Source organism: Actinomyces urinae (genome assembly GCF_900119695.1).
Taxonomy (GTDB): domain Bacteria; phylum Actinomycetota; class Actinomycetes; order Actinomycetales; family Actinomycetaceae; genus Gleimia; species Gleimia urinae.
Genome location: NZ_LT632547.1, coordinates 1 through 115,343 on the forward strand (window position 1 = coordinate 1; position 115,343 = coordinate 115,343).

The following is a 115,343-nucleotide window of genomic DNA, read 5'->3' on the forward strand; positions in this document are numbered from 1 at the left end:
TTTTGTTTGGAGAGTTTGATCCTGGCTCAGGACGAACGCTGGCGGCGTGCTTAACACATGCAAGTCGAACGGGATCCAGGGCGTTTTTTACGTTTTGGTGAGAGTGGCGAACGGGTGAGTAACACGTGAGTAACCTGCCCCCTTCTTTTGGATAACCGCATGAAAGTGTGGCTAATACAGGATATTCCGCTTTGGTCGCATGGCTTTGGTGGGAAATGGTTTGGTCTGGTGGGGGATGGGCTCGCGGCCTATCAGCTTGTTGGTGGGGTGATGGCCTACCAAGGCGGTGACGGGTAGCCGGCCTGAGAGGGTGGGCGGTCACACTGGGACTGAGATACGGCCCAGACTCCTACGGGAGGCAGCAGTGGGGGATTTTGCACAATGGGCGCAAGCCTGATGCAGCGACGCCGCGTGAGGGATGGAGGCCTTCGGGTTGTAAACCTCTTTCGCTGGGTTGAAAGGCCATGCTTTGGGTGTGGTTGATTTGAACTGGTAAAGAAGTACCGGCTAACTACGTGCCAGCAGCCGCGGTAATACGTAGGGTACTAGCGTTGTCCGGATTTATTGGGCGTAAAGGGCTTGTAGGTGGTTTGTCGCGTCTGTCGTGAAATCCTGTGGCTTAACCATGGGCTTGCGGTGGGTACGGGCAGGCTTGAGTGCGGTAGGGGAGACTGGAATTCCTGGTGTAGCGGTGGAATGCGCAGATATCAGGAGGAACACCGGTGGCGAAGGCGGGTCTCTGGGCCGTTACTGACACTGAGGAGCGAAAGCGTGGGGAGCGAACAGGATTAGATACCCTGGTAGTCCATGCTGTAAACGTTGGGCACTAGGTGTGGGGGCCGTGTGGTTTCTGCGCCGTAGCTAACGCATTAAGTGTCCCGCCTGGGGAGTACGGCCGCAAGGCTAAAACTCAAAGGAATTGACGGGGACCCGCACAAGCGGCGGAGCATGCGGATTAATTCGATGCAACGCGAAGAACCTTACCAAGGCTTGACATGCACCGGTACAGTGTAGAGATATGCTGGCCTTTTTGGCTGGTGTGCAGGTGGTGCATGGTTGTCGTCAGCTCGTGTCGTGAGATGTTGGGTTAAGTCCCGCAACGAGCGCAACCCTTGTCTCGTGTTGCCAGCATTTGGTTGGGGACTCTCGAGAGACTGCCGGGGTTAACTCGGAGGAAGGTGGGGATGACGTCAAATCATCATGCCCCTTATGTCTTGGGCTTCACGCATGCTACAATGGATGGTACAGAGGGTTGCGATACTGTGAGGTGGAGCTAATCCCTTAAAGCTGTTCTCAGTTCGGATCGTAGTCTGCAACTCGACTACGTGAAGGTGGAGTCGCTAGTAATCGCAGATCAGCAACGCTGCGGTGAATACGTTCTCGGGTCTTGTACACACCGCCCGTCACGTCACGAAAGTTGGTAACACCCGAAGCCCGTGGCCTAACCACGAAAGTGGGGGGAGTGGTCGAAGGTGGGATTGGCGATTGGGACGAAGTCGTAACAAGGTAGCCGTACCGGAAGGTGCGGCTGGATCACCTCCTTTCTAAGGATTTTCTTTTTTTAAGGGCCTGGTTGGTGGTTGTTTCCACTGTTTTTGGTGGTGCTGCCCTCTGGGTTGTTCCTTAGTTTTTTGGATTGTTTTTGCAAGAACAGAACTGTTTTGGGATGAAGCAGGATTTACTCTGGATCAGGTTGCACTGGTTTTGTGTGGTTTGGTTTGGGGGCATGCTGTCGGGTTTATGGCTAACACTGTTGGTCTGGCCCTTCCACTATTCCATTGTTTGTTTGCATTGGCTGTTGGCTGGTGTGTGGTGGTTTGGTGGTTGTGGTTGGGTTGTTGGTGATTTGTATAGTGGTTGCGAGCATCTTTTTTGTTTGTTTTGTTGGGTTTTTTAGTTTTTGTGGGCGTTTGGTGGATGCCTTGGTGCCTAGAGCTGATGAAGGACGTTGTGGCCTGCGATATTCCCTGGGGAGTTGGCGAGCGAGTGTTGATCCGGGGGTTTCCGAATGGGGTAACCTGACAGGTTTTGTGGCCTGTTACCACTGCTTGAATGTATAGGGTGGTGGGGGGAACGTGGGGAAGTGAAACATCTTAGTACCTGCAGGAAGAGATATTCTGTGAGTAGTGGCGAGCGAAAGCGGATGATGGCTAAACTGTGTGCGTGTCAAGGCGGCAGCTGTTGCGCATGTGGGGTTGTTGGGGCGTGTTTTTCCATTCTCTGCCGGGGGTGGGGGTAGTTATAAATGGTTGTGTGGAGCTGAACAGTTTGGGATGGCTGACCGTAGGGCGTGATAGTCGTGTAGGTGGTTCATGCAACTCTGCTTGAGTGTGTTCCCAAGTAGCAGCGGGCTCGTGGAATCTGCTGTGAATCTGCCCAGACCACTGGGTAAGCCTGAATACTTCTAGGTGACCGATAGCGTATAGTACCGTGAGGGAATGGTGAAAAGTACCCCGGGAGGGGAGTGAAATAGTGCCTGAAACCAAGCGCTTTTAAGCCGTCAGAGCCGGTCGGCCCTTTTGGGGTTGTGGTGATGGCGTGCCTATTGAAAAATGAGCCTGCGAGTTAGTGATGCGTGGCGAGGTTAACCCTTGTGGGGTAGTCGTAGCGAAAGCGAGTCTTAAGTGGGCGGCTAGTCGCGTGTTCTAGACCCGAAGCGGGGTGATCTACCCATGGCCAGGTTGAAGCGATTGTAAAAGGTCGTGGAGGACCGTACCCACCTAGGTTGAAAACTGGGGGGATGAGTTGTGGGTAGGGGTGAAAGGCTAATCAAACTCCGTGATAGCTGGTTCTCCCCGAAATGCATTTAGGTGCAGCGTTCTGCGTGTGTTGTTGTGGTGGTAGAGCTACTGGTTGGTTGATGGGCCTTTGTGGTTACTGACGTCAGCTAAACTCCGAATGCCATTGATAATTGCAGGGCAGTGAGACTGCGGGGGATAAGCTTCGTAGTCGAGAGGGAAACAGCCCAGATCATCGGTTAAGGCCCCTAAGGGTGTGCTGAGTGGGAAAGGATGTGGAGTTGCATAGACAACCAGGAGGTTGGCTTAGAAGCAGCCATCCTTGAAAGAGTGCGTAATAGCTCACTGGTCAAGTGATTCCGCGCCGACAATGTAGCGGGGCTTAAGCACACCGCCGAAACCATGGCAGAAGTTTTTTCTGGGTAGGGGAGCGTCCTGATTGGGGTGAAGCAGGCCTGTGAGGGTTTGTGGACTGGTTGGGAGTGAGAATGCAGGCATGAGTAGCGAGTGGTGGGTGAGAATCCCACGCGCCGATTGACTAAGGGTTCCAGGGCAAGGTTTATCCGCCCTGGGTTAGTCGGGTCCTAAGGCGAGGCCGACAGGCGTAGTCGATGGATGACCAGTTGATATTCTGGTACCGGTTTTTTCTTGTCCAGTGCTGACAAAGTTGTGCTAACCAACGCCGTGATGGTGGTGATTCCTTCGGGTTTTGCCTCCTAGTGGTCTTGGGGTCCCTTCTTGGGTAGGCAAGCGTGTTAACAGGGGTGACGCAGTAGGGTAGCTGGTGCTGGCCGGTGGTTGTGCCAGTCTAAGGTTGTGGCCTGCATGCTAGGTAAATCCGGTGTGCTGTCTTTAATGACAAGGGTGAGGGCTGATGGGACTGCCATTTTGTGTGGTGGTTATTGGTGTGCCTGTGCTGTCTAGAAAAGCCTCGACGTTAGAGAAATAACCGCCCGTACCCTAAACCGACTCAGGTAGTTAGGTAGAGTATACTAAGGCGTGCGAGTGAATCATGGTTAAGGAACTCGGCAAAATGCCCCCGTAACTTCGGGATAAGGGGGACCAGGCCCGGACAATACTGTTTTTCTGGTATTTTTGTTTGGGTGTGGTCGCAGTGATTTGGAAGAAGCGACTGTTTACTAAAAACATAGGTGTGTGCGAAGCTGTAAGGCGATGTATACGCACTGACGCCTGCCCGGTGCTGGAAGGTTAAGCGGAAGGCTCAACCCCTGTTGGGGTGAAGGTTTGAAGTTAAGCCCCAGTAAACGGCGGTGGTAACTATAACCATCCTAAGGTAGCGAAATTCCTTGTCGGGTAAGTTCCGACCTGCACGAATGGCGTAACGACTTCTTCGCTGTCTCGACCATGAACTCGGTGAAATTGCATTACGAGTAAAGATGCTCGTTTCGCGCAGCAGGACGGAAAGACCCCGGGACCTTTACTATAGCTTGGTATTGGTAGCCGGTTGTGTTTGTGTAGGATAGGTGGGAGACTGTGAAGCCGCTACGCTAGTGGTGGTGGAGTCGTTGTTGAAATACCACTCTGATATAAACGGTTATCTAACCTTGGTCCGTGATCCGGATTGGGGACAGTGCCTGGTGGGTAGTTTAACTGGGGCGGTTGCCTCCTAAATGGTAACGGAGGCGCTCAAAGGTCTTCTCAGCCTGGTTGGTAATCAGGTGTTGAGTGTAAGTGTAGAAGAAGGCTTGACTGTGACACTGACGGGTGGAGCAGGTGCGAAAGCAGGAACTAGTGATCCGGCCGTGGTTCGTGGAAACGCGGTCGCTCAACGGATAAAAGGTACCCCGGGGATAACAGGCTGATCTTGCCCAAGAGTCCATATCGACGGCATGGTTTGGCACCTCGATGTCGGCTCGTCGCATCCTGGGGCTGGAGTCGGTCCCAAGGGTTGGGCTGTTCGCCCATTAAAGCGGTACGCGAGCTGGGTTTAGAACGTCGTGAGACAGTTCGGTCCCTATCCGCTGCGCGCGTAGGAAACTTGAGAAGGCCTGTCCCTAGTACGAGAGGACCGGGACGGACAAGCCTCTGGTGTGCCAGTTGTACCGCCAGGTGCATGGCTGGTTAGCTACGCTTGGGAAGGATAACCGCTGAAAGCATCTAAGCGGGAAGCCTGCTTCAAGACCAGGTTTCCAACCCCCGCTTGGGGGGAGAGACTCCCAATAGATGATTGGGTTGATAGGCCAGGCGTGTAAGCATGGTAACGTGTTTAGCTTACTGGTACTAATAGTCAACAACTAAAAACAACCAAACAACATGACAAACAGGAATCCTGTTTGCTCGTAACTACTATGCAAACCACTACCAACCCCACACACTCCAAGGCGTGTAAACGCTAACCGCGTGTGTGCAGCGAACACTGCTGGTAAACCATTTTGGTTAATACTAGCGTGTTTGGCAGGTTGGCTGATATTTTTGCGGTGGTCATAGCCACGGGGAAACGCCCAGTATTCCTTTCCGAACCTGGAAGCTAAGCCCGTGAACGCCGATGGTACTGCACCTGGTAGGGTGTGGGAGAGTAGGAAACCACCGCTACCACACTCAATTTGAGGGGGCTGCTAACCAAGCCGGTTAGCAGCCCCCTCAAAACAATTCACCCAGTAGTCGGCCCCAAAACCATACACACACCCCACAAACACAACAACACAGACACATGAGGCTGCCACTACCCGTAGTAAGCCACCGGCCTCCTCCCAGTGGGGCGTACCGCCAAGTCATGTACGCCTTTCACAGAAATCACCATTACAAACGCGCATAAGGCGTTCGGGCTGGGAGGCTCTTCGGCATTGATCGATCCCTTTAGCGCGCTAGCTCACCAACATGCGCTCCCAAAGTATGCCTATTAGGCGGTATTATGAGGGTTGCACAATCCTGAGGTAGGAGCCGTGCCAGCCAGATACGTGGCTGCGGAAGACAAGAGGAATAATGAGCGAAAACCAGCGCGGTAGAGACCGAAACTTCGATAACAGGCAGTGGCGCGGAGAGCGCGAAAATAATTTTGGCAATAGAGGACGACGCTTCGAGAATAGGGGTGAGGGCGGCCGACGCAGGTTTGACGGCGAACGCTCGGATTTTGGAAACCGCGGTGGACGTTTTGGCCGTGACGGCAATGGCGAGGGCCGACGAGAGCGCAACTTTGACCGCAATGATCGTGGTTTCCGCCGAGATGATCGTGGGTACCGCCAGTTTGATCGCAATGAGCGCGGTGGTAGGCGTTTTGACAACGATCGCGGGTACCGTCGTGATGACAACCGCCGTCGTTTTAGTTCCGATGACCGTGGAGGCCGGCGCTTTGAGCGTGGCGATCGCGACTTCCGCCGCAACGACCGTGGAGGCCGCCGCTTCGAGAATGAGGACCGCCCACGTCGACGTTTTGACCGTGATGATCGTAACTTCTCGGGCGATGGTCGTTCGGACCGCAGGTTTGGGCGCGGCGAAAGCGACTTTGGAGGACGCGGGCGTGATGACCGTAGAGGACGTCAGTTCAACCGTGAAGATCGCCCGGGTCGCAGGTTTGACCGCGATGACAGGCGCGAACGTGACTTTGGCCGAAAAAACCCGGGTGGTCGCAGGTTTGACCGAGACGATCGTCGTTCCGGCTTTAACCGCGAAGGTGGCGGGCGTCGGAATTTCGATTCCGACAGGTACCGTAATCAGCAGTTCAACCGGTTTGAAGACCAGCACGATGTGGCAGCCGCAGCCTACGACAAATTCGATGACGAGTTCGCGGAGCGTAGCAACCAGATTGAGGGATTGCCGATCCCGGATGGGTTGGAGGGCCAAGAGCTTGACGCCGCGGCGTACGAGACCCTCGCAACTCTAGGTGCACACAGCCAGGAAGAAGTTGCGAAGCTCCTTGTTATGGCCGGTCAGCTGATTGACATGGATCCGGAGCGTGCCTACACGTACGCGCAGGCGGCGGTTAGCCGTGCTGGCCGCGTCGACATTGTGCGTGAAGCCGCCGCTCTCACTGCTTATGCTACCGAGCGCTACCAGGAGGCTCTGCGTGAAGTGCGAGCCGTGCGCCGTATGCGTAACGATTTTTCGCTCCGCGCTGTTGAAGCAGATTGTGAGCGCGGCCTTGGAAAACCAGAGAAGGCAATTGAGCTCATTGATGAAACCGATCTTTCCCAGCTAGACGTTGCGGAGCAGGTTGAGCTGGTTCTTGTAGCTGCTGGCGCTCGCTCAGATTTAGGAGAGAACGACACCGCACTGGTGCTCGTCGAAGATGCTCTGGCTAAGCTCGGTCCGGATGCTGACGATGAGCTTCGAAGCCGTTTGATGAGCGCGCAAGCTGACCATCTGCGTTCTCTTGGTCGCGGCGAAGAAGCTGACGAAGTCGAAGCTTCGATGCCGGCTCTGCCTGAGGACAATGACATTCTTGACCTTAAGATGATGGCGGAATCGGATGTGGATGACGTGCGCTCGGATCTGAAGGGTTCCGATGAACCGCTATCGCAGCGTTACGACACACTCCTGCTTGACCTTGACGGTGTGTGCTATCACGGTAGCCAGCCCGTTGCACATGCCGCGCAGAGTGTCTCAGAGGCTGTGAATGCGGGGATGAAGCACGCGTTTGTAACGAACAACTCCTCGCGCACGCCAAAGGCCGTGGCTGCTCAGCTGGCTGATCTGGGATTCCCGGCGATGCCTGAGGACGTCATGACCTCCGCGATGGACGCGGTGAACCTAATGGGTGAAGACCTCGAGCCGGGAGCAAAAGTACTCGTAATTGGTGGCGAGGGCTTGCGCGAAGCTGTTACGAATGGTGGATTTGAGATCGTCGATTCCGCCGATGACAATCCGGATGCAGTAGTGCAGGGGCTTGATAAGAGCCTGGGATGGGCAGAGCTGTCTGAAGCTGCATACGCGGTTACCAACGGCGCTGCCTACTATGCGACCAACATGGACGGCTCGCTGCCAACCGAGCGCGGTTTTGCGCTGGGTAACGGCGCTCTTGTGCGCGCCGTCCGCTACGCGAGTGGCAAGAAGCCGAAGGTCTCAGGCAAGCCATTGCCCGCTATCTTCCGCGGCGCCATTGAGATGGTTGGGGGAGAGCATGCTGTCGCCATTGGCGACAGGCTGGAGACCGATGTTGCTGGAGCGCTTTCAGCTTCGATCCCGTCGATGCACGTGTTGACCGGCGTCCATGACGCGCGCTCGGTAATCCTTGCGGATCGTGGTTTGCGTCCCCAGCTCGTACACACCGATATGCGCGGTCTCAATGAGCCGCATCCCCGTCCTCGTCACCATCGCGACGGCACCTGGAGTTGTGGCGTTGGTCAGATAGCAAAGGTCGTGGCAGGCAGGCTGACTCTCGATGGCGTAACGCTTTTGGAAGACGGCGCTACCGTCACGCTCGACTCCTACAGAGCTCTTATTGCGGCTGCTTGGGAGTACGCGCGGGAGCATGACTCGAAGGTATTTTGCCCGCTGATCACCGTTGTGGACAACGATGATCCCGCAGGAATTTTGGAGCCCGTTGAACCTGAGGCGGAAGAACCCGTAGTGGCAGAGTCAACCGATCTGGACGATATGCCCGCCTCGGATGTAAGCGATGAGGAGCTGGCGCAGGTGGATGTGGAATCCGTTGCGGCATTCTTGCCCGGTGAGGAAGATCTGGAGGAGCTACTTGAAGAGACTCGTCATCTTGCTGAAGAGGACGAGGAATCGCAGGAGTCTGAGTGAATCTGGAGCAGTGGGAGGAAGACTGGGAGCAAGCTGAAAACCTGCCTCTAGTTCAGCGCCTTGCGAAGCTGAAGCAAGCTGAGGCAGAGCTGTCGGCCCAGCTTGAGGGCGGGACCGAGCAGTGGCACGCCTAAGACGTATCGATGCGGAGATGGTGCGACGTTCGCTCGCGCCATCTCGCTCGAAGGCGCAAGAACTGATTCATGCTGGTTTCGTTAAGCTGGATGGGGAAGTTGTTACCAAGCCTGCTAGGCAGATGGATCCGGCGCAGGCATTGATTGTGGATGAAAGCTCCTCGCCAGATTATGCGTCTAGAGGTGCATACAAGCTCGCGGGTGCTCTTGAGGTCCTCGGTGATCTCGCTCCGGTGATCCGCGGTCAGCGTTGCCTTGATGCGGGAGCATCGACCGGTGGTTTTACAGACGTGCTACTACGCGCGGGCGCTACGCAGGTGGTGGCCGTTGATGTGGGTTACGGGCAGCTGGTATGGCGCCTGCAGTCCGACCCACGCGTTGAGGTTAAAGACCGGACAAATGTTCGCTACTTGTTGCCTGAAGACGTGGCGCCGTCACCAACGGTTGTAGTGTCGGATCTTTCCTTCATTTCTCTAACTTTGGTGCTACCGGCTTTGCGGAAGGTTGCGCATCCACAGGCTGATTTCTTGTTGATGGTGAAACCGCAGTTTGAGGTGGGCAAGGATAAGCTAGGGGCAAAAGGCGTGGTTCGGGATACCGCACTGCATCACTTTGCTGTTCGCCAAGTCTTGGACAAAGCCGCTGAGTTGGATCTGAAGGTTTACGGTTTGGCGGCTAGTCCTCTTCCCGGCCCCGCAGGAAATGTTGAGTATTTTGTGGCGTTGAAGTCGGAGCACCCGGCAGCAATCAGTCAGGCAGATCTGGATGATCGGATTGCACAGGCGATCGCAGACGGTCCGGCCGGTAACCACCTAAGTTAGGAGACTTAATGCGCTCGATCATGATGATCGTGAACGAGAAGCGTGAAGACGCGGCCAAGCTGGCCTCCCAGGTGCAAGCCGCACTGGAGGAACGAGAGATCGTTGTTGTGGGCGCGGAGTCTGACCGGGATGTTGAACTGGTTCTCGTGTTCGGTGGTGATGGCACTATCTTGTGGTCGGCGCAGGCAGCGCGCGAGCGGTCTGTCCCGCTTTTGGGTGTGAATCTGGGGCATATGGGCTTCTTGGCCGAGGCCGAGGTTAGTTCCTTGGAGTCACTGGTAGATCGAGTGGCCGCGGCCGACTATGCGGTGGAAGAACGCATGACATTGGAGCTCGATGTGCAGATGCCTGACGGTAGTGTGCAACATGATTGGGCGATCAATGAGGCAGCAATCATGCGCACCGATCTGGCACATCCGGCTCACTTTGGTATAGGTGTGGATGGGCAGGGGGTCTCAACGTACGGGGCGGACGGAATCATTTTGTCCACTCCTACGGGATCCACCGCGTACTCCTATTCGGCGGGCGGACCGGTAGTGTGGCCAGATACCGAGGCCGTACTGATGGCTCCGCTGGCCGCGCACGGCTTGTTCACACGGCCTTTGGTCGTCGGCCCCAACTCAGAACTTGAAGTGTCGATCTTGAAACACCAGTGGGCAGACATTGAGGTGTGGTGCGACGGTATCCGTCGCATCACCACCCCGGCAGGCACTCGAATCCTTTGCCGCCCGTCCAAAGTTCCAGTGAAGCTCGCTCGTCTATCGGATACCCCGTTCTCAGCTCGTTTGGTAGCTAAGTTCGATCTTCCGGTCTCGGGTTGGCGGCGGCTGGGGTTGGAGGAGTCTTGATCGAAGAGCTCCACATTGAGAACCTGGGTGTTCTCGAATCGGCGCACGTAGAGTTTTCACCTGGATTAACAGTGCTTACGGGCGAGACGGGTGCCGGCAAGACAATGGTGCTGTGGTCGCTTCAGCTCCTCCTTGGGCAGCGGGCCGATTCGTCTAAGATCCGGGCCGGCCAGTCGCAAGCTGTGGTTGATGGCGTGTTCACCATAGATCCGAATGTGCTTGATGAGTTTGACCTTGAAAGTGAAACCGTTGTGGTTTCGCGAAAGGTGTCGCAGTCGCGCTCGCGAGCCTATTTGGATCGCCGCCCTGCCCCAGTGTCGCTACTTGAAGATCTTGCTTCCAATCTGGCGGTTATTCACGGCCAGTCCGATCAGATTGAATTGCGTTCTCCGCGCGCTCAGCGCGAGTTTTTAGACAAGTTTGGAGGCGCTAGCCACGCTGATCTGGTTCAGCGCTACACGGACGCGTGGAACCAGGCTGTAAATGCTAAGCGCGCCCTCGATGAGTTTTCGCGAGGTCTTGACGAGGCTGAAGCGGAGATTGCGCAGTTGCGCCCGGTGGTGCAAAAGGTCCGTTCCCTTGACCTAGTTGAGGGCGAGGATGAGGCTCTGCGCCTCGAAGCTGAGCGCATCACGAACGTGGAGGAGCTACGTAACGGCCTTGCGCTAGCATATCGCGCACTTGTGGGGGAAGACGGCGCTGGATCTGTCGATGCTGTTGGATTAGCCACCGGCCAGGTAGCAAAGCTTGAGGGGCTTGACCCAAAACTTGCTGAAATCTCTCGGCGTTTGAATGCGCAGCTCGTTGAGTTAGAAACGGTTCGCGACGACCTCGCCGAATACCTGGAGGGATTAAACGCCGATCCGTCGCGCCTGGAGTACGTACATCAGCGTCGGCGTGCCATTACTGCTCTTTTGCGTGGCCGTGCTCTTGATATTCCAGCGCTGCTCAAGTGGACTGATGAGGCTGAGGCCAGGCTTGATGACCTGGAGCGGCGCGATGATCGTATGGCTGAGCTCCAGGCCGAACTCGCGAATGCGCAAAGGCAGGTAATTGAGGACGGGCGCAAACTCTCTAACGAACGGCACAAGTTAGCACACAGGCTTTCGAAGCTGGTGGACGCAGAGCTTGCGGGCTTATCGATGAAAGATGCGCGTCTGCTCGTAGAGTTCAAAGAGCGCGAAAAACCTGGGCCCAATGGTCTCGAGGATATTGAGATGCTTCTGCAGGCGCATCCCGATGCGAATCCGGCGCCGCTGGGGAGTGGAGCATCTGGAGGTGAGTTATCGCGCGTGATGTTGGCGTTGGAGGTGGTGCTGGCCGAGCACAGTGAGGCGTCGGCAACGAACTTAACCTACGTGTTTGACGAAGTGGATGCAGGCGTTGGTGGCCGCGCAGCGCGTGAGGTAGGGAAACGGTTGGCCCGGCTAGCTCGTGATCGGCAGGTGCTGGTAGTGACCCACTTGGCGCAGGTAGCGGCGTGGGCGGATAGCCACCTGCTCATTACAAAGTCGGGCGCCACTACTGAAGTGAGCCGACTCACAGAAGAGGAGCGGATTGTGGAACTTGCCCGCATGCTCTCAGGGTCGGAATCGTCACAAACGGCGCGCGCGCATGCCGCTGAGCTACGTTCGCAGGTAAAGGTGGCACAATCAAGGGTGTGAAGCGTTTCTTTAAAAAAGCTAAGAACCAGGTTGAGTTGCCCGGCGAAGGCTTAAGAGTGCGCGTGGACGAGCGCACGAAGAAGCTGGCTCGCCGCTTGGAAGAGGGCGAGATAGCGGTTATCGACCACGAGGATATTGACCGCGTTGCGGCCGAGTCTTTGGTGGCTGCCAAACCGGTGGCCGTGCTGAATGCGGCGAAATCAACCACGGGTCGTTATCCCAACTTGGGTCCGTCGATCCTGCTTGAGTCTGGGATCATCTTGATTGATGATCTTGGTCCGGACATCATGACCCTGCATGAGGGGCAGGCGGTGAGTATTGATGGAGATTCGGTATTCGCTGGAGACAAGCTCGTGGCGCAGGGTATTCGGCAAACGGTAGAGACGAATGATCAGGCGATGGCGCTTGCCCGCGATGGAATGTCGAGCCAGATTGAGGCATTCGCAGCTAACACTATGGAGTATCTGGCGCGTGAACGGGACCTATTGCTCAACGCGGTTGGCATTCCTGATGTTAAGACGAAGTTCAAGGGTCGCCACATGTTGGTGGTTGTGCGAGGCTACCATTACAAGGAAGACCTTGCTCTTTTGAAGGCATACATCCGCGACTACCGGCCGGTGCTGGTTGGCGTAGACGGTGGTGCGGATGCGATTCTAGAGTCCGGGTTCAAGCCGGACATGATAATCGGCGACATGGATTCGGTGTCTGATAAGGCCTTAACGTGTGGCGCTGAGATCGTGGTGCACGCATATCGTGATGGAAGAGCTCCAGGCTTGGAGCGCGTGGAACGCATTGGCGTTGAACACGTGGTGTTTCCCGCAACGGGCACGTCAGAGGATGCGGCTATGCTCCTCGGTGATGCTAAGGGAGCAAGTTTGATCGTTACTCTTGGTACGCATACGACGCTGGTGGAGTTCTTGGATAAGGGCCGCTCCGGTATGGCTTCCACGTTCTTTACGCGTTTGGTTGTGGGTCCAAAGCTGGTGGACGCGAAGGGCGTGTCAAGGATTTATCGCACGCGAATTTCTTCCCTGCAGCTGTTCATGCTTTCAGCTGCGGGCATTTTGGCTTTGATTATTGCGCTTGCGGTTACGCCCGCGGGGCAAACATTTTTGCAGATTATGGCAGTGTATTTTTCTGATGTCGTTGACGTCGTGCGCGGCTGGCTTGGTTTGGCGCCGGGTGCGCCCCTTACGTGAGTGGAGGAACATTGGTCGATTTTAGGTACCATTTGGTTTCACTGATTTCAGTATTTTTGGCGCTTGCGGTTGGAGTGGTGCTCGGCGCGGGCCCATTGCAGGGGCCAATTGCGTCTGGACTTACGAGCCAGGTCGAAGGCTTGCGTGAGTCGCAGGCGCGTACTTCTGTGGAGATCGAGCGTTTGCGCACGGATGTTGCGGATCGTAATGCGTGGATCGAGCAGTCGGTGCATCAGGTTTTGCCCGGCACGTTGAAGGACCGCAAGATAGCGATTGTATCTACGGAGGACGCTGCCGCTGAAGATGTTGATGGAATCGCCAAGTACATTGATGTTGCTGGCGGGGTTGTAAACCAGCGCGTTGTGCTCACGAATGCGTGGTATTCGGAGGATATGTCGCAGTTCCGTGATTCGTTGGCGGGTCCGGTTGCTACGCACCTGTCGGGCGAGGTGTCGGCGGAGGCTCCAGCGGCAGAGATCTTGTCTCAGGCACTCCTAGAGATTATTTCGAAAACGAATGATGAGACGAAGTTGCTACGTGAAATATTGGCTGATGCTGACAATGCGTTGCTTTCGTTCGAAGCGGATCAGGTTGTGTCAGACTCGATTGTTTTTGTCGGTCCTCGTCCGGTGGAAGAGGATGCGACAACGGCCGCCACACAGGAAGAGAACAATAGGGACAACCAGGAGGACGCCAAGACAGGTAGTTCGGATTCGCAGATGCTGGTTGCAGTTGCGGGAATAGTTGCCAAGGCGCCTTCGGCAGGTGTTGTGGTTGGCGATGCTTCGGCTTCGGATTCTTTGATTTCGCTAGTGCGCGGCCAGGGAATTACGGTAACTTCGGTTGACTCGGTGGGTACCTCAATGGGGCATGCCTCTACCGTGATAGCACTGCTGAGCGCGGATCGCACGGCTCGAGCATTTGGCGCGGCCTCGACAGCAACAGAGCTTGTACCGCCGCTACCGCAGGCCAAGACCGAGGCTCCGCAACCGAGCCAGACGGAGGCGACTGCCGGTGAATAGCAGGTCTGCGATCGCTTTTGCAGGTGGCGTGGGTGCGGCGGCACTGACGGCAATAGTCACAAATGTGATTCGCACCGCGCCGTCATTGCAACGTACAAATCACGCGGGTGAGCCGGTTAGTCTTTCCGAGGGCGTGGGTGCTGCCACGGCTTTGATTGGCTCTGCTGTGGCTCGGCGTGACTTCGCCGCCGCCGCCGCCCTAGCTACCACCGCTAATGCAGGTCTCGCGGATGATATTGAAGATTTGCGCGAGGACGCCCCAAAAGCTAAGGGACTAGCTGGCCACTTTGAAGCATTTAAGCGTGGCGAGGTAACTACCGGCGCGGTAAAGGTAGCAGCTATTGGTTCTTCTGCTGCCGGCTACGCACTGGTCCACTGCAATCGCTACAATCGCGGCTTTTACGACTGGTTGATTGATTCGATCATTGTGGCGGGGTCTGCCAACATCGCAAACCTGTTTGATTTGCGTCCAGGCAGGGCACTCAAAGCTTCAGCCGCTTGCTCTCTATTAGCCTCTGTTGGTCGCGTCAGCCCGCGCTCGTTTGGTGCAACTCTTGGCACAATAGCCGGAAGCGCCCCCTCTGATTTGGCAGGTAAAACCATGCTTGGTGACGTGGGTGCAAATACGCTCGGCTTGCAGGTAGGTATGCTCGCGATAGTTCCGTCTTCTCGCGCCTTCAGAACGGCAATGGCTGCGCTTACGCTCGGTGTAATTGGGGCAGGCGAGGTGGTGTCTTTCTCGAAGCTGATTGAAAGCTCGAAGGTGCTCTCGGCGCTCGATGAGTTGGGCGTGAAATCTAAGTAGATGAAAGCATCGGGCGGGCTGGTAAGACTGCGAGGCGTCCTCACCGGCGCCGTAGGCATAATCGCAATTGCAACATTGTCCTCGCGGCTTATCGGGTTCTTACGATGGCTCATGCAGTCCGCATTGGTGGGATCGGGAGCTACCGCAGGTGCCTACGCTTCTGCTAATCAGATTCCAAACATTGTTTTCGAGATAGTGGTGGGCGGAGCACTAGCGGGGATAACGGTGCCTCTACTGTCTGCGCCCCTTGCGAAAGGGCGCGTGCAATATGCTAATCGCGTAGCTGCTGCACTTTTGTCATGGGTTACCTTGATACTTTCTGTGGTGGCAGTGGTTGTGTTTCTTGCCGCCCCGTGGATTGCGCAGGCGCTCCCCGTGCCAGCGGATGCCATCGTAGCCGACCAACAGGCATTGGTGACCCGCTTCTTGCAGATTTTTGCGTGGCAAATCCCGCTGTACGGGGTCTCTATCGTGCTGACGGGCGTGTTGCAGTCACATAAGAAGTTCTTCTGGCCGGCAATAGCCCCAGCGCTGTCATCCTTGACCGTGATCGCGTCGTTCTTTGGCTATGCGCTTTTGAACCCGGCGCGTGACCAGGCTCCGCCGCAAACGGCTGTTGAGGTGCTGGGTTGGGGGACAACCCTGGGAGTGGCGGCACTATCGCTACCACTGTTCGTCCCTGCTCATAAGGCAGGATTCCGATTTCGCCCCACCCTGCGCCTCGGGACCGATGAGCGTCGACGTGCGATCGGTTTGGGAGCCTCCGGCCTGGGTGCTTTGGTGGCGCAGCAACTTGCCGTTGTTGTTTCGCTTTGGCTTATGCGTTCCTACGGTGCTTCAGGAACGGTAGCGGTGTTTCAGTACTTGCAGGCGGTCTACTGGTTGCCCTACGCTGTAGCGGTTTATCCGGTTGCAACTGCGGCTTTTCCCCTCCTTTCCGAGCAGGGAGAGAGTGGATGCACGGATCAGTTCAAAGTTACGTCCGCGAGGGCGATGCAAAAAGTTTTGATTGCGGCCTTGCTCGGCTCTGCTTTGTTGGTCATCATGGCGCCGGTGGCACAGGCTTTCTTCGAGCTACTCACGCCCGTTCCGGGGATGGCTTCCGCTCTTACGATCATGGCTCCAGCCCTAATCGGATTTTCTTTGCTGTTCTACGGCCAACGCGCGCTTTACGCGCTTTCACATCCGCGGCTAGCCTGGCTGGTGGCAGCCACTGGGTGGGTAACGGTCGCGGTGGCACAAGCCGCATTAGTTGCAGTATTTGTGCGATCCGAGGGTGATGGCGTGGAAACGCTACGTGCAATCGCGGGTGGACATTCAGTGGGGATGACAGTAGCGGCGATCGGAGTGCTCGTATCGATTCACAAGGTGACGGATGGCTACGGCACGCGCGATATGCTGGTTGTAGTCGCACGTTCGCTAGTTCCGTTGGGGTTAGCAACTGTGCTTGGAACATTGGCGACGACGCATATTTCCGCTCTAGGTGAAGGCTTGGGGCACGTGCTGGCGGTAATCGCGGCCGGCTTCGTGGGGCTAACGATCCTCGCGGGAGTGGTGTCCACGCTTGGAAAGAAGTCGGTGCTGGCCGGCTTACTGCAATCCATGGAAGACAAAGACAGCTAGGAGTTCGTCATGATAGCCGATCGTAGGGATACAAGGCCGGTTCGCTCGCACGAACGCGTGTGGACGGGTGCGGTGTTCGACATGGATGAGGACCGCGTTGAAGTAACTGAGGGCAACGTGGTGACGCGACACTACGTGGCGCATACCGGGGCAGTAGCTGTTGTAGCTCTTCGTGAGGGGGTCGAGGACCTCGAGGTCGCCCTGGTTGATCAGTATCGCCACCCGGTGCAGGCAACTTTGTGGGAGATCCCTGCTGGTTTGCTGGATATTGAAGGCGAGGAGCCCGTGGATGCCGCTAAACGAGAGCTGTTTGAAGAGGCTGATCTCGAAGCCGATACCTGGCACACTCTGGTTGACTATTTCACCTCGCCGGGAGGTACCACGGAGGGGCTACGTATTTTCTTGGCGCGCGATGTAAGGCAAGTGCCTGCCGGGAAGCGGTTTGAACGAACTGATGAAGAGGCCACAATGCAACTGCGTTGGGTTCCGATGCGTGAGGCGGTGGCTGCCATTCACGACGGGAGGATGCATAATCCCTCGGCGGTGGTGGGGATCTTGGCGGCGCAGTCAGCGCGAGCACAGGGCTGGAGCTGTCTGCGTCCCGCGGACGCTCCGTGGCTGAGGTCGCCGTTCAGTCGCAAGCAACGCGACTAGGCATGTAGCCGACATTGAAGCACAATAAAGCGCGTGGTCGCCGTTAAAACGGCCGCCACGCGCTTTCAATCGATTAGTTTTCGTTGCAGGTGCACCAATCAGAGTCAGCAACCATTGCCTTAACCTGATCTACGTGCTGTCCGCAACCGGTCCAAGTGGTCTTGCCACACTTTGCGCAACGAATTGGGCTACACATACCATGCTCCTAAACTCGGGGAACGCATCCTGATGGACTCGTCCTTTTTCAAACTCATTTTGGAATCACAATAATCATATCAGAAATACCCCCGCGGGTATATGGTCGTCTGGTCATGCTGATAATCACGGCTCGCTCGCGCGTCGCTAGAGCTTCGTCTTTCTTTGTTTTCGGTGTGATCTCGGGCGTAGACGCGACATTCGCGCTATTACGTAATGAAGATGTTGCTTAAAGAAGGTAGACTTGCAAAAGTCGGTCATGGGAAGCATTACTGACTTGCGGATACGGCCTTGAAGGGAGGGCGCCTTGGCAGAACCAGTAGATCAGGGGACTCGCGAACTCGTCCTCGACCTCATAGTTGAGAAGGGCCCGGTAACAGCATCGGTTATCGCCAAAATTCTAGGGCTTACAACCGCTGCGGTTCGCCGTCATATCACTACTTTGGAACAGTTAGGCGAGATAGCTGAACGCGAGCAACCGCAGTCAGCGAAGCGCTCGCGGGGTCGTCCGGCCCGTCATTACATTGCCACGGACGTTGCTCATGAACGCTTGCATGACAGCTATTCAGAAATTGCAACGAGGGCTATGGCCTACCTCGCGCAAACGGCTGGAGTGGAAGCAGTCGAGAATTTCGCTGCGGTTCGTTCGCGCGAAATCGAACGCAAATATGCGCCCGTGGTTCGCGCTGCGGGACGTGATCCGAGGGCGCGTGCGGTGGCGCTTGCAGACGCCCTTACTCAGGATGGCTATGCGGCCAGCGTTCGCGACGTTGGGGGAGGCAACTTTGCCATCCAGCTGTGCCAGGGGCACTGTCCGATCCTGGACGTAGCCGAGGATTTTCCACAGCTATGCGAGGCGGAGACACAGGCGATTGGGCGCCTGCTAGACGTACACGTGCAACGTCTTGCCACTTTGGCAGGGGGCGAGCACGTGTGTACAACGCACATTCCAGTTGCGGCGCTGACCAGAAGAAATGGCTGGCGCCACGGTGGAGATCGAGCGCACGAGCGTTCGAACTAGGAAGGAACTAATGACCACTACAACGAAAGTTGAACGAGGTGAAGATAAGCCGCGCACCGATGACGAGATCATCGACTCGATTGGTGCGTATCAGTACGGCTGGCACGATACTGATGTGTATGGCGCTGACGTGGAGCGTGGCTTAACTGAAGCCCTTGTTCGTCATATTTCGAGCATTAAGGAAGAGCCCGAGTGGATGCTTGAGCGCAGGCTCAAGGGATTCAAGGCGTGGGAACGTAAGCCCGTTCCTAAGTGGGGTCCAAACCTCGATGACATCGATTTCGATTCGTTTAAGTACTACGTTCGCCCGTCTGATCGTCCGGTGAGCTCGTGGGATGACCTACCTCCCGAGATCAAGGAAACGTACGAGCGTCTTGGTATTCCGGATGCGGAGCGTAAGCGTCTGATCGCGGGTGTGGCTGCCCAGTATGAGTCTGAAGTTGTGTACCAGCAGATCCAGGAGGACTTGGAGAAGCAGGGCGTTATCTTCCTCGATACCGATACGGGTTTGAAAGAACACCCGGAGCTGTTTGAGCGTTTCTTCGGCAAGGCTGTTCCGGCTGGCGATAACAAGTTCGCTGCGTTGAATACCGCCGCGTGGTCTGGCGGCTCCTTCATCTACGTACCTCCGGGCGTGCACGTGGAGATTCCGCTCCAGGCTTACTTCCGTATCAATACTGAAGCTATGGGCCAGTTTGAGCGAACGCTAATTATTGCGGATGAGGGCTCTTACGTTCACTACGTCGAGGGTTGTACTGCGCCGATTTACGACACCAACTCGCTTCACGCGGCAATCGTGGAGATCTTCGTCTTGAAGGATGCGCGCGTTCGCTATACCACCATTCAGAACTGGTCTAACAACGTTTTGAACCTTGTGACTCAGCGTGCTGTCGCTGAAGAGGGCGGGACTATGGAGTGGATCGATGGCAACATCGGTTCCGCTGTAACCATGAAGTACCCGGCCTGCTACCTCATGGGTGAGCACGCGCGCGGCGAGACGCTCTCTATTGGTTTTGCGGGCGAAGGTCAACACCAGGAGACGGGCGCAAAAATGCATCACATGGCGCCCTACACCTCTTCAACAGTGGTTGCGAAGTCCGTTGCCCGTAACGGTGGCCGCGCGTCTTACCGTGGTCTCGTTGAGATTGATGAGAAGGCACACCACTCGAAGTCGAACGTCCTTTGTGACGCCCTCCTCGTTGATAAGGAGTCGCGTACCGACACGTACCCGTACGTTGACGTTCGTAATGACGATGTGGAGATGGGCCACGAGGCAACTGTGACGAAGGTTTCAGAGGATCAGTTGTTCTACCTGATGTCGCGTGGGCTAGAAGAAAACGAAGCTATGGCGGTGATCGTCCGCGGATTTGTGGAGCCGATTGCGCGCGAACTTCCGATGGAATACGCGCTTGAACTTAACCGCCTTATTGAACTACAGATGGAAGGATCGGTGGGCTAAATGTCGAACGCAATGGCTAGGGCCCATTCACATGGCGCGGGCACCCAGGCGACGTACTCGTCGCGAGCGGACCGCCCCAGCTCCTTCAACCCGGCTGATATTCCGGTTCCAAACGGGCGTGAAGAGGACTGGCGTTTTACGCCTATAAAGCGCATCCAGGCGCTTTTTGATGAGTCTGGCTACGCCGAGGCGGACCTTCCGGTTTCCGTGACCGCTCCGAGCGAGGTCTCGGTGAGCGTTGTGGATGCTAAGGATTTCGATCTCGATAAGATCTTGGCTCCCGGCGATCGCACCGCGGTTGTGTCGTGGGTCCGTGCGAACTCGGTAAACCTCATTGAGATTCCGAAGGGTAAGGCTCTTTCGGAGCCCGTGTTTATCAACATCTCAAACGACGATGAAACGCCCCGCAGTCAGCGTATCTACGTTCGCGCTAACGAAGCTAGCGAGGCAGTGGTAGTAATCAACCACAAGGGTAAGGGAAAGCTGAACCAGACCGTGGAGATCGATGCGGCTGACGCAGCAAAGCTAACGGTGGTTTCCCTTCAAGAGTGGGATGACACCGCGACTCACGCGTCGAACCATCGCATGCGGGCGGGGCGCGACACGCAGTTGCGTCACGTGGTAGTCACGCTCGGAGGCGACCTCGTTCGTCTGAGCGCAGATACTGAGTTCGCGTCTCCGCGCGGCAATATTGAAATGCTCGGCCTGTACTTCGTTGATGCTGGCCAGCATTTGGAACATCGCCCGTTCATCGCACATACGCAGCCGCATTGCTACTCTCGCGTTACTTACAAGGGTGCGCTTCAAGGCAAGGATGCTCAAGCAGTTTGGGTGGGTGACTGTCTGATTGGCGCAAATGCTGACGGAACGGACACTTACGAGCTGAACCGCAACCTCGTGCTTTCCGAGGGGGCGCGCGCAGATTCCGTGCCAAATCTTGAAATTGAAAATGGTGAGATTGAGGGTGCGGGCCACGCGTCTGCAACGGGCCGTTTTGATGACGAGCAGTTGTTCTACCTGATGGCCCGCGGCATCTCTGAACGCGACGCGCGTCGTCTCGTGGTACTAGGATTCTTCGGCGAGCTGGTAAACCAGATTGGCGTACCCTCCGTCCAGGAACACCTTATGGAAACCATCGAGGCTGAGCTGGAAAAGGGCGGCTCAATGGACAAGCTGGTGTCGCGATGAGCTTCCAAGTTGCATGCCCTGCAGACCTAGAAGCGGGCCAGGCCCGCATGGTCGAACTGACGAATGAGGCGGGAGAGGAGCTTCCGATCGCGATCATTCGTGACACGGTAGGTGACTGGTACGCGATTGACGATACGTGCCCCCACGCGGACGTGTCTTTGTCCGAGGGAGACATTTCGCAAGCATGTGTGGAATGTTGGGCACACAGCGCTGAAATCAACTTAAAAACGGGGGAGGCCACGCTACCTGTGACCGAAACTGTGCGTACTCATCCCGTGAAGCTTGAAGGCCAGAACGTTCTGGTTGATCTGGAAGTAGAGTAAGGAAAACTTAAATGACTACCCTTGAAATCAAGGATCTGCACGTCAGCGTAGATACCGGCGAGGAAATGAAGCACATCCTCAAGGGCGTAAACCTGACTATCAATTCTGGGCAGAAGCACGCGATCATGGGGCCGAACGGTTCTGGTAAGTCCACGCTCGCGTATGCGCTCGCGGGCCACCCGAAGTACCAGATTGATTCCGGTGAGGCCCTGCTTGACGGCGTGAATATTTTGGAGATGGATCCGCACGAGCGTGCCCAGGCTGGTCTGTTCCTCGCGATGCAGTATCCGGTTGAAGTGCCGGGTGTGACCGTGTCGAACTTCCTGCGCACCGCGAAGACCGCCATTGATGGCGAGGCTCCAAAGGTTCGCTCTTGGGTGAAGGAACTGAAGGAAGCTACGGATAACTTCCGTATGGATCCGGCGTTCACGGAGCGTGAGGTTAACGTAGGTTTTTCGGGCGGCGAGAAGAAGCGTCTGGAGATTTTGCAGATGGAAATGCTGAATCCGAAGATGGCTATCTTGGACGAGACGGACTCTGGCCTAGATATTGATGCGCTACGCATTGTGTCTGAAGGTGTGAACCGTGTGGCCGACAAGTCGAACCTCGGCGTTCTGCTGATCACGCACTACACGCGAATCCTGCGCTACATTAAGCCGGATTTTGTACACGTGTTTGTGAATGGTCACATTGTTGACGAGGGCGGTCCGGAGCTTGCTGACCGTCTTGAAGAAGAAGGCTACGACCGTTACCTGAACAACTAGTCCGGAGATTTTGATGACAACTGATCGGCTTGCCAAAGCGCTTTCTGCCCAGGAAGTGGAGGATCTGCGCACGCAGTTTCCTATTCTTGGACGCATTGGACGCGATGGTAAGCCGATCGTTTATCTCGATTCTTCGGCTACGTCGCAAAAGCCCGTTAGGGTGATCGAGGCTGAAGCCGAGTTTTACCGTTTGCATAACGCCGCGGTAAACCGGGGCACGCACATGCTGGGCGATGAATCAACGGGAGCTTTTGAGGCTGCGCGCGAAACGGTTGCGAGCTTTGTTGGGGCTGATGCCCGTGAGATCGTCTGGACTAAAAACGCAACTGAGGCTATCAACCTTGTGGCTTACGCGATGTCTAACGCATCCGCTGGTATTGGGGGAGCTCAAGCGCAGCGTTTTCGGGTTGGGCCCGGTGACAAAATCGTCGCCACGCGCGCCGAGCACCACGCTAATCTGCTTCCTTGGCAAGAGCTCGCCGCTCGCACGGGTGCCGAGTTCGCGTTCCTCGACCTGCTACCAGATGGTCGCATCGACCTCGAAACGTTGAATGTAATCGATGAGCGCACCAAACTGGTTGCTTTTACTCATGCATCAAACGTGACGGGCGCGGTGTCCCCGGTAAAGCAGATCGTGGCCGCAGCGCGCAACGCGGGTGCCCTCGTTCTGCTTGATACGTGCCAGTCATCAGCGCACATGCCCATAAACGTGCGCGAACTAGGTGTTGACTTCGCCGTGTTCTCTTCGCACAAGATGCTTGGGCCAACCGGTGTGGGCGCGCTTTGGGGGCGCTACGAGCTGCTTGAGGCGATGCCTCCGGTACTGGTGGGAGGTTCTGTTATTGCTAACGTGACGATGGAAAAATCGATCTATTTGCCTCCGCCAAACCGTTTTGAAGCCGGCTCGCAGCCGGTAGCTCAGGCGGTGGGTTGGGCCGCTGCGCTCGACTTCTTGAGCGAGGTAGGCATGGATCGGATTGCGGCACATGAGGAGCAAATCACAGCCGCTCTGCTCGATGTGGTTAAAAACGCTGATGGCGTGCAGCTACTCGGCCCAGCAGATACTAAGAATCGTCTTGCCGTGGTGGCGTTTGCCGTGGAGGGTGTACATCCGCATGATGTGGGCCAATACCTCGATTCGGAGTCCGTTGCCGTGCGCGTGGGGCACCACTGCGCGATCCCTCTGCATAAGTTTTTTGGGGTGCGCTCATCGAATCGCGCTTCGGCGGCGTTAACAACTACGCTGGATGAGGTGCACCGGTTCGGTGAAGCCTTGTCGCGGGTGCGCGGCTTTTTTGGAGGAGTGTAAGTGTCAAGCTTGGAGACGTTGTATCAGCAGGTCATCCTCGATCATTCACGCAGGCGTGTTGGCGAGGGGGAGATTCCTGGGGACGTGGATGGAGAGTCCTACCAGGTTAATCCCACCTGCGGAGACGAGATCACGCTCGGCGTTCACGTGAAGGATGGCGAACTCGTTGACTATACCTGGGCAGGTGATGGGTGCTCGATTTCGCAGGCCTCAATTTCGGTGATGGCAGAGCTAATCAACGGAAAGTCGATTGAGGAAATCTCGCAGCTGTACAAAGATTTTGAAACCATGATGCATTCACGCGGAAAAGGTGTTCCTGACGAGCTCCTTGATCGTTTAGAGGACGGCGCCGCGTTTGAGGGCACCGCTAAGTTTCCAAACCGTATTAAGTGCTCACTGTTGGGCTGGTACGCGTTGAAAGACGCGCTGGTGAAGGCAGGAGTTGCATTGGAGGATCAACAATGAGTAATCCCATGGCTAATCCCGAGCCCGTGGAACAGCGCTTCCAGGAAGTCGCACCTGAGGAGGCCGCCGCTACGGTGGATCATGAGAGCCTCGGACAGCTTACTGCGCAGGAAGTTGAAGACTGCCTTCGCGATGTAATTGACCCTGAACTTGGTATCAACATCGTTGACCTTGGCCTGCTATACGGCATCATGATTGACGAAAATGATCACGTGAATATCGACATGACGCTAACATCCGCCGGCTGTCCGCTTACGGATGTTATTGAGAACCAAGTGCGCATGATGCTAAATGGCGTTGCAAGTGGCGTGACTTTGAACTGGGTGTGGCTACCGCCATGGGGTCCGGACCGTATTACTGAGGATGGTCGCGAACAGCTACGCGCAATTGGCTTCAACGTATAGTTTTGCTACGTACAGTTTTGGCTCCGCAAATGCGGAGCCAAAACTAATTTCTAAGGATTATTTTCCACCACGCTCTATCATGAGTCGGTCTTTCACAACTCTGCGCATGATCTTTCCGATCTGGGAGTGTGGAAGTTCAGAGACTATTGCCAAAGAACGGGGGAGGGCGTAGTGGGATATCTTCTTTTCTGCCCAGGCGCGTACGTCCTCTAGCGTGATGTTTTCGACGTCCTCATCCAGCACGAGCGCCGCAGTGACCTCTTCGCCGCCCGGAATGGGCATGCCAACGATGGCTACGTCTTTAACTCCCGGCATGGAGCGAATCGCCTCCTCGACTTGCGTGGGGTAGACGTTGAAACCGCCGGACAGGATTAGCTCTTTGCGTCTGTCTGCAAGGTAGATGAATCCGTCGTCCACCATGCCTATATCGCCGGTGCGGAAGTATCCATCTGTTGTGAATGCCTGCGCGTTCTCTTCGTCCGCATCCAGGTAGCCGGAAAATACTTGTGGGCCTTTAACGAGGATCTCGCCCGGCTCGCCCTCGGCTGGCTCAACATCGGGGTCGTTGAGGTCTCCCAGACGCATTTGCGTGGAGGGGAAGGGCAGGCCGAGAGCGCCGCGGCGGCGTTGGCTAGTCATGGGAGAACCGCACATTGTGGGCGAGGTTTCAGTCATTCCGTACCCCTCGATAATGTACCCGCCGGTGGATTTCTCCCAGCGCTCAGCAACATCGGCTGGTAGCGCCATGGCGCCGCTGATTGCGTAGCGGATGGAAGAAATATCGATCTTCTTCTCGCGTGCACGCTTTTCAATCCGGTCGAACATGGGCGGCACACCAACAAAAAACGTCACCGGCGTTCGCGAGTGAGCGGCCAGGGCCATGTCGACGTCGAACTTGGGGAGCATGATCTGGCAGGCTCCGTACTTCACAGCGCAAACCAGGAAGAAGCAAAGTCCGAACGAGTGGAAGTAGGGCAGCAGTGAGAAAAAGTTCTCTGCTCCCTCGTGCAACCTGTATACCCACGAGAGGTTTTGGTTTGCGTTTGACCCGATGTTCTTGTGGGTCAGAGGAACTGATTTTGGTACGCCGTTAGTGCCTCCCGTGTGCAAGATTGCGGCTATATCAGATCCGGTTGCATGCGGCGTTGACGGGTCAATGGGGCTTGCGGCGCGCACCTTGTCATCCCAAGATAGGGTGCCGGCCGGAGCGGCCAAGCGCATCTGATCGCGAACTTTTCTGGCCGGTGCGATAGGAAGCGCCAGCATAGTCTTTTTTGTCACCGGCATATAGCGCGTGATGTCGACGGTAAAAACAGTTTGGAGCTGGTGGCCGGGGCCAAAGGCAAACTTGGAGACTGACTTTTCCCATACGACGGCCACCTTGCCGCGGTGGCGCTTAATCTGCTCTTCAATCTCTGATATTGGAGCTAGCGGATTGTGTTCGGCAGCAATCGCGCCAATGCGCATGAGGGCGTAAAAGACGATCACGTGTTGAGGGCAGTTTGGTAGCGCGATAGAAACGGCGTCTCCCCTGCGAACGCCCGCGAGGCGAAGGACGTTTGCAGCGCGATCAACTTCGTTCTTTAGCTGACCGTAGGTAAGTTCCTGCCCAAAGTACTGGGTGGCGGGCCTAGTTGGATAGAAGCGTGCCGTTTCTTCTAACACCTGGTAGAGGGAGGTTTCTGGCTCCGCAATCTCGTAAGGCACGCCTTTTTCGTAGTGTGAGCGCGCCATCTCGGTGATGGTCGACATGATTCTCCTAAAGGAACTATGCTCTTATCTTACGCTAGCGTAAGTTATTGCCCCTTGCATAATTTATCGCGTCTAAAGTGCCTTCGTGTAGTATTTTGCCCGCCTCAAAGGGCGGGCAAAATACGTCGAGATGAAGCAGGTGGTTTTACTGGAAGTTATCCTGGCCGTGCGGCTCCTGCGCGTGCGGCTGGGCTTGAGCTGGTGCAGGCGGAATGATGCCGCGTTGAGCCAGCACCCATTGCGGATAGAGGCTTTGCCATTCGGGGTAGAAACGTCCCTTGGAAAGCTCTCCGGCCAAGTAAACGGGGTCGGGCTGCGGCGTCTTACTTGGGTCGTGAACGCGGCTCACTTTTGCCTTCTTCGCCGCGAAGGCGAGGGCAGCGGTAACCGCGCTCATTATCGCTGCGGAAAGCAAGAACGAAAGCGGCGTAGACGTGGTCTCTTCACTGATGAGGGAATCAGAAGTGTTAGAGAAAGCCTCGATGGAAAGGATGACCATGTTATTGGAGGCGTGCATGGCAACCGCAGCCTCAACGCCGCCCGTGTACCACATAAGGAACACTGCGCACAAAGAGAACACGGCCAGGTCGGCGAGGATCCACACGTCCAACGATCCGTGTAGAAGCGCGAATACCGGGGCAGAAGCCAGGGTAGCTACGATCAAAGACGCCCAGCGGTTAGGGATCCATGATCCGAACATTTGCAGGAATCCCGCGCGGAATGTCAGTTCTTCTGCCGCGCTTTGGAACGGGACCAACACGAGCGTGAGTAGTAGGAGGATAGCCAGTTGTGGTCCGGGTTTGAACTCCGTGCCCTCAAGCAAACTCATTGGAATGAAAGCGAGTGCGAAAATCGGTATGGCAATGGCGAAGCAAGTGGCCAGCCACTTGTAGCGCAAGCGGCCCTCAACCGAGAAAAAGTAGCCCACGCCCGTACGTGCGCCCAACGCCACACCGGCTAATACGGCGGGAATCAGAACGGCGATGCTCAGCATTAAGACGGCGAAGACAACCGGATCAGTAGCATCGATCTCGCCGGTAAATAGCTGCTCGTATCCGGGGCTGTAGAGCGCGGGAATCCCTAGTGGAAGTAATGTCACCACAGTTGATAGGGCAAGGAAGACTACCAGCGTGATAACGATCGCTAGAAGAGGCCGGTACCAGCGTCTGTCTGGGCCGGCAGAGAGCTTGTGATATTCGGCAGGCTCTCGCGGTTGGATTTGCGGTAGGTGAAGCAAAACGGCCTCCTAGTTGCCGTAAAAACGGGCAAGGGTTTCTTGCTTGTACTCGGTGTACTCACCGTTTCGGATGGACTCGCGAATGCTATCCACAAGGTGAACGGTAAACCATTCGTTATGAATCGTTGCAAGTGTCGAAGCTAATATTTCGTGAGCTTTGAACAGGTGGTGCACGTAGGCGGTTGTGTAATTTTGGCACGTGTAGCAACCACATCCGTCAGCTAACGGGCCGAAATCCCGTTTGAACCGTGCGTTCGTAATGTTAACGCGCCCATCGGGAGTGTATATCGCAGCGTTGCGCGCCACACGCGACGGGTTGACGCAGTCGAACGTGTCAGCACCCGCCTCAATCGCGGCAAAAAAGTCATCGGGTTCAGAAATACCAAGTAGGTGACGCGGCTTATTGTCGGGTAACGCGCTGGTTAGCCAAGAAACGATTAGCCCAAGATTTTCTTTTTCGAGGGCGCCGCCCAGGCCGAACCCGTCAAAGCCTTCACTGTTAATACCCAGCTGCTCCAAGTCTGGTGACGTGTGCATTTGGGTGAGCGTGCGCGCGGCTTCGTTACGCAAATCTTTGTACTGTGCTCCTTGCAGAACTCCGTAAAGCTGCTGGTACGGCTTGTCGGGATTCTCAGCGGTGAGACGCCAATGTTGATCTAGGGACCGTTGCGCCCAGCGGTGCGTACGCGCAAGTGACTCAACCTGATAGTCATAAGGGTGGAGCAGAGAAGTGAGCTCGTCGAAGGCAAACATTATGTCTGCCCCCAGTTGATGCTGAATACTCAGCGAAATCTCGGGGTTGAACCTGTGCTTGGTGCCGTCAATGTGTGAGCGGAACACCACCCCGTCTTCGTCCACGGCTGCGCGGTTGCGGCGAACGGCCTCTGCGGCTTCATCTTCGGCAGTTACCTTCTTGCCGGCAAACTCTTGCGAGAGAACCTTCTTGTAGTTGGATCCAAGCGATAGAACTTGGAAACCACCAGAATCAGTGAACGTAGGGCCAGCCCAATTCATGAACTTGCCCAGGCCGCCCCCGGCCTCCACAATATCTGCGCCCGGCTGCAGGTAAAGGTGGTAAGCGTTTGCAAGTAGGGCTTGCGCACCAAGCTCCTTCATCATTTCGGGAAGCATGCCCTTCACGTTGGCAAGGGTACCAACCGGGATGAAGGCGGGCGTTTCAATGGTGCCATGCGCGGTTTGAAGCGTGCCAACACGCCCGAGCGGGCGCGGACCGTCGTCGGTTTCTACCTCGACCTCATCCAACCACGCCGCAACTTTGAAACCGCGCGAAGCCTCGATGCGTTCGCGGTGCGCCTGCGTGATTGGCGCGTTAGACATGGGACTCCTCGTAGCTTTCGATGCGCTTGATCCAACCGATCACTCGGTAGGTCACAGGCAAAAGAATGACCTCAACACCGACTTTATACACGTAGCCGACAAACAGATAGTTCAAAAATTCCGCGCCCGTAATCACGCCGTAGAACGCAACCGTGCAGAAAATCAGGGTGTCGGCAAATTCTCCAACCAGAGTGGAGCCGATCAGGCGCGCCCACAGGTGACGCTCTCCCCACTTCGCCTTGATGCGTACTAGAACCCAGGAGTTCAGTAACTGACCGGCCAAATATCCGAGGACGGATGCCGCCACAATACGCGGAACAAAACCCAGTACGGCAACAAAAGCTTCCTGGTTTTCATAGCCTGGACCGGCTGGTGCCGCACCTACAACGAGGAAGGTGAGAGCGGCAATGATAGAGAAAGCGAAGCCGGCGAGTATGGCTCTGCGGGCACGGGAGAATCCGTAAACTTCTGAAAGGACGTCACCAAGAATGTAGGTGAGGGGGAACAGTACGGCGCCGCCATCGAACACTAGAAGTGCGGGGCCGATATGGATTCCGATTAATTTGGTTGCGGCAATATTTGAAAGTATTAGCAGGGCAACGAACGATATCGCGACGATGTCATAAACGCGCGGTTCGCGGGTTTTCACACTGTTTAAAGTCACGCGGTAAACATACTACAAGGCCGGTTTAGACTCTATTCGCCTCCCATTTACACTGTTCATTGTGATTAATGTTTCGAACCTTACTGTGCGGATTGGTCCGCGCACGCTTTTGCAAGGCGCTAGCTTCCACGTCGATAAGGGAATGCGAATCGGTTTGGTGGGCCGCAACGGGGCCGGCAAAACTACAACCATGCGCATGCTGGCCGGCGAGCCGGATCGGGGTGAAGCCGAGTTTGATGGCACCGTAGTGCGTCGCGGCAGCCTCGCCTATTTGCCGCAGGACTCGCGTGTAGCCGATCCGCAGCAGAAGGGGCTGGATCGGATCTTGTCGGTGCGAGGCATTGATCAGCTGCTTGCGAAAATTGAGAAGGCGCAAATGCAGATGAGCACCTTGGAGGGGCCGCGCCAGCAGAAAGCTATGGAGCGCTATGTGCGCCTAGATCAAGAGTTCACCAATCAGGGCGGGTATGCCGCCAAAGCGCAGGCTTCCCAGATTGCGTCCTCGCTCGGTTTGAACGAGGATCAGCTGTCGCGCCCCCTCGGTACTCTCTCGGGCGGTCAGCGTCGCCGCGTTGAACTCGCGCGCGTCCTATTTTCCGAGGCTGAAGTTCTGCTCCTTGATGAGCCTACGAACCACCTCGACCATGATTCCCTAATCTGGCTACGCGACTTTTTGAAGACGTATCCGGGTGGGATGATAATCATCTCTCACGATGTTGCATTGATCCGCGAGACCGTGAACCACGTGATGCACCTGGACGCGGACCGCGCGGTTGTGGACCAGTACAACATGGGCTGGGATCTGTATTTGAAGCAGCGAGAAGAAGACGAGCGGCGGCGCAGGCGTCAACGGGCAACAGCTTTAAAGAAGGCGGAGGCGCTACGCGCGCAAGGCGAGAAAATGAGGGCGAAAGCAACTAAGGCGGTCGCTGCTCAGCAGATGCTTCGCCGTGCTGAAGAACTCGAGGCCAGCGTCGAGCCGGTGCGACAGGTAGAGAAGGTTGCGCGTCTGCGTTTTCCAGAGCCTGCTGCGTGCGGAAAGGTGCCGTTGCGTGCCTCTTCGCTTTCGAAAACCTATGGATCGCTCGAAGTCTTTACAGGCGTTGATTTGGCCATTGACCGCGGCTCGAAAGTGGTAGTACTTGGGCTGAATGGTGCGGGTAAAACTACGCTTCTTCGGATCCTGGCTGGAGTTCTCAGCCCCGATACTGGCGAGGTTGAAGCCGGTTACGGGTTGAAGCTCGGTTACTACGCGCAGGAACACGAGACGCTAGATCCAAACAAAACCGTGCTGGAGACGATGGTTGCGGCCGCCCCCGCATTCGATGACACGCGAGTCCGCAATGTCCTCGGCCAGTTTCTGTTTTCCGGTGAGGACGTGGACAAGCCTACGGCTGTGTTGTCAGGTGGGGAGCAGACCCGCCTCGCCCTGGCCACGCTGGTGGTGTCGGCCGCGAACGTTTTGCTATTGGACGAGCCAACGAACAACCTCGACCCAGCTTCACGAGAGGAAATCCTCTATTCGTTGAAGACATATGAGGGGGCGGTGGTGCTAGTAACGCACGACCCGGGTGCGGTGAAAGCTCTGGAGCCGGACCGCGTGCTATTGCTACCCGACGGAGATGAGGACTTGTGGGATGACTCTTACTTGGAGCTCGTAACCCTTACCTAAAGTTGGGGTCCTCGCCTAGGCTCGCGCGCTCTTCTTCGGTGAGTGAGCGGGGGTCTACGGGCTTGGGGGCTGGTGCGGTGGCCGCTTCAACCTCGCTGATAGGAACAACGCGATGGGGGAAAGACCGTAAGCTGACAAATTCGGTGAGGAAATCGCGGTGCCTCTCGCACGCCAGCCAGGTTTTTTCGCGCGCGGCGTGGATCTTTGGGTTGGACCAGATAACCGCCCAGCGAGCCACTTCGGTGCACTGGCGGGCTGAACAGACGTGGAAATGCTTTTCGCTCACGCCCCAATACTATAGTTTGCCTGCAAGGTCCTCGATTCGCCCTACAAAACGAGTGCGCGATCTCCTAGAGTTGAGGCATGGGGCAAACGCTGATTCTTGTCCGTCACGCCCAGGCGCGTCATGGAGGTGGGCGGGATGAGCTGCGCCCGTTGACCAGGGCCGGCCAAGAGCAGGCCCGACAACTTGCCCGTAGAGTAAAAGATTTAATCGCCAATGGCGTGATTGTGCATTCGCCTGCGGTCCGGGCTTTACAGACCGCGCAGGAGGTTGCGCGTGAGAGCGGCGCGGAACTGTTGCAACTGAACGAGCTTTACTATGCCGATGAGTACGATCTGTTGCGATCTATCCCCGCGTTTACCGGTCCTGTGATGGTGGTCGGTCACGCGCCAACGATCCCGTATGCAGCCGCGCTTATCGCACGGGGGGAGGGTAGTGCCCTCATCGCCGCCGGGGGCTGTCCAACCGCCACTGCCTACGTGTTCGAGATCCCCGACTTAACCCAGTTACGGCGGGCCAGCGCCGCCCTAAAAGATTTGATTGTCACGCCCGCCCGGTGACTTTTGTAATGCCAAAATTGTGACTACAGGCAGGGGGCCAAGAAGCCGATCCCTGGTGTAGTTGGAGTATGGAAACAAAAACGAATGCTCCCGCGGTCTCGGTTGCTTCAGTTGCCAAATCGTTCAAATCCGTGCAGGCACTAAAAGGCGTGTCGTTCGAGATTGAGCGTGGCGACATAGTTGCGATTCTTGGACCCAACGGGGCTGGCAAAACAACACTGATAGACACTGTTCTTGGACTTGCCAAGCCGGATAGCGGAAGTACTAGCCTTTTTGGCCTTACCGCAAGCGAAGCTATCGCGAAATCCCTGGTGGGGGTCGTTATGCAAACGGGTGGTCTTTTACCAAACGTTTCTGTGCGCGACACGATTAGTGAGGTTGCGGCAGCGTTCCCGAAGCACATTCCGGTAGCGCAGGTGCTGGAAGAGGCTAACCTTGCCGATATTGCTAACCGGAAGGTGGGGAAATGCTCCGGTGGTGAAATGCAGCGCATCCGCTTTGCGTTGGCCCTATTGGGCGCGCCCGACCTCCTAATCCTTGATGAACCGACGGCTGGCATGGATCCTCGTGCTCGCCGCGACTTCTGGACCACCATGGAGTCACAGGCTAAGCGCGGACGCACAATCATCTTCGCTACGCACTACCTCGAAGAAGCGGAACATTTTGCTAAGCGCGTCGTCTTTATGAATGAGGGCGAGGTTGTAGCTGACGGAACCGTTGATGAGGTGCGCGGTATGGTTGCCGGCACCACGGTGGAAGCCCATATTGATGGGGCGATGACTTTGGAGCAGGTGCAGGCATGGCCAGAGGTGCTCAGTGCTCACCTGGAGGGACAGAAGGTGTGTATTTCAACGGGTCTTTCTGACACCGTTGCACGGCGCTTGCTAGATGCTGGGGCAACGAATCTTCGCATCAGTTCAGCTTCGCTTGAAGACACGTTCTTTGAGCTGACGGGAAGGAGTGGAAAATGAGCGCAAGCTTAGTAACGTCGCGTCCAGGCGCGTACGTGTTTTACAACGTAAAGAGACTACTTTCAGATTGGTCCCTATTGGCATTTGGCATTGGTTTGCCTGTTGTTCTCTACCTGGTTTTTGGCGCTACTTTAGCAGACATGGACGCTCAGCTGGAGCATGGAAACCTCGCGGCTTACGTGATGATCTCAATGGCTGTTTACGGCGGGATAACCGGTGCGGTTGGGCAGATTGGTAGCGCGGTGGTGGAATCGAACACCGGATGGTCACGCCAGCTCGCCCTCACTCCACTTACTCGAGGGAAGAGGATAGCCGGGCTTATCGTGCCCGCCTTGGTGAGTATCGTGCTTCCCGTTGCCGCCGTATTCCTCACGGGGTTCTTGACGGGATCTGAAATGAGCACAAAGGCGTGGGCTACTAGCTTCTTGTTTGCATGCCTGTCGTCTATTCCATTCACGTTCTATGGCTCGGCCGTGGCATACGCATTTCGTTCTCCAACAGCTGTTTCGATTGCGGCTACTGCTTTAGTTCCGTTAGCGTTTTTTGGCAATATGTTCGCCCCGATATCGCCCACGATGTTGAAGATAGGTATGTTCACCCCCATGTACGGTCCAGCTGCGCTGTCACGTTATTGGCTAACCGATGGAGAGCAGATGATTTCTCAAGATCCTTGGGTTATACAGCATGATCTGTGGATAGGGGTAGTTAACATATTGGTGTGGGCGGCCGTGTTCGCCTTGGCAACGGCGCTGCTTCGCAGCAGGACGTTGGAGAGGCAATGAAAATGAAGAACGCAGCGAAGTTTAGTTGGACTGACAGTGCTTATGCTTCTGTCTGGCTAATCTTCTTAGGAATCTCAATCGTCTCACTGGCCACGGATGACATGCCTAATCCGCAACGCACATTTGGATTCGTATTCCTCATTATGTTTGCGCTGATGTATCCCGTCGCTAACGGGTATTTGGGTAGCTGGCCTCAGGGTTCAGTTGGCAAACGTGTGGCTTTTTGGTGGGCGGTGCTCTGCATTCCCATAATCGGGTTCAGTATTTTTGTGAGCCCTCTGTTCAGCTACGTGTTTTTCCCCTACATGTTCGCAATCACGGTGTTCACACTCCGTGGACCAGTGCGGCTTTGGGTGGCAGGAATATTGGTGGCGGCGTGCACCGTTCTTGCGTTACTTTTTGCGCCAAGTAAAACGGTTTTGATGGTATGGCTCGGCCACGCACTACTGTCGCCAATCCTGATGCTTCCAATCGCGCTTGTATCGGAAAAAGTTGAGCGTCAAGATGCCCTCGCAGCCGAGGTTGCGATAGCGCATGAACGTGAAGAAATAGCAGCCGACTTGCATGATTTGCTGGGGCAAACCCTCACGCTCCTTTCCCTGAAGGCAGATGTGGCGGCGAAGGTAGCTGAACGTCAGCCGGAGAACACCGCAGTAGTAAAAGAGAGCCTGGATGAGATCGCGGGCCTGTCAAGAGTTGCCCTCGCAGAAGTGCGCGCCGCAGTAACCCGCACTCGAATGCCCGACTTTGCGGGTGAGATGCAAGCTGCAAGAAGGGCTTTGCAAACTGCAGGCATCACAGTCCAGTCTCCGGCTCCAGAAGAGTCAGCTCGTATCGCCGGCGTGAACTCCTACCTGTTCGGGTGGGTGCTTCGTGAAGCCGTAACTAACGTGGTGCGTCACTCGGGCGCATCTTCTTGCATCATCAACGTCACGCCTACATCCATAACCGTTAGTGATAATGGGCGTGGATTTCAGCAAGTCGGCGCAGGTGGATCCGGTCTTTCCAGTATGAAGCGTAGAGTCGAAGAGGCTGGGGGAAGCGTCGCTATCACGGGTGATGAGGGTACAACGGTTGAAGTTCGCATGGCGGGGAGGAACTAGCGATGGAAGCAATCCGTGTCGTAATCGCAGACGATCAGCATCTCGTGCGCGGAGCACTTGCCGCTCTGCTGGCTCTCGAAGCTGACATTGAGGTTGTGGCGGACGTTGCAACGGGTAATGAGGCACTTGATATCGCGCGCCGCAAGGAAGCGGACGTGCTTTTGTTGGACATTGAAATGGGGGAGGAATCCTTAACTGGCCTTGAAGTTGCCGAGAAAGTATCGCAGCTTCACCTGCCTGCGCGCGTCCTTATAGTTACCACGTTCGGTCGGCCCGGATACTTACAGCGAGCCCTTGAAGCTGGGGCCCTCGGATTTATCGTCAAAGACACCCCATCGTCGCAGCTCGCTGAAGCGGTGCGGCGCGTCCATCGCGGTCTGCGCGTGATCGACCCCGCGCTCGCGGAAGAGTCCTTGTTTACGCCGCGTTCTCCGCTATCGGAGCGGGAGGCAGACGTGTTACGAGCGGCCCTTCCGGGTGGGTCGATCAAACATGTAGCCGAGGCGTTGGGCTTAAGCCAAGGAACGGTGCGAAACCACATTTCCTCGGCTATAGCAAAGGTTGGGGCAGACAACCGTTACGAGGCGTCGAGGATAGCTCGGGATCGCGGCTGGCTGTAGCTCCACTTCCCACCACGCATCCTGTTTGGGCTGAGAGATTTTCCTCTCAGCCCATTTTCGCGCCCATGGTACTCCTCCTGGTTCCGAAGATTGACGCAAAACACAAAAAATCCCTCCACCTCGCTCCACGGCTGATTTTTGGCTATTTAGCAAGCTTTATTTATGTTCAACATTTGGAAATCGCGCTTATATTGTTCCAATGGGGTTGGAAGTGGGGTAAAGTGGTGATAACCGAATAGGTGTGGTTAGCGATGGGGAGGTGAAACGTGTTCCTAGGTACGTATGAGCCAAAGCTGGATCCGAAGGGGCGCGTGATCTTGCCCGCGAAGTTTCGTGAACAGCTTTTGGAAGGCTTGGTGCTAACGCGAGGTCAAGACAGGTGCCTGTACGCGTTTCCAAAGTCCGAGTTTGAAGGCATGTTCGACCAGCTACGGCAGGCTCCGCTGAGCTCAAAGCAGGCACGCGATTACGTTCGCGTGATGCTCTCGGGCGCTTCAGACGAGTTGCCGGACAAGCAGGGCCGAATCACGATTCCGCAAAACCTTCGCACCTATGCGGGTCTTACTCGCGATCTAGCTGTCATAGGAGCTGGCGCGCGGGTGGAGATTTGGGACGCCGAGCAGTGGGCAATGTACCTCGAGAATCAAGAAGAGGTCTTCTCGTCTACTGCCGACGAAATTATTCCGGGAATGTTCTAGTTCATCCTGGTCTCCAACCGAGAATCCGAAGTCACTTCCCCGGCGGCGGACGCGGTGGGAGTCCTGGCTGAACTAGTTGGTAATGAGAGGGGGCATCGTGGAGCTTACGCCTGAAGCAATCAGTGAGCTACACGATCCCGTTCTCGTATCCGACGTTCTTGAATTGCTGGAACCAGTTTTAGCCGATGGTGGCGTGCTGGTAGACGGAACGCTCGGCATGGGCGGTCATACCGAGGCGATTCTCAAGGCCTTCCCAAATGCTTCGGTTATCGGTATTGACCGAGACCCGCGTGCCGTTGAGTTGGCCAGTGCGCGCCTTGCACAGTTCGGAACTCGGTTTACTCCCTTCCTCGCTACTTATGATCAGATTGAAAGTGTCATTGCGCAGGCTGGTATACCAGCAGTTGATGCGGTGTTCATGGATCTGGGTGTCTCGTCCCTTCAGCTCGATGACGACGAACGAGGCTTCTCATATTCGCGCCGGGCACCCCTCGATATGCGCATGGATCAAACCACCGGAGTGAGTGCTGCGGATTTGCTCGCGTCGGCAAGTGAGTCTGAGCTTGCGCGAATCCTGCGAGTTTATGGTGAAGAAAGATTTGCCGGCCGGATCGCGCGACGCATTGTTTTGACACGCGAGGAGCAGCCGCTTACGGATTCGGTGCAACTAGCTGATCTGGTTCGTGAAACGATTCCGGCTGCAACGCGGCGCTCGGGCGGGCACCCCGCGAAACGGACGTTCCAGGCCCTTCGAATAGCTGTAAACGACGAGCTTACGATTTTAGAACGGGCGTTGCCCGCCGCGCTGTCGACTTTACGCGTTGGGGGCCGCCTGGCGGTTGAATCTTATCAATCTCTCGAAGACCGGATCGTTAAACACATATTCAAAGAAGGCTCCACACCTGCGCAGTTGCCTAAGGGATTACCGATCCTACCTGGCGAAGAACCGCAAGCTCCCTTGAAACTTCTTACGAAGAAGGCGATTCAAGCGTCAGAGGCTGAAATCACGGTGAATCCGCGGGCTAAATCAGTGCGCTTACGCGCAGTCCAACTCAACACCCCCTACAACAAGCAAGATAAAAGGAGCTCCCAATGACGTCGAGCGCTCTAAGAACGCGGCCGGCTCAGCCAAGGCGCGAGCATTCACGTCCCCCTCTTCGCGTTATCTCGTCCGAGGCGGGTCCACGAGCTGCCTTCCCCGTGATTGCTATCGTTGCGTTGGTGTTGATCGCGGTACTTGCCGTGAACCTGTTTATCACCACTCAAATGGCGCAAACCGCGTACGAGATTCGTGACTCGCGTGCGGAGCTTGTTCGGCTGACTGAAGAGACACAAGCGCTGCGTCAGAAGTTGCAGGTGGCCTCATCTCCAGCAGCGTTGCAGAAGGCGGCGGACGCGCAGGGCATGGTCCCTGCAGGTCAGGCGGGTTTCATTAAACTTAGTGAAGGTAGTGTAGAGGGCGGGTTCGCAGCCGTTCGTTAGTTAGGAGGCCAGGTGAGTAAATCGCAGGCCGGCTCGCAAACGGCGACACGTGTATTTTTTGGTATTGCTATCTTCTTTTTCGTTGCGATCACATTTCAGCTGATTAATGTGCAGATAATTCAGGGCGCTGATCTGGCTGAGCAGGGCAGGTCGGTGCGTATGCATGCGGCAACGATTGATCCGCGGCGCGGCGACATTGTAGATGCTAACGGAAGCACATTTGCAACAACAGTGGAGACCTACCACATTGCGGTAAACCAGGTGAATATAGCAAATACCAAGGTGTGGGATATTGATGAAGAGGGTAACCGAACCCAAATTGGGGCGGGCCCGGTTTTTGTCGCGCAAAAGCTCGCTCCGGTTCTGCAAATGGATGAGGCCGAGGTGGGAGGCCAGCTGATTGGCAACTCCACGTATCACTATCTGAAGAAAGACGTTGACGTTGAAACCTGGCGGAAGGTGCGGGCACTTCAGATTTACGGCATTGAGTGGGAACCTTCCTACAAGCGCGTGTATCCGAACGACGCGGTCGCGGCCTCGATCATTGGAACTATTGATGCTGAAGGAAAGGGCTCTTCGGGTCTTGAACTTACGCAGGACGCGAAGCTAACGGGTGAGCCCGGCCGTATGGTCCAAGAGTATGGTCCCTATGGCGAGGTTATTCCGGGTGGCAAAACGATTTCGGAACCAGCTGTTCAGGGCGCAACCGTGCACACCACCCTGCGTCTGGATCTGCAGCACTCCACTGAAGAGATTGTAAACAAGGCCGTGGAGACATATTCGGCGCAGTGGGGAAGCGCCATTGTTCAAGAGATATCCACTGGCAAGATCTTGGCCATGGCCGAATCGGGTAACAAACCAATTACCAACCAGCCACAACCGGTTAAGAGCGTGCAATACTCGGTGGAGCCCGGCTCTATCGGCAAAGTTTTGACATTTGCCACTGCCCTCGACGAGGCAAAGATTACGCCCGTTACACCGGTGCTGTCACAGTACAAATACACAACGCCAGACGGGCAAGAGTTTCAGGATTCACACGAGCATCCCGATTACACGCTCACCGCAACGGGTGTCCTCGCAGAATCTTCTAACACGGCTACCGTGCGGGTCGGATCGATGGTGACCGACGATGAGCGCTATAAGCTTATGAAAGCAATGCACCTTGGCGAGACGATTGATATCGGCCTGCCGGGTGAGGCTCCGGGTATCTTGGTAGAGCCATCGCAGTGGGATGGGCGTCAGCGTTACACCACTATGTTTGGGCAGGGTTATGCGGTGACCCAGCTACAGCAGGTTGGAATGATGGCGGCCTTCGCTAATGGAGGCGTGTATCAGCCGGCTCGCCTGATTGAAGGGTGGACCAGTCCAGACGGCACCTATGAGGCCGCTCCGCAACGCGAACCGCAACGCGCACTTGACGCGGATACCGCAAAGACGGTTTTGACTATGCTCGAATCAACTACGGCCGACGAAGATGGCACGGGCTACACGTTTAACATTGAGGGTTATCGGATTGCCGCCAAGACGGGTACCGGCGAGGTTTTCGAAAATGGTTTGACGATTGGCACTGCCACGACGGTTGCAGGGGTTGTTCCCGCCGATAAGCCAGTTCTTGCGGTTTCGGTGATCCTGTACCTACCCAAGTACGGCATTCTGGCTGCACAGTCCGCGGGCCCATTGTTCAAATCTATCGTTACAGAGTCGGTGCAAAATCTGGGTATTCCAGGCTCGTCTGAAGAGGCTGTGCTTTACCCGATGAAGCCTTAGGACTGCTATGAGTGAACTAAAAGATCTCCGTCCTAGCTCGGTAAGAGGAATAAGCGCACAGCATCTTGCGAATGCACTGGGGGCTACAATCCGTCGTGCGGATTCAGATCCGCTAATTACTGGAGTAACGCTTGATTCTACGGATGTGCAGACCGGGGACCTATTCGTTGCGATCCCCGGTTTCAAACGTCACGGCGCCCAGTTCGCCCCTAAAGCTATTGAGGGTGGTGCTGTCGCGGTTGTAACAGACGCCGCAGGGGTTTCTATGCTCGAGGACGCGGAGGGTTTCGCACTACTGGAGGTAGCGGATCCGCGGGCATTCGCCGGGTTGGCGGCAGCTCTTGTTTACGACAATCCCAGTGAGTCCATGAGCGTTATTGGGATTACCGGAACGAATGGCAAGACCACAACTGCACACTTCGTGCATCATGTGCTTTCGGCACTGTCGGGACCCACGTTGTTGATAGGGACTGTGGGGGTGCGCCTCGGCGACGTACACGTTTCCTCTGTGCGCACGTCTTTAGAAGCACCCGTTTTGCATCGTGTTTTAGCCTGGGCGTTGGAGCAGGGTGCGAAGAACGTGGTCATGGAGGTGTCTAGCCACGCCATGAGTCTGCATCGCGTTGCGGGGATGAAGTTTGACGTTTGCGCATTCTTGAATCTGCAGCGCGATCATTTGGATTTCCACAAAACGATGGAGAGCTATTTCGAGGCAAAAGCCAGCCTGTTTGACGGTTCTCTTTCGAAGCGAGCAGTGGTTTGTGTAGATGACGGGTGGGGCCAACGGTTGGCGCAAATGGTGCGTATCCCCACAGTGACGGTTTCAACCAATTTCGAGGCTGATTTGTACGTGATTTCGCACTCGCTTAACCAGGTGGATGCGGGAACGGATGTGATGATTCGCGCCGGTGACGCTAATGTACGTATGCATTGCCCACTGCCGGGAATGATTAACGTGCAAAATGAGCTGACGGCCCTCGCTATCATGGTCAGTTTAGGTTTTGAGACCGCCAGAGTGTGCGAGGAACTTGCCCGCACCCCGGGGGTTCCCGGGCGCATGGAGGTGGTGGCAGAACGCTCCTCGTCCACGCCACTCGTGATTGTGGACTTCGCGCACACAACCGATGCTATTGCGAGCGCGTGTGCGGCTCTAGATCCGGTAACGCCGGGAGACCTGTGGATTCTCTTTGGCGCAACGGGTGAGCGAGACCGCGGTAAGCGTCCGGAAATGGGCGCGGTGGCACTGGCCTCAGCTGATTTTGTGGTGCTTACTGATGACGACATCTACGGAGAAGATCCGGCGCAGATTCGCGCTGAGGTTGCCGCCGGGTTTGTAGGCGCAACAGGTCGGGCCCGTGCTGCGTGGGAAAGTGATGACCGCAAGAGTGCGATTTACGAGGCCGTGCTGGCAGCAAGCCCGGATGACACGGTGCTGATCGCGGGCCGCGGACATGAGACGATCCAGATGATTGGTGAAAAACCCCACGTATTGGACGATCGGGTGGAGGCGCGAGCCGCTCTTTCGAAGCGTTCTTCACGCACTTCGTCGCTGGGAGCGGGCGAGCCGGCAACAACCGCGTTGCCAAAGTTACGGATGATCAGCAAAACGTGGGAAGATTTTCAGTAATACTGATACAAGGACGTGTCGCGGCGTTTAGATGGAGAGGCGAATGAGGTACTCAGCAGACGAGATTGCGAAAGTCGTCGACGGTCGACTGGTTGGTGATAACACGGTCGTTTCCGGTGGCGTGTACACGGATTCGCGTGAGGTGACCCCGGAATCGTTGTACATTGCGCGTGTAGGTGAGCATGCCGATGGTCATGATTACCTTGAGTCGGCGGTTGAACGTGGCGCTGTTGCGGCGATTGTGACGCGAGAGGACGCGGGGCCGCAGAATCTGACCAAGATCGTGGTGAAAGATGCAACGAAGGCGCTGGGGTTGCTGGCGCAGGCCCATCTGAAGAAGCTTCGCGACGCGGGCGATATCGATGTGGTAGGGATAACCGGCTCTGTAGGTAAGACCACCACGAAGGATCTAACGGCGGGAATTTTGCGTGCGTTCGCACCCACTGTTGCACCGGTTTCTTCGTTTAATAACGAGGTTGGCATGCCGCTGACAGTTCTTCGAGCGGATGAGAACACGCGTTATTTGGTATTGGAGATGGGGGCTTCCGGGCCGGGCCATTTGCTCTACCTTTCAAAGATCGCCCCTCCGGATATCGCGGTTGAGCTTGCGGTGGGCAAGGCGCACCTGGGTGGTTTCGGCTCGGTTCCGGCATTGGCACACGCCAAGGCGGAGCTTGTTGAGGGTCTAGCCAAGGGCGGCACAGCAATTTTGAATCGCGATGATCCAAATGTTCGCGATATGCAGTCGTTGGCCAAGGGCGCGGTCTTGTTCTTTTCTGCTGCAGGTAAGTCTGACGCGGAAGTGCGCGCCGTTAACGTAAAGCTCGATGACTCGTCTTGCGCTACCTTCGATCTTGAGGCGGGAGACGTTCTGAAGAAGGTAAAGCTTGGCCTTGTGGGCCGTCATCAGGTGTCCAACGCGCTCGCGGCCATCAGCGTTTGCCTGACTCTTGGTTTGGATCCGCAAAAGATCGTCGAGACGCTAAATTCGCTACGCGCGCAGAGCCCGCACCGTATGAGTGTCACGCACACACGCGGCATTACGATAATCGACGATTCGTATAATGCGAATCCGGATTCTATGAAGGCGGGCCTGGAGGTGCTTGGAAAGCTGGGGGAAAATGGGGCGCGCCGCATCGCTGTGCTTGGCGTGATGCTTGAGCTGGGGAAGAGTTCAACGTCCCTGCACCGGGAGGTAGGGCGCCTGGCTGATGAGGCCCGCGTGGATGTGCTGATCACGGTTGGTGAGGGTGCGCAACCAATTGGCGAGCCTCTTGTTGGAAAGGCCGACATTTATCACTTTGAGAGTGCGGAAGAGGCGGGAGCTAAGTTGCGCGATTTGGTTCAAGCGGGAGACTTCGTATTCTTGAAGGGATCGAATGGTTCGGGGGTCTGGAAAATCGCCGACGAGTTTTTAGCGTAGTTAGGACCGGAGGGCTTAAACGTGGTAGCCATTGTCGTTGCGACGGCCGTATCATTGGTCATCGCGCTGTTCGGCACCAAAGCTTTTATTAAGCTGCTGATTCGTAAAGAGTACGGGCAGTTCATCCGTCAGGACGGGCCAACCCAGCACTTTACGAAGCGCGGCACGCCAACTATGGGCGGTGTCGTGATAATTGCTGCTTCGTTGATTGGCTGGCTGGTAGGGCATATTTCGATTGGGCGGTTGCCGGACCTATCTTCTAGCCTGCTCATGTTTCTGTTTGTTGGACTCGGCGTCGTTGGCTTTTTGGATGATTTCATCAAGATTAAGAGACACCGTTCACTTGGTTTGAATCCGGCGGCAAAGATCCTGGGACAATTGGCCGTCGGCACGGTTTTTGCCGGATTGGCGTTGAGCTTCCCCGATGCGAGAGGCAACACTCCCGCCTCGATGAAGATTTCGGTCGTGCGCGATCTGGATTGGGCAAACTTAGCTTTCGCCGGCACGGCGTTAGGCGTGATCCTGTTTATTTTGTGGGCGAACTTCCTCGTGGCCGCTTGGTCTAATGCGGTGAACTTAACGGATGGTCTCGATGGCCTGGCAACGGGCTCATCGATGTTTGTTTTTGGCGCGTACACCGTGATCGCGATATGGCAGTACTACCAATCCTGTGCGATAACGGTTGCGAACGCCGCCTTGTGTTATGAGGTAAGGGATTCCCTGGGGCTCGCGGTAGCGTCCGCGGCGATAGTGGGCGCGGCGTTTGGATTCCTCTGGTGGAATGCGGCCCCGGCACAGATTTTTATGGGTGACACCGGCTCGCTCGCCCTGGGGGGTGCGTTTGCAGGAATGTCGATTCTTACCCAAACGGAGTTCCTAGCGATCATCATTGGCGGACTATTCATGATTATCGTGATGTCTGATGTGATCCAGATTGGCGTATTCAAGATGACGGGCAAGCGTGTGTTCCGAATGGCACCGTTGCACCACCATTTTGAGCTGTTGGGTTGGAAAGAAATCACGATCGTGATTCGTTTCTGGATTATTGCAGGCTTGTTTGCCGTAATTGGCCTGTCGCTGTTCTACGCGGAATGGGTGGCTGGGCTGTGAGCTGGCTTGAATCTAAAGTCGCGGTTATCGGCCTGGGAGCTACGGGCCGCGCGGTTATGGATGCGTTGGGCCAGCTTGGGGTGCGAGCCGTTGGCTTCGATTTGAAGGCGCCCGAGGGGTTTGCATCTTTTGAATCGGGAAGCCAGCAGTTCGTTATTGGTGGCGAGGCCGAGCAGGCTAATGCGCTTGCAGATGACTTCGGTTTGGTGGTGGTATCGCCCGGAGTTGCCCCGCATTCGCCCGTGTTTCAAGCGGCGCGAAGTCTGAACTTGCCGGTGTGGAGCGAGGTCGAGCTCGCCTGGCAGATTCAGCGCCACCTCGGTAAAGACATCGCTTGGCTGACCGTAACTGGCACTAACGGCAAGACCACCACGGTTGGCCTTTTGGGTGCGATTTTGGAGGCGGCTTCCGAACGCGTGCGCGTGGTTGGCAACGTCGGTATGCCGATTGTCAGCGTTGTGATGAACGAGGACGTGGACGTACTAGCTGTTGAGCTTTCTAGCTTCCAGTTGTATTCCACTCACTCGGTGGAGCCGGTAGCATCTGTCTGTCTGAATGTGGATGCCGATCATTTGGATTGGCATGGAACGGTTGAGGAGTACGCGAAGGCTAAGGCACGAGTGTACGAGAACACGCGCGTGGCATGTGTGTATGACGCGGCAGATTTGGCTGTCGAGAATATGGTGATGCAAGCCGATGTGATCGAGGGGGCGCGAGCTATTGGCTACGTGCTTGACGTTCCAGCGGTGTCCCAGGTGGGCCTTGCCCAAGATGGGAATGAGGTGCTCATCGTAGACCGTGCTTTTGTGGCAAACCGGCATACGCAGGCAGCGGCCCTTGCCACGCTCGCCGACGTGGCTCACTTTGCAGGCCCGTCCCCATCTGCCGCGATCATCAAAGACACTTTGGCCGCAATTGCGCTTGCTCGAGCCTACGGAGCGTATTCCAAGAAAGACATTGATTCTAGTGCTGTAGTTGCGGGCCTGCGTGCATTCCATCCGGCTGGGCACCGTCGTCAGGTGATTGGCGAGGTTGCCGACATGATTTGGATTGACGATTCGAAGGCTACTAATGCGCATGCGGCTGCCGCGTCTCTGTCAGGTTTCGCCCCGGGAACAGTTATTTGGATCGCCGGCGGTGACGCCAAGGGCCAAGACTTCCACTCCCTCGTAAAGACTGTTGCGCCGGCGTTGCGGGGTGTGGTGGTGATCGGCGCTGATCCTACGCCAATCACCAGCGCGCTTGCCGACGCTGCCCCGCAAATCCCGCACGTGGTTGTGGATGGGCATGAAGATTGGATGTATTCCGTGGTCAATGAGGCCGTGGCTCTGTCACGGCCTGGAGACACGGTTGTATTGGCTCCCGCCGCCGCATCCTGGGACCAGTTCAATAGCTACGCTGAACGCGGTGACGTGTTCCGTGAGGCCGTTGCACGTCTGGACGAAGCGTGGCAAAACCCGCAGGAGCTACCCGGTGATTGAAAAGCTGAAGACCCGTGCAAGGCGTATCCCGAAGCTCCAATTTGGAACGGGAAGCCGTGCTGAGCCTTCTCCCGTCACCACGTATTACCTGATTTTGGTGCCGGTCATCTGCCTGATCGCGATCGGTTTCGTGATGGTGTTCTCTGCCTCAACAGTGCGGGTGATATCGCAGGGAGAGAATCCATACACTGCCTACCTTCGCAACCTGCTAATCATGGCGTTTGGGGTAATCGCCCTTGTCGTGGCTATGAGGCTACCAAATCGGTTTTGGTACCGCGTTGCTCCCTGGGTGTTTATAGGGACCCTAATACTGCAGTTCTTAGTTATCACCTCTTGGGGCGTCGAATCCGGTGGTAATACCAACTGGATCATGATCCCCGGCGTATCGTTCTTAATCCAGCCATCGGAGGCATTAAAGGTAGGAATGGCGCTGTTTATAGGCTGGGTAATTATCAGGCTGAATCTGGATCGAACTAACTTTACGCACATCGCGGTAAATGTGGGTTTGCCCCTCGCGGTTGGCCTGGGTGGAATCATGGCGGGTCACGACCTCGGTACGGCGCTAGTTGTGGTGGCACTGGCTGCAGGAGCTCTAGCGGCTGCACGCGTGCCCGGTAAGTGGTTTGGTATTGCCGCACTTGCTTTTATCCCGGTTGCCGCATTTGCGGTGTTTCAAAACCAGTCACGTTTGCAGCGCGTCATTTCCGTAATACCGGGCTTTAGGAAGCCTCCTAATCCCGCTGCACCCGAACAGATTGACCACGCGTTGTGGGCCTTAGGATCGGGCGGTCTAACCGGTGTGGGGCCGGGTGCATCCAAAGAGAAATGGAACTATCTGGCCGAAGCCCACACGGACTTCATTTTTGCGATTTTAGGTGAAGAACTCGGTCTGATCGGTACGGTGTTTGTGGTTGTCACGTTTGCAGTGCTGATCTATGGCCTCACGCGTCTGTCGCTGTACCACTCCGATGATTTTTCGCGCATTGTGTCGGGCGGTGTAACCATGTGGATCGGGGCGCAGGCAATCATTAACATGGGTGCAGTGGTGGCGGTTTTGCCCGTGATTGGTGTTCCGCTACCCCTGATTTCAACGGGTGGTTCCGCGTTTGTGGCCACCTGTGGTGGCCTGGGAATAGTATTGAGCTTTGCTCGAAAAGATTCGGGTATGGAAAAGGCGTTTGGTTTGCGTACTCTATTTCGCAGGCATTCAAAAAAGTAGGTGTTGAGATGACGTCGGTTAACGCGGGTGCAAGAGTCCTTCTAGCGGGAGGTGGATCCGCGGGGCACGTGAATCCCTTGTTGTCTGTGGCTTCGGTTTTGCGTGATCGCGATATCGAAGTGCAGGCCTTAGGAACGGCTTCGGGCCTCGAAAAGGATCTAGTGCCTGAAGCTGGCATTACACTTCACACCATTAAGAAGGTTGCGGCGCCGCGTCGCCCAAACAAGGCGGCTTTGACATTTGCGCCGGACTTAGCAAAAACGGTGCGCGACGTTGAGCGTTTAATAAAGAGCGGGGGAGTCGAGGCCGTAGTTGGTTTTGGCGGTTACGTTTCAGCGCCTGCATATTTGGCGGCTCGAGCGCAAGGAATCCCCGTGGTGATCCACGAGCAAAACGCTCGCGCGGGGTTAGCAAATAAGCTGGGCGCTCGTTTTGCGGCGGCACTTGCTCTGACTTTTTCGCAAACTAGTTTGAAAGCTCGCAGGGGGATAACGGATGTTACGGGACTACCCTTGCGTCCAGCTATTAGACAGCTTGCTGAGGACCGGGCTAGTCAAGAAGGCAGGGCAAAAAGGCGCGAGCAGGCAGCCGCGCAGCTGGGACTCAATCCGAGTAAACCAACCGTGCTGATTACGGGAGGCTCACTTGGAGCCGTGCATTTGAACCAGGTGATGGTGCAGGCAGCCTCGGCATTTGGGGCAGATCACCAGGTTTTGCATTTGACGGGCAAAGGAAAATCGGAAGGGATTGCCGAGGAGGTCGCGGCTAGCGGTTTTGCGGGCGCTTGGATTGTGCGCGAATACGCGATGGATATGCAGACGTATTTCGCGGCCTCGGACCTGGTTATCGGCAGGGCGGGTGCAGGCATGGTTGCAGAGCTCACGGCCTTGGGGTTGCCCGCAGTTTACGTTCCGCTTCCGATTGGAAATGGCGAGCAGAAGCTGAACGCGCTCGAGCAGGTGCGCAAGGGCGGGGCAATGCTCTTCGATGATTCTGAGTTTTCAGAAAAGATTGTGCGCTCCTTTGTGGTACCTATTCTGGATTCCCCCCAGCGCCTGGAGGATATGGCGAGGGAGTCTGCAAAGCTCGGTCACGTGGACGCTGCCTACCGCGTTGCCGATTTGGTTGAATCGGTCGTATGCAAGGGGCAGGTCAAATGAGTTTTTATCTGATCGGTATTGGCGGGGCGGGTATGTCCGTGGTTGCGGAGCTGCTTCACGCTAAGGGCGAGTTCGTGAGCGGATCGGATGCGAAGGATTCGAAGAATCTCGATCATTTGCGTTCGCTAGGGATCGAGGTTTTCGTGGGGCACGAGGCTACTCACGTGCCGGCTGACGCCCGCGTCGTAATCTCCACGGCCGTGCGCGAGTCAAATCCTGAGCTGGCGATTGCGCGCCAGCGCGGCCAGGAGGTGCTCCACCGCTCCCAGGCGCTCGCGTTGGCAGCAGAAGGAATGGATTTTGTTGCTGTCGCGGGCGCTCACGGCAAGACGACTTCATCGGGAATGCTCGCTGCGGCGCTGTCTCAGACAGGAATGGACCCATCGTTCGCGGTGGGAGGCGTTGTGACAGGTTTCGACACGGGCGCGCATTTGGGTTCCTCTTCGGTGTTCGTGGCGGAAGCTGATGAATCCGATAAGTCGTTCTTGAACTACAGCCCCAGGGTGGCGTTGGTAACGAACGTGGAACCGGATCATTTGGATAACTACGGTTCACGCAAAGAGTTTGAACAAACTTTCTTGAAGTTTGCGCAAAAGATAGTGCCGGGTGGCCTCCTGATTGTGTGCAGCGATGACGAGGGGGCGGCAAGGCTCGGTAAGGCGTATGAGGAACTGGGCGGGCGCGTATGGTCCTATGGCGGGCTAACTGAAGAGAAGGCTCTGTGGTGCGGGCGAAAACACGCGCTGGTTACCGCGGCACACCTGGAACCTGCACATGCGAGCGCCACGGTTTGCTTCGACGGACAAGAAATACAACTGTCGTTGAACGTGGGCGGCGCGCACAACCTGGAAAACGCTACGGGTGCGCTACTGGTGGGTATTGAGCTGGGCGTTCCGATGGAGCGTATGGCAACGGCATTGCATTCGTTCAAAGGCACGGGGCGACGTTTTGAATTGCGCGGAAAGGCACAGGGGAAAGTCCTAGTGGATGATTACGCGCATCATCCGTCCGAGGTTGCGGCGGCGCTGCGGCAAGCCCGCGTGGAGTCGGGTAGCGGACGTGTGCTGGTACTGTTTCAGCCGCACTTGTATTCTCGCACCAAGACTTTTGCGAACGAGTTTGCTAAGGCTTTCCAACTGGCCGATCAGCTGTACATCGCCGACATTTTTGGGGCGCGCGAAGATCCGGTGGAGGGTGTAACGTCGCAGCTCATCTCTAACCAGGTTCCTGGGGCCCACTACATTCCGGATATGCGTGAGGCAGCGCAAGCGATCGCGAACGAAGCGCGTGAGGGCGATTTAGTTATCACCATGGGAGCCGGTAGCATCACATCGATGGGTGAGTTCATTTTGAACTGTTGGGGCGCCAGTCAGTGAAACGTCCAGGGTTGCCAAACACGCCTCGGTCCGAGGAACGCGCGGGCCGGGGGGTTGATGCTGAGCGCCTTGGAAAATCCAGCTCCTCTACGTCAGAGCCGGTTGAAGGTTCTAATCATAAGTCTTCGGAAGATGCGCCAGAAGAACCAGAGTCCTCATCGCGCCTAAGCCTTACGCATTGGGCCCGGGTGAAAAGGTCGAACCAAGTGCCTTCCAGTGCGCCAGATGACGATAGGTCCAAACCTTCGGCGGGCAAATCTAAACCTTCGCATAGTTCCAGCTTGCAAGAGTACTTCACGTCGCGGCGTGCCACCGAGGTTTTTGGTTCCAAGAAAAACACAATCAGTCTGAACGAACGTCGCGCGGAAATGAAACGCGCTCGCCGTAGCGCCATACTCAGCCGCGTGGGTATCGCACTCGCGACGGTGCTGTTAGCAGCCGCTGTAGTGTGGGCAGTTTTCTTCTCGCCGTTCTTTGCACTAACGGCCTCGAAGATCAAGATCTCGGGTCTGAATGAGGATGTGACCGTCGAGGTTGTTGAAGAGAAGCTCGCAGGTTTTGTGGACGTGCCGCTCCCACGTATTTCGATGAGCGCTGTGCGAAGTGAGGTGGAGAGCATCGCCCAGGTGGATGCTGCAGAGATCACGCGCGCATGGCCGGATGGTCTCAACGTGAAAATAACGGTTCGTACTCCTATGGCTGCCGAGAAAAGCGATGAGGGCTACAACGTGATCGATCGCGAGGGAGTGGTGTTGCGCTCTTCGCAAGATGTGCCAGAGGGTTTGCCAATCGTGGAGGTCAAGACAGAGTCGCAAGAGCAAAGGGCAGCCGCTGTTGCGCGGGTTGCTACGGTGAAGGAAGACCTGCCCGTGGAGCTGTCGCAGCAGGTCACGGTATACACCGCATACCCAACGAGTGTAGAGATGCGCACGCTGGATGGGCGCATCATCAAATGGGGCGATGAAAGCGATTCGAAGCTGAAAGCGCAGGTCCTCAAGCTATTACTGGACCAGCGTCCTGCCCAGGTGTATGACGTGTCTACTCCCGCCCGCCCGGTAACGTCGTAGTTCAGTTTCCGTATTACAAGGACCTTAAGCGAGGGTTTTAGCGGCCGGTTATTGTCGGGCCGTTTAAGGTGAGAATTCAAGGGTTTTGCGCGGCCTTAAAAATAGGTTGCGACACGCCCATTGCAGTGTTTGAAACCGGCATGAAACGCGTTTATCTTCTGCGTGCAACGATGAGCCAAAACTTAAACCTTCAACTTAAGGTTTAGGTCAGGCGAGACAGACGTAAGGGGATCACGAGTGAACGAGGCACACTACCAATCCGTTATTAAGGTCGTGGGCGTAGGCGGTGGCGGTTGTAACGCCGTTAACCGCATGATTAGCGCCGGTGTTAAGGGCGCGGAATTCATCACGATGAACACGGATGCGCAGGCACTTTTGCAGTCTGATGCAGAAGTCAAGATTGACCTGGGAGATGAGCTAACGCGAGGCCTTGGAGCCGGCTCTGATCCGATGGTTGGCCGAAAGGCGGCTGAGGAGAACGAAGACACCATTCGGGAGGCGCTCGAGGGCTCCGACATGGTGTTCGTTACCGCCGGTGAGGGCGGTGGCACGGGTACGGGCGCTGCTCCGATTGTGGCACGTGTAGCGCGCTCGCTCGACGCTCTGACCGTCGGTATCGTTACTCGCCCGTTTGCTTTTGAGGGGCCGCGTCGCGGCCAGGTTGCGCAGCAGGGTATTGAGGATCTGCGTAAGGAAGTTGATGCTCTGATCATCATTCCAAATGATCGTCTGCTTCAGATTGCTGACAAGAATGTTTCGTACCTTGACGCATTCCGCATTGCCGATGATGTGCTGCGTTCGGGCGTGCAGGGCATCACTGACATCATCAAGGTTGCCGGTGACATGAACGTAGACTTCCGCGATGTGAATACGATTATGCGAGGCGCGGGCACGGCTCTTATGGGTATCGGTACGGCGCAGGGCGAGGACCGCGCATTGCGTGCAGCCGAGGCTGCGATTTCGTCCCCGCTTCTCGAAACCCGCATCGATGGAGCGCACGGCGCTCTCATCAACGTGCAGGGCGCTTCCGACATGGGGCTTGCCGAAATCAATGCCGCTGTCTCGCTCATCGGCGAGTCTCTTCACGAGGAAGCCAACATCATCTTCGGTACCGTTATCGACGACTCGCTTGGCGACGAGATGCGCGTTACCGTTATCGCCGCTGGATTTGACGAGGAGGAGGCATCGGCGCAGCCTGCGCCGGCAATGCCGACCCGTCATGTTCAAACAACGGAGCCGGTAGAAAAACCCTCCTATGATCGTCCGCTCGGTTCTTTGCCCACGGCGCAGTCGGCCCAGCCGGTTCAGCCTGCGCACCGCGCTGAGGTGAAGCCTCCGACGCGTGAATCGAACTTCCCCTCGGCAACGCCAAGGCGTAGTGAACCGGTAGAGGAGCCATCTTCTAACCGCTTTGAAGTTCCCCGCATTTTTGACGAGGAAGATTCGAAGGACCAGCTAGATCTTCCAGACTTCTTGCGTTAATGAATAGTTCCTTCGGTCGGGTTCGTTATGGCTTTACAAGGGCAGTGACGAACCCGGCTCAAGTGGGGCAGGATCTCTCGAGTCCCAACTATGGATTGAATACGGGTGCGCCGCGTAGCGTTGTGCTGGCCGACAGGCAGGCACTTGCCGATTCGATTGGTACGCCGGTGGTGTGGATGAACCAGATTCACTCCGACATAGTGTGCGTGGTGGGGCAGGAGGATTCCGGCCTGGACAATTCGGTCACTGCTGATGCGGTGATAACTAGGGACCGTGTCGCACTGGCAGTGCAGGTAGCTGATTGTGTGCCTGTGTTGCTGTTCGACAATGCCGCAGGTGTGGTAGCTGCGGTACACGCGGGGCGAGCAGGTGCGAAGGCTTTCATCGTTGCAAAGACTGTCTCGCAGATGACTAGCATGGGCTGCTCGCCCCGCAATATCCGTGCCGTGGTAGGCCCAAGCATTTGCGGCGCGTGCTATGAGGTGGGCGAGGACGTGTTTGCCGAGACGGTGTCTGTGCGCCCGGAAATGGCTGCGCAGTCCAGATGGGGCACCCGAGCGCTAGACGTTCGCGCAGCGGTTTTGCGTGACTTGGTGCATGTGGGTGGTGTCGAGGTCGATGATGCATGCACGCTCGAATCTGATGATTTGAACTCGTATAGGCACAACCCGAAATGCGGCAGACAGGTGGGTTGGGTGGTCCTCGACTAGCCGCGCGACCGGCTAGTCACGGTGTGTGTTGAATATCGGCATGAAAAGCAGGGTGGGACATGACACGCCGCTTCAAAAACGTATATTTTGCGGTAACTCGATTAGCTTAAGAGCAGCTCAAACTTTTGTTGCCTTGGGAGGAATGACATGGGTGATGCACTGAACCGTGCGATGGAACGCTTTGGCTGGCGCGGCTACGACGAGGATGAGGATCAGGTTTTTGACGATTCCGATTTCTCGGAACCGAATTTTTCTCAGCCGGAGTCAGTGACCCCGCTTCCTCGCCCTGAGATCGTTTCTTCGAGGAGCGCAAGCCTGGACATCAGCCGCATTGTTTCCTTGACTCCTGCCTCCTACGCGGATGCTGAGGGCATTGGCCACGCGATACGTGATGGCGTTCCCGTGATTATCAACCTTTCGAAGGTGGGTGAGGCGGAAGGCCGTCGAATCGTCGATTTCACCGCGGGTCTTGCTTTCGCGCTCGGCGGTTCAATGGAGCAGGTAGTGGAGGGGGTAATACTCCTGACTCCCGAATCTGTAAAGGTTGAGGAAGGCCAGCACAAGCACCCGTTCGCAAATGAGCCGCTGTTTGCTAACAAGTCGGGCCTAGGATTCTAAAAGGTAGGTTTTAACACTTGTCTTGGTACATAGGGCAGGCGCTATCGTTATTGGTCTCGATTTATACGCTGGTGCTACTGATTAGGCTGGTTTTTGACTGGGTTCAGTTCTTCAGTCCGCAGTGGCAACCGCGAGGTGTGCTCCTTGTACTCCTGAACGTTATTTACGCTCTTACGGATCCGCCATTGCGTTTTTTACGCCGTTTCATTCCTCCATTGCGGCTCGGTGAGATCTCTTTGGACGTGGGATTTATTGTCTTGTTTGCAGGTGTAGTAATTTTGGGAGAAATTGCGAGATTGCTCATGTAGGTGCACACTTACAATGAAATTCTGTAGTCTATGAGATAGAAAAAGTTTGACTGCGCGTGCTGTGGACAAGATTACTTGTCAGAAGGCGAGCGCCGTGCAAATCCCGTTTAGATATAGAGGTGAAGAAATGGCACTGCTTTCGACAGAGGATGTCTTGAATAAGACTTTCCAGTCGGTGAAGTTCCGTGAGGGATACGACCAGGTCGAGGTGGATGAGTTTCTCGACGAAGTAGTTGAAACCATCTACGCTCTCCAGGTTGAGAATACGGAGCTAAAGCAAAAGCTTGAAGCAGCGCAGCTTCGCGTTGAAGAGCTTGAGGGGTCTGAGCCGGGCTCCGCGCCCGCGCCGGTTGTGACTGAGCCGGAGGAGGAAGTCAAGCCTGAGCCGGAGCCCGAACCGGAGCCGGCACCCGCTCCCGCTGTTGCGGCTGCTCCCGCCCCGTCCTCCACACCGCAAGATGCAACCTCGATGTTGGCTCTGGCTCAACGCGTTCACGATGAGTACGTGCGCGATGGTCGTGAGGAAGGCGAGCGCATTATTGCCGAGGCTCGCGAAGAGGGTAGCAAGATCGTTGCCGAGGCTGAAGACAAGCGCGATTCGATCCTCAACCAGCTTGACGTTGATCGCGGCATGCTAGAGGGCAAGATCAACGAGTTGAAGAGCTTTGAGGCTGAATACCGCACTCGTCTGCGTGAACAGCTGCAGGGCTTCCTCTCGGAAGTTGCCAACTAGTTCTAACTGTTCCGGCAAAGCGGAGGCGATGTGTATCGCCCCCGCTTTGTCTTATTCTCCGGGGGCTATCGAATGCAACAGGTGACACAGAGTTTTAAGACCCGCATCATCTTTTACCTGGTTTCCATCGTCGCGGTGGTTACGGATCAGGTGAGCAAGGTCTGGGCTTTGAATAACCTGTCAACTGATCAAGTTGACCCCTTTATTGGTTCGTTCATTAGTTTGCAACTCGTCCACAATCCCGGCGCCGCTTTTTCTTTGTTGGATAATGCTACGTGGGTTTTCACGGTTGTGGCTATTGCAATAATCGTGGTGATTTTGTATTACGTTCGCAGGGTTTCTTCACCGCTGTGGTTGTTATCGATGGCTCTCCTTTCTGGCGGGGCAGTTGGAAACTTGATTGATCGTCTGATTCAGCCACCTTCGTTTGGAATGGGCCACGTGGTTGATTTTCTAAATTGGAACGGTTGGTTTGTAGGAAACGTTGCCGATATTTATATCGTGGTAGCGGCAGCTGCAATGTTTTTTCTGGCTGTTCTTGAAGTGCCGTTCAATCGAGATCTCGGCGGTGAAAGGCAGTGAGCAAAACACGCTTCTTGCCTGTTCCTGACGGCCTTGTGGGGGAGCGAATCGACGTTGCGCTCTCGCGAATGCTGGGGCTATCGCGTTCCGCCGTTGGCAAGATGATTGAAGCGGGAGAGATCGAAGTCGATTCGGTTGCTGCCAAGAAAGGCCAGCGGCTGGAGGCTGGCCAAGTGATTTTGGTCAACATGCAGGTGCATGAGAAGGCTCCTGCGCCAGTAGTGGGCATGGACATTCTTTACGATGACGAGGACGTAGTTGTTGTAAACAAACCGGTGGGGGTTGCAGCACATACGGGTCCGGGCTGGGATGGGCCCACGGTTATTGGCAACCTGGAGGCGGCGGGCTATCGTATTTCCACTTCGGGTCCGCCGGAGCGTCAGGGTATTGTGCATCGCCTGGATGTAGGCACCTCTGGTGCCATGGTGGTGGCCAAGTCGGAGCTTGCCTACACCAAGCTGAAGCACGCATTCAAAGAGCGCACGGTAGACAAGATCTACCACGGTCTGGTTAGCGGACACTTGGAGCCGGCTAAAGGAACGATTGACGCTCCGATTGCGCGCCATCCGTCAAAGGAGTGGCGAATGGGCATTGTGGCTTCGGGGCGCCGAGCGATTACCCATTTTGAGGTGCTGGAGTACTTACCGGGCGCAACGCTGGTAGAGGTAGAGCTGGAGACGGGACGTACCCACCAGATCCGCGTCCATTTTTCGTCAATCAATGCTCCTCTGATCGGCGACACGTTCTATGGCGCGGATGAGTGTAAGGCTCAGGAACTGGGATTGCAGCGGCAGTGGTTGCACGCGGTGGAACTGAAGTTTACGCACCCGCGCACGGCGGTCAGAATGAGCGTTACTGCGCCGTACCCACCGGATTTGAAGCAAGTCCTCGAACAACTTCGCAACCCCTCCTGAAGTTTCTTCGAGGGTTTAGCTAGCATAGACTAACCCTATGTCCGTTCCACAGTTTGCTCACCTTCATAATCACACCGAGTATTCGATGCTCGATGGGGCGTCCAAAATTGTTCCCATGGTTAAGGAGGCTGCGCGGCTTGGTCAGCCCGCAATCGCAATCACGGACCACGGCTATCTGTTTGGAGCTTATGAGTTTTACGCGGCGGCGAAGAAGCACGGAGTAAAACCAATTATCGGCCTCGAGGCGTACATGACGCCGGGTACGTCACGTTTTGACCAAACGCGTGTGCGCTGGGGGGACGAGTCCCAAAAGGATGATGATGTTTCCGCTCGCGGCGCCTACACGCACCTGACCCTCATTTCTGAAACCACGGAGGGAATGCATAATCTTTTCCGCCTTGGATCTGGTGCCTCGCTTGATGGCCAGATGGGTAAGTGGCCGCGCGCCGATATGGAACTGTTAGAGCGTCACCACTCTGGTTTAATCGCATTTTCGGGTTGCCCTTCGTCCGAGGTGCAGGTGCGTCTTCGTTTGGGACAGTGGGACGAGGCGGTTGCGGCAGCTGGTCGTCTGCAAGATATCTTCGGTAAAGACAACTTCTACATTGAGTTGATGGATCACGGCATCGAGATTGAACGCCGTGTTCGCACCGACCTATTCCGCCTTGCCGAGCATCTTAAGGCCCCGAAGATCGTCACCAATGACGCGCACTACGTGACGGCTGACGATCGCGATATTCAAGATGCGCTGCTTTGTATTAACTCTGGTTCAAAGTTGGCAGATCCAGACCGCTTCCGATTTGACGGCTCGGGCTACTACATTCGCTCATCCGAATCAATGCGCCGGGATTGGCAAGATGCCCTTGACGCATGCGATGCCACGTTGGAAATTGCGGAGCGTTGCGACGTTCACTTCACCACGGTTGGCGAAGGCGCTAACTACATGCCTCGGTTCCCGGTTCCTGCGGGAGAAGACGAGACTTCCTGGTTTGTAAAGGAAGTTGAACGGGGCCTGAACTACCGCTTCCCGGGTGGTGTTCCTGACGACGTGCGCAAACAGGCCGAGTACGAGGTCGGCATCATCACGCAGATGGGTTTCCCTGGTTACTTCCTCGTCGTTTCTGACTTCATTCGCTGGGCAAAAGAACAAGGTATTAGGGTAGGGCCTGGTCGTGGCTCCGGCGCAGGCTCGATGGTCGCATACGCGATGCAGATAACCGATCTGAACCCGCTGAACCACGGCCTCCTGTTCGAGCGGTTCTTGAACCCAGAACGTGTATCAATGCCTGACTTCGACGTCGATTTTGATGAGCGTAGGCGCGGCGAGGTAATCGACTACGTGACTGAGAAGTATGGTTCGGATCGCGTGGCGCAGGTGATTACCTACGGCAAGATTAAAACCAAGCAGGCGCTGAAGGACTCGGCGCGTATTTTGGATAAGCCGTTTAACTTGGGTGACCAGCTGACCAAGGCTCTGCCGCCATCGGTCATGGGCAAGGACATTTCGGTAAATGGCATTTTTAACCCGGAAGATCCTCGGTATGAGGAGGCCGCCGAGTTCCGTCGATACCACCAGGAGAATGCCGAAACCCACGAGGTGGTTCAGCTTGCCAAAGGCATTGAAGGCCTGACTCGCCAGTGGGGCGTGCATGCCTGTGCGGTGATCATGTCCTCGGAGCCTTTGCAACAGATCATTCCACTAATGAAGCGTCCGCAAGATGGGGCCATAATCACTCAGTTTGATTACCCCACGTGTGAGACGCTGGGCCTGCTGAAAATGGACTTCCTGGGGCTCACCAACCTCACGGTGATCTCGGATGCGCTCGACAATATTGAAAAAAATGGCAAGGAGCGCCCTGACCTAAACCATATTGGCCTCGATGATGAAAAGACTTACAAGCTGCTTTCACGCGGTGAAACGCTAGGTGTGTTCCAGCTTGATGGTGACGGTATGCAAAAGCTACTCAAGCGTATGCATCCGGACAACTTCGAAGATATTTCAGCTGTGGGCGCCCTGTACCGTCCCGGTCCGATGGGTGCGGACTCGCATAACAAGTACGCGGACCGTAAGAATGGGCGCGCACAAATCGTGCCTATTCACCCCGAGCTGGCGGAGCCTCTTGAGGACATTCTGGGTACCACTTACGGCCTCATCGTCTATCAAGAGCAGGTTATGGCTATCGCGCAGCGCGTTGCCGGCTACTCGCTTGGACAAGCAGACTTGTTGCGCCGTGCGATGGGTAAGAAGAAGAAGGAAATCCTCGATAAGGAATACGGCCCATTCCATCAAGGGATGATTGAACGCGGATATTCCGAGGACGCAGTGAAGACCCTGTGGGACATCCTGGTTCCGTTTTCTAACTACGCGTTCAACAAGTCTCACTCGGCTGCGTACGGCCTTGTGTCTTACTGGACGGCTTGGCTGAAAGCCAACTATCCCACTGAGTACATGGCTGCCCTCCTCACTTCAAATAAGGATAAGAAGGATAAGCTCGCGCTCTACCTCTCCGAGTGTCGCCGTATGGGAATCACGGTTTTGCCGCCTGACGTAAATGAGTCGGCTGCAAACTTTACCCCGGCTGGTAGCGATATTCGTTTTGGCCTGGCCGCAATCCGTAACGTGGGTGCGAACGTGGTGGACGGTATTGAGGAAGCGCGAGATGAGAAGGGCGCTTACACGTCTTTCGCCGATTTCTTGGATAAGGTTCCGGTGCGGGTGTGTAACAAGCGCACCATCGAATCCCTCATCAAGGCGGGGGCTTTCGACACGCTGGAGGAAAACCGCCGGGCAGTGGTAGCGGTGCACGAGGAGGCCGTGGATTCGGCCGTTAAGCTGAAGCGCAACGAGTCTATCGGCCAGTTCGATCTCTTTGGTGCGATGGGCGGTGAAAGCGCGTCGGTGCTCCAGGTGGAGATCCCTGACATCCCGCAGTGGTCCAAGCGTGAGAAGCTCCAGTACGAGCGCGACATGCTCGGCCTGTACGTTTCAGACCATCCGCTCTCGGGTATTCACCGTGCGCTTGCTCGCTACCAGGACATGACTATTGGCGGCATCGTCCACGGCGAAGGCAGCATGGATAACCAGAGTGTGAAGGTTGCCGGCCTCGTTACAAAAGTTGATGTAAAAACCACCCGCAAGGGGGAGCTGTGGGCGATAGTTACGGTTGAGGACCTATCCGGTTCAATCGACGTCTTGTTTTTCCCTCGCTCATACGAGTCGATCTCGCACATCCTCGCTACCGATCTTGTAGTGCAGGTAGAGGGTCGGGTGAAAGAACGCGACCGTGAGCGCACGATTAATGGCATGTCGATGACCGTGCTCGATTTGGGTGAGGACGGTAATGCGCCCGTGGTTTTGGAACTTCCGGTTCACAGGTGTACGGAGCCGGTACTGACCGATTTGAAGAATATTATTGCGGGCTATCCGGGGCCGTGTCCGGTGCAGCTACGGGTTTTGCGACCGGGGGAGAAACCCACATTGGTGCAGTTTGACCCGTCCTTCAACGTCGATTCGAATACGTCTTTCTTTGCGGATTTGAAGGCGGCGCTTGGGGCGGGAGTGTTGCGCTAATAGAAAATGATGGCGGCTTTCAGAGCCACCACTGGGTTGTTCGGCTACTCGCCTTCGGAGCGGACGATGACGGATTCGATTTCACCGCCGTAGTCGATGGATACCACTTGACCGTCCTTGAGGCGGGCGCCGCGGCGGGTATTTATTTCGCCATCTACGCTAACGTAGCCCTCCTGTATGGCCACGCGTGCTTCTCCACCGTTTTCTACTAATCCAGCTAGTTTTAGCAGTTGGCCCAGGCGGATTTCGCCGCGGACTCGGATTTCGCGCTCATTCATGTGTTTTCTCTTTCTTAACTAGTAGCACCACTATTAGCCACGCGATGAGGATGCCTGCCACGTCTGCCACGATGTCTAGGGCCTGCCCGGTTCGCCCGCGGATGAAGTAGGCCTGGATGATTTCGGACAGGCCTGCGTGGATAATGCTGAGCCCAACGACAGTGTCCCTACGCCATCCGGTCAGTAGCGCTGCGGCAGTGACCGTGGCGAATGCGCTCGAATGAACAACCTTGTCTAATCCGACTGAGTCGGTGAGGTTCAGAGCGGGCACGAGTTCGCTTATGCGGTTTAGCAACGTCGTTAGGATTCCGGGGTTGGAGCTGTCTGCAGGGGTATAAAGGATCCAGCACAGCGCGGTGAACGTTACGGCAAAAACGGCCACCCACCAGTAGTTGATTTCGGGTGTGTCTTTTGCGTGACGCGGCCTCATACTCATGGGGTCATTATGCCAGGTGGGGCGCGGGGGTGTATTCCACGTTTTCGTCCGCCAGCGCATTCGCGCCGTAAAAACCCTAAAGTAGAAAGCATGATGAGCATACTTGACCTGCGTGAGATTTCGCTTAGTGCCAGTGAGCTTTCTGCAAGACTGCCGCGCGCTTCTCTCGATGTGGAAGGCGCTCTAGAAAAGGTTATGCCGATTATTGAGGATGTGCGCACTCGCGGGGGGCAAGCTGTTCGCCGGTGGACCGCTCAGTTTGATGGCGTGGAACCCGCTCATATTCGCGTGCCGAGGTCGGCCTTGCAAGATGCATTGGCGGGGCTTGATCCAAAGGTTCGCGCGGGCTTGGAGATCTCGATCCGCAACAATCAGATTGGGCATGAAGCGCAGCTACCCATGGAGCGCGTGGTTGAGGTAGTGCCGGGCGGTTTTGTACGGCAGCGCTGGATTCCGGTGCGACGAGTCGGCCTGTACGTGCCGGGCGGCTTGGCTGTTTACCCGTCCTCCGTGGTCATGAATGTTGTTGCGGCGAAGGTTGCAGGGGTCGATTCGATCGCGATTGCAAGCCCGGCGCAAAAAGAGTTTGACGGCCTGCCGCACCCAACGATCTTGGCGGCTTGCGAGCTTTTGGGCATCGATGAGGTCTATGCCATGGGCGGGGCGCAGGCGATAGCAGCGTTCGCGTATGGATTCACCGACGAGGTTGATGGCAGTGTCTTGGAGCCGGTTGATGTAGTTACGGGGCCGGGCAATATTTTCGTTGCCGCCGCAAAACGCGCGGTGAAGTCGGTGGTTGGTATTGACGCGGAGGCCGGTACGACAGAGATCGCCATTATTGCCGACGAGGCGGCGAATCCGCGCTTCGTGGCGCGCGATCTGATTTCGCAGGCCGAGCATGATCCGGCAGCTGCTTCGGTTTTGATTACGGATTCCGTGGCGCACGCGCAGGCGGTCCAGGCACAGCTTTCACGGATGGTCCCACAGACGAAGCATGCGCAGCGTATTGAGACAGCACTGGGCGGTCCGCAGTCCGCGATAGTACTCACAAAGGATGTTGCACACTCGATTTTTGTGGCAAATGCGTTTGGGGCAGAGCACTTGGAGATCCAGACGGAGAACGCTCTTGATGATTCCAAGCAGATCCGTAATGCGGGCGCCATTTTTGTCGGCCCGTACTCGCCGGTTCCGCTGGGTGATTACATTGCCGGTTCCAACCACGTTCTACCTACCGGAGGTACAGCGCGGTTCGCGTCGGGATTGAACGTGCATGCTTTCTTGAAATCGGTGCAGCAGATTGAGTACAACGAGCAGGCCCTTCGAGGTCTAACCGATCCGCTGGTGGCACTCGCCAATAGTGAGGACTTGCCCGCGCACGGCGAGGCTGCCATCGAACGCTCTGCGGTGAAGGAGCAAACGCTATGACATTACCCCTTCGCGAAGAGCTCGCCGGTGTGCAGCCCTATGGCGCGCCGCAACTCGACGTTCCAGTGCGCCTCAACGTAAACGAGAACCCGTACTCGCCATCTTCGGCTGTAATCAAATCTATTTTGGAGGGCGTGGCTAAGATCCTGCCCACTATGAATCGCTATCCTGATCGCGACTTCATGGAACTTCGCGCCGGATTGGCTAACTATCTGCACGCAGAAGCGGGCGTAACGCTCGACAAGGAACGTATCTGGGCTGCCAACGGTTCGAACGAGGTCATGCTCCACCTGTTGCAGGCCTATGCGGGCCACGGCAGAACGCTGCTATCTTTTGCCCCTACCTACTCGATGTACCACGAGTACGCTCGCGACACCGGTACAAACTGGGTGGCTGGTACGCGTAGCGCTGGCTTCAAACTCGATCTCGAACAGGTTGAGGCACAGATTGCGCGCACGAAACCTTCTGTGTTGGTCCTGGCCTCTCCAAATAATCCGACGGGTACGGCTTTAACCTTAGAGGAAGTATGCAGGATTGCCGAGGCCACGCGTGGAAGTGGCCCCGTAATAGGGGGAGTTCCAACCGACACGGTTTTGGTGATCGACGAGGCTTACGCGGAGTTTCGCCGCGAGGGTACCCCCTCCGCGCTGACCCTTCTGGATGAGTATCCGCACGTCGTTGTCAGCCGTACCATGTCGAAAGCATTTGGGATGGCCGGCTTACGCCTGGGTTATTTCGCAGCTTCGCGCGAAATAGTTGACCACGTTATGAGAGTTCGCCTTCCGTACCACCTCTCTGCTACCACGCAGGCGGTGGCGCTCGCGGCACTGTCACACTCGAAAGAGTTGATGAGCCAGGTGGCGCACATGCGCGCTATCCGTGACGACCTCGTCATTTGGCTGCGGGGCAAGGGGCTCGAGGTTGCCGATTCCGATGCAAACTTCGTTCTATTTGGCAAGTTTGCGGATCGCGAGCACGTGTTCGAACAGCTTTTAGAGCGAGGCGTTCTGATTCGCGTTGTGGGCCCCGAAGGGTATCTTCGGGTTAGTGTAGGTACTGATGAGGAAGACGCTCGTTTTCGAGCGGCGTTAGAGGAGGTTTTGTGAGAATGTCGAATTCGCGTACGGCCGTCGTGGAGCGTTCAACGTTCGAGTCCACGATTCGAGTCGAGTTGAACCTGGATGGCACTGGCAAAACCCAGATCAATACGGGCGTTCCCTTTTACGACCACATGCTGACTGCGCTCGGTAAGCATTCGCTGATCGACCTGACGATCGAGGCAAATGGCGACGTTGAGGTGGACGTTCACCACACGGTTGAAGACACCGCTATTTGCATCGGTCAGGCGCTGAAACAAGCGCTGGGTGATAAGAGCGGAATTCGTCGTTACGGCGATGCTACGGTGCCACTCGATGAGGCGCTTGCCCGAGCAGTGGTAGACCTTGCGGGCCGTCCGTACGTGGTGCATGAGGGCGAGCCAAACGAACAGATTTACCACCTGATTGGTGGTCACTTTACAGGTGCAATGACCCGGCATGTTTTTGAGTCCCTGGCGTATAACGCGGGAATCTGCCTGCATGTGGATTTGATTCGCGGTCGCGACCCGCACCACATTGTTGAAGCGCAGTTTAAGGCGTTTGCGAGGGCATTGCGCGCAGCTGTTGAAATGGATCCGCGGGCTTCTGGCATTCCGTCCACAAAGGGCGCGCTGTGACCGATCGCAATATTGATGAGGAGTTCGAACGCATCATTGCCGGCATGGAAGAGCCGGATGCGAACGAAGGCGCCTCAGGGCCAGACGCGACCGTGCCGGAAGACGATCAGGTAGCGCAGGCGGACCCGGACCAGCCGGTTGATGAGAGTCTTCACCTGGAGGAAGGCGCGCAGCGCATCGGACTTATCTTCGCGCCCCTGCGTCCAGCCTCCGCAGTCGCCCGCATGCTCGGCATGTACAAGATCGCCAGGTGGATCGTGCCAATCGATCACCAAATCGTCCTCTACCTAGAATTGGACCTCGATGATGGGGAAGAGGAGTTCGCGAGCCTGCTGGGTGAAGAACGCCCGATGCCCGAAGAGGTCGACCGCTTTGCAAAAGTTATTTCAAAGCTTTCGAAGTTCGGGGCGGTAGCTGTGGTATCTACGCTCGCGGAGGAAGATTCGCTGGTTTCCGGATCGGTGTATGCCAGGCGTTATGTGAACGGCAATCCGGAGGATGCGATTCCTGCTGGCCTATTGATCAACTCGATCGATATCCGCGCTGAAGACCTGCTACTTGGTAGGTCTCGCCCGCAAGATTACCCGGACGCGGTGCACGCTACGGAACGTCCGGTTCCGAAAGGGCGCGGCTTTGGTTTTCCCAAACGAGTTTAGGAAGCAAAATGATTGTTCTACCTGCCATAGATATTGTGGACGGTCGCGCTGTGCGCCTGCATCAAGGTGAAGCTGGAACCGAGACATTCTACGGTGAGCCAGCACAGATTGCCGCCGACTTTGCGGCTAAAGGCGCGCAGTGGATCCACATGGTTGATTTAGATGCGGCGTTTGGGCGCGGATCTAATGCGGAACTCGCGCACAAAATCGCCGGGAGTGTGGATATTAACATTGAGCTTTCGGGCGGTATTCGTGACGATGAGTCGCTTAACCGGGCGCTTCGGGCCGGAGCAAGACGCGTGAACCTCGGCACTGCAGCTATCGAAAACACCGAGTGGACCAAGCGCGTTATTGATGAGTGTGGCGATCGCATCGCTGTGGGGTTGGACGTTCGCGGTACTACGCTTGCAACTCGCGGATGGACCAAGCAGGGTGGTGACCTGTTCGAGATGATTGAGCTTTTAGACCGCGCTGGTTGCGAGCGCTATGTGGTTACTGACGTTGCCAAGGACGGTACGCTCACCGGACCTAACATTGAGCTTCTAAAGCAGGTGTGTGCACACACGGATGCGGCGGTAATAGCTTCGGGCGGCGTGTCTAAGCTGGATGACATTCGCGCGCTTTTGCCGCTTCAAGATGAGGGCGTGGAGGGCGTGATCGTTGGTAAAGCCATCTATTCCGGCGCCTTCACCTTGGAACAGGCCCTGGAGGTCGCAGGTGCCTAAGCATTCATTCGAGAGCCTGCAGGCAAGACTAAACCAGTCGGTTGATGCCAGCGAATCCGGCCAGACTCTTCCGCAAACGGCAACTGCTTTGGCCCTGCAAGATCCGGCGGGTCGCCTGGTGGCCCTAGTAGAGGCTTTTGAAAATGAGCGTTTGCTTGTGCCCGCCGTAGTGGAAGGCGGAGCATGTGAGGAAGGTGAGGTCTCGGTTACGCAAACGAAGCAGGGGCCTGCTGTTGTTGCTTTTACCAGCGCTGATGCGATGAACGAGTGGGATGCGGACGCTAGACCGGTACCCATGCCTGCTCGTAGGGTAGCCATGCTGGCGGTTGCCCAAACCTCAGGACGCCTTGTGATTGATAAGGGGCGGTCTGACATACGTATTCCGCGGCCGGCAACGGTAGCTTTGGCGCACGGGGATAGGTGGCTTCCTGCCTGGCAGGACGGCGAGCTACTCGACGAGCTTGCCAGCCGCCTTACCCCGCGCATTGCATTTGTGAAGCCGCTACCCAGTGCGGGTGCCACCTTGCGCCTAGCAGTTGGTATCTTGCAGGGGGCATCTAAAGAGAGTCTGACTCGTGATTTACAACAGATTGCGGCCACGCCTCGGTTGCGACCGGCAGCAGAACTGGTGGAAATTGTACCAACCGTCGTGGCGCAGGCGTGACGAACTCCATACCGACAGTTCGCTATTGGCGCGCCAAGTTTGTTAAACTAACTGTTGATTGTTGAGCGAGAGTCTCAACCAGTAGGCGTTCAAATGAATGCCAACAGCAAGCGGAGTAATCCCACCTGGGTTTCAACCTCTTCTTCGAGGGTAAGCCTTACGGCCACCGGAACCGGGTAAATACTACGGCAGTTTTGCCGTTATTTTCGGGGTCTTCGTGTGCTGACGGCGCGAAGGCCCTCTTCGTGTCACCAGGGAACTATTGAAGGAGCAACTTATCAACGAGCCTCGTGTTAATGACCGAATCCGAGTCCCAGAGGTACGCCTCGTGGGACCTGAAGGAGAACAGGTCGGCGTCGTGCGTGTGGCTGACGCCCTCCGGTTAGCTGAAGAGGCGGGCCTTGACCTAGTTGAGGTTGCCCCGAATGCACGTCCACCGGTTGCGAAACTAATGGACTTTGGTAAGTACAAGTACGAACTTGCGCAAAAGGCACGTGAGTCTCGTCGAAACCAGGCAAACACGGTTTTGAAGGAAATCCGTTTCCGCCTAAAGATTGACGATCACGATTACGAGACCAAGAAGGGTCACGTTGAGCGGTTCCTGAGTGGTGGTGACAAGGTCAAGGTCATGATCATGTTCCGTGGCCGCGAGCAGTCTCGCCCGGAAATGGGTATTCGTTTGCTTGAGCGTTTGGCTGAGGATGTTGCTGAACTTGGTGTGGTGGAGTCTAAACCGCGTCAGGATGGTCGCAACATGACGATGGTTCTCGCACCAACTCGCAAGAAGTCGGAGGCAAAGAGCGAACAGCGTCGCCGTCGTGAAGCTGAGCGCCAAGCGAAGCGGGATCGTCAAGCTGAGAGATCAGCAAAGTCTGGCAGCTAGAGCCCCCGCATTTGACTAGTAGAAAAAGGAAAAACATGGCGAAGATGAAGACGCACTCCGGTGCGAAGAAGCGTTTCCGCGTTACGGGAAGCGGAAAGCTTATGCGTGAGAGGGCCGGTAAGCGTCACCTCCTGGAGCACAAGCCTTCTACCCGCACCCGTCGCCTATCGCGCGACCAGGTAGTTGCAAAAGCAGATGAGAAGAACGTTCGCCGCCTACTGGGTATGTAACCCGCGGTTTTAGATTTAACAGGAGACTTTCATGGCACGAGTTAAAAGGTCTGTAAACGCGCGTAAGAAGCGTCGCACTACCCTTGAGCGCGCATCCGGCTACCGCGGTCAGCGTTCCCGCCTTTACCGTAAGGCGAAGGAGCAGGTTACCCACTCAATGGTGTACTCCTACCGTGACCGTCGCGCTCGCAAGCGTGATTTCCGTCGCCTCTGGATCCAGCGCATCAACGCTGCGGTCCGTGAGAACGGTATGACGTACAACCGCTTCATCCAGGGTCTTAACCTGGCTGGCGTAGAGGTTGACCGCAAGATGCTTGCCGACCTAGCTGTTTCGGATCCGAAGGCATTCACCGCTCTCGTCGAGACCGCCAAGGCCGCTCTTCCGGCAGACGTTAACGCTCCGAAGAACTAAACATGTCGGCTGATTTTCAGCCACGTTCCAAACGCCCGGCTTTGCTGGACAATCCGAATGCTGATCGCATTCGTCAGGTTGCAGCATTGGCCGGGCGTTCGGCACGTAGGCGTAGTGGTGAAGTTCTTGTAGAAGGGCCCCAAGCCGTGCGCGAGGCCGTGCGGTTTTGCGGCAAAGACCTGGTGGATGTCTATATCTCGCAAGAGGTGGAGGAGCGCGATCCGCAGCTTCTGCGCGATGCTTTAAAGGCAACCCATTGGGTTCACCCGATGACGGGGCAGGTAGCCAAGGCCATGTCCCCTTCGGCGCAGGGTGTTGCCGCTGTAGTAAAGGATTTTCGTACCGATGGTCTGCCCAAGGTTGATTGGGATTTCGTTGTGATCATGGGGCAAACTCAAGATCCGGGTAATGCGGGTAACATCATTCGAGCGGCCGATGCTGCTGGGGCAGATGCCGTGATCGCATGTTCAGGAACGGTTGACGTTTCGTCTCCAAAAGTTGTGCGTGCTTCGGCCGGCTCTGTTTTTCATTTGCCCTCGATTGTGAACGTTGGTTTCGATGAGGTTGCGGAGTGGGTAAAGTCCCGCAAGATGTCTTTGGTTGCTGCGGACGGGCACGGTAGCGTGAACTTGTTTGATGCCCAAGATGGCATGGAATCGTTAGATCTTGCCGCGCCCGTGGCCTGGGTGTTTGGCAACGAGGCGCATGGTTTCGCTCAGCTCGATGAATCGGTTTTCGATCATTCCGTGTCAATTCCGCTGGGCGGGCACGCCGAGTCTTTGAACGTCTCGGCAGCCGCCGCGATTTGTCTGTTTGCCACTGCAAAGGCGCGCCATAGAATGCGGGTATGAGTAGCGAAGGACGATTGATCGCGCGGATGCGCGAAGTGCTCCCCGAAGGCACGCGAACAATGCTTGGGTCAGGTGATGACTGCGCATTGCTTGAGGCGCCGGAGGGGAGTTTTCTCGTTACTGCAGATGCTCTCGTGGAGGGCAGGCATTTCCGGCGTGATTGGTCCACTCCTGGCGAAATCGGCGCGCGGGCGGCGGCCCAGAACCTGGCTGATATCGCGGCGTGCGGAGGCCGCGCCTCGGGCCTCGTGGTCGCAATGGTTATTCCTCCTGGTAGCGATGAGGACTGGCTTATCGAGGTTGTGTCTGGTTTTGGCAGTGAAGTGGCCAAAACGGATGCGGGAGTTGTCGGTGGCGATATAACGGGCGGAGAAGATTTCACGCTGGCCGTAACTGCGTTCGGTTATGCAACCCGCGTGGTGACACGCTCTGGTGGTCAGGTGGGAGACACCGTTGCGTTAGCGGGTGATGTTGGGGTTAGCGGGGTCGGATTAGGTTTGTTGCAACGCGGTCTGTTTGATCCGCAGGCAAGAGGAGCGGCCCTTGGCGTTTTCGAATACCCGGTTTCAACCTACCGAGTGCCCAAACCTCCGCTTAATGCAGGTCCGCGAGCGGCAGTTGCGGGCGCCAGTGCGATGATGGACATCTCCGATGGTTTAGGTTTGGATTTGTCCCGGTTAGGGAAGGCTTCCGGCGTGTGCGTGAGCCTGCAATCGGATTTGTTGACGCAGTTTGTCAGCGCACATGAGCCCTGGCTTGATTTGGCGCTCGAAGCGTTCGGTATGGATGATCCGATGCCGCTGTTCAACTTGGGGGAGGACCACTGCCTCGTCGCTACTTTCCCGCCTCGGGCGCCGATACCGGAGGAGTTCGTACCCATTGGAACCATTGCACCGGGCACGTCCGGCCTTGTTGTGTTAGATGGCGAGCCGTTTGAGATCGGCGGATGGGACCACCTGGCAAATGGTTTTGAGTAATAAAAAATCGCCTCCGAAGAGGCGACTTAGTTTGAGAGCTTAGATAGCGCGGGTAACGCGCTCGCTCTTGATGCAGGTGGTGCATACGTTGAGGCGCTTAGGGGTGCCATTAACGACTGCACGCACACGCTGAATGTTGGGGTTCCAACGACGGTTGGTTCGCACGTGGGAGTGCGAAACGCTCTTGCCGAAGCCGGGTCCCTTGCCACACACGTCGCACTTAGAAGCCACGGTTTATCTCCGATTCCTAGTAAAGTCTCATACAACTGTTCAATTTTGAACACTGCTGGGGCACGCGGGCACGCGCACCTCAGGCAACCTGTTTAGACTATCGAAATGAGGGCCCCTTTGCCAACTATCGGAGCGTGTTTTTGTGTCTAGTGGACCACAGTATGGTCTCTGCGGGCAGTTGGGCTCCCTCATTTTGTCTGCGTCTTATGAGACGATTTAACTATGACCAGCCAGTATCGCTCCGCACTGAGTGGGCAAGACATTGTGCAGTTTATCGACCGTTGTGGCGAGGTGCTTGATACCCTCGCCCCATTCCTGGATGACTTGAATGCTCTGGGCGGGTCGGATTTTGATACGGGAGCTAACGCGGCCCGCTCGTTTGCGGCAATAAATCGGTTAATGCGGCGCTCAGGTGAAGAGGCGGATTCGGCGTCCACGCTCTTACAGGCACTAACGGTGTATGCGCGGGCGGGGTCCGCGGGCCACGTGGGCATACTGATCACTAGCGTTATTGCAGCGTTGTCTTCAGCTACCTCGGCAAACGAGGTAAGGCCGATTGATATGCGCGCATTCCTCGCGTCGCTTCCGGACGCCCTGGAGGATGCTTTTTCAGCGCCTGCCCCAGAGCTGATGGAGATGGCTACGGCGGCGCGAGCGGTGGCGTTGGATACGCCTGATCCGATTGATGCGGCGCACATGATGGTCGGCCGCGCTTCGATGGTGGTCCAGGATGCGCTAATAGAGGCCACGAGCGGGTGGATAAACCCCGGTGCTTGCGTGTTTGCTGTGATGATTTCGGCGCTGCACTCGGTCTATGAGAACTCGCTTGCTCCACTTGAGGTAGCGCGTGACATGATGCGTTCGCTCGCGCAGTCGACGAAGATCTCAAAACGTAGCGAGGCTCCGCATGAGGGCGCGCAGTTCTCGGTTGATTTTCATCTAGATTGCATGGCGGAGGACCTTGCGGAGTTTCGGGCGAGTTTGGACGAGCGGGGTTATCGGTATTCGATGCAGGGTAGTGCGGACCAGCTTGGAATGGGGACGTGGCGCTTTCACATTGACACATCGGACCCTTCAGCGGTGTTGCCCAAGGTGGGGTGGGCGCGTCATATCGTGGTTAAGGATGCCCGCTATGGGGAGTTGATTGGGTATGACGAGCTGGCCGTGCAAGAAGAAGAGTCGGGCGTTTTGTATCTTTCTCGCCCCACCTGGCAGCGCCCCGAAACTGTGCTCGTAATTGCTCTGTTGCGTAATGAGCATTTCTTGGAGGAGGTTGCCTCTACTGGAGCGTACGTGATTTTGAACCCGATTCGTCAGGACGCGGTTTTGATTTCTGAACTAATGCTGTCAGCCCCCTCCCAGGTGAGCCTTGTGGTGGCAGGTGATGAGGACGCCGCTGAGGTGGCGATGCGCGCGAAAAAGCTTGCGCTAAAATCCGCTGAAGTTTTTGTGGTGAGTGATACGCCGCCATATTCGGATGTAGCGGTAAGCGTCCTTGCGGGTAATGCAGCACCCATATTCATGCCGCAGGTGGGGGATCGAACCGCCAAGATCACTCGCGATCTGCTCGAGTCGGCGGCGAGGGCTGCGAAGGCGCGCGTCGCGGTCCTAGAGGAAGCGGACCCGCAGGCGGTGTCATTTTCGCTTAAACAGTTGGTTGGTTACGGGCTGGAACGGGTCGTGATGATTGCGCCTGAACCGGATATGCTTCTGCGACATTCGATTGAAATGGCGCTAGATGATCGCGGAGCCACGCAGTACGTGGAGTATGCGCGTGATAATCGCACCCAAGTGGTGTTGGTAAATCGATGAGTGCTTCCGTTCCTAGTAAGCCGCAGCTACTTGATTCACCATTAGATCGTCTGCTTGGGACGCGCACAGCTAAGAAGCTTGCCTCCTTGGAGCTTGAAACCGCGTCAGATTTGCTCATGTTCTTCCCGCGACGTTACGGGCATTGGGGCAAGCTAACTCCTCTCGCAGCGATTCATGAGGGGGAGGACGTGACATTGCTGGCTCAGGTGGAGTCCGCGCAGATGGTGCGCAACCGCAGTGGGGGAGTGCGTCTATCAGTTGAACTTACGGACGGCTACAAGAGTATCAACGCAACGTTTTTTGCTCGCCACCCGGGTGCGCTGTCGGTGCATGAGAGGATGCTGACTGCGGGTTCGTCGCACTTATTCGCGGGAAAGGTATCGTCATATCGAGGTCGCCTCCAGCTGACCCATCCTGATTTTGAGCGGTTTGAGCAGGGTGATGCCAAGGATCGGGCGGATCGTCCAATCCCGATTTACTCCGCGAACTCGAAGTGTCCAAGCTGGCTTACATCTAAGTCCGCGAAAATTATTGCGGCGATGTTGAAGCCCGGTGATGTCCTCGACCCGATTCCGCCAAAACTGCGCGAAGATCGCGACTTAATGACGTATACTGAGGCGCTCATCCAGTTGCATGATCCACAATCTGATGAGGAAATTGCGCGTGCCAAACTAACCGTTAGGTGGGCCGAAGCCCTCACCTTGCAAACCGCGTTGCTTCGCCGTCGTGCTCGCAGTAAAGACGATACGGCGCCATGCATAGAAGCAGGGGAAGCATTTGCGGCGGCAAAAGCTGCGCTACCGTTCACCTTGACTGCCGGCCAGGAAGAGGTCTTGGGGTTAATCCTGTCAGATATGGCGGGGGAACACCCCATGCAAAAGTTACTGCAGGCCGATGTTGGTGCCGGTAAGACGGTGGTGGCTGGCCTTGCGATGACGGCTGCTGTGGACGCGGGGTATCAGGCTGCCCTGTTGGCTCCCACCGAGGTGCTTGCGGCTCAGCACGCGGTGTCACTTTCAAGAATGTTGCCCGTCCCGGTGGAGCTCCTTACGGGTTCGTCTAAGTCCAAACATCGTGGTGATGTATCTGTACTCGCATCTTCAGGCCAGCCGGCGATTTTCGTTGGCACGCATGCGCTGATTCAGGATTCGCTCCAGTTTTCTAATCTGGGGCTTGTGGTGGTGGATGAACAGCATCGCTTTGGTGTTGCTCAGCGCGATCGACTTCGCGAAGGCGGCCAAATAGTTCCGCACATGCTAACCATGACAGCTACCCCCATACCGCGAACAATCGCAATGACGGTTTTTGGGGATCTAGACGCGATCACTATTAGCGAGCTACCAAAGGGCCGCAAAAAAGTTAAAACTTTCCTCGTCGACGCATCAAATGCGGCTTGGAACACCCGCATGTGGGAGAGAGCTCGAGAAGAAGTTGAGTCGGGCGGCCGCGTGTTTGTGGTGGCTCCTCGAATAGATTCGGCCGATGGTGATGATTCGCAGTTGACCAACGTGATGGATAGCCGCGATATGCTGGCCAACCTTCCGCAGCTAGGAGGGATTGAGGTTGGTGTGCTACACGGGCGGATGAGCGCAGAAGAGAAGGCCGAGGCAATCGATCGGTTTGATGGCGGAACCACCCCCATTTTGGTAACAACAACGGTGATCGAGGTGGGTGTGGATATCTCTGCCGCCTCGATGATGGTTATTTTGGATGCGCAACAGTTTGGTCTATCTCAGCTGCACCAGTTGCGAGGACGAGTTGGTCGCGGTGGTCAGCAGGCGATCTGCATGGCGCACCACCGCACGGGACTCGCCCCGGAATCTATGAAGCGTTTGGAGGCGTTTGCCTCCACCACGAATGGATTCGTGTTAGCGGAGGCGGATTTGAAGCTCCGTAGGGAAGGCAACGTGCTTGGCGAGAGCCAGTCGGGTGCGCGCACTTCGTTGAAAGCACTGCGTGTCACGCGCGACGGGGCGATCATTGAAGCTGCTCGCGAGTACACGGCAACGCTGTTAGAAGAAGATATTTCCCTAGGCGCATATCCGCAGCTACTACAGGCGACAAATCGAATGGATCAGGCAGCTAAGTGGATGGAACGATCATGACGTCGCGTAGGCTTTACGTATGACACGGATTGTTTCAGGAGCATTTGGCGGGCGCAGGCTCGACGTGCCTGCAGCGGGTACGCGCCCAACGTCTGAGCGGGTAAGAGAGGCTCTATTTTCGCGTTTAGAGAGTTGGGGAGAAGTTCGCCGCTCCAGAGTGCTGGACCTGTTTGCTGGTTCGGGTGCGCTGGGTTTGGAGGCGCTCTCGCGAGGAGCAGCCAGCGCCACGTTGGTAGATAACTCGGCGGGTGCCCTGAAGGTTTTGCGTTCCAATGTGAGCAAGAACGGCTTCCCCAACGTGCGGGTGGTTCGAGCCGACGCGGCGAAGTTTGAGAGCATTCACTCGTTCAGCCTGGCATTCCTAGACCCTCCTTACGATATTGATATGGGCGTGCTAGGAAACGTCCTTGAACATATCGAGAAGTTCTTAGAGGAAGGCGCTCTTGTCGTAGTCGAGCTGTCTGCTCGCACCCCTGAACCGCAGTGGCCATCCGCGTACGAGCGTGAGTCGAGTAGAAAATGGGGCGAAACCATGGTGTGGTTCCTAACTTTTTCCCCGCAAACCGGTAGCGTGGAAGCATGATACGCGCGGTATTTCCAGGCTCCTTTGATCCGTTCACAAACGGTCACCTCGACATTGTTCAAAGGTGTGCGAACCTCTTTGACGAAGTGATCGTTGGAGTGGGAGATAACCTGTCTAAGAAGTACTGGTTTTCAATCGAGGAGCGTGTGGAGCTTGCTAAACAAAGCACGGCGGGGCTTCCCGGTGTACAAGTTAGACCTCTCGACGGACTGTTGGCCAAATGGTGCGTTGAACACGACGTGGACGTCATTGTGAAGGGGCTTCGTTCCGCGGTTGATGCGGGGTTTGAGCTTCCCCAGGCTACGGTTAACCGCGAGCTGGGCGATATTGAGACGATTCTGCTAGCTACCAACCCGGCGCTTGCTCATATTTCTTCTACGATTGTTAAGGAAGTTGCGGCTAACGGAGGTGATGTTTCGTCTATGGTTAGTGCAGGCGTGAAAGAAACATTGGAAACCAAGATTCGTGGCTAAGGGGGCCAAATCATGAGCGATTTTTACTCGGACGATCTGCAGGGCGCGCAGGCGGGGGAGCCTATTGACGACGTGTACGGCCCTTCCACGGTGATCGCAGCTCTTGACCAGATTGAGGATCTAGTTGAGATTGCGCGCGCACTGCCTATGAGTGCTTCGGTGCTCGTTAACAAGGCTGAAGTGCTTGACTTGTTGGAGCAGGCACGCCAGGCACTACCCGATGATTTGGTGGCGGCGGATGCTGTAGTTGCAGATGCGGATGCGGTAATGGGGCGCGCGGATTCAGCCGCTGAATCCACTATTAATGAGGCAAATGCTAGGGCTGATGGCATTGTTGAGGACGCCCGTAAGAAGGCTGACGATTTGGCGCAGCGTTCGCGCGAGGACGCCGAGGCTGTTCTCGAGCGTGCCGCGGCAGAGTCCGAGCGCCTGGTTGCCAATGCTAAGGAGCAGGCAGAGCAGATAGTTGAGCAGGCGCGCGCACAGGCCGAGGGGCTGATCGCGCAGGAGAACATCTCGGTGCAGGCTCGTGAGCGCGCTGAAGAGATCGTGAGCTCGGCGCATCAAAAGGCCATGGAACTTGCCGAAGACGCCGATCAGTATTGCGCGGATTCGTTGGAGACGCTCGCAATCGCGATTGATCGTATTGCTCATCAGACTCATGCTGGCCAGGATGCAATCGAGTCTCGTCAAGAGGCACGTCGCGCAGGGCGCTAGAATGTTTCCCTGCGCAGCCTTGCACTAGGGATGCAGTAGCTAGTTGTAGATACTTTTCTTGGAGGGATTAGCGATGGCTGATCGCCAGTTTAATGGTGCGATCTTAGATATTCGCACGCTCCCCGCAGAGCCGAATCAGGAGCGTAGCTTCCACCTTGATCTTGCGGCGCCACAGGACCTTGGCACGGTCGTGATGGAGGTGGTTCCCGGCTCTGTTGTGAGCGTGGATATTACGGTTCGTTCCCTCGTTGAAGGCGTGCTGTTCGAAGGGCGAGCTCAATCTCAGGTGCGTTCGGAGTGCGTGCGGTGTCTCGATCCGATTGAGGGTGTGGAAACTACGGAAGTATCGCAAATGTTCTTCACTCCTGAGGCGATCGCGCGTATGCGAGAGGAACATGGTGAAGAGGGCGTCGAAGACCTCGAGGCTTTGGAAGGTGACGAGATCGCGCTGGAGCCAATCTTTAGGGATGCGATCGTGACCAGCTTCCCGTTCCAGCCTCTGTGCAAGGCCGATTGCAAGGGGCTTTGCGATGTGTGTGGCAAGAAGTGGGAGGATTTGCCGAGCGACCACATGCACGAGGTAATTGATCCGCGTCTCGCTAAGCTGGCGGCGTTGCTCGAGCAAGACGAGAAGTGAGTAAACAAAAATCACCAGAGGCCAGCGGTCCGGCTGCCGATCCTATGGATCTTTTGGGACGATGGCGAATTCAGCTGGATCCCGATCTTTTAATCCTTGCTTTAACGCATCGCTCTTTTGCGTACGAGCAGGGCGGTTTGCCGCACAATGAGAGGCTGGAGTTTCTTGGTGACTCGGTTTTGTCGATCATTGTGACGGAGCATCTTTTCGTTAAGTTCCCCACGTGCACTGAGGCTCAGTTGTCGCGGATGAGGGGCGCTATAGTTTCGCAGGTGACGCTCGCTAAAGTGGGGAGAAGCATCGGCCTGGGCAGTTTTATTCTGCTTGGAAAAGGCGAGAACTTAACGGGTGGGCGCGATCGTGATTCCATTCTTTGTGACACGGTCGAGGCCCTAATTGGGGCGACCTACATGTCGCATGGTCTGGAGCCCACGCGAAGGGTTGTTGAGGATCATTTGCGTCCCTTCTTGGAGGATGCGGTTGAGCTTGGCCGTTCGTCTGATTATAAGACCACGCTGCAGGAGTACACGGCGCAGGCGGGCCTTGGCGAGCCAATGTATGAAACGACGAGCCACGGCCCGGATCATGCGCGTGTTTTCAGCGCGACAGTTTCGATTGGCGGCGTTTTGATGGGCGAGGGGGAAGGCACGTCGAAGAAAACCGCGAACTCGAGTGCCGCAAAGGTAGCTTATTTCCACCTGCGTGAGGACGCTACGAGTAGCGCAGAATAGTTGGAGTGAGCGATGCCTGAACTTCCCGAGGTAGAGACCATCCGCATGGGGTTAGCTCCCCATATCGTGGGGCAGACGGCTACGGGCGTAACTGTTTGGGGCGAGCGTACGGCGCGCAACCAGCCGGGTGGGCCCGCTGCGCTAGAAGACGCTATCCGAGGTAGGCGAGTGCAGGCTCTGGCACGCCGAGGCAAGTTCTTGTGGGCGGAGTTGGATAGTGGCCGCGGGCTTGTGTTTCACTTGGGAATGTCCGGGCAGCTTCGTCTTAGTGATGGTGACCGTCCACGTTTTCGCCATGAGCACGCCAGAATCGTTTTGAGTAATGGGCAGGTGCTTTCATTCGTAGATCAGCGCACGTTCGGTCGAATTGAGGTGTGTGATTACGTTCCCACTTCTGACGGGTCTGTAGCCGGTCAAGGCGCCACTTTGGATGCGATTCCGCAGTCTGCGGCGCACATTGCGCGTGACCCACTAGATCCAGCGTTCGATCCTAACGAGGTAGTGCAAAAGATCCGCGCATCAAGAAGCGCGGTTAAGAACTTGCTTTTGCATCAAGAGATAGTGTCTGGCATAGGCAATATTTATGCGGACGAGGCTCTATTTCTAGCTCGCGTGCACGGCCAGCGAATGGGTAAGAACACTCGGGTATACGAGGTGCACAAGATCCTGGAGGCGGCCCGAGATGTTATGCGCAGGTCGATTGAGGCGGGAGGCACCTCTTTCGATGAACTGTATGTAAATACAGTTGGAGAGCCGGGTTATTTTGCCCGGTATTTAGCGGTTTATGGACGCGCTGGGCAGGATTGCATTAACTGCGGTACGCCTATCGCTAGGGTCAGTATTAGTGGCCGCTCACATCATTATTGCCCCGTGTGCCAGCCTCGCTCCGGACGACGTGAACGAAGGGCATGAAAGTATAACCTGCGCTGAGAAATTATCAGGTTTCGCATATAATCATTCAGTGGCTATGAAGAATTCCAGTATTGACTCAAATATTCGCGTAATGGTTGTGGATGACCATGAGATCGTGCGCTACGGAATTATAGAGCTCATCGGTCGTACCGAAGGATTTGAGGTGGTGGCGGAAGCCGGTAGCGTGCAGGATGCTACAACCAGGGCTGATTTGACCACTCCGGATGTAATGTTGGTTGATTTGCAGCTACCTGATGGCACGGGTATAGACATCATGAATCATGTGCGGGAATCGCTTCCCGAAACGAAGTGTATTGTCCTTACCTCTTTTGATGACGATGATGCGCTTGCGGAGTCTTGTAAGGCTGGAGCCAAGGCATTCATTCTTAAGAATGTCCATGGCGCCGAGGTAAGTCGCGTTATCCGTCTTGTTCATGATGGCAAGGTGCTTTTGGATGAGAAAACGATAACTCGCAAGGCCGGTAGTCGAGATGATGTAATGGCCGCTTTGACGCCCGCGGAGCGCCGCGTGGTGGGACTGATAGCAAAGGGCATGTCGAATGCCGAAATTGGCGACGAACTAGGAATCTCTGAGAAGACGGTAAAGAATCACATTACGTCGTTGCTGTCTAAAATGGGGTTGAAGAGGCGCACCCAAGTGATGGCATGGGCAGCAAGCCAGCAATCAGCTCCGTGGCGTGGCCAGCCGTAGCTCCAGGCACTGTCAGCACCGAAGTCGAGTACCGTTGTTACGTGATCGGTAGCTCGCATTTGAGGGTGGTGCCCTTGTCGCCGCGTTTGCCGATGCTCATGGTGCCCCCGTGTTTTTTCACGCGCTTGTCTAGATTTGCGAGCCCCGAATTGCGGGTCCTGTTTGGATCGATCCCAATCCCGTCGTCCAGGATTTCAATATTGATCTGCGGTTCATCTTGAGTTTTTAGATTGATGTTAACGGTCACTGCATCTGCTTGCGCATGCCTTGCGATATTGGAAAGGCCTTCTCGAACAAACGCGGTAATATCGCTAGCTATCTCATCATCGAATAGGGATAGGGCTTGTTCCACAACTGGATCTTGTACGTCAGTTACCGCGTTGCCGTCAATATGTAGAACGCATGAAGGAGCGAAGCCAAGTGATCTTCTTGCCGCAGAAGTCACCTGGTAGATTCGCGCAAAAACGTTTGTTCCTTCAACATCATCCTTGAGGTTTTGCACGATTGATCGAACCTGTACAACGGAGGTGTCGATGGCATTGAGGGCCCCATCTAGGTATTGTTTGGCGTCATCTGGCGCATTGATTTTCTCAAGTTCGTTCTTTGCGGCAGTTATTTGAATGCCGGCTGCAAAAAGCTCTTGAATGGCAAAATCATGCAGGTCGGCGCTGATGCGTTCACGTTCGTTAGCAAGCGCGGTCATTTCGATGATGTGGCGTGCTTCGAATACTTCCAGGCCGAATGCCCCTTGTAGTGCAACACTTTCGGCGAAGCGAAGGTCGGGCATATCAAAGGGGATAGCGCCTTTTTTGCGAAGTAGCATCAGCACGCCAACTGCTTCATTGCGGTTCATGAGGGGGGCGTATAGAGCGGGGCCGAAGTTTCGCAGGGGAGCGAGCTTAACGTTGAGAGCGGTAGCGAAGGACTCGACTATCATGCCGGCCTTCTCTGCGATTACAAACAAGGCGCGTCCTCCTTCAGGGAAGACAGTGCCCAGCAGTTCCTCGGCCATGTATCCACTGGCAAATTCGCACGCCCAAGTGCCCGCAACTGATGGGAGAATGACCAGCACGGTGTCTACTTGCAACCCGCTCTTAATGGCGCCAACTACGGGTTCTAGCCCCTCATCGTCTGTTGCGTCGAAGAGCGCCTGGGTTACCCCTTCGCTGGTTTCTATCCACTGTTCGTCTTGACTAACGCGCCTGGATAGTTCAGAAACCTCTGCTTCAAGGCTGATCATTTTCGCAAAGTGTGTGGCTATGCGAAGGTCATATTCGCTGTACGGTTCAGACTTGTCAAAAACCACGAGGCGGCCAAGCAGTTGCCCGCGCTGTAAAACGGGCACACCAATGGCTCTCTGAATGTCAAGAGTGATGCCAGCCTGGAGAACCTGCGGGTTTATCTCATTGAGAACAACGGGGGAATTCGGGTGAATGTTCGCGGCTATGAGCCTTAAAAACGTTTTTGCGGGGACGTCCATGTTCTCGAAGCGATCGTTATTTGAAATGAGGAGCAAGTGAGCCCCCCACGCGTCTTGAATAACGAATAGTCCCTGGGGAGATTGCGTGAGATCACATACTTCGTGGACGAGTGCTTCGAGTGTAGTTTTGAGCTCGGGGTCGGTCGCAAGGGATGAGTTTGCACTCACCATCGCCCCGGGTGAGTCCGCTTGGAAAAGATCAAACATGGTGACTTGTCCTAGTTGGAGATATCCAGATTGCCTTCGCGCGCAAGTGCCCAGCGGTAAGCGCTGTTGTCCGCGACGAGCTCGGCGTGGGTGCCGCGTGCGGTTATGTTTGCCGGCTCTCCTTCATTTGCGGAGATAACCATCGCCTGCTGAGCGCGATCTAGAGGAGTTAGGCGGTGCGTGACAACCAAGACGCCCAGGTCGTGGCTTTCCCCATCTACGGTTAGAAGGTCGCGGATGAGTCTGTCGGCAGTCTGGTTGTCCACGTGTTCGCCAGGCTCGTCGATAAGCAGAAGGGGAGCCGGCGCGGCAAGGGCACGCGCAAGCAGAAGGCGTCGCCTTTCACCTCCAGAAACGGTGGTGCCTCCAGAGCCGAGGATAGTTTCCAGTCCTTCTGGCAGATTGGTTCTCCACTCGCGAAGGCCCGAGCGGTCTAGTAGTGCAATCGCGTCTTCTTCGGTTAACGAAGGGTTAGCCACGCGCAGGTTTTCCAGTACTGAGGTTGCAAAAATGTGTGCGTCCTCAGCGGTTAGGGAGACTCGCTTGCCCACTTCCGCGCGGTCGGCGCCGTAGATGTCCACGCCATTTAAGGTCACGCGTCCAGCTTTTGGCTCAAGCATGCCGGCTAGGGTGAATAAAACAGTGGATTTGCCAATGCCCGATGGGCCTACGAGGGCCAGGCGAGAGCCGGGTTTTAGCTCTAGGTTTATATCTGTTGCAACAATCGGGCCGCCCGGCCAGCCCACGGAGAGATTCTCTGCTCTTAGCACAGGGGCTGCTTCGTTTGGAATGTCCGTGCGGCTCGATGTTTCGTCGGTATTGAGGATTTCGTCGATGCGGGTAGCAGCGCGTGCAGAGCGGATGAGTTGAACGGCTGCAGGGCTAAGTTCTGCGGTTCCTTCAAAGGAAGATAGCGGCGTGAGTACAAGCACGGCGAGCGCAACGGCCGAGACGAGGCCGGCGTGCACTTCTGGTATGCCAAGAGCTATAGCTCCGATCACGGCAAGGCCCATGGCGATTGCGTCGATGGCTGCAGCGAATGCTGCGGGACGGGCTGCCTGATCTTTGGCCAAGGTGAGGTCGTTTTGAGTTTTGCGAATGGAGTCGCGAACGCCTTGCATTTTTCCAGATACCGCAAGTTCAGCGTAGTGGTCGGTGAGGGTCAGCGCTTCACTGGCTAGTTCGGTGCGGGCCTTTTCTTCAGCAAGCTGTGCGATCCGCGCGGAACGAGCGGTGAGGAGGGGGCCAACGACCCCGGATAGGAGCAGACACAGTGCCAATACGAGCGCTACGGGCAGGGACAGGAACGCAATGCCGATAACTGTGCCAATACCCGCTACTGCAGCGATCCAAGCTGGAAGCACCGACTTTACGAGCAGGTCGCCCAGAGCGTCCACGTCGGCTCCGGTGCGCTCTAAGAGGTCACCTCGTTTTAGTTTGGTGATGGCATCGGTTTTGCGTGTGGAGAGTGTGCGGTAGACATTTTCGCGAAGGTCTGCGATGCCATAGATTGCAACGGTATGTGAAGCAAGACGTTGCACGTAGCGCAAAACTGCTTTGGATACGCCAAAGAAGCGTACGCCGACGGTAGCCACGGTGAGGAAGAGGACGGGTGGCATTTGTGACGCGCGAGCGATGAGCCACGCGGATGTGGCTCCCATTCCGATGGTGGCGCCAAGACCGAGGGCGCCGAGTAGTACGGCTAGGGCAAATTGCGCCTTGTTTACCTGAAGCATGGGCATGAGTCGCTTCAGCGCGGCGCGTTCTGGCTTGGTAATGAAGAGTCTCATCGGGTTTCCTCCAACAGTCGGGGCTGTTCGGTAAGGAAGAACTGCTGGGCCGTCTTTTCCGCAAGTTGCGGGTAATCCCGAATTTCTTGTTCGGTGGCAGGGCGTGACTCGATTTGCAGGATGGAGTCGGCGGCATCCACCACGGCTTTGCGATGCGCGATGACGATAACTGTTCGTCCCATGTCTCGAAGGCGAATCATGGTGTCGATAACCTGTGATTCGGTGAGGGCGTCCAGGTGCGCGGTTGGTTCGTCGAGTATTACCCAGGGAGTCTGTTCAAGAAGGGCACGAGTTAGAGCCAGGCGCTGGCGTTGCCCGACCGATAGGCCGATGCCTCCTTGCCCGATCGAGGTTTCCCACTTGGCCGGGAGCTTTTCCACGACTTCAAGAAAACCGGTTGCGCGCGCTGCTTCCTCAAGTTTGTCTTGTGAGACGTCAAGACCGAAGGAAATGTTTTCTCGGATAGTTCCCGGCAGTATGGCGGGTGCTTGGGGAACCCACGTATGTTGCCTCCACCACGAAGCCGGATCGATTCCGGCTAGGTCCATCCCTCCCACTAATACACGTCCGCGAGTAGGTTTGAGCAGTCCTAGAAGGACCATAACTGTGGTGGTCTTCCCTGCGCCTGACGGGCCTACGAGGGCGGTAATCTTCCCCGTTTGGATGGATGAGTTAAGTCCCGCGGGAGCCCATGCGCCACGTGCTGCAACGTGGAGATCTTCAATCTGAACGTCGTCGTGGGCAAGGTTTGGGGCCTTCGTGCTGCCTTCGGCTTGGACGGGCTCTTCGAGAATCTCGAAGGCGGCGTTGGCGGCGGCTACACCGTCTGCCGAGTTATGGAATTGCTTTCCCACCTCGCGCAGGGGCAGGTACACCTCGGGGGCAAGCATGATTACGATCAACCCGGCGTATAGAGATATGTTGCCATAAACCAGGCGCATGCCAACTTCAACGGCAACAAGTGCAACGGACAGGGTGGCGATGAACTCCAAGATTGCGCCAGAGAGGAATGCAACGCGCAGGGTTTGCATGGAGGTTTTCGCGTGGGTTTGTCCGAGCTGATGCACGTGTTTGTTAGGCGCTTTTTCGCGACCGAGGGCTTTTAGGGTGGCGAGGCCGGCGATGAGGTCAAGGAGTTGGGATCCAAGCCGCTCCATGGTTTGCAGTTTTTGGTCGGAATACTCCTGGGTGAGTTTGCCAACGAGAATCATGAAGATTGGGATGAGGGGAATGGTAAGTACCGCGATAAGGGCAGAGAGAAAGTCGTAGTAGAGCATGACGGCGAGAGCCACGGGAGTGACTGTCATGGTCATGAGTAGTTGCGGTAGGTAGGACACGAAGTATGGCCCTAGGTCGTCTAGGCCGCGGGTTATGAGGGTGATTGTGTCGGTGCCTTTGCGGGCTAGCCACCGGGAGCCGAGCTTGGTGACGTGGTCAAGCACCTGCTCGCGAAGTTCAATGATGGCGTCATTTGCGGCGCGGTGTGCACGCGAGTTTAGAAGATAGAGCAGGCCGGCCCGCACGACCACAATTACCAGTAGCGTAATCAGCCACGGGAAGACGTCCGCGAGGGTTTTTCCCTCGGATATGACGGGGGAGATAGCAGAGGATATCGAGATTGCCTGTGCGAGTACGAGGACTGCCGTGAGCGTGCCAAAAATAGTAATGAAGATGATGTATTTCTTGGCCGCTGCAGCGTATGTCAGCAATCGTTTATCCAGGGGTTTCACGCTTACCCGTCCTGCACTTTCCTACGGATTCAAGTGGAATACACATCTTATATTAGAGATGCGGGGCTGACCATGCATTGGTCAGCCCCGCATCTTGGTGCTTTATCTAGCCTTTGAGGAAGTTCGCTCCAACGCGGATTTGCTTGGGTAGCAGACCCTGGTTTTCTGCGACGTCATCAGGCGAGACGCGCTTGCGGAATACCCAGTAGGAGTATGCCGTGTACGCAAGGACGATCGGTACCATCACGATCGCTACGGTCAGCATCACAACGAGCGTCGAGTGTGAGGACGACGCCTGCGCGATGGTGAGGGAGTATGCCGGGTCGATGCTGGACTTCATCACGTTCGGTGCCATTGCAACGAAGATGAAGGAGACAGCGCCGGCAATTCCAACCGAGGACGCGACGAACGAGCCCATCGAATTGTTGAGTGCCTTCTGCGATAGTGCGGCCGACACGATGAGGGCGATTGCGGCAACCACGAGCGGTAGCCATGCCCATACGGATCCGGCGTAGGCAATTACTGCCCACAGTGCCCAGATCGCGGTGACGCCAGCGGCAATGATCGAGAGCTTGGAGGACAGAGCCTCTGCGCGGTCGTGCACCGGGCCAGCAGTCTTGAGCGACAGGAACTGTGCGCCCTGGGAGAGCGCAAGGAGCAGAACAGCTACGCCACCTAGAAGTGTGAACACCGTGAGGAGCGAGAAGAAACCGCCCGTCAGGTGGTGTACGGAGTGTACGAGCACTTCATCGGTGATTGGGGGCGTTACTGCCTCGAGGGTCATCGGGTCCACGACCTCGATCTTCATGCCCTGTACGAGGTTTGCAAATGCAACGCCGAACAGTAGGGGAACGCCGAAACCTGCAACCGTATGGATGGTGTCCCACGTGGAGCGCCATTTAACGGAGTCAATCATCTTGCGCCACTCGATCGCTGCGATACGCAGGATAAGGAGGACGAGGATGAGGAACAGCGCCAGGTACATGCCGGAGAACATGGTGGCGTACCACTCTGGGAATGCTGCGAAGGTTGCGCCACCTGCGGTGAGGAGCCAAACTTCGTTGCCGTCCCAGTGAGGACCAATGGTCTTCACGGCTTGGGAGCGTTCTTCGTCGTTCTTAGCGAGGAACGGGAGGAGGGCACCAACGCCGAGGTCGAAGCCTTCCAGAATCAGGTAGCCGGTCCAGAGGACGGCGATGAGAATGAACCAAACGATACTGAGCCAACTCATTGTTTATACCAACCTTCCTCAGTATCCGAACGACAGGTGTGTGTCGGGGGTTACTTCATTCGTCTTCGAGTAGGGCACATGCATGCCTTCACGTACCCAGCGACGCAACAGTAGGAACCAAATGACGCCGAGCCCGCCGTATAGGAGGGTGAACAGCACCGTGGTTACCAGCACCTGTCCCGCTGGCACCGTACCCGATGCGGCGAACTCAGTGAGCTGGAGAACGCCACCGACTGGATCTTGGTTCAGCGCGCCGGCAATGTTCGGGTATACCACCCATGGCTGGCGGCCAATTTCGGTGAAGATCCAACCTGCGGATGCACCGATGAACGGCCATGGCAGGCAGAAGAGGGCGAAGTTAGCCATCCACTTGGAACGGGCGAGCTTGTCGCCGCGGTACCAGTAGAGGATTCCTAGGCCCAGCAGCATCGAAATGAGGCCGAGCGTAACCATGATGCGGAATGAGTAGAACACTGGCATCGATGGTGGGCGGAAGTCGTACTGCGATGCATCACCGTAGCGCGAGGTGAACGACTCGTTGGCGTTAAGCATCTCGACCATGCGGTCTTGGATGTCGCGCACGCCTTCGACTTCAGCGTTGAAGGAGTTGTGCGAAAGGAACGATGCGAGTCCGGGAACCGTAATGAAGCGGGTCATATCGCCAGAATCGTCGAGGGGGCATTCGCCAAAGCCTGCAACGGTGAAGGCGGCGCCTTCGGTATCCATACAGATGCCTTCAGCAACAGCCATCTTCATTGGCTGGAGTTTGACCATTTCTACGCCCTGGAAGTGGCCGGTGGCAATGGTGCCGAGGCCAGCAATAATGAGGGCCCAAGCGCCGAACTTAGCGATTGGCTTCCAGATTTCGCGTGCTTCGCGTTCGCCGTGCTCACCAGCGTTTGCGCAGCGTACTGTCCACCACACTGCAATGCCTGCAATGAAGGTGCCAGCTACGAACAGGGAGGTGAAGAGGACGTGCGTGAATCCGAGGAAGAGCACGGGGTTGGAGATGACCTTGAAGAAGCCGCCGGCTCCGTCAAGTTCTGCGCGGCCGGTGGCCGGGTTGTATAGGGCGCCTACAGGGTGCTGCATCCAGGAGTTTGCACCGAGGATCCATACGGCTGAAATCGTTGAGCCAATGGCTACAAGCCAGATGGCAGCTAGGTGCATCCGCTTTGAGATGCGGCCCCAACCGAAGATCCACAGGCCTAGGAAGGTCGATTCCATAAAGAATGCGAGCAGTGCTTCAACTGCTAGCGGTGCGCCGAAGATGTCGCCAACGAAGCGGGAGTATTCGGACCAGTTCATACCGAACTGGAACTCCTGCACGATGCCGGTGGCGACGCCAAGCGCGAAGTTAATAAGGAACAGTTTTCCGAAGAATCGCGTTGCCTGCAGCCAGACCTCATTACCGCTTCTGTGCCACTTGGTTTGCATGATTGCAACCAGGAGGCCCAGGCCAATGGTTAGGGGTACCTGTAGGAAGTGGTAGACAGTTGTGATTGCAAACTGCCACCGCGCCAGAAACACTGCGTCGAGTGCTGCTGGGAGGACGGTCATGTTTCCGCCTTTCCGAGTTGATAGGTAAATAAGGTCGGCGACTTTCGACGACCCCTCTTAGAAACCACTTTATGCATTAATGCAAGGAGTGTGCGGAGAATTTATCTCCCAATCGAGGTTTTATCTGACAAAGCGTGTAATAACGCGCAAGTTAAGCCGCTCACAAAGCGTTTTTTTGATAACAAAATGGTAAATGAAAAAATAATTAGGAAAAATTATTGTTTCTAAAAAGGGTTTTGATCAATTTGCGAGGCTCTTTTCGGCCTGTGTTTGCGACGGCGAAAAAGGTGTTTATGGACGCATTTTCGCCCCCTGCGTCGCCGTATTCGGCCGATCTTCGGTGATTGTGCGATAATTCCTCTTGGAAATACTTTCGCCATACCGTGAAAGTGGTGCATGCAGGTGATGTTTTCTCCCTGTTTTGTGCTTGTGTTAGCCGCCTGGGCTACACCGTTTAGGTTTCCGTCTGAGTAAGACGGCTGCTGCAGGAGCTTGGTATGAAGTCCTGCGCCAACTGGAGAAGGCTTGTGACAACAGAAAAAAATAATGAGGCTGATCGCGCCGAAAATGGAGTCGAAACCGATCCGTTTTCGCCCGGTGTAGGCGCCCCCGTTTTCTCGGGTGCGCACAAAGTGAATGAGGAAGTCCCGCAAGGGACAAAGGTCCCTGTGGCTGCTGCGGCAACGTTGCTGTTCCAAGCTCCTGCGATTTCTCACCCGATTTCAAGCGGGAATGATGACGAGCGTCCCGCTCGTAAACAGAGGTCTCGCAGGCGCATGGTGGAAACGGAAGAAGATGTTACGGAATCGTCCTCAATCGATGATGACGAGAACGACGATGAACACTCGGAACAAACTGGTGACGACGCGAATGAAGAGCAGGTCACTACGGTGCGTCGGCGCAGGCGCAGGCGTTCCGCGGCAGAAGATGATGATTCTTCTGAACTGTCTAATGAGGTTGAAGGCGTCAAGGGGTCGACGCGTCTAGAAGCAAAACGTCAGCGTAGGCGTGAGGGGCGTCGAGAGAATCGTCGTCGTCAGGTTGTAACAGAATCGGAGTTCTTGGCCCGGCGTGAGTCTGTGAAGCGCGAGATGATCGTGCGCGAGAAGAACGGGCTGAACCAGATTGCCGTTCTTGAAGATGGGTTGTTGGTCGAGCACTACGTTGCGCGCCGCACCCAGCAGACAATGGTCGGCAACATTTACCTCGGTCGCGTGCAGAATGTTTTGCCGTCTATGGAGGCCGCGTTCGTTGACCTTGGGAAGGGCCGCAATGCGGTTTTGTATGCCGGTGAGGTGAACTGGGAGGCACTCGGATTCCAAGGCAGGCCGCGTCGCATCGAGCAGGCTTTGAAGTCTGGTGACACTGTCTTGGTGCAGGTCACGAAGGATCCGATCGGGCATAAGGGTGCTCGTCTGACTTCGCAGATCACGTTGGCAGGCCGGTTCTTGGTGCTGGTGCCGGACGGGCAGATGACCGGTATTTCGCGCAAGCTTCCCGAGAAGGAGCGGGCGCGCCTCAAGAAGCTACTGTCTAAGATCGTTCCGAAGGATTCGGGAGTGATTGTCCGTACCGCTGCAGAGGGCGCTACGGAAGTGCAGCTGCGCGATGATGTGAATCGTCTGCAGGCGCAATGGGACGAGGTCGTACAGAAGCAGAAGAAGGGGCAGAAAGCTCCGGTGATGTTGCGATCAGAGCCAGAGCTCGCTGTTCGCGTGGTTCGCGATGTCTTCAACGAGGATTTTTCTTCGCTAACCGTGCAGGGCTCGGGTACGTGGAAGACCATCAGCGAGTACGTGTCAAAGCTGTCACCGGACCTGGAAGATCGTTTGGTTCACTGGACCAAACGCGAGGACGTATTCCACTCGCATCGCATTGATGAGCAACTTGCGAAGGGAATGGATAATAAGGTCTGGCTTCCCTCGGGTGGTTCCTTGATCATCGACCGCACGGAAGCAATGACCGTCATCGATGTGAACACGGGTAAGTTTATTGGCTCGGGTGGCACGCTTGAAGAGACGGTCACCATGAACAACCTGGAAGCCGCTGAAGAGATTGTTCGTCAGCTGCGGCTTCGCGATATTGGCGGAATCATCGTCATTGACTTTGTTGACATGGTGCTCGAGTCTAATCGCGACCTCGTGCTTCGCAGGCTGGTGGAGTGCTTGGGGCGCGATCGCACGCGTCATCAGGTTACGGAGATCACGGCTCTTGGCCTTGTACAAATGACGCGAAAACGGGTTGGTGAAGGGCTAGTCGAGGCCTTCTCTACCCCGTGCGAGTGCTGTGAGGGCAGGGGCTTCATCGTTCACTCCAGTCCGGTGGAGAAAGATAAGTCTGGTCACGCTATCCCGCCTAAGAAGCAGAAGTCGGAGCCGGCGAGAGAGCCGGAATCCGACGAAAAGCATGAGGAAGTGAAGGCAGCGCTTTCGGCAATCGCCGCCTCCGCTGCTTCGAAGCATCACGAGGAAAAGGAAGAAGGCCAGAGCCACTCGAAGAAGTCTGATCGCAAGCGAGGGCAAAGAAAACGCAAGCACGGCGATGACAAGAATTCGAGTAGTGAGTCCAGCGATTCTCATGCGACCGGGGATAAGGAGCCGGTAGTTGCGTCTGAGCAAGAAAACGGTGATGGTGCGGTAGCCCCCCGCAAGCGAGCGCGGCGAGCGGTCACCATGGAGGTTGGAAACCCCAAGGTTAAGCTCGATCTGCCCGAACCGATAAAAACTGAAAAGATTGGAAGGCCCGCGGCTGTGAGCCTCGATGACATTCAGTTACCTGACGCTTCTTCCCGCCCTGCCAAGAAGGCTAGACGAGCGGTAATGTCGCAACCTAATGCCGGTGGGGAAGAGGATAAGTAAACTCAAGACGACACGCGCGCGGCTCCGGTGGTGAATGCCACACGCCTACAAGCGATAAAACGAGCAAATTCGTTTGATTGCTGCGCGCGTTTCAAGTAGTCTTGATCGTCGGTGCGTTTCTTTAAACGCATAATTATTTCGTAATCTATTAAGAGATGAGCAGCAACGTGGTCTACGCGATCGTCAAGGCCGGCGGCCGACAGGAGAAGGTGTCCGTCGGTGATGTCGTCGTCGTCGACAAGTTGGCAGGAGAACCCGGCGATACTGTCGAACTCCAGCCCCTAATGGTGGTCGACGGTGACAAGGTAACCTCGGACGTGTCGGAGCTCGGCAAAGTTAAGGTAACCGCTGAAATCGTTGAGCCCGCCAAGGGTCCGAAGATTTCTATTATCAAGTTCAAGAACAAGACTGGCTACCGCAAGCGCCAAGGTCATCGTCAGCCCCTGACGAAGATCAAGGTAACTGGCATCAAGTAGTTAGTGTTCCTAAACTCGTTTTAGGACTGACAGAAAGAAGCTGAAAGATGGCAAGTAAGAAGGGACTCGGTTCTTCCAAGAACGGTCGCGACTCTAATGCCCAGCGTCTCGGCATCAAGCGCTTCGGAGGCCAGTTTGTACAGGCCGGCGAGATTCTAGTTCGTCAGCGCGGCACTCGTTACCACGCTGGTGAGAACGTAGGTCGCGGCAAGGATGACACGCTTTTCGCACTCGTTGCAGGCGATGTTGAGTTCGCGAACAAGCGCAATCGTCGCGTCGTTAACGTGGTTGAGGCAGTATCTGCCTAACTAGTCTTAACGTTTTGAGGGTGATTGGGGTTTCCCATCACCCTCAAAATTTTATTATCGGAATTTGGAAAACTTGCCGCTTAGGGAGTAGCTATGGCGTCTTTTGTTGACAGGGTGACTTTGTACGTTACCGGTGGCAATGGTGGTCACGGCGCCGCATCGATTCGCCGTGAGAAGTACAAGCCACTCGGCGGCCCTGACGGGGGAAATGGCGGCGATGGTGGAAATGTGATCCTTGAGGTTTCGGATCAAACCACGTCTCTGCTTGACTACCACCATCTTCCGCACCGCAAGGCTGAGAATGGCACTCCTGGTCTTGGTGGAGACGGCGAGGGCCGAAATGGTGAAGACGTAGTACTTCCGGTTCCAGTGGGCACAGTGGTTAAGGATGCGGACGGGTCCTTCATCGCTGACCTGACCGAGGTGGGTGCGCGCGTGGTCATCGCTGAGGGTGGTAGAGGAGGCCTTGGCAACGCGGCATTGGCTTCTCGTAAGCGTAAGGCTCCGGGTTTTGCGTTGAAGGGTGAGCCGGGCGAGGAGCGCACGGTCATTCTGGAACTGAAATCGGTTGCTGACGTTGCGCTGGTGGGTTTCCCGTCCGCCGGCAAATCTTCGCTTATCGCCGCGATGTCAGCTGCGCGTCCGAAGATTGCGGACTATCCGTTTACAACATTGGTTCCGAATCTAGGGGTTGTGCAAGCGGGCGAGATTCGCTACACCATTGCGGATGTGCCCGGCCTCATTCCGGGAGCTTCGGAGGGCAAGGGGCTTGGTTTAGAGTTCTTGCGTCATATTGAACGCTCATCTGTGATCGTGCACGTTTTGGACGCGGCAACGTTTGAGCCTGAGCGTGATCCGGTTTCGGACCTCAAGACGATTGAAGAGGAGCTGGCTCAGTATCGTTCCGATTTGGGGGAGCTGGAGGGCTATGTTCCTCTGGGGGAGCGTCCGCGTGCGATTGTGGTGAATAAGATCGACATTCCAGATGGCCGCGATATGGCGCACATGCAAAGCGAGGAGCTACACGCGTTTGGCTGGCCGGTTTTTGAAATTTCTGCGGTGACGCACGAGGGATTGAAGGAACTGTCTTTTGCGCTTGCGAAGATGGTACAGGACCACCGTGACGCGATGCCTGAGATCGAGCCCGCACCTACGGTATTGCGTCCGCAGGCGATTGGCGGACGTGAACGCGATGAGGTCATTACGGTTCGCAAGGTCTCTCACGCGGGGCAGGACTTGTTCCAAGTTCGAGGACGCAGGCCGGAGCGTTGGATTTTGCAGACTGACTTCGCAAATGATGAAGCGGTTGGCTACCTGGCAGATCGTTTGAGTTTGGCGGGAGTGGAAGACCTCTTGGCACAGGCTGGTGCATTGCCTGGTGATCCCGTGGTGATTGGATCCATTGAGGATGGCGTCATTTTCGATTGGGAGCCGACCATGGAGACAGGTGCTGAGTTGCTTGGCCCGCGCGGTTCAGACATGCGATTTGAGGGTGGCGAGCGCCTGACCAGGCGCGAACGCAAGGCGCGTTTCCACGAGCGTATGGATGCAAAGCAGGCGGCGCGCGACGAGCTTTGGATGGACCGTGAAGCCGGAGTTTGGACCGATCCGGACGAGTAGTGCGTATACGCTTCCAGCGTCCTTTCAAACCCGTAGGATAGGGAAGTAGTTAGCGGCCGGTATTTTGGATTGAATGTGAGGCACGTGAAGGGCGAGGTATTGAATCATAGACCGTCCATCGGGGTGATGGGCGGTACGTTTGACCCGATCCACCATGGGCACCTCGTTGCGGCCTCGGAAGTGATGGACGTGTTCAATCTGGATCAGGTGGTGTTCGTTCCCACGCAGATGCAGCCGTTCAAGGAAGGTCGCAGGGTTACGTCCGCGGAGCACCGGTATTTGATGACGGTGATTGCAACCGCCTCGAATAATCGTTTTACGGTTTCGCGCGTTGATATCGATCGTGGGGGCACCACCTACACGATTGATACGCTGAGCGATATTCATGCAATGAGGCCGGATGCTGACCTGTTCTTTATTACGGGCGCGGATGCGCTGGAGCAGATCCTCACGTGGAAGGATTCGGACAAGCTTTTTGAAATGGCACATTTTATTGGCGTGACCAGGCCGGGTCATGAGCTGAACGCGAAGGGGCTTCCGCCGGCGGCGGTGTCTTTGCTGGAGGTGCCCGCGATGGCAATTTCGTCTACGGATTGTCGTGCGCGCGTGAAGGCTGGCAAGCCGGTGTGGTACTTGGTGCCAGATGGGGTTGTGCAGTACATAGATAAGTACGGATTGTACAGGCAGTAGTGGTTGTTGGGGCCGGAAGGTGGATTTTGGAGCTTAGTGATTCTACGAGGCAGTACCTGCAGGTTGCGGTTAAGGCCGCGCAGGACAAATTGGGGATTAACCCGATTGCGATTTTGGTTGGAGAGCGCACTCCATTCACGGACGTATTCTTGATCGTTTCTGCGTCGAGTGGTCGCCAGGTGCAGGCTATTGCAAATGAGGTCATCGATAAGGTGTTGGAGGCCGGAGGCAAGCGTCCGCGCGTGGAGAGCGGCGAGGAGCTTTCTTGGCTTCTGATGGATTTCGGCGATTTCGTGGTTCACGTTCAGTTAGATGAGCAACGCGAGTTTTACGCGTTGGAGCGTTTGTGGGCCGACTGCCCGGTTCTTGAGCTTTGAGGAGTTGCGTGGCTTATGAGTGACGCGCCCCTTGTTAAGTCTCGTGTGATTTTTGTGCGCCATGGCCAGACGGACTTCAATATCGGAGGTCGCGTTCAGGGCGTGATTGATATTGAACTAAATGACGTGGGGCGAGCACAGGCTGCCGAGATGGGGCCTATAGTGGCAGCACTTCAACCAGATGCGATTGTTTCATCTGACTTGTCACGCGCTATGGATACGGCCCGTGAGATCTCGAGGCATTCTGGTCTTCAAGTGGTTGCGGACCCGCGGATTCGTGAACGTGGTTTTGGCGCTTTTGAGGGGATGAGCCGCGATGAGATGCTGGCTGAGTACCCACAGTGGTATCGCGAGTGGCGTGCAACGGGTGATTGCGCAGGAGCGCAGATCGAATCTCGCGAGGATGTGGGGCAACGCTTCGCCGAGGTAGTTACGGCAGTTGTTAACGCTGCCCCCGGTACGTACGTATTTGTGTCCCACGGGTCGGCGATTACGCAGGGGATTACCCAATTGCTCGGGATTGCGCCGGGTTCTTGGTCTGGTCTGCGCGGCCTGGACAACTGTCACTGGTCGATTCTGGAGCAAGCTGATAGGTTCCCGTACTGGCGCTTGGTAGGCCACAACATCGGGGCATGACTACCGATTGTCAGTAGCGCCGTGCGCGTGAGCGGTCGCACAGGTGCCGGTTTGGCTAGGCCAGAGTTGTTCTGTATAGTTGTTACTTGTTTAAGGGGCTATGGCGCAGTTGGTAGCGCGCTTCCATGGCATGGAAGAGGTCAGGGGTTCGAATCCCCTTAGCTCCACCATTGGGACGCTCATTTTGATACAAGGTGAGCGTCCTTTTGTTTTGCCCGGATGGGAGGCGTTTTGGCTTGTCAGAGGCATTCACTCGAGGGCTGACGGTAGGGAGCAGAGGATGGCACTTGGGGGCTTAGTCGCGTGAGGATCTGGATGAGCCGGCGCGTACCTCCTGGTTGCAATAACAAGGGTTCAAGCCATCCAAGTCTCAGAATAAAAACGGCCACCTCGTCTGTCTAACAGTTTAAAACTGACAGAAGAGACGAGGCGGCCTATACGACTTAGCTTCGGTAAATCGCTATCCGCGTAGTTCATGGTCGAGCATGACGGGAAGTTGCACCACTTGTACCCCTGCCTGATCAGCGACCGAGTTAATTATCTCCTGTTGCGCATTGGCTCGTCGTAGCAGGAACGGTGATGACGTCTCGGTTGCCGGGAGTGACTGGTTGATTACCCATGCCCAAGGCTCAATACCTACTCGCGATAGGTCGGCTGCGAGGGACTTTGCCTCGAGCATTGGCGTGGTTTCTGGCAGTGTCACGAGGATCGGCCGGGTTACTTCCGCATTTTGCAGGTGTTGGAGCGTGGTCGCGGAATCGTCACTTCCGGATTGGCGCATGAGTTCGCGGTGGTAGGATCCAGTAGCGTCCAGTAGTAGCAGGGTGTGCCCGGTGGGGGCGGTGTCGAGCACGACCCACTGATCTTGGGCCGTTGCTACGACCTCAGAAAATGCTTTGAAAACGGCCACTTCTTCCGTACATGGGGAGCGCAGGTCTTCCTCCAACTGTGCGTAACCGTCGGCATCGAGAGAAGCGCCTTTGGTGGCGAGCACCTCTTCACGGTAGTTAGCCGTCACCGCGTCCGGGTCGATCGATGACATCGTCAAACCTTTGATGCGATCTTCGAGGGAAACATCGAGGTGATTCGCGGGATCCGTGGTGGATAGATGCACTGGCTTGCCGCGCTGAGCGAGCTCGAATGCCAGCATTTGCGCCACGGTGGTTTTCCCAACCCCACCTTTGCCCATACACAAAACGAGTTTCGGTTTCCCCTCTGCTAGCTCATCCACCAGATGGGATAAACCAACGTGCAGTTCGGAATTGGACTGCGCAGAGCCAGGCTCTAGTGCAGGATCCGCGCTCGAAGTTTCATTACCGTCAGCCTCTCCCAGATGTAGCAGGCCGTCTACCCCCATCACCGGGTTAGCACTCAACTCGATCCGTACCGTTGGAACACTCTGGATCGCGCTCAGCTGCGCATTTGCGGCAAGACCATCTAGTAGTGCCTGTTCCCGGGTGTAAATAGACTCCGACAGCTGATCTGTAGCGGCACTCACTGGCAGAATACCGTTGATCACCAACAGTGCGGGTTTGATTCCCATCTCGAGTAGTTCACCGGTGGAACGGTTAGCTTCTTGCAGGGTCGAGATTTGAGCTCTGGCCACCAGAACCAGTGAAGTTTGTGCCGGGTCGGACAGAGCTGCGACCGCCTCATGATAGGTTTGCCGGTTCTTCTCTAGCCCCGACATCGGCCCCAGACACGAGGCGTCACCCGCGCCTTTATCAATGAAACTAGACCAATCACCAGGTAGGGACAGTAACCGCAGGGTGTGTCCAGTAGGGGCGGTATCGAAAATGATGTGGTCATAGTGGCTAGTAATGTCTTCGTTGGTTAGATAGTCGACGAATCGATTAAAACTAGCGACTTCAACCGTGCAGGAACCGGACAAGGTCTCTTCGGTTGTTGCTAGTACCTCGGGTGGTAGCAGACCGCGAACCGGACCCAGTATAGACTCGCGATACCGCTCCGCTTCTGCCTCTGGATCAATCTCTACAGCATCAAAACCAATAGAGCCGGGAACAAGATCGGTTAGCTCTGCTCCGCTCGATCCGATCTCACGGCCAAATACCTGCCCGATATTCGAGGCTGGATCAGTTGATACTAGCAGCACTCGTTTACCCTCACTTGCCGCGCGGGTAGCTAAAGAGCAAGCAACCGTAGTCTTTCCGACTCCACCTTTACCGGTGAAAAACGCAAACTTGGTACTCAGTTCAGGAAGAGACATTAGCAGCACCCACCTCCGCCACAGCAGCCAGACTCAACGACGGGCAAAGTCGTACTTCTCTCCGGGGATGCCCCCGCGAATTGTCGGAGCTGATCAATTTGCGGATAAGAACCAGTAGCAACGATAGTGCCATCAACCACAGTAACTGGCAGGCCGTCTGTGCCAGCTACCTCGATATATGCGCGAACCGGTTCACAAGTCGCAAAATCAGCCGGGGCAGATGCCAAATTGTGCCTGGTGACGGTAATGCCCTCTTTATCCAGGGCGGTCAGTGCCGCATTGAAATCAACGAGAACCTGATCTACGTCGGTTCCGCAGATTCCGGAAGAACAACACAAAGCCGGTTCATAGATGTCAATTTGACGCACAATTAACTCCTTACGTTTCGATGAGCATCGAAACGTATGATAGAGTTCTTGTATGATCAGCCAACACGCTCCTAATTGCTGTCCCGCACCTGCAATCGCCGGCGAAGGTCAATGTCAGGAAGCAGCAGATATTTTTGCGGCACTCAGTGATATCACGCGGTTGCAGCTGGCTCTGTTCATATACCGCTGTTCGCCTAACCCGGTGTGCGCATGCTCATTTCCTGAGGTCTTCAACATCAGTCGGTCAACCATTTCGCACCATCTCACCAGGCTGGTAAATACTGGCATATTAGGCCGCGAACAGCAGGGTAAGTGGGCCTACTATTCGATCGCCCCGGATTTTGATACTCGACTCCTTGACGTTGTCGCTAAACACGTGCCGCAACAAACCGCAACCCGAAAGGGAGCCACCGTGACCAGAATCCTTTTTGCCTGTAGACAAAATGCTGGTCGCTCACAAATGGCAGCTGCCATTGCGCAAGAACTAGCTGATTCTGACGTGACCATCATGAGCGCAGGCACCGAACCGGCCGAAGAAGTACACCCCGAGGTGCGCGAAGCCCTCGCCGAAATAGGGCTAGAGCCGTTTGCGCAGCCAGAAAAACTTGATCCGGCGAAAGTAAAGATGGCCGATTGGGTGATTACGATGGGGTGTGGCGAATCATGCCCAATTTTCCCCGGAACCCACTATGAAGACTGGCAGGTCGCTGATCCGTCGGGTGAACCCATAGAGGTCGTACGCGAAATCCGCGACGAGATTACCAAGCGCGTAAAAGAGCTACTAACCCGAATCTCTTAACGAAATACTGCTTCCCGCCCCAATCAAATCCGAAACATCATCCGTCGGGAAAGACTGTGACTAGCCAAACCGTTGGGATGAACCCAGCACTCGGAATTTGCACCCACCTAGCCGGGTTTTGTACCCGCCCAGAGCCTTGTATCAAAATGAACGTCTAAGTAACTAACTGCCTGCTGGTGTTGAAACAATTTTGCGCCAGAAGGTTTTGTTTTGCATGCGTGGTTCATTTTGTTTGTGGTGCGTGAGCCTTTGGTTTGGGTAATTGCAGTTCAGGCGGCCAGGGAACGAAATCAGGTTCTAGGAGCAGAAATTCTTCCACCTTGTCTGGATATATCCAGACGATTGCTGGTCCTTGCACTTCTAGTTCCGCTAAACGTATCCGTCCGGGCACAGTAGCGATGTCCTTGATAATGAACTCGGCTATGTCGCGTGGAATCCAGTCGCTTCCTTGTTCAAATATGAGTTCGCGTGGTGTGCCATCGAATGTGTAGTTCACGGTCATCATTCCGTTAGAGTCCCAGGTCGATGACACGTCTGTGAGGCGATCTTCCACTTCTACGGCGTTAGCGATTTCGTGGATGAAGGTGGGGTAGTCTTGCTCGTCATAGATGCATTCGTAATCGATGGATACGAAATGGCTGAACGCCGATACTCCTGCGTGATCGGAGGCCCAGAGCACTGATTCTTTGTCATAGATATCTTCGGCTTTGAGAGCTTCTGGGTTGCGAAGCGTGAACCCCATTTCTTGCAGTTGAGCTGCAACCATCAAAGTGGTGCCGTAGTCGAGTGTTTCAGTGAAATCGTCTTCGTTGTCCACTCGATCATTTTTTCATGGAAGATCAAGTGGTAGCAGTGTTGCGTCTCGTGATTAGTTGACGGCGATTGCGGGAGGGTGGCAGGTTTGAAAAAGCGTTACGCCGAGTTTGGCCTGATAGTGAGCATCAAAGGTGTACTTTCCACATATTGCTGCGGGCGATACGCCCGGTACATGTTGAAGCCTGCTAGGAAAAGATCCACGTGACCCGTTCGGGCACGATCTGGCGTAGCTTCTTTAGCGCCGAGGCTAATTTTTCGCGACTTCCTGCGCCTAAACCAACGACTATTCCCGGCGTTCCGGATTGCCCAGACCAGTATTTGCCCAGTGACTCTACAGCTAGTCCGGCCTCGTGAGCACCCGCCAAAACTCGCTCTTCTACACTCGCAGAAAGTTCTATGATGGCTCCCAGGCTTCCGTCCATGGTGCGACCTTCCGGGAAAATCTGCTCAAAAACGCCTCGGCGATATTTGTATTCGCGGCGCATGCGAGCAGTGTGCAGGCGAAGCCCGTCAGCGGCGAGGAAGTTGGCGAGCGCATCTTGCGCGATTCCGCAGACGGGGGTGAGCCGGTCCGCGATGCTCTCTCGTAGCGCATGAGGCGCGATGACGTATCCCAATCCCAACGCGGGCGTCAGCGTTTTCGCAAATGAGCCAAGTAGCACCGTGCCAGCAGGGTCCAGCGCCACTAGGGCGGGGTGAGTAGCACGTAGCTCAGAGTCGTAGTCGTCCTCAATGAGAAACGCGCCCGGGGTGGAACGGCGCCACTCCACTAGCTCGCGCCGCCTCCTAGCCGGCATTTGTAAGCCGTATGGAAATTGGTGATTGGGGGTGAAAAGAACAGCATCGGGGGACAGATCGTGCAACCCTGTGGATAAGTCGCTTTCATCACTGGTCGGTAACAACACGGTTTCCCAACCGATCGAAGCCGGCACTGCGCGAAGAGAGCCGAAACCCGGATCTTCTACAGCGAGGCGGTTGCCTTGAGGTGGTGTATGCAAAGTGGCCGTGCGCATCGCTAACGGGGAGGCGTGGTTGGAATGGCGCATGGCTGCGAGCGCCGCAAGGGTGGCGCGTAGCCCATCACGGGCGCCGGCGGTGATGAGTATTGACTTCGGGTCGATGGACACGGCCCGCGTGAGCCGGAAATGCTCTGCAAGTAGGTAACGCAGGCGGTTCGAACCCGGGCTTGGATACGCATGAGGCTCAGCAACGGCCATGCGCCAGGCCCCGCGCCAAGCCGAGGTGGTGAGAGCCTCCAAAGGAGCGCCGGGCCGAAGCAAAATTGGGGCCGGCACAACCGGCGGCACTCCGTCCTCAGGTGGCCGCGAATGCCTCGTGGGCAAAGTGACTACAAGGTCCGGGTGAATGCGACTGCCCGAAGGAGTGGACAGCAAGATGCCCTCACCGGAAAGTTGCTCGTACGCACTAACAACCGACCCTCGCGATACCCCAAGTTCGTCAGCCAATGCGCGCGTAGAGGGAAGTCGATCGCCGGGTGCAAGCGAGCCGTCCTCCAAACGCCTGCGAATACTTGCAACGATGGAAGCAGGAATTGAGGGCACGGAATCCTCCAACCCATTCGCATTGTGGTCTAAAAAAGTATTTCAAAACTGGTATTAATAATAGTCCACGGGTGGGCGAGAATAGGAACTATGAGTTACATGATTGAACCAGAAAAGCTCGTGCTCGCTGAAGGCCTTAAGGGCGGCGTCATTATGGACGTCGTAACCGCCGAACAAGCCAAGATTGCTGAAGATTCTGGCGCCGTAGCCGTGATGGCACTTGAACGCGTTCCCGCAGATATTCGCGCCGAAGGCGGCGTTGCCCGCATGTCCGACCCCGATCTTATCGAGGGGATTATGAATGCCGTATCGATTCCCGTCATGGCCAAAGCGCGTATAGGTCATTTTGTGGAAGCGCAAGTGCTTCAAGCACTCGGCATTGATTGGGTGGACGAGTCCGAGGTGCTCTCGCCAGCCGACTACGTGAACCACATCAGCAAGCGCGAATACTCCGTTCCCTTTGTGTGCGGCGCAACTAACCTTGGTGAAGCCTTGCGTCGTATCAACGAGGGCGCTGCGATGATCCGTTCAAAAGGTGAGGCCGGCACGGGTGATGTCTCGGAGGCCACCAAGCACATTCGGAAGATCAAGAAAGAGATCGCGGCGCTGGTGAACCTCACCGAGGATGAGCTGTACGTGGCCGCCAAGGAGCTTGCTGCTCCATATGACCTAGTGGCTCAGGTGGCTCGCGAGGGTAAGCTTCCTGTTCCACTTTTCGTGGCCGGTGGCGTGGCTACTCCGGCAGATGCTGCGATGATGATGCAGCTCGGCGCCGATGGTGTGTTTGTGGGCTCGGGCATTTTTAAGTCTGGTGATCCGAAGGCGCGGGCCGCAGCTATCGTCAAGGCCACCGCCTCTTATGATGACCCGAAGGTTATTGCAGATGTCTCGCGCGGTTTGGGTGAGGCCATGGTTGGGATCAATGTGGCTGACTTGCCTGCGCCGCATCGTCTTGCTGAGCGTGGCTGGTAACGCGATAGGTATGACTGTTAGAGCTTGATAGCCATTGCCAAGTGCTCAGTAGCGTGGGGACTGGTTCGTAATTGAACGGGTCCCCACGCTTTTGCTCTGCCTGTTAATGAGGGTCGCGCCGTACACTCTAAGGGTGTGTGAGTAGTCTCATGGTTCCGTAGCCCACCTGGTGGACTCGTTTTGTTTGGCCGCAGGAGCAACCATAGGTTTTTTATATGTCCACAACCGTACACTCGCCACTGGCTTTAGGAGCCCGAGATGTCCTGCCCGTAGCCCTGGGTTATGTTCCTCTGGGCATGGGGATGGGGATGACGCTCACCGGCGCGGGTTTGGACTGGTGGTGGGCGCCCATCTTCTCGCTGTTCATGTATGCCGGTTCTATGCAATATCTCATCGTGCCGATGATTGTGGCGCACGAGCCGTTTGCAGCAATAGCGCTTGCAACCCTTCTCATTCAATTTCGACATGTTTTTTACGGGATTAGCTTCCCGTTGGACCTCGTGAAGAACAAGGTGGCGAAAATCTACTCGATCCACGCGCTTACGGACGAGGTCTATGCGGTTATTGCGTCCAAACCAAAGGCCGAGCTGACGGGGGAGAGAGTGCTGTGTACTCAGGTTTTCGCGCACGCTACTTGGACTTTAGGGTGTACACTTGGTGCGCTAATTGGGCTCGCTGTTCCGATTGACGGACGGATTCTTAACTTTGTACTGACTTCGCTTTTCATCGTGCTGATGTTAGAGGCCTACCTCGCGAACCGGGCGCGTTTTGATTTTGCACTTGCAGTAGTAATCGGTGTGGGCATGCTCGTGTTACCAGGCTCGATCTATCTGCCCGTTTCTCTGGCTACGCTCACAGTCGCTTTGCTAATCGCCTCACGTTTGAATCCGGTTAGCCCGTCGTCAGGTAGGGTTAGGAGGGATGGAATGCCGTGACCGGATACATTATCGGCATTATTGCCACCGTTTTTGTTATAACGTTTTCGCTACGTGCGGCGCCATTCGTCTTTTTGTCTCGCGTTCGTGATTCTGAAACACTTGCCTACCTCGGCGCGGCCATGCCGGCAGGTGTCATGCTCATACTGGTGATTTTCACACTTCAGGGCACCTCGTTTTCCAGTGTGGAGTCTTGGCTACCACCAACAACGGGAGTAATCACTACCCTTGGCGTGCATCTGACATTCCGTAAGGTGCTGTGGTCTCTGCTGGCAGGCACCGGGGCCTTCGCTATTGTCCTTGCACTGGTTGGCTAGGCATCACTGGAGCCGATAGCCAAGTGCTCGACATGTGAGAAAAACCGCAAATATTGGTGGTTTTGATATGATTATTCCGCGCAAATCCAACCCAATAAACACATGCGAAAGGGAGCTCATGGATAGCCAAAATAATCCCACAGCAGAATCATCCGATGTGCCTGACAATGGATCAGCTGCGCAGAATTCAGAGCCGGAAGTGACAGGTGCCGAGCCAGTCGAACCCGCAACCCAGGTTGCGCCTCCGCCCGCGCCTCCCGCGGCCGCAGCTCCAAGCGCACCCATTGCAGATGCTCCCGAAGCAAGTGCGCCCGCCGCGCCGAACGGCAGTGTTTTACCCGCCCCAGCTCCGGATAATGGTCCTGCGCAACCAGCACCCGGCCAAGTAGCATATGCGGCGCCGGCAGCTCCAACGAACCCCGCTGATTCGTTTGGTGGTGCGTTCCCGGCAATGTGGGCAGCATTCGTGCTGATCTTTAAGGGCAAATTGGTTGACGCATTCCAGATCGGTGATACCTACCGCCACTACTGGCACGTAGCGGTTGGTGGATTCATCATCTTGGTAAGTATCCTCCCAGCCGCAACTGCGATCGCCGCTGCAAACGGATTGAATACTACGTTTACGAGCGTATTCGGATCTTCTGCATCGCTTGTGGAGAGTCCGTTTACGCTGGGCTTGAAGGTATTCTTTGGTTCGCTCGTGGTCTTCGCGATAATCACTTTTTCTTTCATTACTTCACTCTTCTTCACTCTAAGAGTTCGCGGCGTGCAAGCACCTTACGGCCGCGCGGCAACCGTGTGGAGCGTAGCGGCAACCCCTGCGATCTTCGTTGTGGCAGTGACCGCGCTTCTCGTAATCATTCCCTCGGGTATCACCTATGCCATCGGAACCTTTTTCCTACTTGCAACCACTGGGATTGTAGGAATGATGGCTAACATTGCAAACTATGTTGGTTTGAACCGAATTGCTCCGGTGCACAAGTCCTACCTGGTTCCGTTCGTCTTGTTCAACATGCTTGCGTCTGTTGTGTCGGCAGTGGCAGTGTCCGTGTTTCTTTCTAGTGTGATGTCGTAATGAAACAGAACCAGAAGTCACGTTTCAGCCTAGTGGCCCTAGGCCTTGCCCTCGTGATGCTCCTTAGCGCCTGTGGCGCACGCGTCACCACTAACCTCACCCTCGACGAGAACGGTGCTGGAACCCGTACTATCGCTTTCAAAGTGAAGAACGATTCGGATGCGAAGGAGAAAATTAACGGCGGCTACGAGGCGATACAGGCTGCAATCGAAAAGCACCTGCCCTCCGAGCTTGAATTCTCCGGCATAAACGCCACTGACGAGGAAGCGACTGGCAACTTCAAGCTGACCTTCAGCTCCCTAGATGACTACCGGGAGAAAGTAGCCAGTATTCTTGCCGCCGGCGGAATGGACAGGGATCCGGAAATCACCTTCTATTCGGCAGACGGAATCCTTAAAAAGGGAGTTCAATACACCGAGAACTTTACTTCTACCGAATTGTTGGCATGGGTGCCAGATGCGCTTGTTGTTGAAGGCGTGATTGACTCCTCAAACAAGTCGTACGTTATTGACGGCGAGGATGCAGGAACGCTCACGATCGGGGACAAGAGCTTCAAGCAAGAGTACGGCGGTGCGTTCAGGATCAATGAGACCAAAGACCAGGCTTTTTCCTACGTTGGCCTCGAAATCACGCCACTAGATAACGACGAATTTGACGTCGTTATTCGCATGCAGCGTCCGAAAGACACTGCTGCCCCGATTAAGAAGCTAGATGATGAGTTCCTCGCTTCCCTCGGTAGCGATGTGGAAATTGACGCTGACGTAGAGTCCACAACGGACGTATACGAGCGCACCGTCAGTTTTCAGGCGGCCTCAGTGGATGATCTAGTGAAAAAGATCGACACAGTTTACGGCGAAGGCACCACGCAGCTCGAGGTGTCCAACGAAAAAGCTGAAGGTAGGGCGGCCATTAGCCGCACGTACAAGGGCAGTGTAGACCCGGTCCAGATCTGTGCTCAGAACTGCCGAAAGAGTGTGACTATCTACGCGCCAGAAGGTTTCTTATCGCAATATGGTGACCAGCAGTATTTCGCCGACTACTCGGGGACTTTTGAGGCTGCGTTCGAAAAAGACATCACATTCGAATCAATGGATGTGGCTCTCAACGTATCACCCTCTGCGGAATGGACAATGGGGATTGACCTCGTTGTAGATACGAGCGAATACGCAGATTTCCTCGATGACGTCGACGCCTTGGTGACGGTGCCAGAAGAGTTTGGGACGGTCTCTTCGTCCGATTCAGATGGTGAGCGAACCTACTCCATTAAGGTATCCGCATCGGCAGATAACAACGACGCTATTGTTAACGCGATGGATGGTTATATCGATGTACATGAGTTTTCAAAAAGTGAAAAGCAGTACATGGAAGGGGACTACGTAGTCAGTGTTTCTATCGATCCTGCGCAGCTTCTCGGCGGAGTCGATACAAAGGCAATGACCGCACGTATCGAGCTTGAATCAGGAGATAAATTCGTCGATGGTGAATGGTTGAATGACTGGCAAATTGACGGTTCTACAGCCACCTATTCGACAAGTGACTCAACGTATATTGCCTTCGAAGGCGCTGCATTTAGGCATTCGATAGGCAAGACGATCGCCCTCATTGTAATTGGCGTTCTCCTTCTTGCAGGCGCGGTGTTGGCTTACATTTACCGTAAGCCTCTAGGGGAATTCCTCTCACGCGCGGGCAAGTCGGCCAAGGTCGCGAGCGCAAACGCCACTGAGCATGTCAAGCAAGCATCTCAAAGTGCGTCGGCAAGCTATGCCACCGCCATGGAACAGTCGCAAAGTGGCACAGATTCAGCCCGCCCGGTTGCTGGCAACGGAATGACTGCGCCTGGCTCCGCAGCAGTTCCGGTATCTACGGGGATGGGAGCCAGTCCTGCCGATGCTGTTTCAACAACAGCGGGTGTAGCTGACGCGTCCAATGGTGGTGTATCCTCTGAAGCCGGTCGAGAGCCGCACGGGTTCACCGAGCACCAATTGACATAGTACGAACGCAACCACTAGTAGGGGCCAACAGTCTTTTTGCAGACTGTTGGCCCCATTAGCGTTGGTTGCAATTTGCGCCTCTACCCGGTGATAAATGCAGACCACCTTATACAAATCGTGTCTTTACAAAAGAAGAGGGAAAACCAAACCAAAATCCGGGCACGAGGTCCACGCATGCATTGAAGTCGCAACAATGTTATATCTTTGTGTGCAATAGAACCAACGAGGGGGCTTCATATGAGCTATCCAGAAAACAACAACCAGAGTCAGGTTCCCGGCGCTAATGGCAACTCCTACGGTAACCAGTACCAGGCTCCACCTCCTTCATATTCGCAGCAGCCTGGAGGCCAGTACTCGGCCCAGCAGAACTATGGATCGTATTCGGGCGTGTACGGCTATCCGTATGCGGCTAGTGGTTACAAGCACGTGAACAAGCACCTGTTCGTTTGGCTGGGAGCATTCCTGCTGGGCGGGTTTGGTGTTGACCGCTTCATGCGCGGGCAGGTGGGGCTTGGCCTCGCCAAGTTCTTCTGCAACTGGCTGACGTTTGGCATCTGGGGCCTGGTGGACTGGATTATTGCCGCCGTCAAAGCCTACGGGGAAGCATACGGTGCCTCAGAAGAAATTGTTTTCGATTACACCGGAGCGTACACCCGCTAATAGAAACCACAGTAGACGGGGGCGTGCAGCTGGCGCGCTCCCGTATTTTGCACGTTATATTGGCTGTATGAACAAAACTTTGCCTTCAATGCCATACAACCGTTTAGGCTCCTCGGGTCTACAGGTCTCCCAGTTCAGCTTCGGCTCATGGGTTACGTTTGGAAGTCAAGTAGACACGGGTGTCGCAAAAGAACAGCTCCAGATAGCTGCAGAGGCCGGTGTCAACTTCTTCGATAACGCGGAATCTTACGAGTTTGGTAAATCTGAAGAAATAATGGGTCAGGCTATCCGCGAGCTCGGCTGGAAACGCCACGAGTACATCATCTCCACAAAGCTGTTCTGGGGAATTCACGACATGGTGAATATGAAGAACACGCTTAACCGCAAGTATTTGATGCAGGCAGTTGATGGCTCTCTAGAGCGTCTTGGTTTGGACTATGTGGACCTGGTTTACGCACACAGGCCCGATCCGAACACGCCCATTGAAGAAACTGTTTACGCATTTTCAGACATGATCAGTCAGGGCAAGGCCCTCTACTGGGGGACTTCTGAATGGTCTGCCGATGATATTCGTGCTGCCTACGAAATCGCTGACCGCAGGAACTTGCGTAAACCTGTCATGGAGCAACCGCAATACAATCTGCTCCATAGGCACAAGGTGGAAAGCGAGTTTGCGCGCCTATACGAGGATATTGGCCTTGGTCTTACCACTTGGAGCCCGCTCGCCTCTGGAATCTTGACCGGTAAGTACCTTGATGGTATTCCCGAAGGATCGCGAGCCACATTGGAGGGGCGCGAATCGATCGCTGAGGAGGCCCGCAAGCATGAAAAGGGCGTTCGCGCTCTGGTAGCTATGGCGGAGGAACTCGAGGTATCTCCGGCGCAGCTTGCACTAGCCTGGGTTGCAGCAAACCCGCATGTTTCTACGGTTATCCTAGGAGCCTCGTCCGCGAAGCAGCTTGAGGAAAACCTGGGGGCACTAACGGCTCTGGGGCGCCTCACCCCCGAGCTCAAGAGCAAGCTAGACCAACTTTTCGCATAAACGTAGTGACAACTGTAGCGGCCGTGATCGACATGATTCACGGCCGTCACTAGTTGGTGCTATCACCTAACCAATAAAGGCAGGCGGTTTAGCTGATGATGAATACCTATTCGGCTTGCCTCCTAGCGATTAGGATTCCACCACCAACTATTAAGAGAGCAACAGCAATCGGGATAAGAATGAGCAGGTCCGTGCCTGTCTTCGGTAATTGCGGGTGACTTGGAAGTGAAGGTTCCGTGCTTGTGGGTGGCACAGGGCTTGTCACTGTTGTACTCGGCTCGGTACCACTGGGCTGGGTAGTCGGCTGGGTAGTTGGCTGAGTGGTCGGCTCCGTCGGGATGAACCTGTTGGTTATTTTGAAACCATCGGTTTGGTTCCCGGAGATAGAAGACTCGAAAGAACCAGCGTTGTCTTCGACAATACTGTAGGCATTCGCTTCAAACTGCCCTGTTTCACCATCCCATTTTTTGTAGGGTTGCAGATTAGTGAACTGCCCCTTCCAGCCGTTGGCTTCGTTGAGCGTGATCGTTTGATCCGTTCGTTCTCCATTTTGAAGAAGCCGAACTGTCACTGATTTAGGACGATCAGTGACCTCTCCGCCTTCCCAGAATTTCTCCACTGGAATAGAAATAAGATCCAGCTCATTCTTTACTATGAAGGTCTTTTCCTTATCTGGATCAACAGCCACCGACGAGCTGAAACCGTTCTTCAGTACGTCGGAATCCAGTTCCTTCACCGAGTAGATTATGCTGCGTCCCTTATTCTCAGTAGGGAGATCTCGGAAGGTGTAACTCCAGTTATTATCGCCATCTAAAACGACTGGTTTTGCCACCGGAAACTTCTCGGTCTCATGAGCGAAGTTAGCTTCAAGTTGCACGGTCACTGGGACCTTTAGATCTTCGGAGAGTTCATGGCCCGTGGTGTAGGTCCATTCTTTTCGCACACTAATCTCGGTGGACTCGGGAGTGCCGAACGTAACATTCCCATTGGAGCCAATGCCACTTCCACGAGGCGCCTTGTTTCCGGTGATGATCAAGCTGGCCCAAGACTTTGCACGTAGCTTCGCTTCATCCGAAGCCACGTTCTTGAGCCCCGCGTTGGACAGAGTACTTCGATATTCGGCGTTTTCGTCAACCTCTCGTCCTGAGGAACCATCGGCTAGGTTCTGGAAAACCTGTTCTTTTCCGCGATTCTCATCATCGAAGCGAGTCTTATTCACACCGCCATCCTTGTAATACGCTGCGTTTCCGCCGCCAAGCATATTCTTATCAAGAATGAGTTTTGCCGGGTTGGCTTTGCCAAGATTGTCATGCGCGATGTCATCGCCGTAATAGTCGCTAATCTCATCTGAGTTTCGCGGAGCCTTATTGTCAAAAATTGCGCCTCCATCGGTCACGTGCATAATCAGTGAGCCGGTAGGACACAACCATATTCCGCCGCCCTTGCCAACGTCGTATTCAGGCGTATCTGAAAGCCCGTTTTGAGTTACTAGCGCGTTTTGAAGATGGGCGGAATATGACTCGGTTGCAACGTATAGGCCGCCGCCTTGACTATCTGCTGTATTGTTCGAAATCTCGCCGCCAAGTAGCCACACTCCATTGGACACGGTGTTCACGCCGCCACCGGTATTTGCCGCCCAGTTGTTGCTAATAGTTCCACCCCGCATGGTGAAACTAGCCGGGGAGATCTTGGTCCACTCTTCGGTGGTGAAACCGTTCCCCTTACCTTCAGCTGGGACCTCCTCAAAGGGCTTGCTTCCAGCTTTAACGTAGAGGTCCATAGCATTGACGCCGCCTCCATAGGCAGCTTCATTGTCGCTGATCTGGCCGGCGTTCATGGTTACGGCCCCGTTGCCGAAAACATTTATGCCACCGCCGCCAAACTGGGCGTAACCTTTGGAAATCTCGCCGCCATTAATCTCAACAACGGAACGTTTAGTTTCATAACCTTCTGTGTTTGCGCCGGAGAGCCAACTGTAAATCCCGATGTTGCCGGCCCAACCGTGGTTACCAGTAATAGTTCCGCCATTGATAGTCAGATGGGATCCTCCAAATAGGCCAATGCCGCCAGTTTCTCCGTAGGCGCCTTCATCCGTCATTGCGCGTCCCTTTGAGATTTCGCCGCCGTTCATGACCATGGTTGCGCCGTTGCTCAGCGCCACATTTGCGGCGCCTTCTTGAGTCGCATTCGCGGGATCTAATAGACGCTGGTTATCGGTAACTTGTCCTTCATTGAGAACGAACTTCGCATTCGGCCCCGTGACGGTAATAGCGCCTTCTTTTTTATTAGAGAGGTCCCTAGCTCCCTCAACGCGGCCATGGTCCATAATGAGCTCGCCCTTGACTTCAATCGCGGGAGAATTTGCTTTTACCCATTCTCCGCGAGCGCCAACAGATAGAGTACCGATTCCAGATTCGTTCTTATCTAGAGTTAGCCTTGCCCCCTCTTCGACTTCAATCAGGGTGCCGTCAAACCCGTCTTCGCGCAGGAGGCGAGTGTCGTTCACGTAATTGGGGTCTGTGGTAGGGGCGTTCACTATCGTTATGTCTGCACCGGTCGGTATGACTAACGTTTGGTCAACATCTGTGTCGAGAAGACCCAGCACTATCTTGGTCGGGTTACTGCCGGCGTCGACAATAAAGTCTTGGAGTTCTTCACGCGAACACTGGAACACGCATTCAACGATTTCTGGTTCGCCACTAGCCTGAGCGGCATCTTCTTCAGCAAGGGCGGTAGTCGCCGGAATGCCTAGCATTACCGCGCACACCGTTGAAAGAGCAATGAAAACAGATCGGACTCTTGGGAGACGCATTTTGAAAACACCCGCTAAAACAGATCGTGCTAAGAGACGCTGTGAGAAGCATCCATAGGCACGATGCTATCAGGCTGAAACAACCGTTTGGGTGGGGTCGAAGAACGCCTGTCGGTGCCATTCTTAATTGTGGTTTTTGCGCAGGGCCTTCAAGCCGTGGTGGACGCCAACCAGGAGGGATCCTAGAAATGCGCCCACCAGCAAAGAGGCCAGCGTTTCTATAGTCCAGCTCAAAAAGCCTGCTCCAAAGGTGAAATCTGTGCCTAGGTGAGCCAGGCGTTCAATAATCTGATGCGGCGCAGTCCACCCCAAATCCGCGGCGGAAACAACTACGATGTGCCCACCAACCCAAAGCATTGCGAGTGTGCCGATCACTCCGATAGTGGCCAACACGCGCGGCATCGCTTCAAAAAGCAGTTTGCCAATTCGCTGCGAGGATGCCTTCTCTCGCTTCATCAAGGCAACGCCAATGTCGTCGATTTTTACCAAAACTGCAACCATTCCGTAGACCACGAAGGTGATAAGAAAGCCAACAGCTATCAAGATTATGGAGCGTGCAACGAAGCCCTCGGAAGCCACTTCATTCAGTGCGATGATCATAATCTCTGCCGACAAGATCAGGTCGGTTCTAACCGCGCTCTTTACAATCTGCTCTTCGCCGGATGGTCCCGCAACAATAAGAGGCTCGTCATGCTCACCACCGCGCAGTTTCTCCCAAACTTTCTCCATTCCCTCAAAGGCTAGGAAAGACCCGCCTGCAATCAAGAGGATAGGAAGTGCCCATGGCGCAAACTGGCTGAGCAGTAACGCGGCAGGCAAGATAATTAGTAGCTTGTTCTTTAAAGATCCACGAGCAATTCGCTTGATGATGGGAAGCTCACGTTCAGGTTTGAGGCCTTGTAGATACTGAGGCGTTACCGCAGTGTCGTCCACAATAACCCCAACAGTTTTGGCGCTAGCCCTGCCGGTGGCAGCTGCCACGTCGTCGACGCTTGCCGCAGCCATTTTGGCTAGAGTAGCGATGTCGTCAAGTAAAGCAACGATGCCGCCAGACATAAATCCTCCATCCGGTGACGAGTTGGCGCCAATGAAAACTTATGTAAATAATGGCAGAATTTGATGCAGATCGCGCACTATTGTTAGATGATCGCGTTTCAAGTTCTACGAGGGGTGAGCATGACTCCACTGGGTAAGCACGCGTTGCGGGTAGGTTGCGCAGCTTCGCTGGTAGTGGTGCTCGCCGGTTGTGGCGGCCAAATCGCAGGCCCGGAAGGTTCAACTCCGGAGGCGAGCGCTTCGGCGCAATCGCTCTCGCAGCTCCAACCTGGGGGAGCGGTCTCAAGAACGGCTAAATTTGATGAGTTCGTAGAAGCGGAGATCGGGGTGAAGGTAGCTGTTGGCCAGCCGCAGCCGCTTGGAACCTACACGGGGGATCAGGGCCAGCCGGTAACGCTTCCAATAACCATAGAGAATGTGGGAGAGGAAGAGTTCTGGACGGACCAAGTCACGGTTTCTGTAGTCTCTAACGGAGTTAGCGCGCCAATCGTTGGATCGCAAGATTCTGGAGCCATACCACTTCCGCCCACGCCCGTGCTCGCCGGCCAACAGGTCACGTTAGACCTTGGGTGCGAGGTCGCAGATATCCACAATGTAACTGTCAGTCTGGATTTAATGGGACGCAGTTCAATAACTTTTCACTGATAGACGCCGTTTACAAAATTGGTTCTGTTCGATGTAGATCCTCGAGAAGAACTCGCCGATCTCTTCGGGCTTGTGACTCGTCCATCCACTTAGCCCACTCGGCAACCTTTGTGCCCGAAAGCGCGGCGCGTTCCTTGTCAGCGAATTCGTAGATGCGCCAGCGGCTATCAGCCTCGTGCGTATGGCAGGCATCACCCGAGATAAAGACGTGCGGGTCGCGAGTTCCTACTTCTTCGGTTGGGATCTCATCGAATCGATCCGTTACGCGGTGGCCAACTTCGTAGACGGACCACCAAGCAACGTTCTTCACGTCAACCGAGTATGGGGCCACGATCTCGTTCATCCGCCGAATGATTTCTTCGAGAGGTGTCGTACGCACCGCGTGGTTGTCGTTCTCGTTAACGATGCCAAGATCCACGTACGTGCGGAACAGGTATCCGCCTTCACGCGGAATATGCAGGATTGATCCGTGGTTGGACTGGATGATGGACTTAAGTCGAATGTCGGGGAACTCAGCAATTCGATACGGATCGTCCTCCGTGCGGTGCATGCGCTTTATGTGATCGAGATTCGCTGGATCCGGCTGCCAAAATGCAGTCTCAACAATCATGTAAGCTTCTGCGGTGATTTCCGGTGCGAAACCAAAAGCCTGGAATGTTTCAACCGAACGCGCCTGAATGCCATCAGCATGGCCAAGCGGTAGCCTGCCGCCGCGCTTATCAATGATCGCAGTAGAGATGTCTGGGAAAACCGACATCTGGGCTGCCATCAGCATGCCTTCAGGGCCAGCGCCAACGATCAGAACATCGACTTCATCGGGGAGTTCTGCAGGGCGATCAGCTCCCAGGCCCTGAGCAACTCTGACACGAGGATTTTCAGAGACGTAACCATGGTGGGGAAATTACACGATTATTCCTCACTTCTTTGTGGGTGGCGGACCATCTCGCCGAACCGTTCGTACACATATTCGTATACGAATATGGCAAGAGTGGCCGACTAACGCGCGCGAATATGCCGCAACTCACACTCTAACGGGAAATTGTGTGCAGCGTGGGGAGCTTTGGTCTCGCGTATTGGTTTTGCGAGGAACCTTGCGTATGTAAGTCAGTGAGAGATGCGCCCTTGTGAATGCGGGTGTTCTGGCTCAAATCCACTAGACTTAGAAAAAATCTCGAAGATCGGGGTAGTAACGTGCGTTCGCTCGTCATTGGCATTGCTGGCGGAACTGCAAGCGGTAAGACGTCCTTGACTAAGGCGCTTGTGAAAGAGTTCAAAGGTAACACGGCAGTTGTGTATCTCGACAATTATTACAAGTCGCACACCGGCCTCACCTATGAACAACGCGCGGCCCTCAACTATGATGCTCCCAGCGCATTTGATATTGATCTGATGATAGAGCAGCTCCGCGAGCTGGTTGAGGGGAACCCTATCGAGTGTCCCGTGTATGACTACACCATCCACAACCGCAGTGAAGAGGTTGTAACAATCGCGCCAAAACCCGTTGTGATTGTGGAGGGGATATTGTTATTCGTGTTTCCCGAGCTTTGTGAGCTATTCAATATAAAACTGTTTGTGGACACAGACGCGGATGAGCGTATCTTGCGGCGTGTACGGCGCGACATGGTTGAGCGCGGTCGCACAATTGATTCAATTGAAAAGCAGTATCTGGAAACCGTTAAGCCTATGCACGACCTCTACGTCGAGCCGTCTAAGCGTAAGGCCGACATCATCATTCCTGATGGGGTGCAGAATCTGGTTGCACTAGACATGATTGTCAACAGGATCCACCACTATTTGCAAAGTGTTTGAATCGCTCTCGATTGTCGCCTCTCCTTCTAGCCAGGGAAGAGCGAGGCCGAAAGACTCGACTAAAGCGCGAATCAGTTTTGGGCCGGTAAAAGTGAATCCCCAGTCGTTAAAAAAGTGGCGAAGCAGCGTCATTTGCTCCTCGCCGTAGACCGGCCAAACCCCAGGTTTCCCCGCGGAGTTTGTTAGCACGGCTAAGAATGCATTCTTTCGCTTCTCGTGTTGTACGGTGCTGCGATACTCCTGAATGGCTCTAGCGTTTTGGATAACCGCCCGGATTTTCCGCTCGTTCTTAATTGGGCTATCGCCTTTTAGCAGTCTGGCGACATCCTCATCCTTCATTCTTGCAACCGCTTCGATCTTGAAGTTGCTGAACGCCGAGCGAAGTGCCTCTCGTTTGGAAAGCACAGTAGCCCAAGTTAATCCGGCTTGGAAAGTTAGCAGGCTTAACATTTCAAATGCGGCGTCGTCGTTTTCTGGAAGCCGGCCCCACTCGTTGCTGTAGTACCTTCTTGTCTCTTCGTTGGCATCTGCCCATTTTGGAATAGTCATTGTCTCTCCTTTCAAGCAAAAAGTAAGCCTGCGAGAGGGCTTGGCGAAGACGCCGTTAGTAGTGGTGTGGATGGGGCGGGGTCCAAACCCCGTGGGGATAAAAACGGGGAGCGCCGCCCGGCGCTCCCCGTTGTGGTTCAGGTTTAAGCAAACGCTGCGGCTACCGCCAGCTTTAATGCTCCCTGGAACTTAGTCTCGCGATCCTCGGCGCTCATGTCGCCAGAGTGGTCGAGGAGGTGGTCGGAAACGGTTAGAACCGTAAGAGCTTGTTTGCCGAACTCGGCGGCCACCCCATAGAGTGCGGCAGCTTCCATGTCTACGCCTAAAACTCCATAGTTTGCCAAGCGTTCAACCTGGCCCTCAGGCGTTAGGTAAAAGTGGTCGCGAGAAATAATGGTGCCAACGTGAACGTTGTCGGTTTCGCTGGCCGCGTCAACAGCTGCGCGGATCAGGTCGTACGAGGCAACCGGGCAGAAGTGAAGGCCGGGTAGTCGGTAAGTGTTCATTGCAGAGTCGGTGTGTGCGCCAAGGGCAACCACGACGTCGCCAACCGTAACATTGTGGGCTATGCCGCCGCAGGTTCCAACACGGATGATTCTCTCAACGCCGTATTCGCGAAAGAGCTCCGTTGCGTAGATGGTGGCCGATGGCTGGCCCATACCCGAGCCCATAACCGAAAGAGGTTTGCCGTCAACTGTGCCGGTAAACCCAAGCATTCCGCGCACGTCTGTAACTAGGCGGGCATCATCCATAAGCATGTGGGCGATGCGTTCGGCGCGCTTCGGGTCGCCAGGGAAGAGGACTGCCGGTGCGAAATCTCCCTTTTCTGCTGCGATGTGAGGTGTTGCCATTAGTTTTGCCTTTCTTTAATAACTGAATGAAAAAGTGCCTTCATATAGTGTTGCTCATTACAGTTTCGATCGCCAGTGTTCATACTTAGAGACAGAGTGTTGAAAAATGCGAGTGTGGCGCTATGTTTTGCTTATCTCATTAAATGCAAGGAGATAAAATGTCTGCAAATGCTGGACCGGTCGAGACAAATAGTGCATCGCGCGATCATTGGACTGGCCAATATGGTTTCTTGATGGCCGCAATTGGTTCTGCAATCGGCCTGGGCAATATTTGGCGCTTTCCAGGAGTAGCCTATTCGAATGGCGGAGGGGCGTTCATCCTCCCGTATCTAATTGCGCTGCTATTCGTTGGTATTCCCGTACTGTTTCTCGACTACAGCCTGGGGCACAAGTACCGCGGCTCCGCGCCGCTCACGTTCAAACGCCTAAACTCCAAGGCAGAAAGCCTTGGTTGGTTCCAGGTAATGGTTTCGTTCATTATTACCGTCTACTACGCAGTGATCGTGGCGTGGGCGATGATGTACGCAATCTATTCGGTTCGCCTCGCGTGGGGTGAAGACACCACCAACTTCTTCGTTTCAGATTTTTTGCAGGCAAGTGGTGACCTCATTAGCTTTAAACCAGTGCTGAGTATACTTATCCCTCTGGTGGTTCTTTGGGTCTTCGTCCTCTTTATTCTCGGACGCGGTGTCTCCAAGGGCGTTGAGCGTTTGAATAGGGTTTTCCTCCCACTATTGGTGGTTCTGTTCCTCATTATGGTGGTGCGTGCTCTGTTCTTGCCGGGCGCACTGGAGGGCTTGAACGCGTTCTTCACTCCGGACTGGTCCGCACTCTTTGACGCCAACGTTTGGCTTGCAGCAGTAAGTCAGATCTTCTTCTCATTGTCCATCGCTTTTGGCATCATGCTCACCTATGCTTCCTACCTGCCGCGTAAGGCGAACCTGGCTGGTACGGGCCTTGTTGCTGGATTTGCTAACTCCTCGTTTGAGATCCTTGCGGGTATCGGCGTGTTTGCAACCCTCGGTTTCATGGCGAATCAGGAGGGCGTCGGGCTAAATGAGCTTGAAGGAATTTCGGGCGTTGGTCTTTCCTTCATGACCTTCCCCGCAATCATTAACCAGATGCCTGGTGGGCCGCTGTTTGGCGTCTTGTTCTTCATCTCGCTCGTCCTAGCTGGTATCACTTCACTTTTGTCGCTACTCCAAGTGGTGTCGGGTGCATTCCAGGACAAGTTCGGATACTCCGCGCGAAAAGCTGCAGTTACTGTGGGCGCGGTCGCGGGGGTAGTTTCGGTGGTCCTATTCTCTACAACCACCGGTCTGAACACACTTGACGTGGTGGACGCATTCATCAATAACGTAGGTGTCGTGTTCTCGGCGATCATGATGACGCTACTGGCCTACTTTGCAGTTCCAAAGGTTCGGGCGTTGCGTAAGCATCTGAACCTCGCCTCCGCTGTTCGTGTTCCCGCGGCGTGGGATTGGATAGTTGGCCTGGTTACACCCGCACTTCTGGCAGTGATGCTATTCCAAGCTCTAATCGGATATGTCACCGAAGGATATGGGGATTGGAGTGCAGGAAGTCTCAACGTCCTCATATTCGGCTGGGGAACCATCGCTGTGGCCGTGATCGGCGCGTTCATTTTGACAAAACTACCTTGGCGTCATGCCGAGCACGAAGACGTTATCAAGTTCAAGGGAGAGGAAGACTAATCATGGAACCAGCATCGATTATCCTCATGGTCCTAACCATCCTCGTAGTGTGGGGAGGCCTCGTTGCCTCCGTAGTGGCGCTACAAAAATCTGACATTCCAGAGCCGGAGATTGAGGGCGAGCCCACAGGTGCGCTAACCGACTAGTTTCCCGCTTAGCGAAGAGTTGCTTAAGATGGTGGCAGTTTTGCCACCATCTTTTGCATTTTGGGAGAGTCATGCAACTAAAGCTCGTAGCGTTTGACCTGGACGACACGCTCGCGCCTTCGAAATCGAGTTTGCCGAACGAGGTTGGGAAGTGTTTGCGTCGGCTGCTGGATAGGGCGCAAGTGTTAGTAATCTCCGGAGGTAACCTGGAGCAGTTCCAAACTCAGTTGCTTTCGAACCTGTTTGCGAGTGAGGAACAGATGAGCCGCCTGCACCTGATGCCAACGTGTGGAACGCGCTACTACCGGCGCGAAAATGGTAGCTGGCAGGCGCAATACGCGCATGACCTGGACGAAACTACCAAGCGTGATGCCGTCACCATCTTGGAAAAATGCGCTAAAGAACTTGGCTTGTGGGAAGAAGATCCCTCCGGTGACATTATCGAAGACCGCGGTAGTCAGATCACGTATTCAGCTCTTGGCCAGCGGGCGCCATTGGAGGCAAAGAGGGCTTGGGATCCTACCGGAGAGAAGAAGGCGAAACTACGCGATGTAGTTGCAGTACAACTGCCTGATCTTGAAGTTCGCTCGGGTGGGTCAACCTCGGTGGACATCACCATGAAGGGCGTGGATAAGGCCTACGGGATGGCAAAAATCATGGAGCAAACAGGACTGGCGCAAGATCAGATCGTGTTTATTGGGGATCGGCTTGATCCGCAGGGCAACGACTATCCCGTCAAGAAAGCAGGTTTCGAAACCATTTCTGTGGGCGGATGGCAGGACACAGTGGGTGTTATTGAGCACCTAATTGAAACCCGGTTAACTTGAGCGGCGCGTTACCCAAAACGCAACCGCGCTGGCTGCCGCTACATTGAGTGAATCCACGCCGTGGCTCATCGGGATCATTACGGAACTGTCAGCTGCGCGAATAGTGCGCTCTTTCAAGCCGTACCCCTCTGAACCAAGAACCCAAGCAACCTTCATTTCGGGATTGAGCTTTACACGTTGCTCAAAGTCATCGAGACGAACCGTGTTTTCCCCTAATGCGAGAGCAGCAACGTGGAATCCGAGGTCATGGAGCGGTCTCATATCGGGCCATGTTTCAAGCCGAGTCCACGGCACTTGAAAAACCGACCCCATAGATACTCTCGCAGATCGGCGATACAAAGGATCCGCGCAGCTTGGCGTTACAAGTACTGCATCTACATCGAGAGCTGCTGC

Annotated in this window: 109 protein-coding genes, 1 tRNA gene and 3 rRNA genes (1 of these 113 running past the window's edge); 88 read left to right on the plus strand and 25 right to left on the minus strand. The window is 55.6% G+C overall.

What is annotated here, in order from left to right; translation table 11 throughout:
* Window positions 1–3: 3 nt before the first annotated feature.
* The 13 genes from BQ7114_RS01315 (at window position 4) to BQ7114_RS01370 (ending at window position 17,214) form a co-directional block, all read left to right on the plus strand.
* A 16S ribosomal RNA gene (locus tag BQ7114_RS01315) occupies window positions 4–1,544 on the plus strand.
* Window positions 1,545–1,890: 346 nt separating this feature from the next.
* Window positions 1,891–5,002 (plus strand): 23S ribosomal RNA (locus BQ7114_RS01320).
* A 170-nt stretch (window positions 5,003–5,172) separates the two neighbouring features.
* Window positions 5,173–5,291 (plus strand): 5S ribosomal RNA (gene rrf, locus BQ7114_RS01325).
* Together the 16S, 23S and 5S rRNA genes form the textbook arrangement of a ribosomal RNA operon.
* 390 nt (window positions 5,292–5,681) lie before the next feature.
* Complete coding sequence (locus tag BQ7114_RS01330) at window positions 5,682–8,444, plus strand: HAD-IIA family hydrolase (RefSeq protein WP_230205939.1); 2,763 nt, start codon at window positions 5,682–5,684, stop codon at window positions 8,442–8,444.
* Entirely contained in the window at window positions 8,441–8,578 is a 138-nt protein-coding gene (locus BQ7114_RS08895; RefSeq protein ID WP_154665473.1) for a hypothetical protein, read from the plus strand. Before BQ7114_RS01330 ends, BQ7114_RS08895 begins: the two co-directional genes overlap by 4 nt.
* A gap of 17 nt (window positions 8,579–8,595) precedes the next feature.
* A complete protein-coding gene (locus BQ7114_RS01335; RefSeq protein ID WP_230206020.1) occupies window positions 8,596–9,399 on the plus strand; it encodes a TlyA family RNA methyltransferase in 804 nt (267 codons plus the stop codon).
* 8 nt (window positions 9,400–9,407) lie between these two features.
* On the plus strand, window positions 9,408–10,247 hold the full coding sequence (locus tag BQ7114_RS01340) for an NAD kinase (RefSeq protein ID WP_072340930.1): 840 nt from the start codon (window positions 9,408–9,410) through the stop codon (window positions 10,245–10,247).
* Entirely contained in the window at window positions 10,244–11,911 is a 1,668-nt protein-coding gene (recN, locus tag BQ7114_RS01345) for a DNA repair protein RecN (protein WP_072340933.1), read from the plus strand. The genes BQ7114_RS01340 and recN overlap by 4 nt, the downstream gene beginning before the upstream one ends.
* Window positions 11,908–13,110, plus strand: coding sequence for a putative cytokinetic ring protein SteA (gene steA, locus BQ7114_RS01350; RefSeq protein ID WP_072340937.1), 1,203 nt, complete (start codon window positions 11,908–11,910; stop codon window positions 13,108–13,110). The genes recN and steA overlap by 4 nt, the downstream gene beginning before the upstream one ends.
* 11 nt (window positions 13,111–13,121) lie before the next feature.
* Window positions 13,122–14,132 (plus strand): copper transporter, encoded by a 1,011-nt coding sequence (locus tag BQ7114_RS01355; protein WP_072340942.1) that lies wholly within the window; start codon window positions 13,122–13,124, stop codon window positions 14,130–14,132.
* Complete coding sequence (locus BQ7114_RS01360; RefSeq protein ID WP_083431686.1) at window positions 14,125–14,937, plus strand: hypothetical protein; 813 nt, start codon at window positions 14,125–14,127, stop codon at window positions 14,935–14,937. The genes BQ7114_RS01355 and BQ7114_RS01360 overlap by 8 nt, the downstream gene beginning before the upstream one ends.
* The gene (murJ, locus tag BQ7114_RS01365) at window positions 14,938–16,560 is read left to right on the plus strand and encodes a murein biosynthesis integral membrane protein MurJ (protein ID WP_072340948.1); all 1,623 of its coding nucleotides are present in this window, start codon (window positions 14,938–14,940) and stop codon (window positions 16,558–16,560) included.
* 9 nt (window positions 16,561–16,569) lie between these two features.
* Complete coding sequence (locus BQ7114_RS01370; protein WP_072340951.1) at window positions 16,570–17,214, plus strand: NUDIX domain-containing protein; 645 nt, start codon at window positions 16,570–16,572, stop codon at window positions 17,212–17,214.
* Window positions 17,215–17,287: 73 nt separating this feature from the next.
* Here BQ7114_RS01370 and BQ7114_RS09060 read toward each other — a convergent pair whose 3' ends face one another.
* On the minus strand, window positions 17,288–17,410 hold the full coding sequence (locus tag BQ7114_RS09060) for a hypothetical protein (RefSeq protein ID WP_268258622.1): 123 nt from the start codon (window positions 17,408–17,410) through the stop codon (window positions 17,288–17,290).
* Window positions 17,411–17,716: 306 nt separating this feature from the next.
* Between BQ7114_RS09060 and BQ7114_RS01375 the strand changes: the two genes are divergently transcribed.
* From BQ7114_RS01375 to BQ7114_RS01410, 8 genes are read left to right on the plus strand one after another with little or no spacing between them, the layout of a single operon-like run.
* A complete protein-coding gene (locus BQ7114_RS01375) occupies window positions 17,717–18,430 on the plus strand; it encodes a helix-turn-helix transcriptional regulator (RefSeq protein WP_072340954.1) in 714 nt (237 codons plus the stop codon).
* 10 nt (window positions 18,431–18,440) lie between these two features.
* Complete coding sequence (sufB, locus tag BQ7114_RS01380) at window positions 18,441–19,889, plus strand: Fe-S cluster assembly protein SufB (RefSeq protein ID WP_072340957.1); 1,449 nt, start codon at window positions 18,441–18,443, stop codon at window positions 19,887–19,889.
* On the plus strand, window positions 19,890–21,077 hold the full coding sequence (gene sufD, locus BQ7114_RS01385; protein WP_072340960.1) for a Fe-S cluster assembly protein SufD: 1,188 nt from the start codon (window positions 19,890–19,892) through the stop codon (window positions 21,075–21,077).
* Window positions 21,074–21,400 (plus strand): Rieske (2Fe-2S) protein, encoded by a 327-nt coding sequence (locus BQ7114_RS01390; protein WP_072340963.1) that lies wholly within the window; start codon window positions 21,074–21,076, stop codon window positions 21,398–21,400. The genes sufD and BQ7114_RS01390 overlap by 4 nt, the downstream gene beginning before the upstream one ends.
* Before the next feature lie 11 nt (window positions 21,401–21,411).
* Window positions 21,412–22,164 (plus strand): Fe-S cluster assembly ATPase SufC, encoded by a 753-nt coding sequence (sufC, locus tag BQ7114_RS01395; protein ID WP_072340966.1) that lies wholly within the window; start codon window positions 21,412–21,414, stop codon window positions 22,162–22,164.
* Between the two features lie 13 nt (window positions 22,165–22,177).
* On the plus strand, window positions 22,178–23,473 hold the full coding sequence (locus BQ7114_RS01400; protein ID WP_072340969.1) for a SufS family cysteine desulfurase: 1,296 nt from the start codon (window positions 22,178–22,180) through the stop codon (window positions 23,471–23,473).
* A complete protein-coding gene (gene sufU, locus BQ7114_RS01405; RefSeq protein WP_072340972.1) occupies window positions 23,474–23,938 on the plus strand; it encodes a Fe-S cluster assembly sulfur transfer protein SufU in 465 nt (154 codons plus the stop codon). It begins immediately after the preceding gene.
* Complete coding sequence (locus tag BQ7114_RS01410; protein ID WP_034510385.1) at window positions 23,935–24,342, plus strand: metal-sulfur cluster assembly factor; 408 nt, start codon at window positions 23,935–23,937, stop codon at window positions 24,340–24,342. The genes sufU and BQ7114_RS01410 overlap by 4 nt, the downstream gene beginning before the upstream one ends.
* A gap of 57 nt (window positions 24,343–24,399) precedes the next feature.
* On the opposite strand, the gene BQ7114_RS01415 is transcribed toward BQ7114_RS01410, so the two are convergent.
* From BQ7114_RS01415 to BQ7114_RS01430, 4 genes are all read right to left on the minus strand, one after another.
* A complete protein-coding gene (locus BQ7114_RS01415) occupies window positions 24,400–26,094 on the minus strand; it encodes an AMP-binding protein (protein WP_072340975.1) in 1,695 nt (564 codons plus the stop codon).
* A gap of 145 nt (window positions 26,095–26,239) precedes the next feature.
* Complete coding sequence (locus BQ7114_RS01420; protein WP_072340978.1) at window positions 26,240–27,331, minus strand: CPBP family intramembrane glutamic endopeptidase; 1,092 nt, start codon at window positions 27,329–27,331, stop codon at window positions 26,240–26,242.
* A 9-nt stretch (window positions 27,332–27,340) separates the two neighbouring features.
* Window positions 27,341–28,669 (minus strand): tRNA guanosine(34) transglycosylase Tgt, encoded by a 1,329-nt coding sequence (gene tgt, locus BQ7114_RS01425; RefSeq protein ID WP_072340981.1) that lies wholly within the window; start codon window positions 28,667–28,669, stop codon window positions 27,341–27,343.
* A complete protein-coding gene (locus tag BQ7114_RS01430) occupies window positions 28,662–29,333 on the minus strand; it encodes a queuosine precursor transporter (protein WP_072340985.1) in 672 nt (223 codons plus the stop codon). Before BQ7114_RS01430 ends, tgt begins: the two co-directional genes overlap by 8 nt.
* A 61-nt stretch (window positions 29,334–29,394) precedes the next feature.
* Here BQ7114_RS01430 and BQ7114_RS01435 point away from each other — a divergent pair, with 61 nt between their 5' ends.
* A complete protein-coding gene (locus BQ7114_RS01435; RefSeq protein ID WP_072340989.1) occupies window positions 29,395–31,005 on the plus strand; it encodes an ABC-F family ATP-binding cassette domain-containing protein in 1,611 nt (536 codons plus the stop codon).
* Here the strand turns inward: BQ7114_RS01435 and BQ7114_RS08780 are convergent.
* On the minus strand, window positions 30,998–31,291 hold the full coding sequence (locus tag BQ7114_RS08780) for a hypothetical protein (protein WP_199171267.1): 294 nt from the start codon (window positions 31,289–31,291) through the stop codon (window positions 30,998–31,000). The two genes, BQ7114_RS01435 and BQ7114_RS08780, sit on opposite strands and share 8 nt — an antisense overlap.
* Before the next feature lie 77 nt (window positions 31,292–31,368).
* Between BQ7114_RS08780 and BQ7114_RS01445 the strand changes: the two genes are divergently transcribed.
* From BQ7114_RS01445 to dnaE, 25 genes are all read left to right on the plus strand, one after another.
* Entirely contained in the window at window positions 31,369–31,848 is a 480-nt protein-coding gene (locus BQ7114_RS01445) for a SixA phosphatase family protein (protein WP_072340996.1), read from the plus strand.
* Window positions 31,849–31,916: 68 nt separating this feature from the next.
* Window positions 31,917–32,819, plus strand: a complete 903-nt coding sequence (locus BQ7114_RS01450) for an ABC transporter ATP-binding protein (protein ID WP_072340999.1) — start codon at window positions 31,917–31,919, stop codon at window positions 32,817–32,819.
* Window positions 32,816–33,601: an ABC-2 transporter permease gene (locus BQ7114_RS01455; protein ID WP_072341003.1), complete on the plus strand. Its 786-nt coding sequence runs from the start codon at window positions 32,816–32,818 to the stop codon at window positions 33,599–33,601. Before BQ7114_RS01450 ends, BQ7114_RS01455 begins: the two co-directional genes overlap by 4 nt.
* The gene (locus BQ7114_RS01460) at window positions 33,598–34,704 is read left to right on the plus strand and encodes a sensor histidine kinase (protein WP_072341006.1); all 1,107 of its coding nucleotides are present in this window, start codon (window positions 33,598–33,600) and stop codon (window positions 34,702–34,704) included. Before BQ7114_RS01455 ends, BQ7114_RS01460 begins: the two co-directional genes overlap by 4 nt.
* Before the next feature lie 2 nt (window positions 34,705–34,706).
* Entirely contained in the window at window positions 34,707–35,324 is a 618-nt protein-coding gene (locus BQ7114_RS01465; RefSeq protein WP_072341009.1) for a response regulator transcription factor, read from the plus strand.
* Window positions 35,325–35,590: 266 nt separating this feature from the next.
* Complete coding sequence (mraZ, locus tag BQ7114_RS01470) at window positions 35,591–36,022, plus strand: division/cell wall cluster transcriptional repressor MraZ (RefSeq protein ID WP_034510360.1); 432 nt, start codon at window positions 35,591–35,593, stop codon at window positions 36,020–36,022.
* Window positions 36,023–36,119: 97 nt separating this feature from the next.
* Entirely contained in the window at window positions 36,120–37,118 is a 999-nt protein-coding gene (gene rsmH, locus BQ7114_RS01475; protein WP_083431687.1) for a 16S rRNA (cytosine(1402)-N(4))-methyltransferase RsmH, read from the plus strand.
* On the plus strand, window positions 37,115–37,504 hold the full coding sequence (locus tag BQ7114_RS01480) for a cell division protein FtsL (RefSeq protein WP_072341015.1): 390 nt from the start codon (window positions 37,115–37,117) through the stop codon (window positions 37,502–37,504). Before rsmH ends, BQ7114_RS01480 begins: the two co-directional genes overlap by 4 nt.
* Before the next feature lie 12 nt (window positions 37,505–37,516).
* Entirely contained in the window at window positions 37,517–39,271 is a 1,755-nt protein-coding gene (locus BQ7114_RS01485) for a peptidoglycan D,D-transpeptidase FtsI family protein (protein WP_072341018.1), read from the plus strand.
* Window positions 39,272–39,278: 7 nt separating this feature from the next.
* On the plus strand, window positions 39,279–40,898 hold the full coding sequence (locus tag BQ7114_RS01490; RefSeq protein WP_072341021.1) for a UDP-N-acetylmuramoyl-L-alanyl-D-glutamate--2,6-diaminopimelate ligase: 1,620 nt from the start codon (window positions 39,279–39,281) through the stop codon (window positions 40,896–40,898).
* A gap of 43 nt (window positions 40,899–40,941) precedes the next feature.
* A complete protein-coding gene (locus BQ7114_RS01495) occupies window positions 40,942–42,321 on the plus strand; it encodes a UDP-N-acetylmuramoyl-tripeptide--D-alanyl-D-alanine ligase (protein WP_072341024.1) in 1,380 nt (459 codons plus the stop codon).
* A gap of 21 nt (window positions 42,322–42,342) precedes the next feature.
* Entirely contained in the window at window positions 42,343–43,431 is a 1,089-nt protein-coding gene (gene mraY, locus BQ7114_RS01500) for a phospho-N-acetylmuramoyl-pentapeptide-transferase (protein ID WP_072341027.1), read from the plus strand.
* On the plus strand, window positions 43,413–44,912 hold the full coding sequence (gene murD / locus BQ7114_RS01505; protein ID WP_072341030.1) for a UDP-N-acetylmuramoyl-L-alanine--D-glutamate ligase: 1,500 nt from the start codon (window positions 43,413–43,415) through the stop codon (window positions 44,910–44,912). The genes mraY and murD overlap by 19 nt, the downstream gene beginning before the upstream one ends.
* Window positions 44,905–46,131, plus strand: coding sequence for an FtsW/RodA/SpoVE family cell cycle protein (locus tag BQ7114_RS01510; RefSeq protein WP_072341033.1), 1,227 nt, complete (start codon window positions 44,905–44,907; stop codon window positions 46,129–46,131). Before murD ends, BQ7114_RS01510 begins: the two co-directional genes overlap by 8 nt.
* 8 nt (window positions 46,132–46,139) lie before the next feature.
* Window positions 46,140–47,291: an undecaprenyldiphospho-muramoylpentapeptide beta-N-acetylglucosaminyltransferase gene (gene murG / locus BQ7114_RS01515; protein ID WP_072341036.1), complete on the plus strand. Its 1,152-nt coding sequence runs from the start codon at window positions 46,140–46,142 to the stop codon at window positions 47,289–47,291.
* Window positions 47,288–48,667: a UDP-N-acetylmuramate--L-alanine ligase gene (murC, locus tag BQ7114_RS01520; RefSeq protein WP_072341040.1), complete on the plus strand. Its 1,380-nt coding sequence runs from the start codon at window positions 47,288–47,290 to the stop codon at window positions 48,665–48,667. The genes murG and murC overlap by 4 nt, the downstream gene beginning before the upstream one ends.
* 281 nt (window positions 48,668–48,948) lie before the next feature.
* The gene (locus BQ7114_RS01525) at window positions 48,949–49,734 is read left to right on the plus strand and encodes a cell division protein FtsQ/DivIB (protein WP_143236769.1); all 786 of its coding nucleotides are present in this window, start codon (window positions 48,949–48,951) and stop codon (window positions 49,732–49,734) included.
* A 237-nt stretch (window positions 49,735–49,971) separates the two neighbouring features.
* Window positions 49,972–51,216, plus strand: a complete 1,245-nt coding sequence (ftsZ, locus tag BQ7114_RS01530; RefSeq protein WP_072341046.1) for a cell division protein FtsZ — start codon at window positions 49,972–49,974, stop codon at window positions 51,214–51,216.
* The gene (locus BQ7114_RS01535) at window positions 51,216–51,926 is read left to right on the plus strand and encodes a purine nucleoside phosphorylase YfiH/LACC1 family protein (protein ID WP_072341048.1); all 711 of its coding nucleotides are present in this window, start codon (window positions 51,216–51,218) and stop codon (window positions 51,924–51,926) included. The genes ftsZ and BQ7114_RS01535 overlap by 1 nt, the downstream gene beginning before the upstream one ends.
* A gap of 147 nt (window positions 51,927–52,073) precedes the next feature.
* Window positions 52,074–52,544 (plus strand): cell division protein SepF, encoded by a 471-nt coding sequence (locus BQ7114_RS01540; RefSeq protein WP_072341051.1) that lies wholly within the window; start codon window positions 52,074–52,076, stop codon window positions 52,542–52,544.
* A gap of 50 nt (window positions 52,545–52,594) precedes the next feature.
* Entirely contained in the window at window positions 52,595–52,852 is a 258-nt protein-coding gene (locus tag BQ7114_RS01545; protein WP_326844866.1) for a YggT family protein, read from the plus strand.
* Window positions 52,853–52,979: 127 nt separating this feature from the next.
* A complete protein-coding gene (locus BQ7114_RS01550) occupies window positions 52,980–53,585 on the plus strand; it encodes a DivIVA domain-containing protein (RefSeq protein WP_072341054.1) in 606 nt (201 codons plus the stop codon).
* A 30-nt stretch (window positions 53,586–53,615) separates the two neighbouring features.
* Window positions 53,616–54,167, plus strand: coding sequence for a signal peptidase II (gene lspA / locus BQ7114_RS01555; protein ID WP_195906694.1), 552 nt, complete (start codon window positions 53,616–53,618; stop codon window positions 54,165–54,167).
* On the plus strand, window positions 54,164–55,081 hold the full coding sequence (locus BQ7114_RS01560) for an RluA family pseudouridine synthase (protein WP_072341060.1): 918 nt from the start codon (window positions 54,164–54,166) through the stop codon (window positions 55,079–55,081). The genes lspA and BQ7114_RS01560 overlap by 4 nt, the downstream gene beginning before the upstream one ends.
* A 37-nt stretch (window positions 55,082–55,118) precedes the next feature.
* Window positions 55,119–58,652, plus strand: a complete 3,534-nt coding sequence (dnaE, locus tag BQ7114_RS01565) for a DNA polymerase III subunit alpha (RefSeq protein ID WP_072341063.1) — start codon at window positions 55,119–55,121, stop codon at window positions 58,650–58,652.
* A 44-nt stretch (window positions 58,653–58,696) separates the two neighbouring features.
* Here the strand turns inward: dnaE and BQ7114_RS01570 are convergent, their stop codons facing one another.
* Together BQ7114_RS01570 and BQ7114_RS01575 are read right to left on the minus strand one after the other, a co-directional pair.
* Window positions 58,697–58,930: an RNA-binding S4 domain-containing protein gene (locus BQ7114_RS01570; protein ID WP_072341067.1), complete on the minus strand. Its 234-nt coding sequence runs from the start codon at window positions 58,928–58,930 to the stop codon at window positions 58,697–58,699.
* Window positions 58,923–59,366, minus strand: a complete 444-nt coding sequence (locus tag BQ7114_RS01575) for a VanZ family protein (protein ID WP_143236770.1) — start codon at window positions 59,364–59,366, stop codon at window positions 58,923–58,925. Before BQ7114_RS01575 ends, BQ7114_RS01570 begins: the two co-directional genes overlap by 8 nt.
* 90 nt (window positions 59,367–59,456) lie before the next feature.
* Between BQ7114_RS01575 and hisD the strand changes: the two genes are divergently transcribed.
* From hisD to thiL, 11 genes are all read left to right on the plus strand, one after another.
* The gene (hisD, locus tag BQ7114_RS01580; protein WP_072341071.1) at window positions 59,457–60,791 is read left to right on the plus strand and encodes a histidinol dehydrogenase; all 1,335 of its coding nucleotides are present in this window, start codon (window positions 59,457–59,459) and stop codon (window positions 60,789–60,791) included.
* Window positions 60,788–61,897 carry a histidinol-phosphate transaminase gene (locus BQ7114_RS01585; protein ID WP_072341074.1) on the plus strand — a complete coding sequence of 370 codons (1,110 nt, stop codon included), beginning with the start codon at window positions 60,788–60,790 and terminating at the stop codon, window positions 61,895–61,897. The genes hisD and BQ7114_RS01585 overlap by 4 nt, the downstream gene beginning before the upstream one ends.
* Before the next feature lie 2 nt (window positions 61,898–61,899).
* Entirely contained in the window at window positions 61,900–62,505 is a 606-nt protein-coding gene (hisB, locus tag BQ7114_RS01590; RefSeq protein ID WP_072341077.1) for an imidazoleglycerol-phosphate dehydratase HisB, read from the plus strand.
* A complete protein-coding gene (locus BQ7114_RS01595) occupies window positions 62,502–63,161 on the plus strand; it encodes a hypothetical protein (protein WP_083431689.1) in 660 nt (219 codons plus the stop codon). Before hisB ends, BQ7114_RS01595 begins: the two co-directional genes overlap by 4 nt.
* Before the next feature lie 8 nt (window positions 63,162–63,169).
* Window positions 63,170–63,886, plus strand: coding sequence for a bifunctional 1-(5-phosphoribosyl)-5-((5-phosphoribosylamino)methylideneamino)imidazole-4-carboxamide isomerase/phosphoribosylanthranilate isomerase PriA (gene priA / locus BQ7114_RS01600; RefSeq protein ID WP_072341080.1), 717 nt, complete (start codon window positions 63,170–63,172; stop codon window positions 63,884–63,886).
* Window positions 63,879–64,550 carry an SseB family protein gene (locus tag BQ7114_RS01605; RefSeq protein ID WP_072341083.1) on the plus strand — a complete coding sequence of 224 codons (672 nt, stop codon included), beginning with the start codon at window positions 63,879–63,881 and terminating at the stop codon, window positions 64,548–64,550. The genes priA and BQ7114_RS01605 overlap by 8 nt, the downstream gene beginning before the upstream one ends.
* A gap of 262 nt (window positions 64,551–64,812) precedes the next feature.
* Window positions 64,813–65,433 carry a translation initiation factor IF-3 gene (infC, locus tag BQ7114_RS01610; protein WP_072341086.1) on the plus strand — a complete coding sequence of 207 codons (621 nt, stop codon included), beginning with the start codon at window positions 64,813–64,815 and terminating at the stop codon, window positions 65,431–65,433.
* 35 nt (window positions 65,434–65,468) lie between these two features.
* Complete coding sequence (gene rpmI, locus BQ7114_RS01615) at window positions 65,469–65,663, plus strand: 50S ribosomal protein L35 (protein WP_034510310.1); 195 nt, start codon at window positions 65,469–65,471, stop codon at window positions 65,661–65,663.
* A gap of 31 nt (window positions 65,664–65,694) precedes the next feature.
* Window positions 65,695–66,075: a 50S ribosomal protein L20 gene (gene rplT / locus BQ7114_RS01620; RefSeq protein ID WP_034510308.1), complete on the plus strand. Its 381-nt coding sequence runs from the start codon at window positions 65,695–65,697 to the stop codon at window positions 66,073–66,075.
* A 2-nt stretch (window positions 66,076–66,077) separates the two neighbouring features.
* A complete protein-coding gene (locus BQ7114_RS01625) occupies window positions 66,078–66,926 on the plus strand; it encodes a TrmH family RNA methyltransferase (RefSeq protein WP_072341089.1) in 849 nt (282 codons plus the stop codon).
* Entirely contained in the window at window positions 66,923–67,903 is a 981-nt protein-coding gene (gene thiL / locus BQ7114_RS01630; protein WP_072341091.1) for a thiamine-phosphate kinase, read from the plus strand. The genes BQ7114_RS01625 and thiL overlap by 4 nt, the downstream gene beginning before the upstream one ends.
* Before the next feature lie 39 nt (window positions 67,904–67,942).
* On the opposite strand, the gene rpmB is transcribed toward thiL, so the two are convergent.
* Window positions 67,943–68,134, minus strand: a complete 192-nt coding sequence (rpmB, locus tag BQ7114_RS01635) for a 50S ribosomal protein L28 (protein WP_072341093.1) — start codon at window positions 68,132–68,134, stop codon at window positions 67,943–67,945.
* 222 nt (window positions 68,135–68,356) lie between these two features.
* Here rpmB and BQ7114_RS01640 point away from each other — a divergent pair, with 222 nt between their 5' ends.
* The 9 genes from BQ7114_RS01640 to BQ7114_RS01680 all read left to right on the plus strand — a co-directional run bounded on the left by BQ7114_RS01640 (window position 68,357) and on the right by BQ7114_RS01680 (window position 76,816).
* Complete coding sequence (locus BQ7114_RS01640) at window positions 68,357–69,946, plus strand: hypothetical protein (protein WP_072341095.1); 1,590 nt, start codon at window positions 68,357–68,359, stop codon at window positions 69,944–69,946.
* A complete protein-coding gene (locus BQ7114_RS01645) occupies window positions 69,943–72,051 on the plus strand; it encodes an ATP-dependent DNA helicase RecG (RefSeq protein WP_072341098.1) in 2,109 nt (702 codons plus the stop codon). The genes BQ7114_RS01640 and BQ7114_RS01645 overlap by 4 nt, the downstream gene beginning before the upstream one ends.
* A gap of 19 nt (window positions 72,052–72,070) precedes the next feature.
* A complete protein-coding gene (rsmD, locus tag BQ7114_RS01650; protein ID WP_072341101.1) occupies window positions 72,071–72,634 on the plus strand; it encodes a 16S rRNA (guanine(966)-N(2))-methyltransferase RsmD in 564 nt (187 codons plus the stop codon).
* The gene (coaD, locus tag BQ7114_RS01655) at window positions 72,631–73,107 is read left to right on the plus strand and encodes a pantetheine-phosphate adenylyltransferase (protein ID WP_072341104.1); all 477 of its coding nucleotides are present in this window, start codon (window positions 72,631–72,633) and stop codon (window positions 73,105–73,107) included. The genes rsmD and coaD overlap by 4 nt, the downstream gene beginning before the upstream one ends.
* Window positions 73,108–73,119: 12 nt before the next feature.
* Window positions 73,120–73,824, plus strand: a complete 705-nt coding sequence (locus BQ7114_RS01660; RefSeq protein ID WP_072341107.1) for a hypothetical protein — start codon at window positions 73,120–73,122, stop codon at window positions 73,822–73,824.
* A gap of 73 nt (window positions 73,825–73,897) precedes the next feature.
* A complete protein-coding gene (locus tag BQ7114_RS01665; protein WP_083431691.1) occupies window positions 73,898–74,461 on the plus strand; it encodes a YceD family protein in 564 nt (187 codons plus the stop codon).
* Window positions 74,458–75,192 (plus strand): ribonuclease III, encoded by a 735-nt coding sequence (gene rnc / locus BQ7114_RS01670; RefSeq protein WP_072341111.1) that lies wholly within the window; start codon window positions 74,458–74,460, stop codon window positions 75,190–75,192. The genes BQ7114_RS01665 and rnc overlap by 4 nt, the downstream gene beginning before the upstream one ends.
* A 12-nt stretch (window positions 75,193–75,204) precedes the next feature.
* The gene (gene mutM / locus BQ7114_RS01675) at window positions 75,205–76,104 is read left to right on the plus strand and encodes a bifunctional DNA-formamidopyrimidine glycosylase/DNA-(apurinic or apyrimidinic site) lyase (RefSeq protein ID WP_072341114.1); all 900 of its coding nucleotides are present in this window, start codon (window positions 75,205–75,207) and stop codon (window positions 76,102–76,104) included.
* 91 nt (window positions 76,105–76,195) lie between these two features.
* Window positions 76,196–76,816 (plus strand): response regulator, encoded by a 621-nt coding sequence (locus BQ7114_RS01680; protein WP_072341117.1) that lies wholly within the window; start codon window positions 76,196–76,198, stop codon window positions 76,814–76,816.
* Between the two features lie 37 nt (window positions 76,817–76,853).
* On the opposite strand, the gene BQ7114_RS01685 is transcribed toward BQ7114_RS01680, so the two are convergent.
* The 5 genes from BQ7114_RS01685 to BQ7114_RS01705 all read right to left on the minus strand — a co-directional run bounded on the left by BQ7114_RS01685 (window position 76,854) and on the right by BQ7114_RS01705 (window position 84,814).
* On the minus strand, window positions 76,854–78,503 hold the full coding sequence (locus BQ7114_RS01685) for a sensor histidine kinase (protein ID WP_072341120.1): 1,650 nt from the start codon (window positions 78,501–78,503) through the stop codon (window positions 76,854–76,856).
* An 11-nt stretch (window positions 78,504–78,514) separates the two neighbouring features.
* Window positions 78,515–80,293, minus strand: a complete 1,779-nt coding sequence (gene cydC / locus BQ7114_RS01690) for a thiol reductant ABC exporter subunit CydC (protein ID WP_072341123.1) — start codon at window positions 80,291–80,293, stop codon at window positions 78,515–78,517.
* Window positions 80,290–82,002, minus strand: a complete 1,713-nt coding sequence (cydD, locus tag BQ7114_RS01695) for a thiol reductant ABC exporter subunit CydD (RefSeq protein WP_230205940.1) — start codon at window positions 82,000–82,002, stop codon at window positions 80,290–80,292. The genes cydC and cydD overlap by 4 nt, the downstream gene beginning before the upstream one ends.
* 127 nt (window positions 82,003–82,129) lie before the next feature.
* Window positions 82,130–83,254 (minus strand): cytochrome d ubiquinol oxidase subunit II, encoded by a 1,125-nt coding sequence (gene cydB, locus BQ7114_RS01700; protein WP_072341128.1) that lies wholly within the window; start codon window positions 83,252–83,254, stop codon window positions 82,130–82,132.
* 18 nt (window positions 83,255–83,272) lie between these two features.
* Window positions 83,273–84,814, minus strand: a complete 1,542-nt coding sequence (locus tag BQ7114_RS01705) for a cytochrome ubiquinol oxidase subunit I (RefSeq protein WP_072341131.1) — start codon at window positions 84,812–84,814, stop codon at window positions 83,273–83,275.
* A gap of 497 nt (window positions 84,815–85,311) precedes the next feature.
* Here BQ7114_RS01705 and BQ7114_RS01710 point away from each other — a divergent pair, with 497 nt between their 5' ends.
* Window positions 85,312–87,672: an Rne/Rng family ribonuclease gene (locus BQ7114_RS01710; RefSeq protein WP_072341134.1), complete on the plus strand. Its 2,361-nt coding sequence runs from the start codon at window positions 85,312–85,314 to the stop codon at window positions 87,670–87,672.
* A gap of 2 nt (window positions 87,673–87,674) precedes the next feature.
* Here BQ7114_RS01710 and BQ7114_RS09065 read toward each other — a convergent pair whose 3' ends face one another.
* Window positions 87,675–87,803, minus strand: a complete 129-nt coding sequence (locus tag BQ7114_RS09065; RefSeq protein WP_268258623.1) for a hypothetical protein — start codon at window positions 87,801–87,803, stop codon at window positions 87,675–87,677.
* 24 nt (window positions 87,804–87,827) lie between these two features.
* Here BQ7114_RS09065 and rplU point away from each other — a divergent pair, with 24 nt between their 5' ends.
* From rplU to BQ7114_RS01745, 7 genes are all read left to right on the plus strand, one after another.
* A complete protein-coding gene (gene rplU / locus BQ7114_RS01715; protein WP_034510036.1) occupies window positions 87,828–88,148 on the plus strand; it encodes a 50S ribosomal protein L21 in 321 nt (106 codons plus the stop codon).
* 47 nt (window positions 88,149–88,195) lie between these two features.
* A complete protein-coding gene (gene rpmA, locus BQ7114_RS01720) occupies window positions 88,196–88,456 on the plus strand; it encodes a 50S ribosomal protein L27 (protein ID WP_016443457.1) in 261 nt (86 codons plus the stop codon).
* Window positions 88,457–88,549: 93 nt separating this feature from the next.
* Window positions 88,550–90,076, plus strand: coding sequence for a GTPase ObgE (gene obgE, locus BQ7114_RS01725; protein WP_072341137.1), 1,527 nt, complete (start codon window positions 88,550–88,552; stop codon window positions 90,074–90,076).
* 75 nt (window positions 90,077–90,151) lie between these two features.
* Window positions 90,152–90,766, plus strand: coding sequence for a nicotinate-nucleotide adenylyltransferase (nadD, locus tag BQ7114_RS01730; RefSeq protein ID WP_072341140.1), 615 nt, complete (start codon window positions 90,152–90,154; stop codon window positions 90,764–90,766).
* Window positions 90,767–90,792: 26 nt separating this feature from the next.
* Complete coding sequence (gene rsfS / locus BQ7114_RS01735; RefSeq protein ID WP_072344621.1) at window positions 90,793–91,143, plus strand: ribosome silencing factor; 351 nt, start codon at window positions 90,793–90,795, stop codon at window positions 91,141–91,143.
* Window positions 91,144–91,158: 15 nt separating this feature from the next.
* Window positions 91,159–91,779, plus strand: coding sequence for a histidine phosphatase family protein (locus BQ7114_RS01740; protein ID WP_072341143.1), 621 nt, complete (start codon window positions 91,159–91,161; stop codon window positions 91,777–91,779).
* Window positions 91,780–91,873: 94 nt separating this feature from the next.
* Window positions 91,874–91,949, plus strand: a tRNA-Ala gene (locus tag BQ7114_RS01745).
* A 290-nt stretch (window positions 91,950–92,239) separates the two neighbouring features.
* Here BQ7114_RS01745 and arsA read toward each other — a convergent pair.
* Together arsA and arsD are read right to left on the minus strand one after the other, a co-directional pair.
* The gene (arsA, locus tag BQ7114_RS01750) at window positions 92,240–94,006 is read right to left on the minus strand and encodes an arsenical pump-driving ATPase (protein WP_072341145.1); all 1,767 of its coding nucleotides are present in this window, start codon (window positions 94,004–94,006) and stop codon (window positions 92,240–92,242) included.
* Entirely contained in the window at window positions 94,006–94,374 is a 369-nt protein-coding gene (arsD, locus tag BQ7114_RS01755) for an arsenite efflux transporter metallochaperone ArsD (protein WP_072341148.1), read from the minus strand. Before arsD ends, arsA begins: the two co-directional genes overlap by 1 nt.
* A 52-nt stretch (window positions 94,375–94,426) precedes the next feature.
* Between arsD and BQ7114_RS01760 the strand changes: the two genes are divergently transcribed.
* Window positions 94,427–95,173 (plus strand): metalloregulator ArsR/SmtB family transcription factor, encoded by a 747-nt coding sequence (locus BQ7114_RS01760; RefSeq protein ID WP_072341151.1) that lies wholly within the window; start codon window positions 94,427–94,429, stop codon window positions 95,171–95,173.
* A 223-nt stretch (window positions 95,174–95,396) separates the two neighbouring features.
* Here the strand turns inward: BQ7114_RS01760 and BQ7114_RS01765 are convergent, their stop codons facing one another.
* Entirely contained in the window at window positions 95,397–95,990 is a 594-nt protein-coding gene (locus BQ7114_RS01765; RefSeq protein WP_072341154.1) for a hypothetical protein, read from the minus strand.
* 184 nt (window positions 95,991–96,174) lie between these two features.
* A complete protein-coding gene (locus tag BQ7114_RS01770; RefSeq protein ID WP_072341157.1) occupies window positions 96,175–97,551 on the minus strand; it encodes an aminotransferase-like domain-containing protein in 1,377 nt (458 codons plus the stop codon).
* A gap of 90 nt (window positions 97,552–97,641) precedes the next feature.
* On the opposite strand from BQ7114_RS01770, the gene pdxS reads away from it, so the two are divergent.
* From pdxS to BQ7114_RS01805, 7 genes are all read left to right on the plus strand, one after another.
* On the plus strand, window positions 97,642–98,523 hold the full coding sequence (pdxS, locus tag BQ7114_RS01775) for a pyridoxal 5'-phosphate synthase lyase subunit PdxS (RefSeq protein ID WP_072341160.1): 882 nt from the start codon (window positions 97,642–97,644) through the stop codon (window positions 98,521–98,523).
* 215 nt (window positions 98,524–98,738) lie between these two features.
* Entirely contained in the window at window positions 98,739–99,458 is a 720-nt protein-coding gene (locus tag BQ7114_RS01780; RefSeq protein WP_072341163.1) for an AzlC family ABC transporter permease, read from the plus strand.
* Window positions 99,455–99,775: a branched-chain amino acid transporter permease gene (locus BQ7114_RS01785; protein ID WP_072341167.1), complete on the plus strand. Its 321-nt coding sequence runs from the start codon at window positions 99,455–99,457 to the stop codon at window positions 99,773–99,775. Before BQ7114_RS01780 ends, BQ7114_RS01785 begins: the two co-directional genes overlap by 4 nt.
* Window positions 99,776–99,893: 118 nt before the next feature.
* Window positions 99,894–100,850 (plus strand): hypothetical protein, encoded by a 957-nt coding sequence (locus BQ7114_RS01790; protein ID WP_143236771.1) that lies wholly within the window; start codon window positions 99,894–99,896, stop codon window positions 100,848–100,850.
* Window positions 100,850–102,841, plus strand: a complete 1,992-nt coding sequence (locus tag BQ7114_RS01795) for a hypothetical protein (RefSeq protein WP_072341175.1) — start codon at window positions 100,850–100,852, stop codon at window positions 102,839–102,841. The genes BQ7114_RS01790 and BQ7114_RS01795 overlap by 1 nt, the downstream gene beginning before the upstream one ends.
* Before the next feature lie 237 nt (window positions 102,842–103,078).
* A complete protein-coding gene (locus tag BQ7114_RS08785) occupies window positions 103,079–103,501 on the plus strand; it encodes a TM2 domain-containing protein (RefSeq protein ID WP_083431693.1) in 423 nt (140 codons plus the stop codon).
* A 67-nt stretch (window positions 103,502–103,568) separates the two neighbouring features.
* Window positions 103,569–104,543, plus strand: a complete 975-nt coding sequence (locus BQ7114_RS01805) for an aldo/keto reductase (RefSeq protein ID WP_230205941.1) — start codon at window positions 103,569–103,571, stop codon at window positions 104,541–104,543.
* Window positions 104,544–104,649: 106 nt separating this feature from the next.
* Here BQ7114_RS01805 and BQ7114_RS01810 read toward each other — a convergent pair whose 3' ends face one another.
* Together BQ7114_RS01810 and BQ7114_RS01815 are read right to left on the minus strand one after the other, a co-directional pair.
* The gene (locus BQ7114_RS01810; protein WP_230205942.1) at window positions 104,650–107,355 is read right to left on the minus strand and encodes a Cna B-type domain-containing protein; all 2,706 of its coding nucleotides are present in this window, start codon (window positions 107,353–107,355) and stop codon (window positions 104,650–104,652) included.
* A gap of 123 nt (window positions 107,356–107,478) precedes the next feature.
* A complete protein-coding gene (locus BQ7114_RS01815) occupies window positions 107,479–108,411 on the minus strand; it encodes a DUF808 domain-containing protein (RefSeq protein WP_072341178.1) in 933 nt (310 codons plus the stop codon).
* 120 nt (window positions 108,412–108,531) lie between these two features.
* On the opposite strand from BQ7114_RS01815, the gene BQ7114_RS01820 reads away from it, so the two are divergent.
* A complete protein-coding gene (locus BQ7114_RS01820; protein ID WP_072341181.1) occupies window positions 108,532–109,056 on the plus strand; it encodes a hypothetical protein in 525 nt (174 codons plus the stop codon).
* A gap of 10 nt (window positions 109,057–109,066) precedes the next feature.
* Here the strand turns inward: BQ7114_RS01820 and BQ7114_RS01825 are convergent, their stop codons facing one another.
* Window positions 109,067–109,903: an FAD-dependent monooxygenase gene (locus BQ7114_RS01825; RefSeq protein ID WP_326844867.1), complete on the minus strand. Its 837-nt coding sequence runs from the start codon at window positions 109,901–109,903 to the stop codon at window positions 109,067–109,069.
* A 344-nt stretch (window positions 109,904–110,247) separates the two neighbouring features.
* Here BQ7114_RS01825 and udk point away from each other — a divergent pair, with 344 nt between their 5' ends.
* Complete coding sequence (gene udk / locus BQ7114_RS01830; protein WP_072341187.1) at window positions 110,248–110,865, plus strand: uridine kinase; 618 nt, start codon at window positions 110,248–110,250, stop codon at window positions 110,863–110,865.
* Here udk and BQ7114_RS01835 read toward each other — a convergent pair.
* Together BQ7114_RS01835 and deoD are read right to left on the minus strand one after the other, a co-directional pair.
* Window positions 110,818–111,414: a DNA-3-methyladenine glycosylase I gene (locus tag BQ7114_RS01835; protein ID WP_072341190.1), complete on the minus strand. Its 597-nt coding sequence runs from the start codon at window positions 111,412–111,414 to the stop codon at window positions 110,818–110,820. The two genes, udk and BQ7114_RS01835, sit on opposite strands and share 48 nt — an antisense overlap.
* 143 nt (window positions 111,415–111,557) lie before the next feature.
* A complete protein-coding gene (deoD, locus tag BQ7114_RS01840) occupies window positions 111,558–112,265 on the minus strand; it encodes a purine-nucleoside phosphorylase (RefSeq protein ID WP_072341193.1) in 708 nt (235 codons plus the stop codon).
* A 158-nt stretch (window positions 112,266–112,423) separates the two neighbouring features.
* Here deoD and BQ7114_RS01845 point away from each other — a divergent pair, with 158 nt between their 5' ends.
* The 3 genes from BQ7114_RS01845 (at window position 112,424) to BQ7114_RS01855 (ending at window position 114,950) form a co-directional block, all read left to right on the plus strand.
* Window positions 112,424–113,977, plus strand: a complete 1,554-nt coding sequence (locus tag BQ7114_RS01845; protein WP_072341196.1) for a sodium-dependent transporter — start codon at window positions 112,424–112,426, stop codon at window positions 113,975–113,977.
* 2 nt (window positions 113,978–113,979) lie between these two features.
* The gene (locus BQ7114_RS01850) at window positions 113,980–114,123 is read left to right on the plus strand and encodes a methionine/alanine import family NSS transporter small subunit (RefSeq protein ID WP_072341199.1); all 144 of its coding nucleotides are present in this window, start codon (window positions 113,980–113,982) and stop codon (window positions 114,121–114,123) included.
* 71 nt (window positions 114,124–114,194) lie between these two features.
* Window positions 114,195–114,950 carry an HAD-IIB family hydrolase gene (locus BQ7114_RS01855; protein ID WP_072341202.1) on the plus strand — a complete coding sequence of 252 codons (756 nt, stop codon included), beginning with the start codon at window positions 114,195–114,197 and terminating at the stop codon, window positions 114,948–114,950.
* On the opposite strand, the gene BQ7114_RS01860 is transcribed toward BQ7114_RS01855, so the two are convergent.
* Window positions 114,942–115,343, minus strand: the end of a protein-coding gene (locus tag BQ7114_RS01860; RefSeq protein ID WP_072341204.1) for a TrmH family RNA methyltransferase. It continues 426 nt past the right edge of the window; only the last 402 of its 828 coding nucleotides appear in the window; its start codon lies beyond the right edge, outside the window; its stop codon occupies window positions 114,942–114,944. The two genes, BQ7114_RS01855 and BQ7114_RS01860, sit on opposite strands and share 9 nt — an antisense overlap.

Excerpts from the sequence above, each read along its gene's own strand:
- BQ7114_RS01665 (WP_083431691.1), top strand. The coding sequence starts at position 73,898 with ATGGCTGATCGCCAGTTTAATGGTGCGATCTTAGATATTCGCACGCTC.
- BQ7114_RS09060 (WP_268258622.1), bottom strand. The coding sequence starts at position 17,410 with ATGTGTAGCCCAATTCGTTGCGCAAAGTGTGGCAAGACCACTTGGACC.
- BQ7114_RS01795 (WP_072341175.1), top strand. The coding sequence starts at position 100,850 with ATGAAACAGAACCAGAAGTCACGTTTCAGCCTAGTGGCCCTAGGCCTT.
- BQ7114_RS01460 (WP_072341006.1), top strand. The coding sequence starts at position 33,598 with ATGAAAATGAAGAACGCAGCGAAGTTTAGTTGGACTGACAGTGCTTAT.
- rplT (WP_034510308.1), top strand. The coding sequence starts at position 65,695 with ATGGCACGAGTTAAAAGGTCTGTAAACGCGCGTAAGAAGCGTCGCACT.
- BQ7114_RS01575 (WP_143236770.1), bottom strand. The coding sequence starts at position 59,366 with ATGAGTATGAGGCCGCGTCACGCAAAAGACACACCCGAAATCAACTAC.
- BQ7114_RS01450 (WP_072340999.1), top strand. The coding sequence starts at position 31,917 with ATGGAAACAAAAACGAATGCTCCCGCGGTCTCGGTTGCTTCAGTTGCC.
- BQ7114_RS01835 (WP_072341190.1), bottom strand. The coding sequence starts at position 111,414 with ATGACTATTCCAAAATGGGCAGATGCCAACGAAGAGACAAGAAGGTAC.
- BQ7114_RS01685 (WP_072341120.1), bottom strand. The coding sequence starts at position 78,503 with ATGTTTGATCTTTTCCAAGCGGACTCACCCGGGGCGATGGTGAGTGCA.
- BQ7114_RS01760 (WP_072341151.1), top strand. The coding sequence starts at position 94,427 with ATGATCAGCCAACACGCTCCTAATTGCTGTCCCGCACCTGCAATCGCC.
- BQ7114_RS01645 (WP_072341098.1), top strand. The coding sequence starts at position 69,943 with ATGAGTGCTTCCGTTCCTAGTAAGCCGCAGCTACTTGATTCACCATTA.
- BQ7114_RS01810 (WP_230205942.1), bottom strand. The coding sequence starts at position 107,355 with ATGCGTCTCCCAAGAGTCCGATCTGTTTTCATTGCTCTTTCAACGGTG.
- BQ7114_RS01495 (WP_072341024.1), top strand. The coding sequence starts at position 40,942 with ATGAGGTACTCAGCAGACGAGATTGCGAAAGTCGTCGACGGTCGACTG.
- BQ7114_RS01705 (WP_072341131.1), bottom strand. The coding sequence starts at position 84,814 with ATGACCGTCCTCCCAGCAGCACTCGACGCAGTGTTTCTGGCGCGGTGG.
- BQ7114_RS01330 (WP_230205939.1), top strand. The coding sequence starts at position 5,682 with ATGAGCGAAAACCAGCGCGGTAGAGACCGAAACTTCGATAACAGGCAG.
- sufC (WP_072340966.1), top strand. The coding sequence starts at position 21,412 with ATGACTACCCTTGAAATCAAGGATCTGCACGTCAGCGTAGATACCGGC.
- deoD (WP_072341193.1), bottom strand. The coding sequence starts at position 112,265 with ATGGCAACACCTCACATCGCAGCAGAAAAGGGAGATTTCGCACCGGCA.
- BQ7114_RS01680 (WP_072341117.1), top strand. The coding sequence starts at position 76,196 with ATGGTTGTGGATGACCATGAGATCGTGCGCTACGGAATTATAGAGCTC.
- cydC (WP_072341123.1), bottom strand. The coding sequence starts at position 80,293 with ATGAGACTCTTCATTACCAAGCCAGAACGCGCCGCGCTGAAGCGACTC.
- BQ7114_RS01780 (WP_072341163.1), top strand. The coding sequence starts at position 98,739 with ATGTCCACAACCGTACACTCGCCACTGGCTTTAGGAGCCCGAGATGTC.
- BQ7114_RS09065 (WP_268258623.1), bottom strand. The coding sequence starts at position 87,803 with ATGCGTTTAAAGAAACGCACCGACGATCAAGACTACTTGAAACGCGCG.
- priA (WP_072341080.1), top strand. The coding sequence starts at position 63,170 with ATGATTGTTCTACCTGCCATAGATATTGTGGACGGTCGCGCTGTGCGC.
- murD (WP_072341030.1), top strand. The coding sequence starts at position 43,413 with ATGGGTGGCTGGGCTGTGAGCTGGCTTGAATCTAAAGTCGCGGTTATC.
- rpmI (WP_034510310.1), top strand. The coding sequence starts at position 65,469 with ATGGCGAAGATGAAGACGCACTCCGGTGCGAAGAAGCGTTTCCGCGTT.
- rsmD (WP_072341101.1), top strand. The coding sequence starts at position 72,071 with ATGACACGGATTGTTTCAGGAGCATTTGGCGGGCGCAGGCTCGACGTG.
- dnaE (WP_072341063.1), top strand. The coding sequence starts at position 55,119 with ATGTCCGTTCCACAGTTTGCTCACCTTCATAATCACACCGAGTATTCG.
- BQ7114_RS01855 (WP_072341202.1), top strand. The coding sequence starts at position 114,195 with ATGCAACTAAAGCTCGTAGCGTTTGACCTGGACGACACGCTCGCGCCT.
- coaD (WP_072341104.1), top strand. The coding sequence starts at position 72,631 with ATGATACGCGCGGTATTTCCAGGCTCCTTTGATCCGTTCACAAACGGT.
- BQ7114_RS01410 (WP_034510385.1), top strand. The coding sequence starts at position 23,935 with ATGAGTAATCCCATGGCTAATCCCGAGCCCGTGGAACAGCGCTTCCAG.
- BQ7114_RS01490 (WP_072341021.1), top strand. The coding sequence starts at position 39,279 with ATGAGTGAACTAAAAGATCTCCGTCCTAGCTCGGTAAGAGGAATAAGC.
- BQ7114_RS01540 (WP_072341051.1), top strand. The coding sequence starts at position 52,074 with ATGGGTGATGCACTGAACCGTGCGATGGAACGCTTTGGCTGGCGCGGC.
- BQ7114_RS01820 (WP_072341181.1), top strand. The coding sequence starts at position 108,532 with ATGACTCCACTGGGTAAGCACGCGTTGCGGGTAGGTTGCGCAGCTTCG.
- BQ7114_RS01480 (WP_072341015.1), top strand. The coding sequence starts at position 37,115 with ATGACGTCGAGCGCTCTAAGAACGCGGCCGGCTCAGCCAAGGCGCGAG.
- BQ7114_RS01550 (WP_072341054.1), top strand. The coding sequence starts at position 52,980 with ATGGCACTGCTTTCGACAGAGGATGTCTTGAATAAGACTTTCCAGTCG.
- BQ7114_RS08785 (WP_083431693.1), top strand. The coding sequence starts at position 103,079 with ATGAGCTATCCAGAAAACAACAACCAGAGTCAGGTTCCCGGCGCTAAT.
- BQ7114_RS01790 (WP_143236771.1), top strand. The coding sequence starts at position 99,894 with ATGGATAGCCAAAATAATCCCACAGCAGAATCATCCGATGTGCCTGAC.
- BQ7114_RS01805 (WP_230205941.1), top strand. The coding sequence starts at position 103,569 with ATGAACAAAACTTTGCCTTCAATGCCATACAACCGTTTAGGCTCCTCG.
- mutM (WP_072341114.1), top strand. The coding sequence starts at position 75,205 with ATGCCTGAACTTCCCGAGGTAGAGACCATCCGCATGGGGTTAGCTCCC.
- BQ7114_RS01850 (WP_072341199.1), top strand. The coding sequence starts at position 113,980 with ATGGAACCAGCATCGATTATCCTCATGGTCCTAACCATCCTCGTAGTG.
- BQ7114_RS01390 (WP_072340963.1), top strand. The coding sequence starts at position 21,074 with ATGAGCTTCCAAGTTGCATGCCCTGCAGACCTAGAAGCGGGCCAGGCC.
- BQ7114_RS01845 (WP_072341196.1), top strand. The coding sequence starts at position 112,424 with ATGTCTGCAAATGCTGGACCGGTCGAGACAAATAGTGCATCGCGCGAT.
- BQ7114_RS01710 (WP_072341134.1), top strand. The coding sequence starts at position 85,312 with ATGAAGTCCTGCGCCAACTGGAGAAGGCTTGTGACAACAGAAAAAAAT.
- tgt (WP_072340981.1), bottom strand. The coding sequence starts at position 28,669 with ATGTCTAACGCGCCAATCACGCAGGCGCACCGCGAACGCATCGAGGCT.
- BQ7114_RS01335 (WP_230206020.1), top strand. The coding sequence starts at position 8,596 with ATGGTGCGACGTTCGCTCGCGCCATCTCGCTCGAAGGCGCAAGAACTG.
- hisD (WP_072341071.1), top strand. The coding sequence starts at position 59,457 with ATGATGAGCATACTTGACCTGCGTGAGATTTCGCTTAGTGCCAGTGAG.
- BQ7114_RS01640 (WP_072341095.1), top strand. The coding sequence starts at position 68,357 with ATGACCAGCCAGTATCGCTCCGCACTGAGTGGGCAAGACATTGTGCAG.
- BQ7114_RS01455 (WP_072341003.1), top strand. The coding sequence starts at position 32,816 with ATGAGCGCAAGCTTAGTAACGTCGCGTCCAGGCGCGTACGTGTTTTAC.
- BQ7114_RS01585 (WP_072341074.1), top strand. The coding sequence starts at position 60,788 with ATGACATTACCCCTTCGCGAAGAGCTCGCCGGTGTGCAGCCCTATGGC.
- BQ7114_RS01370 (WP_072340951.1), top strand. The coding sequence starts at position 16,570 with ATGATAGCCGATCGTAGGGATACAAGGCCGGTTCGCTCGCACGAACGC.
- BQ7114_RS01340 (WP_072340930.1), top strand. The coding sequence starts at position 9,408 with ATGCGCTCGATCATGATGATCGTGAACGAGAAGCGTGAAGACGCGGCC.
- BQ7114_RS01415 (WP_072340975.1), bottom strand. The coding sequence starts at position 26,094 with ATGTCGACCATCACCGAGATGGCGCGCTCACACTACGAAAAAGGCGTG.
- cydB (WP_072341128.1), bottom strand. The coding sequence starts at position 83,254 with ATGAGTTGGCTCAGTATCGTTTGGTTCATTCTCATCGCCGTCCTCTGG.
- BQ7114_RS01625 (WP_072341089.1), top strand. The coding sequence starts at position 66,078 with ATGTCGGCTGATTTTCAGCCACGTTCCAAACGCCCGGCTTTGCTGGAC.
- murG (WP_072341036.1), top strand. The coding sequence starts at position 46,140 with ATGACGTCGGTTAACGCGGGTGCAAGAGTCCTTCTAGCGGGAGGTGGA.
- murJ (WP_072340948.1), top strand. The coding sequence starts at position 14,938 with ATGAAAGCATCGGGCGGGCTGGTAAGACTGCGAGGCGTCCTCACCGGC.
- BQ7114_RS01570 (WP_072341067.1), bottom strand. The coding sequence starts at position 58,930 with ATGAATGAGCGCGAAATCCGAGTCCGCGGCGAAATCCGCCTGGGCCAA.
- arsA (WP_072341145.1), bottom strand. The coding sequence starts at position 94,006 with ATGTCTCTTCCTGAACTGAGTACCAAGTTTGCGTTTTTCACCGGTAAA.
- BQ7114_RS01535 (WP_072341048.1), top strand. The coding sequence starts at position 51,216 with ATGAATAGTTCCTTCGGTCGGGTTCGTTATGGCTTTACAAGGGCAGTG.
- hisB (WP_072341077.1), top strand. The coding sequence starts at position 61,900 with ATGTCGAATTCGCGTACGGCCGTCGTGGAGCGTTCAACGTTCGAGTCC.
- BQ7114_RS01660 (WP_072341107.1), top strand. The coding sequence starts at position 73,120 with ATGAGCGATTTTTACTCGGACGATCTGCAGGGCGCGCAGGCGGGGGAG.
- rplU (WP_034510036.1), top strand. The coding sequence starts at position 87,828 with ATGAGCAGCAACGTGGTCTACGCGATCGTCAAGGCCGGCGGCCGACAG.
- sufB (WP_072340957.1), top strand. The coding sequence starts at position 18,441 with ATGACCACTACAACGAAAGTTGAACGAGGTGAAGATAAGCCGCGCACC.
- BQ7114_RS01400 (WP_072340969.1), top strand. The coding sequence starts at position 22,178 with ATGACAACTGATCGGCTTGCCAAAGCGCTTTCTGCCCAGGAAGTGGAG.
- pdxS (WP_072341160.1), top strand. The coding sequence starts at position 97,642 with ATGAGTTACATGATTGAACCAGAAAAGCTCGTGCTCGCTGAAGGCCTT.
- BQ7114_RS01815 (WP_072341178.1), bottom strand. The coding sequence starts at position 108,411 with ATGTCTGGCGGCATCGTTGCTTTACTTGACGACATCGCTACTCTAGCC.
- thiL (WP_072341091.1), top strand. The coding sequence starts at position 66,923 with ATGAGTAGCGAAGGACGATTGATCGCGCGGATGCGCGAAGTGCTCCCC.
- BQ7114_RS01740 (WP_072341143.1), top strand. The coding sequence starts at position 91,159 with ATGAGTGACGCGCCCCTTGTTAAGTCTCGTGTGATTTTTGTGCGCCAT.
- obgE (WP_072341137.1), top strand. The coding sequence starts at position 88,550 with ATGGCGTCTTTTGTTGACAGGGTGACTTTGTACGTTACCGGTGGCAAT.
- rpmA (WP_016443457.1), top strand. The coding sequence starts at position 88,196 with ATGGCAAGTAAGAAGGGACTCGGTTCTTCCAAGAACGGTCGCGACTCT.
- sufD (WP_072340960.1), top strand. The coding sequence starts at position 19,890 with ATGTCGAACGCAATGGCTAGGGCCCATTCACATGGCGCGGGCACCCAG.
- murC (WP_072341040.1), top strand. The coding sequence starts at position 47,288 with ATGAGTTTTTATCTGATCGGTATTGGCGGGGCGGGTATGTCCGTGGTT.
- BQ7114_RS01465 (WP_072341009.1), top strand. The coding sequence starts at position 34,707 with ATGGAAGCAATCCGTGTCGTAATCGCAGACGATCAGCATCTCGTGCGC.
- BQ7114_RS01445 (WP_072340996.1), top strand. The coding sequence starts at position 31,369 with ATGGGGCAAACGCTGATTCTTGTCCGTCACGCCCAGGCGCGTCATGGA.